Source organism: Gordonia sp. YC-XJ4, from assembly GCF_059511865.1.
On record NZ_CM183447.1, the window covers coordinates 3,679,915 to 3,794,015 of the forward strand.

A 114,101-nucleotide genomic window follows, 5' to 3' on the forward strand; every position below is an offset into this window, starting at 1 on the left:
CGAGATCACCGAATGCGGTCATCGCAACGGTGCGCGGGATCGGCGTTGCCGTCATGACCAACACGTGCGGTGCGATGCCGTCGCGGCCACGTCCGCGGAGGGTGTCGCGCTGCTCGACACCGAACCGGTGTTGCTCGTCGACGACGAACATGCCCAGATCGAAGAAGCTGACGTTCTCCTCGAGCAGGGCATGGGTGCCGATCACGATGCCGGCCTGCCCGGTGACGACGTCGAGGAGAGTCTCGCGTTTGTCCTTGGTCTTCATCGATCCGGTCACCAGGGCGAGCTGGGTTGCACCGTCGGCGGCGCCGAGCCGGCCGGCCGAGGCCAGGTCACCCAGCATCGTCGAGATCGTTCGATAGTGCTGCGCGGCAAGCACTTCGGTGGGCGCCAGCAGTGCGCACTGGTGGCCGTTGTCGACGATGCGCAGCATCGCGAGCAACGCCACCAATGTCTTGCCCGAGCCGACTTCGCCCTGCAGGAGCCGGCTCATCGGCTCGTCGCGACCGAGGTCGGTACCGATCTCCTCGGCGACGGCCTGCTGTCCGGTCGTCAGAGTGAACGGCAGCCGGGCGAGCAGTTGGTCTTCGAGGCCGCCCGGTACGTGCGGGCAGACCGGTGCGGTGTCGGTGCGCCCGGCGAGTCGCCGCTGCGCGAGGACCAGCTGGATCGCCAGTGCCTCATCGAATTTCATACGTTCACGCGCGGGACCGATCTCACCGTCGGACTCCGGGAGGTGGACCGAGCGGACCGCGTTGTCGATGCGGATGAGGGACCGTTCCCGACGCTGCGCGTCGTCGAGGGCATCGGGCAGGGGCCCGACGAGGTCGAGGACACGACGCGCGGCGCTCCAGATCTCCCACGACTGGCAGGTACTCGTCGCCGGATACATCGGGATGATCGACCGATCGAAGAGTGCGAGCAGCGGATTGGGTGCCGAGGGATCGGATTCGCTTGCGGCGCGCTCGATCTCGTACATCTCCATCATCATCGGGCTGCCGACGACCTTCTCCAGGTCCTCACCGGTTTCGGGCAGCACCAGCCACTGCGGATGGGTCAGCTGCGGCTGACTCCGGAAGAACTTCACCGTGCCGGCCAGCATCACTTTCCGCCCGGTGGTGAGCACGCGCGCGACGCTGTAGGGATTGAAGAAACTCACCTCGAAGGTTCGTTTCTCGTCCATGACCGACAGCCGGAGGATCTTTCCCGGGCGCGACTTCATGGACGTCATGTTCGCCTTGGTGACCCGCCCGACGATGGTGACCCATTCGCCCTCCTCGAGTTCCTCCGACGCCGATGGCTGGCCACGCCGCACGTAGCGGCGCGGCGGATACCGGAGCAGTTCGCCGACGGTCGAGATCCCGATGCTCGCCAGACCCGCGGCCGTCTTCGGGCCGAGGACACCGGCCAATTCGCCGGACAGCGTGACCGTCCCGGGGGTCATCGACGGAACCGCGACGGCGTCGTCCGCCGCCGGGGTACGTCCGGGCCGACCGGACGAGGTGCGCCTTGCCGCCACTACTCGATCCCGACCTGGATCAGGTCGTCGCCCTGACCGGTGGCGTACACGCTCAACTCGATGCCCGCATAGTTGCGGCGCACGTGCTCGGCCAGCGAGTCCAGCGCGGCATCGTCGACCTCGGAACCGGCGAGCACCGTTACCATCTCGCCACCGGTGGCCAACATGAGGTCGAGAAGTGCGGTCGCGGCCTCGGTCTGATCCGGGGCGATCACCAACACGTCCGAACCGATGAGGCCGAGGATGTCGCCGACCTCGCAGGTGCCGGCCAGGGTCATCATGCGGCCCTCGGCGCGGCGCAGGGATCCCCATCGGGCGCCGGCGGCCGCCTCGGCCATCGCGTAGGCGTCAGCGTCGGCGGACTCCCCCGGGTCGTGTACGGCCAGCGCGGCCAGGCACTGGGCCATCGACAGGGTCGGCAACGACACCACCGACCGCTGCTGTGATCGGACGTCGGCGGCGACGGACACGAGATCCTGGCTGGTCATCGCGCCGTTGGCCATGACGATGACGTGCGCGGCGTCGGTGTCGCGGATCGCCTGCGCCAGCGCGTCGGTGCTCACCCCGTCGTCGGCGCGCACCACCGCGGCGCCCGCGTCGGCGAACAGGGCGGCGGCTCCCTGCCCCTTGACCACGGCGACGATGGCCCGCTTGTATCGGGGCGGCGGTTCGGCCGAGTCGACCTGCGACCGGATGGCGTCGAGGGCGAAACAGCTGATCCGGATGTCCGACATCTGCCCTGCGGCCAGCCCTGCCTGTACCGCCTTGCCCGGTTCGCATGTGTGGACGTGCACCGAGAACCGCTCGCCGTCGCCGCTGGAGCTGTCGCCGACGATGACGACGGCGTCGCCGATCCGGTCGAGATCGTCGCGCAGGGCACCGATGTGTTCGCCCGCGGCGCCGTCGAGCAGGTACATCACCTCGAAATCCATCTCCGAGGACCCCGAGCACGTCGCATCGTCGGGATGGCCCGGTCGTCCGCCGCCCATCAGCGAACCCCGGTAGCGCCGACGCCGCGCCGATACCCCGGTGATCACCGCGACCAGCGAATCGAGCAACACCAGGAAGCCGCGCGCACCTGCATCGACCACACCGGCAGAGGCGAGCTCGGGCAGTTGATCGGTGGTCCGGTCGAGGGCTTCGGCGGCGCGGTCGGCCACGGCACGCACCAGATCGCCCGGCAGGTCGTCGGCATGGGCGGCCGCGGTCGTCGCCGCCACGGAGATGACGGTCAGGACCGTGCCCTCGCGCGGCTCACTGACCGCGCGGCGGGCGGCGAGCCCGGCCAGACGCAGACCTGCGCTCGCGAGATAGGACAGCGACAACTCCCCGGGGGCCGCGACCTCGACGGCGTCGGCCACCCCGACGAGAACCTGCGAGAGGATGATCCCGGAATTGCCCCGCGCGGCGGCCACCGCGGCGTCGGCGAGTGTGCGGGCCACCGCGGCGATGTCGGCATCGTGGGGCAGTGCCGCGGCGGCATCGGCGGCGGCGCGCATCGTGTAGGCCATGTTGCTGCCGGTGTCGGAATCGGGGATCGGGAACACGTTGAGGTCGTTGATCTCTCCGCGCGCCGCCTCGAGCCCGTCGGCGCTCGCCGCAGCCCAGTCACGCAGCAGCGCCGGGCTCATCGTCTGTGTCGTACCCCCGTGTGTCGTACCCCCGTCGCTGCCCACACCATCGGTCATGCCACCGTCGAATGCCGCCACGACCACCTCCCACCGACAACGCGCGTCCTCGACCCGCGAGAGCACCGAATCACCGCAGCTGCCGGCGTCGCCGACAACTGTGGTCGAGGTTACTCGCGAGGACCGACAGTGTCGGATCGGACTCCGCAGGGCTGGGGACTTCCCCGGATCGCCGACATGGGGCCCGGCACGGATTTGGTCGGCGGCCGCCGGGCCCGCTATCCTTGCACGGTTGCCTTGCCGCCAACGTGGCTCCGGTATACGGCGCGCGCTGTCGTCGCGCCCGTTCGGAGCTTGTGACGGCGGGCTGACCGAGAACCACACACCACTCACCCCCGAGGAGTTCGTTATGGCTGCCGTCTGTGACGTCTGCGGCAAGGGTCCGGGCTTCGGCAAGTCCGTTTCGCACTCGCACCGCCGCACCAACCGCCGGTGGAATCCGAATATTCAGTCGGTCCGCGTCGAGGTCGCCCCGGGTAACCGGAAGCGCAAGAACGTCTGCACCTCCTGCCTGAAGGCCGGCAAGACCTCCCTGGTCTGACCGACCCTCGGGTCGTACGACCTGCGACCGTCGGCGATTAGACCCGACCCACCGAGCGAACGCTCGGGCCGGGGTCGGGTCTTTTTCGTGTCCCGGCTAAGGTGACGGTCATGACTGCCACCCTTGACGCCGCAGGCCGCTCTCCCGTGACCCAGGACGGCGCCATCCTGACCATCGCCGTGTCGAGCCCCTCGGCCGGTAACCCGCTCGACGACACCGCACTGCGCGAGGCCACCGCGGCACTCAACGAGATCTCCCGCGGCGAGCGCGAGGTCGGTGCGATCCTCCTCACCGGTCCCGGCGCCAATTTCTGTGCCGGCGGCAACGTCCGCGCCTTCGCCGACGCGTCGGACCGTCCGGCCTACCTCCGCGAGGTCGCCGACAACTTCCATGCCTTCGTACTCGCACTCGCCGGCGCCGACCGCCCGGTCGTCGCGGCCGTGAAGGGCTGGGCCGCCGGTGCCGGCATGAGCATCGTGCTCCACGCCGACATCGCGATCGGCGGAACCTCGACGGCTCTGCGACCCGCCTACGGCGGAATCGGTCTGACCCCCGACGGCGGCATGTCCTGGACCCTGCCGAGGGCGGTTGGCGCAGCCCGTGCTCGCGAGATCATCCTCACCAACCGCGTGATCCGCGCCGAGGAGGCGCTCTCGATCGGCATCCTGTCCCGGGTCGTCGACAACGACGCGATCGTCACCGAGGCCGAAGCGGTGGCGCAGACCCTCGCCTCCGGTTCGCGCGCTGCGCTCTCGGCGGCCCGACACCTGCTCACCGCGTCGGCGACCACGTCACTGCCGGAACACCTTCTCGCCGAGGCCCGGTCGATCTCCGAGCGCAGTGGTGAGCCCGAGGGGATCGAGGGAGTCGACGCCTTCATCGCCAAGCGAAGCCCGGATTTCGTTGCCGCACGCGACAACTGACATCGCAGCCGAGTTCGGCCCGGACTTCCGCGACGAGCTCGATCGATTGTTCGCCCTGCGGCGTGATGTACGCCGGTTTCGCACCGACCCGATCGATGCGGACCTGTTGGACACGATTCTGCATCGCGCCGAATTGTCTCCGTCGGTGGGCAACTCGCAGCCGTGGCGATGGGTCGAGGTGCGATCACCGCGGTGTCGTGGACAGATCCGGGAGAACTTCGCGCGGTGCAACGCCGACGCCCTCGACGGCTACGACGGCGAACGTGCCCGGCTCTACTCCGGGCTCAAGCTCGCCGGGCTCGACGACGCCCCGGTCCACCTCGCGGTGTTCACCGATCATGAACTGCCCCAAGGGCACGGTCTCGGGCGAGCGACAATGCCGGAGACGCTCGACTATTCGACGGTGGCGGCCGTCACCGCGCTGTGGCTCGCCGCGCGGTCACACGGCGTCGGCCTCGGATGGGTCTCGATCCTCGACGCCGCGGCCGCGCACCGCACTCTCGAGGTGCCCGACACCTGGTCGCTCACCGCCTACCTGTGCCTGGGATACCCCGAAACCACCACGGACGTCCCCGAACTCGAGCGAGTCGGCTGGCAGGAACGCACCGATCCGGGTGCGCGGCGCTTCTCCCGCTGAGTTGCCGGGCATCGGGCACAGGGCCTCGACCCCCGCCGACGGCGCTCAGATTTCCGCCGACAGCGCCCTCCCCGACGCCGACAGCGCTTGCTGCCGACGGCAGCGGGCGCCATCGGCACACCAGCAGGCGCCGTCGGCGAAATACCGGGCGCCGTCGGCGAAATGAAGGGCGCTGTCGGTGAGGTCTCGGGGGCGGTGGACTCAGGGACTCAGACGCTCAGGACGGCAGGCGCCATTCGACCGGCTCGCCGCCGAGGTCCTCGAGTTCGGCATTGGCGCGGCTGAAGGGCCGTGACCCGAAGAATCCGCGACTCGCCGACAACGGTGAGGGGTGCGCCGAGACGATGGCCGGCACGTCGGGCATCCACTGCTGCAGGCCCGCGGCATCACGCCCCCACAGAATGGCCACCAGCGGTTCGTCCCGGTCGACGAGCGCCTTGATGGCACATTCGGTGACCTTCTCCCAACCCTTTCCGCGGTGTGAGGCCGGTTCTCCGGGCGTCACGGTCAGCACACGGTTGAGCAGCACGACACCATTGCGGGCCCACGGTGTCAGGTCACCGTTGGCCGGGCGCGGATAGCCGAGGTCCTCGCAGTACTCGGTGTAGATGTTGGCCAGCGACCGCGGAATCGGCGAAACCTCCGGCGCCACCGAGAAACTCAGACCCACCGCATGCCCCGGCGTGGGGTAGGGATCCTGCCCGACGATGAGTACCCGAACGTCGTCGAAAGGACTGGTGAAGGCGCGCAACACATTCTGTCCGGCGGGCAGATAACCGCGCCCGGACTCGTTCTCGGCGCGCAGGAACTGCCCCATCTCGGTGATGACGTCGGCCACCGGTTCCAGGGCGTGTGCCCAACCGGGGTCGAGGAGTTCGGCAAGTGGCTTGGGCGCCATGATCAGTCGAGCCTCCGTAGCGATGTCCGGTAGTGCTGGGCGTTCTGGAAATACATCTCGACGTTCATCTCGAGGTGTCCCGGTGGTACCTCGTATCCCTCACGCAGTTTCGCGGGGATGCCGAGCACCATCCGGCGTGCGGGCACCTCGGCATCGAAGGGGACCACCGCACCGGCCCCGACGATCGCACCGGCTCCGACCGTGGAGCCGTTGAGCACCACAGACCCCGAGGCGATCAGCACATCGTCACCGATGGTCGAGCCCTCGATGTGGGCGTTGTGGCCGACGACGCAGCCCGCACCGATGACGGTGGGATGGATCGGCGTGCAATGGATGACGGTGCCGTCCTGGATGTTGGTGCGCCGACCGATGGTGATCGTGCCGTAGTCACCGCGCAGCACCGCACCGGGCCACACCGAGACGCCGTCGGCGAGGGTCACCGCGCCGATGACGGTCGCATCGGGATGGACGTAGACGTCCTCTCCCAGTTCCGGTTCTCGGTCGTCGAGCGCATAGATCGCCATGGTGGTGATCTAATCACCGCACCGACTCGTCGCGGTCCGCCACCCCGCGAATGCCCGTGTCGAGCACCAACCGTCGAGCACCGACCCGCCGAGAGCCTCACCGATCGAATGCGCGCCATCCGTTGAGCCCGGCGATGTCGGCGCCGTCGATGGTGACGCGGGCCGGCCCCGCTCGCACCTCACCGATCTCGGTCCACCCGGGCGGTACCGCGCCGGGCGCGAACGACGCCAACAGTTCGTGGTCCTCCCCGCCGGTCAGCGCCCAGGTCCGCGCGTCGGCACCCAGCAGGGCTGCGACCTGGTCCACCTCCGCACATCTGGGCACCGCATCTCCGGTGACGGCCAACGACACCCCCGACGAGGAGGCCATGGTGCGGAGTTCTTCAACCAGGCCGTCGGAGATGTCGGTCATGGCGTGGGCCCCCCCGCGCGCGGCGAGGACACCCTGGGACAGATCCGGCGCCGGCAACAGGAACGCCGAGACCACCGTCGCACGCGGATCGGCGTCGCGCTGCCACCGCGCCATCGGCGCGACACCGGATCGGGAGACCACCGCGAACCCGGCCGCCGCCGTTCCGAGTGGACCACTGACCGCCAGCACATCGCCGGCACGCGCCCCGGACAATGTCACCGGCGCGAGACCGTCGAGGGCGCCGACCGAGGTGATGCTCACCATGATCTCGTCGGCCGCCACGAGATCACCGCCGAGGACCCGCGCTCCGAGCCGGTGCGCGGCATCGACGATGCCGGTGTTCAGATCGGCCAGCCAACCGACCGTGGTCTGCGGCGGACAGGCCAGCGCGACAACCACTCCGGTCGTCCGGCCGCCCATCGCGGCGATGTCTGCGGCACTCTGCACGACGGTGCGCGCACCGATCTGTGCAGCGCCGGACCATTCGAGCCGAAAGTGGCGGTCCTGCACCGCGGTGTCGGTGCTGATGACGGTCGGCCCGACGTCGAAGACCGCCGCGTCGTCACCGGACCCGATCACGATGTCGCTGCCGGACGACGATTCGGGCCGGTGCGCAACCGCTGAGGTGAACATCGCGATGATCGCTCGCTCCCCCACCTCGCCGAGCGTCCCAGACCTGTCAGCCGCCGACCTGTCGACCTCGTGTCGTCCGACGTCGTGCCGGCCGACCTCGTGCTGGTCAACACCGTGATCGGGCCGACCACCGAGGGGCTCGGTGCCCACCTCGACTCCCCTCCCTCGCGGTGCCGACTCGCCACCCACGGGGTTGTCAGCGACAATGTGTCCCAGCAGTGTAGTGGTTCGGGCGTTGTGAGCCCGGTCGCCGCGGCACCGCTTGCGGGGTCATCAGCCCGATTCCCGCGACGTGGCAGATGTGGAGAGGATGGCCGTGGTTCAGGCTTACATACTGATCCAGACCGAGGTCGGACGAGCGGCTCTGGCCGCGGCGACCATCGCAGAGATCTCGGGGGTCGCCTCGTCCGAAGAGGTCAGCGGACCGTACGACGTGATCGTCCGGGTGGACGCCGCCGACGCCGCGCATCTGCGCAACGATGTGGTCCCGCAGATCCAGAAGGTCGACGGCATCACCCGAACCCTCACCTGCCCGGTGGTGACCGCCGCGCACTGAGACAACTCGGCACGGGCAGGCGCGGGGCGCAGGTCCCGGCACGGTTAGGGTGAGGCGTGTGAGTAGCCCCGAAGACTCCGACGGCGATGGGCGCGACAAACCCGAGCCCACCGAGACGACCACCGGCGAGCCCGATCACGCTCGATACGAGGGCCGCTCGGGGCCGCGATTGAGCCCGGCGCTGATCGCCACGCTCGTCACCATCCCGATCATGGTCATCGTCGGATTCATCACGTACGCGGCACTCAAGTCGTCGGATCAGCAACAGACTCCGGTTGATTCGTACGCGGCGGCCACATCCGCCGACGCCGGCCGGTGCGCGACACTGATGGCCGCGCTACCGGAGTCGTTCGAGGGGTTCGGCGCCAAGCAGGTCGACGGTGACACCGCAACCTGGAAGGGGTCCGACGGCGGCGACCCGGTGACCGTCCGCTGTGGTGTGGACCGGCCGAGCGAACTCGCCCCGTCGAGCCGACTCCAGACGGTCAACGGAGTGCAGTGGTTCATCACCGACACGATCGAGAACCGTGGGCAGGCCTACGTGTGCGTCGATCACCGGCCGTATGTGGCGCTCTGGGTTCCGGTCAGTGGCGGCAACTCCTCGATCACCGACGTCTCGGCGGCCATCGGTCGCGTATTACCCACCGGGCCTTTGGATTTCGGGTGATCGGCGAGCCGTACTCGCCTCAGTCCCGGTAGACCTCGGGCTTGGTGGTACGGCCGAGCAACGACGCGACCGCGTCGGCGACCGACATCCCGGAATGACACACACCGTGGACCGCATCGGTCAGCGGCATCGACACCTCGTGCCGTTCGGCGAGCGCACGCACCGACGTACACGACTTCACGCCTTCGGCGACTTGCCCGTTGGTCGCGGCCTGCGCCTGTTCCATTGTCGCCCCCTCGCCGAGTCGCGCACCGAAGGTTCGGTTGCGCGACAATGGAGATGAGCACGTCGCCACCAGATCACCGATACCGGCCAGACCGGCGAGGGTCTCGATGTGCGCGCCGACGGCGACACCGAGCCGGATCGTCTCGGCGAGGCCACGGGTGATGATGGTCGCCAGGGTGTTCTGTCCGAACCCGACACCGCTGGCCATCCCACACGCCAGGGCGATGACGTTCTTCACCGCGCCACCGATCTCACAACCGACGACGTCGGTGTTGGTGTACGGCCGGAAGTAGCCGGTGTTGAAGGCGCTCTGCAGCGCTTGTGCCCGTTGCTCGTCGCGGCACGCGATCACCGTCGCCGCCGGCTGTCCCTCGGCGATCTCCCGCGCGAGGTTGGGCCCGGTGAGTACCGCGATCCGATGCTCGGGCACCTGGCCGACCTCGGCGATCACCTCACTCATCCGCATCAACGAGTGCGTCTCGATCCCCTTGGCCAGCGATACCAGCGTCGCGTCCGATCCCAGATGCGGCCTCCACGCGGTCAGGTTGTCGCGCAACGACTGCGACGGCACCGCGCACACGACGATGTCGGCGTCGGGCAATACCTCCTCGAGATCACTGGAGGCACGGAGTTGCTCGGGCAGGGCGATGCCGGTGAGATAGTCGGGGTTGGTGTGCTCGGCGTTGATCGTCTCGGCGAGTTCGGGCCGTCGGGCCCACAACACGGTGTCGGTTCCCGCGTCGACCAGAACCTTCGCCGTCGCGGTCCCCCACGAACCGGCACCCATGACCACCGCGCGCACGTCCACTCCCCTTCACCGATCGATTGTGGCCTTCACCCTAGCCCGCGGCCGATGCTCATCGGCCGTGATTGGGGTGTCCGGTGGGCACGCGGTCGGCGCCGACTGCGCCGCGTCGTCCATCATGGGGAGCGTGGGAGGCGAGAACAGCAACGATCACGTGCAGACGCCGGCGGTGGCGGCCGTTCTGGTCGTCAAACACCTCCGTGCCGCCAAGACCCGTCTCGCCGCGTCCCGCATCTCACCGAGCGCGGCATCCGGACCAGCTGCCACGGCATCGCCGGTGACACGGATCGGTGAGCACGGCGAGCTGGTGCTCTCGATGCTGCTCGACACGCTGGCGGCGGTGCGGTCGGCGGGACTGGAGCCGATCGTCGTGGTGAGCCCCGACGACGACGTTCTGCGGGCGGTCGCTGCCGCCGGGGCCCTGGCCTTGCCGGAAGTCGTACGCCCGGATTCGTCACTGAACCATGCCTACGCGCAGGGGGCGGAGTGGATACGCGCCCACCGGCGCGACGTCCGAGGCGTGCTGATGGTGCAGGCCGATCTCCCTGCCGCAGACGCCGCCAGCGTCCGCGCCGTGCTCGACGAATGCGCCGAGATCCCGTACGCACTGGTCACCGACGCCGGCGGCGACGGGACCGCGCTTCTCCTGCGTCCCGCCGACGATGTTCGACTGCCGCGCTTCGGAATCGGTTCGGCCGCCGCGCATCGCGCCGACGGAGCACTCGAGATCGATCCGGCGCACCGGCGCTGGCCGGATCTGCGCACCGATGTCGACACCGCGGCCGACCTCGAGGCCGCGGTCGCTCTGGGAGTGGGAGCGCACACGCGAGCCGTTCTCGGTCTCGACGGGCCGATGACGCGACGTGGGGCGTCGTGGTGGACCCGAGCCCGGCGGTGAGGCTGCGGCTCGCCGGACCGATGCGTCATGATTGAGCGGTGAGCCCCGCAGACGACACCTCGACCCAGCCACTCACCGCGATCCCCGGCGCCCCGCCGGCGGCCACCCTGGCACCAGACGAATCGGCCGATCTGCCCGAGGACCGCTATCTGAATCGCGAACTCAGTTGGCTCGACTTCAATTCGCGTGTGCTCGCACTCGCCGAGGACACGTCGCTGCCGTTGCTCGAGCGCGCGAAGTTCCTTGCGATCTTCGCCTCGAATCTCGACGAGTTCTTCATGGTGCGGGTCGCCGGGCTCAAACGCCGCGACGAGACCGGTCTGTCGGTGCGGTCCGCGGACGGACTCTCCCCCCGCGAGCAGTTGCTGCGCATCGCCGGGCGCACCCAGACCCTTGCCGACCGGCATGCTCGCGTGTTCCTCGATTCGGTGCGACCCGACTTGGCGGACAACGGAATTCACGTGGTGTCGTGGTCGGAGCTCGATGCCGATCAGCAGAAGCGGATGGTGGAGCACTTCCACGAGCAGGTGTTCCCGGTACTCACCCCGCTCGCCGTCGATCCGGCCCATCCGTTCCCCTACATCTCCGGACTGTCGCTGAATCTGGCGGTGACGGTGAAGGACACGAACGAGGGCGGCGAGCACTTCGCGCGAGTCAAGGTGCCCGACAACGTCAATCGTTTCGTGCGCGTCGACCAGCTCGCGCCCGGGTCGGCGGTGGCCGACGGCCGCGGCCACCACCCGGCCGTGCTGTTGCCGATGGAAAACCTCATCGCCGCGAATCTGGAACACCTGTTCCCGGAGATGCAGATCGTCGAGCATCACGTCTTCCGGATCACCCGTAACGCCGATTTCGAGGTCGAGGAGGATCGCGACGAGGACCTGTTGCAGGCTCTCGAACGCGAACTCGCCCGTCGCCGATTCGGTTCACCGGTGCGTCTCGAGGTTGCCGACGACATGAGCGAGCACATGCTCGAGTTGCTGCTGCGGGAACTCGACGTCAATCCGGCCGATGTCATCCAGGTACCCGGATTGCTCGATCTGTCCTCGCTGTTCGAGATCTACGGTCTGGATCGTCCGCACCTGAAGGATCGTCCGTTCGTTCCCGCAACGCATCCGGCGTTCGGGGAACGCGAGACACCCAAGAGTGTCTTCTCCACTCTGCGCGAAGGCGACGTGCTCGTCCATCATCCCTATGACTCGTTCTCCACCAGCGTCCAGCGGTTCATCGAACAGGCTGCTGCCGATCCGCACGTGTTGGCGATCAAGCAGACGCTGTACCGCACGTCCGGGGATTCGCCGATCGTCAACGCGCTCATCGACGCCGCCGAGGCAGGCAAGCAGGTCGTGGCGCTCGTGGAGATCAAGGCGCGCTTCGACGAACAGGCCAACATCAAGTGGGCGCGTCAACTCGAGCAGGCCGGTGTCCACGTCGTCTATGGTCTGGTCGGCCTGAAGACGCATTGCAAGACCTGCCTGGTGGTGCGGCGTGAGGGTTCGACGATCAAGCGCTACTGCCACATCGGGACGGGCAACTACAACCCGAAGACCGCCCGGCTGTACGAGGACGTCGGGTTGCTCACCGCCGCACCGGATATCGGCGCCGACCTGACCGATCTGTTCAACACGCTGACCGGTTACTCGCGAAAGACCGAGTACCGCAACATCTTGGTCGCCCCGAACGGCATCCGTTCGGGGATTGTCGAACGGATTGATCGGGAGATCCTCGCTCATCACGAGGGCGACGCGCGTGCGCGGATTCGTTTGAAGGCCAACGCACTCGTCGACGAGCAGGTTATCGACGCCCTGTATCGGGCTTCGCAGAGCGGAGTTCCGGTGGAGATCGTGGTACGCGGGATCTGCGCGTTGCGGCCGGGGATGCCGGGTGTGAGTGACAACATCGTGGTGCGCTCGATCCTGGGACAGTTCCTGGAGCATTCGCGCATCATGCATTTCGGGGCGCAGGACGAGTACTGGATCGGCAGCGCGGACATGATGCACCGCAACCTCGATCGTCGGATCGAGGTGATGGTGCAGGTGCGCGATGAGCGCCTCACCGGTGAACTCGCCGACATCTTCTCCTCCGCGCTCGATCCGCGAACCCGGTGCTGGGTGCTGCATTCCGACGGTAGCTGGGTGGCTTCCCCCGCCGCGGGTGAAGAGGTGCGCGATCATCAGCGACAGATGATGCGGCGGAATCGCCGCCGGGACTCGGGCGCATGACACCGCCGGGACTCGGGCGCATGATCCCGCCGGGACTCGGGCGCATGACACCGCAGGGGTGGGTCGACACCGTCCGGTAACCGTGGTCGGTTACGATCGCCCGCGTCCCAGGGGTTCACGGGTGTCGACAAGAGCAGAGGTGTAGACGAGGCGATGTCCAAGTCGGGCAAGTCGGATTCGCAGAAGAGCGCTCCCGCCAGGACCATTTGGGCGGCCGGTGGGGTGTTGTGGCGCCGATCGAAGGGGACGGTGCAGATCGGGGTGGTGCACCGCCCGCGGTATGACGATTGGACGTTGCCCAAGGGCAAGCTCGACGCCGGTGAGACCCTGATCGATACCGCTGTCCGGGAGATCGACGAGGAGACTGGGCATGTGGTGCGTTTGGGTCGGCTGCTGACGACGGTGTCCTACGATCTGCCGCACGGCCGCAAGCATGTTCGGTACTGGTCGGCGGAGTCGGTGGGTGGGCGCTTCGAGGCCAATCATGAGGTAGACGAGCTGGATTGGTTGTCGACGGAGCAGGCGGCGGATCGCCTGAGCTACCGGTTGGATCGTTCCGTGCTGGAGGAGTTCACGCGGTTACCCGTCGAGCTCACGACGTTGCTGCTGGTGCGGCATGCGCGTGCGGGCAGCCGTTCTCGGTATCGGGGTGAGGACCGGACGCGTCCTCTCGACGCGGTGGGTCGGGAGCAGGCGCAGGCGCTGGTGCCCTTGCTGGCGGCGTTCGGGGTGAGCGAACTGCACAGTGCGAATCCGGTGCGTTGTGTCGAGACTCTCGCCCCGACCCGAGATCGTCTCGGGGGCACCATCATCGAGGAACCCACGTTGTCGGAGGCGGCCTATGCCGACGACCCGGCGCCGGCCCGTGCGCGGATCAGGGAACTCGCCGAGCCCGGGGATGGGCGGGTGCGTGCGGTGTGTAGTCAGGGCAAGGTGATTCCGCCGCTGATGCAGTGGTGGGCCGAGCACGACGGTCTCACTTTGCCGAAGGCGCGCAACCGCAAGGGAAGTGTGTGGGTGCTCTCGGCACTCGCCGGCACTCTGGTGGCGGCCGACCACATCGATTCTCCTCTCCCGCTTCTCGATCACTGAGCCGAAGGCGACTCGTCACCACTGAGCCGACCGCAACTCGTCGATGGCGGAGCCCCACACAGCAACTCACCCCTGACGAGGGAAGTTCGTCAGGGGTGAGTGCGATCGTGGTCGCCCCGGGTGTGCCCCGGTTGCGGGCTCAGCGCCGGGTGGTCTTCTTGGCGGGAGCCTTCTTGGCGGCGGTCTTCTTGGCGGGAGCCTTCTTTGCCGCGGTCTTCTTCGCGGGAGCCTTCTTGGCCGCCGTCTTCTTCGCTGCAGTGGTCTTGGCCGGCGCCTTCTTGGCGGCGGTCTTGGTTGCAGTGGTCTTGGCCGGGGCCTTCTTGGCGGCGGTCTTCTTGGCGGGAGCCTTCTTTGCCGCGGTCTTCTTGGCCGGGGCCTTCTTCGCCGCGGTCTTCTTCGCGGCGGTGGTGGTGCCCGCACCGCTTCCGCGCTTGACGGCCGGACCGGTCGCCGAGAGCTTCTGCTTGCCGGCGACGACGGCCTTGAACTGCGCGCCCGGACGGAACGCCGGAACCGAGGTGGCGCGCACCTTCACGGTCTCACCGGTACGCGGGTTGCGTGCGACGCGCGGTGCGCGACGACGCTTCTCGAAGACACCGAACCCGGTGATGGTGACACTCTCGCCGCGGTTCACCGCGCGGACGATGGTGTCGACGATCAGCTCGACCGCTTCGGTCGCGGTCTTGCGATCAGCGTCGAGCTTCTTGGTCAGCTCATCGATGAGCTCTGCCTTGTTCATTGATATACCTCCGCAAGCTGTTCTGGCCGTATCTGATATAGCCAGCTAACCCCACACGGTAAACGTCCGAGGCGAAAACGTCCATCTTCCACGCCAATCGACGGGACGTGTTGCGAAAATTTCAGGCCGCTAACACGTTCCGTCGATGGCGTTCGGGGCTTGCCGAGAGGTCGAACCCGGGAGCAGAACTCAGGCCGGCAGGGTCACCGGCTTGAAGGCGGGCCGCCCGTTCTCGTACTCGGAAATCGCGTCTACCTGCCGTAATGTCAGGCCGATGTCGTCGAGGCCCTCCATCAGACGCCACCGCGTGTAGTCATCAATTGTCAACGGCACCACGAGGTCTGCTGCGGTCACCGTCCGCTCGGGAAGGCTCACAGTCACTTCGAGGCCGGGCTGCTCCTCGAGTCGCTTCCACAGCAGTTCGACGTCGGATTGCTCGACCTGGGCGGCCACCAGGCCCGCTTTGCCCGCGTTGCCCCGGAAGATGTCGGCGAACCGGGAGGAGATGACCACCCGAAAACCGAAGTCCGACAGCGCCCAGACGGCATGTTCGCGCGACGACCCGGTCCCGAAGTCAGGTCCGGCGACCAGGACCGAACCGCGATTCCAGGGATCGGCATTGAGGATGAAGTCCGGATCGGAGCGCCAGCCGGCGAAGAGTCCGTCCTCGAATCCGGTTCGGGTGACCCGTTTGAGGTAGACGGCGGGGATGATCTGGTCGGTGTCGACGTTGCTGCGGCGCAACGGCACGCCGATCCCGGTGTGCTCGATGAAGGGTTCCATGATGTGACTCCGGTCTGCGAATGAGAGGTGTGGCGGGGACTCGCCGGGAGTTCCCGCCGAAGGCCAAGACTTCTGGGGCGCTACAGGTCTGCGGGCGAGGACAAGGTGCCGCGCACCGCGGTGGCGGCGGCCACGGCCGGTGAGACGAGGTGAGTTCGCCCACCCTTACCCTGCCGGCCCTCGAAGTTGCGGTTGGAGGTCGACGCACAGCGCTGACCCGGGGCGAGTTGGTCGGGGTTCATCCCGAGGCACATCGAGCATCCGGCCTGACGCCACTCGGCGCCTGCGGCAGTGAAGATCTCACCGAGACCCTCCTCCTCGGCCTGTGCACGCACGCGCATCGACCCGGGCACCACCAGCATCCGGAGTCCGTCTGCCACTTTGCGGCCCTTGAGGATTTCGGCAACGGCACGCAGATCCTCGATCCGTCCATTGGTGCACGAGCCCACGAACACGGTGTCGACGGCCACCTCGCGCAGCGGGGTGCCGGGCGTGAGGTCCATGTATTGCAGCGCCTTGGCTGCTGCGCCGGAGGCGGTTTCGTCGCCCATGTCGGCCGGATCGGGCACCGTCGCCGACAGTGGCGCGCCCTGGCCGGGATTGGTTCCCCAGGTCACGAACGGAGAGAGCGTGGCGGCGTCGATGCGGACCTCGGCGTCGAACTCCGCGCCGGGATCGGTGCGCAATGAATCCCAATAGGCCACCGCCGCATCCCAGTCGGCGCCGGTGGGGGCGTTGGGGCGGCCCCGCAGGTACTCGTAGGTGACGGCGTCGGGCGCGATCATCCCGGCGCGGGCGCCGGCCTCGATCGACATGTTGCAGATGGTCATCCGCGCTTCCATCGACAGTTTCTCGATGGCCGAGCCGCGGTATTCGAGGACGTAGCCCTGCCCGCCGCCGGTACCGATCTCGGCGATGACGGCCAGGATGAGGTCCTTGCTCGTGACGCCGGTCGGCAGATCACCGTCGACGGTGATGGCCATGGTCTTGAAGGGACGCAGCGACAGCGTCTGGGTCGCGAGGACGTGCTCGACCTCGGAGGTGCCGATTCCCATTGCCAGCGCACCGAATGCGCCGTGGGTCGAGGTGTGCGAGTCGCCGCAGACCACCGTCATACCCGGCTGGGTCAGTCCCAGTTGCGGGCCGACGACGTGCACGATGCCCTGCTCGGCATCTCCCATGGGGTGCAGCCGGATACCGAATTCCTCGCAATTACGACGCAGGGTCTCGACCTGCGTGCGCGACACCGGGTCGGCGATGAGATCGGTCTTGATCGTCGGGACGTTGTGATCCTCGGTGGCGATCGTCAGGTCGGGCCGGCGCACGGGACGGCCGGCGAGCCGCAGACCGTCGAAGGCCTGTGGACTGGTGACCTCGTGGACCAGATGGAGATCGATGTAGATCAGGTCGGGTTTCGACGCCCCGTCCCCGCGGACGACGACGTGGTCGTCCCAGACCTTCTCGGCGAGAGTGCGTGGCCCCGTTGGGGTGTTCGGGGTGTCCGCAGCGCTGTATGTCGCGCCCGCAGGGCTGTTCGATCCGACTGGGTTGTTCGTCATGGCTGCACTCGCATCCGTCTCTGGCAAAGTCGCTGTCGGCGACCGGAATGGGCTGCGGATCACCGACCGACGTGCATCTCAGTATTTGGACAGCTAGTATCGTCCTATGGGAAAGGATAGCGCATCGGAGCCCAGCAGCGGAATCGGTGTCCTCGACAAGTCGGTCACCGTCCTGCGCGCCATCGCCGAGACCCCGTGCAATCTCACGGAATTGTGCGAACGCACCAGCCTGCCCCGGGCCACCGCGCATCGACTCGCGGTGGGACTCGAGACGCACCGCCTGCTCGCACGCAACGCCGCCGGCCGCTGGTATCCCGGGCCGGCCTTGGGCGAACTCGCCTCCTCGGCACATGATCCGGTGCGCGAGGCCGCACTGATGGTGCTGCCGCGACTGCGGGAGATCACCGGCGAATCGGTCCAGGTGTATCGCCGCGAAGGCTCCGAGCGGGTGTGTATCGCGGCGATGGAACCACCGACCGGCCTGCGGGACACCGTCCCGGTGGGCACCCGGTTCCCGATGACCGCCGGGTCGGCCGCGAAGGTCCTCGCGGCGTGGGCCGACACGAGCACACAGCGACACCTCTTGGCCGACAGTGCCTTCAGCGACCGCTCACTGCACGACATCCGACGACGCGGGTGGGCACAGAGTGCCGGTGAGCGTGCGGCGGGCGTCGCCAGCGTCTCGGCCCCGGTACGCGATGCGGCAGGCGAAGTCGTTGCCGCGATCTCGGTTTCGGGGCCGATCGACCGGATGGGACGCCGGCCCGGGGCCCGCTGGGCCGCGGATCTGCTCGCCGCCGCCGACGCCATCCACAAGAGGTTGGTGTCGGCCCGATAGGGCCACTGGGTTAGCGTCGGTGAGGAACCACAGGCACGAACCACACAGAGATGAACCACAGGAATCCGCGGACGGGTTTCCGGTCGCGGGCATGAGGAGGAAGTGACCGGGCAATGGGCACAAACCAGCGCACCCAGATCGTGATGAGTCCCGACGAGATCGAGGAGTTCATCGCCCGCAGCCGAACCGCCACCCTCGCTACGACCGGACCCGACGGCAGCATTCATCTCGTTGCCATGTGGTACGGGATCATCGACGGCGAGATCTGGTTCGAGACGAAGGCCAAGTCGCAGAAGGCCGTCAATCTCCGGCGCAACAATCGGTGTTCGGTTCTCATCGAGGACGGCGACACCTACGACACCTTGCGCGGCGTGGCCATCGAGGGCACCGCGGAGATCCTCGACGACGCCGATTCCTGCCTGCAGGTGGGTATCTCGGTGTGGGAGCGCTACACCGCCCCGTACACCGAGGAATCCATGCCCTTCGTCGAGCAGATGATGAACAAGCGCGTCGCGGTACGCATCACCGGAAGCCGGACGCGCTCCTGGGATCACCGCAAGCTCGGTCTGCCACAGACGCCGGTGTCCGGATCGACGGCCCAGTATCTGTAGGCACTGCTGCCTCCGGCGTCGATAACATCCCCGGCTGCACAAGCGAAAGGCGCCCTCCCCGGGATTACCGGGAAGGGCGCCTTTCTCTGTAGCCCCGACGGGATTCGAACCCGCGCTACCGCCTTGAGAGGGCGGCGTCCTAGGCCGCTAGACGACGGGGCCATAGACCTTGGTGGTCGCTGGGGTACCAGGACTCGAACCTAGAATGGCGGTACCAGAAACCGCTGTGTTGCCAATTACACCATACCCCAAGGTTTTCTCTTTTCCTCTCGGAAAAGAACCTGCGATAGATTAGCAGAGCACTACCCCTGGACCACAAATCGCCTGGTCAGTGGCTACTTTGCCGCCAACTCCCGGGCCGCGCGCAGACGCGCGAGGCTCACGTCGCGGCCCAGCAGTTCCATCGACTCGAACAGCGGCGGCGAGACCTGCGACCCGGTCACCGCAACCCGCACCGGACCGAACGCCTTGCGCGGTTTGAGGCCCAGATCGTCCACCAGCGCGGCGTTGAGGGCGTCGTGCAGTGCGGGCGTCTGCCACGACGACAGACCCTCCACGGCGGCGATGGTGGCGTCGAGGACCGGCACCGCGTCGGCACCGAGATTCTTGGCGGCGGCCTTCTCGTCGATGGTGAACTCCGCGTCGGAGACGTAGCAGAACGACATCAATGCCCACGCGTCGCCCAACACCTGGATTCGGGTCTGCACGAGTTCGGCGAGGGCGGTGAAGGTGGCGTCGTCGATCGGCTCCGACAGGTGACCGCGCTCGATGAGGTAGGCCTTGAGCCGCGCGGCGAAATCACCGAGTTCGAGCATCCGGATGTGCTCGGCGTTGATCGCGTCGGCCTTCTTCTGGTCGAACCGCGCGGGATTGGAGTTGACGTCGCGGACATCGAACTTGTCGATCATCTGCTCCAGGGTGAACACATCGGTCTCGTGCGAGTACCCCCAGCCGAGCAGCGCGAGGTAGTTCAGCAGACCCTCCGGCAGGAATCCGCGGTCCCGGTGATGGAACAGGTTGGACTGCGGATCGCGTTTGGAGAGTTTCTTGTTGCCCTCCCCCATGACGAACGGCAGATGCCCGAAGACGGGCACCGCCTCGGCCACCCCGATCCGGATCAGCGCCTCGTACAACGCGATCTGGCGCGGGGTGGATGAGAACAGGTCCTCGCCGCGCAACACATGGGTGATCCGCATCATCGCGTCGTCGACGGGATTGACGAGGGTGTAGAGCGGATCGCCGTTCGCACGGGTCAACGCGAAGTCGGGAACGGTACTCGACTTGATCGTCGTGGCGCCGCGGACGAGATCGTCCCAGGTGATGTCACGGTCGGGCATGCGAAGGCGCACAACGGGATTGCGGCCCTCGGCGCGATAGGCGGCACGCTGTTCGTCGGTGAGGTCGCGATCGAAGTTGTCGTAACCGAGCTTAGGGTCCCGGCCGGCCGCGCGATGCCGTGCCTCGACCTCCTCCGGGGTCGAGAACGCCTCGTAGGCCTCACCCGCCGCCAACAGACGCGCCACCACGTCGAGGTGGATTCCACGACGCTCCGATTGCCGGTACGGACCGTACGGTCCGCCGACCTCGGGGCCCTCGTCCCAGTCGAGTCCGAGCCATCGCAACGATTCCAGGATCGCGTCGTAGGACTCCTGGCTGTCGCGGGCGGCGTCGGTGTCCTCGATGCGGAAGACGAAGGTGCCCTTGTCGTGTCGCGCCTGCGCGAAGTTGAACAGCGCGGTGCGCACCATCCCGACGTGCGGGGTACCCGTGGGGGACGGGCAGAATCGGACGCGCACGGCGTCGGAGCCTGCGGGATCGGGGCGGGCGGAATCGGTACTGGCCATGCGGCTCAGCGTATCGAACCGACCACCCGGGGAGTCAGTCCCGGTGGCGGTCGCAGAAGTCGACGATGAGCCGGTTCACCTCGGCCGGCTGTTCGAGATAACCGAAGTGCCCGGCCTTGGCCACCTCGGCGTACTCGGCTCCCGGGATCACCTCGGCCACCTCGCGTGCCAGCTTGACCGGCAACGTGCGATCGTCGGCGAATCCGACAACGAGCGCGGGCCGGGTGATGCGCCGGTATGCGTCGAGACGATTGGCCTCCCGGTGGTGCAGTCCGAGCTGAGCACGCACCCCGGGGGTCACGGTCTGAGGTGAGAACCCGATGATGTCGAGCCAGTCCTGTGCGGCCCGATCGTCGTCGAGGGTGTGCGGCGACAGGTTGAGGTGCGCGGTGATGGCGGCCTCGTACTCCGGAGGCAGGGTGATCTTCTGGTCGTAGAGCGCGCGCTCGCCGGCCGAGATCGCTTCCTGCAGCGGCGTGCTGCGGCCGTAGGTGGCCAACATCACCGCGCCGCGGACGAGGTCGGGCCGCGCCAGGGTGAGTTCCTGGGTGATGCGGGCACCCAACGAGGTCCCCACGACGAAAGCCGGTCCACCGAGATGCTCGATGAGTCCGGCGGTGTCGGCCACCATGTCCTCGAGCGTGAACCCGGCGGCGCACTCCGAGGACGGGGCGATGCCACGGTTGTCGAACAGGGCGACACGATAGCCGGCCTTGCGCAGGGCCGGCTCCTGATTTGCCTTCCACACCCGGCCCGGGCTGCCGGTGCCCATCACCATCACGACGAGCGGACCCTCGCCGGCGACCTCGTAGGACAGGTCGATCCCGTTGATCCGTGCGGTGCTCACCGGTGCCGTCACGGCTTGTCCACCACCGGATTGCTCAGTGTGCCCAGACCTTCGACGGTCACCGAAACCCGTTGTCCGGCTACCATCGGACCCACCCCTTCTGGGGTGCCGGTGAGGATCACGTCACCGGGCAGCAGCGTCATCACCCGGGAGATCCACTCGACGATGGCGCCGATGTCGTGCAGCATCAACGAGGTTCGGCTGCGCTGGCGCACCTCGCCATCGAGTTCGGTGCGGATCTCGGCATCCGACGGATCGAAGGCGGTGTCGATCCACGGCCCCAGCGGGCAGAAGGTGTCATACCCCTTGCCGCGTGTCCACTGTCCGTCGGCCTGCTGCTGATCGCGGGCGGTCACGTCGTTGGCGACGGTGTATCCGAGGATGACCCCGGCCGCCTCGGAGGCCTTGACGTCCTTGCACGGACGACCGATCACCGCGGCAAGCTCACCCTCGAAATCGACACGGTCCGAGGACGGCGGGCGCACGATGGGGACCTCCGGCCCGATGATCGAGGTGTTCGGTTTGAGGAAGATCACCGGGTTCTCGGGAGCCGAGCCCCCCATCTCGGCCGCATGCGCGGCGTAGTTCTTGCCGATGCAGATGACCTTCGTCGCCAGGATCGGCGCGAGCAATCGGACATCGGCCAGCGGCCAACTCCGACCGGTGAACGTCGGGGTGCCGAAGGGATGCTCGGCGATCTCCTTGGCGACGACACCGTCGCCGGAATCCTCGAGCGAGACAAAGGCGACACCATCGGGACTGGCGATTCGACCAAGACGCATGGCCCGAGGGTATCGCACCGGCATTGTCCACACTTCGGGACGTCGATTGGCATCCCGACGACCACGGGTTTTAAAATATGGGAGTCAATTCTCATATTATGAGACGTGACGAGTCCCGACAGAGCTTCGAGGAGGCGACATGAATTCCCCCGACACCATCGGCACCACCCGCAGGTGGACGATGCTCGCGTGCTCGCTGATCGCTGCGATGACCACCACCTGTGTGGTGTCCGGGATCGCCTACCTCATCCCCGCCCTGCACGCCGAGGGCATGAGCGTGTCGCGGGCGTCGGTGCTCGCCGCGGTTCCCACGGTCGGATTGATGATGGCCATCATCGGCTGGGGCAGCCTGCTCGATCGCCACGGCGAACGCGTGATCCTGACGATCTCGCTGTCGCTGACCTTGATGGCGGCGATCGCGACGGCAGTGGCGGCATGGCGATCGGCCCCGTTCACCGTGTTGGCGGCGTTGCTCTTCCTCGGCGGCCTGAGCTCCGGTGCCGCCAACGGCGCCAGCGGCCGGATCGTGGTCGGCTGGTTCCCCGCGGCCCAACGCGGCACGGCCATGGGCGTCCGGCAGATGGCCCAACCCCTGGGAATCGCGGTGTGCGCGTTGAGCATGCCCGCGATCGCCCAACACCGCGGCATCGCCGCAGCGCTGGTGGTCCCCATCGTGGTGACCGCGCTCGGGTTGCTCGCGTGCGTCCTGGGCATCGTCGACCCGCCGTCGGCTCGCTCGATCGCCGCCGCACCAGCACGAAACCCGTACCGCGACAGCTGGTTCCTGGCACGCGTACACGCCGTCAGCGTGCTCCTGGTGATCCCGCAGTCGATGCTGTGGACCTTCGTGCCGACCTGGCTCATCGTGGCCCGCCACTGGTCTCCGGCCACGGCCGGTGTCCTCGTGACGATCACTCAGACGCTCGGCGCGCTGGGGCGCATCGCGGCCGGGCGATGGTCGGACGCATGGTTGTCCCGCATGCGGCCGATCCGGCTGATCGCCGTGGTCGCCGGTGTCGCGATGGGCGTTCTGGCACTGACCGATTGGGCCGACAGTCCGGTGTGCGTGGTTGTCATGATGGTGGCCTCGATCGTCTCCGTCGCCGACAACGGCCTGGCCTTCACCGCGATCGCCGAATTCGCCGGGCCGCGCTGGAGCGGACGTGGTCTCGGCATCCAGAACACCGCACAGTATCTGGCCACCGCCGCCACCACCCCGCTGTTCGGCGCCCTCATCACCGCGGTCGGTTTCCCGCTGGCCTTCGCCGCGAGTGCGGTGGCTCCGGTGATCGCGGCACCGTTGGTTCCGCGCGACCAGCTCCCGCAGCCGGAGCCGGTGTCGGTCGACACGCCCGGCTGAGAGTCGCTCAGCCCGGCAGACGTTGGGCGAGCACTGCATTGATCAGGCCGGCCGCGGTCGCGGCATCGTCGACGACGACGAAGTCGCGCCGGCCGTCGGTGCGAGTCACCATCACGGCCTCACCGGAGCGCACCACGAATCCCCACGCGCCCTTGCCCTCTCCCCGGATGGCCAGACGGCGGCCGTAACCGCCGGTGTCGCGCAACGCGTGCACCGTGATGACCTCGGCACGGACGATGTCGGCCATGGCGATCTCCTGGCGCGGCCACGGCAGCGCGCCGCGCACCGTCATCGCACTGCGATCGATCCGCACCCGCACGGTTCCCATCAGGACGGCGCCGAGGACGATCAGGGCGGGAACCACCAGCAGCCACCACACCCCGGTCACCGCGGTGATGATGACCAGCACCACCGCGGCGGCGGCCAAGAGGACGTCGGCGACCACCGAATTCCCCACCGAGCGTTGCCAATAGAAGCGTTCTCCGGAAGCGAGGTCTTCGGCGGGGACCGCACCCACGGGCCCGCCGACCGCGGTGGCCCACTGCGGGATGAGAACCCAACTCGCCGCCGCGACGACCGCCGCGATCGCAAGGGTGAGCAGGATCGGCACCACCGGTGTGGCAACGTCGTGGACGGCGGCCACTCCCCGCTGACCTGCCGCCACCGCGGGGATCACCCCGGCGATCGCGACCACGAGAAAGTTGATCAGCGCCACGCTCGCCCGGACCTGCCGGGGATGTGACATCGCGAGGGACGCCACGGTGTTCAGCGCAGCGGCGAGCACACACACGGCCACCACCGTCACGATCGCGCCGGCGATGCTGCTCGTGCCGTCGACTCCCCCGGTACCCCAATGTGACGCCATCGGATCGGGAAGATCGCCACGCCATGCCGACAGCAACGACACTGCGACACCCAGCATGACGACTGACGGGACCACGCCCACCAGCGCGCACCGAAATCGTTGTTCCCGAGTGGGTTTCGACGCTGTCGCGGTCATGACATCCTCCTGGTGATCTCTGCCGACAATTCCGTGGGTCCGAGTCCCCACCGCTGCGCCACCCCGATGAGCCGATCGAGGGCCTCACCGATCTCGGCCTGTTCCGGCGCGCGATCGGACACCACCGCGCCCCGCCCGCGACGCAGTTCGACGAGCCCCTCATCCCGCAGGATCTGATAGCCGCGCAGCACCGTGTGGACGTTCACGTCCAGCGAGGCGGCCAGTTCCCGAGCTGCGGGCAGCCGTTCGCCGGCGCCGATGTCACCGCGGACGATGGCGCCGCGAACCGACGCCGCGATCTGGGCAAAGATCGGCGAACGATCGGTGGGATCGACTCGGATGAACACACTCTGATTGTATAGTTCTATTGAAACTAGAACAAGCGACGCCCGAGATCCCCATTCCACGGTCCCCGTCGGAGACCCCTCACGCCGACCACAGATGACGGTGGCCCGGTCCGGGGGTGGGGTCTCCTCGACCACCACACCACCGGACCGGGCCACCGGGCAAGTGCAGAATCCTATGCGCTACAAGCGCTCTCGAATACGCTTACCGATCTCCGAGGTCGACAGCTCCTGGCCGTCGCGGTCGAGCAGATCGTCGGCGACGGCCTGTTCAACACGTCGAGCGCCCTCGGCATCGCCGAGGTGATCGAGGAGCAGCGCCACCGACAGGATGGCGGCGGTGGGGTCCGCCTTGCCCTGACCGGCGATGTCGGGGGCGCTGCCGTGCACCGGTTCGAACATCGACGGATTGGTCCGCGTGGCATCGATGTTGCCCGACGCGGCGAGCCCGATCCCACCGGAGACCGCGGCCGCGATGTCGGTGATGATGTCGCCGAACAGGTTGTCGGTGACGATCACGTCGAACCGTCCGGGGTCGGTGACGAGGTAGATCGTCGCGGCGTCGACGTGGCAGTAGTCGGTGGTGACATCGGGGTACTCGGCACCGATCTCCGCGACCGCCCGACTCCACAACGATCCGGCGAAGGTCAGCACATTGGTCTTGTGGACCAATGTGAGGTGTTTGCGCCTGCGGCTCGCCCGCTCGAAGGCATCCCGGACGACGCGCTCGACGCCGAAGCGGGTGTTGACGCTGACCTCGGTGGCGACCTCGTGCGGGGTGCCCACACGGATCGAGCCACCGTTGCCGGTGTAGGGGCCTTCGGTGCCCTCACGGACGACGACGAAATCGATGTCGGGGTCCCCGGCGAGCGGCGAACTCACTCCGGGTAGCCGGCGCGAGGGCCGCAGGTTCACATGGTGATCGAGCGCGAAACGCATGGAGAGCAGCAGTCCGCGTTCGAGGACCCCCGACGGCACCGACGGATCACCGATCGCGCCGAGCAGGATCGCGTCGTGCTCGCGCAACGAATCCAGATCGGCCTCGGTCAGCAATTCACCGTTGCGGTGATAGCGCCGGGCACCGAGGTCGTACTCGGTGGTCTCGACGTCGGGAGTCACCACCCGCAGCACCTCGAGTGCCTCGGCGATGACCTCGGGGCCGATTCCGTCCCCGGCGATGACGGCGAGCTTCATGACAGATCCACCTGTTCGATCAGAGTTGCACCGACTGCGGACTCGATGGCCTCGACCACCGCGTCGTCGACCTCGCGGCTGACCCGCAAGATCATGGTGGCACCGGCACCTGCGGCGTCCTGGGAGAGCGCTGCGGCCAGGATGTCGATGCCCGCGTCGCCGAGCAGCGTACCGATCTTGCCCAGCGAGCCCGGCTGATCGGTGTAACTCACCAGGAGGTTGAGGCCCTCGGCGCGCATGTCGAAGTTGCGTCCGTTGATGTTGACGATCTTCTCCACCTGCCGCGGCTCCGACAGCGACCCGGCCACGTTGTGGACCGAGCCGTCGGCGAAGACCGCCTTGACGTCGACCACGCTGCGGTGATTGGGGCTCTCGGTGGCGGTGGTCACCTCGCTGGTGACACCGCGCTCCTGCGCCACCTTCGGGGCGTTGACGAAGGTGATCGGCTCGGTCAGGGCGGCCTCGAACAGGCCGCGCAGCGCCGACAACCCCAGCACGTCGACGTTGCTCGCGGCGAGTTCGCCGCGCACGTCGACGACCAGTGACGTCGGCAGTTCGGAGCTGATCGCCCCGACGAGCACACCGAGCTTGCGGGCCATCTCCAGCCACGGGGCGACCTCTTCGTCGACCGTGCCGCCGACGATGTTGACCGCGTCCGGGACGAAGTGGCCGGCCAGTGCCAGCCGCACACTCTTGGCGACATCGGTACCCGCGCGGTCCTGGGCCTCGCTGGTCGAGGCACCCAGGTGCGGTGTCACCACGACCTGCGGCAGCTCGAACAGCGGCGAGTCGGTGCACGGTTCGGTGGCGAAGACGTCGAGGCCGGCGCCGCGGACCTGTCCGGCGACGATCGCGTCGGCCAGCGCCTGCTCGTCGATGAGCCCGCCACGGGCGGCGTTGACGATGATCACGCCCTTCTTGGTGCGGGCCAGCTGGTCGGCGCCGATGAGGCCGAGGGTCTCGGGCGTCTTGGGCAGATGCACCGTGATGAAGTCGGCGCGCTCGAGAAGCTCGTCGAGCGAGACCAATTCGATGCCGAGCTGGGCCGCACGCGCCGGCGACACGTAGGGGTCGTAGGCGATCACGTGGGTCTCGAAGGCGGCCAGTCGAGCAGCGACGAGCTGGCCGATCCGGCCGAGTCCGACCACGCCGACGGTCTTGTCGAAGATCTCGACACCGTTGAATGACGAACGCTTCCAGGTGTGTTCACGCAGGGTCGCATCGGCGGCCGGGATCTGACGGGCCGCCGAGAGCATCAGCGAGATGGCGTGCTCGGCGGCGGTGTGGATGTTGGAGGTGGGCGCGTTGACCACCATCACGCCGCGCTCGGTGGCGGCCGGCACGTCGACATTGTCGAGGCCGACGCCTGCGCGCGCGATGATCTTCAGTTTCTTGCCCGCGTCGAGGACCTCGGCGTCGACGGTGGTGGCCGAACGCACCAGGATCGCGTCGGCGTCGACGACGGCTTCGAGCAGTTTCGGGCGATCGGGTCCGTCCACCCAGCGCACCTCGACCCCGTCGCCGAGGGCTTCCACGGTCGAGGGGGCCAGTTTGTCGGCGATGAGAACGACCGGCAGGCCAGCTGAGGTCACAGTTTTTCTCCAGAATCGGTGGCGAGATCGGGCGCGATGCCGTAACGGCATCCGCAAGTCAGCTTAGAGACCTCTCCTGATGCGGCGAGCAGCCGGGCGTCGACGCGACCGAGCGGCACAGGGTGGACGTGTACATTGTGAGCGGCATTACGGAAGTGTTGCGATGCGGCGGCAGAGTGTCGCCGAACCGCGGCACCCGTCGAATCCGCCGGTACGGTGGCGCTTCGGGTGATGTGTCAACAATCGATTCGGCGGTCGAGAAGCCGCGCCGGTCGGGTAGCAGAGTGGAGTATGGATGAAGAAGAAGCTGACAGTACTGTTGGCTGTCCTGGCAGCGACGGTACTCGCCGGCTGGGGGGCTCCCGGCGCCGCACAGGCGGCACCGGCGAAGATCTTCCTCGGCGGTGGATCAGGAATCCTGATCCTGCAGGGCGGTGACTCCGCCAAGGCGTGCACCCTGACCACGATCGGTCATGCGAAGACCGGTCAACTGATCGGCATCACCGCAGGACACTGCGGCCAGCCCGGGCAGCAGGTCCTCTCCGAGACGTTCCAGGATCGCGGTCAGGCCGGTGTGGTGACCTATTCCGACCCGAAGGACGATGTCGCGATCATCGAGTTCGACCCGTCGCGCGTCGTACCGCTGCGCACCGTGCGGTCGGTGACGATCCGCGGGATCGACACCCGCCCGATCGGTTTCCCGACCGTGGCGTGCAAGGAAGGCCGCACCACCGGCAGCACCTGCGGTGTCGCCTGGTTCTCCGACGGCGACGTGCACTTCTCCCAGATGTGCGTCATCGAGGGTGATTCCGGCAGCCCGGTGGTCGTCGGCGACAAACTCGTGGGCATGGTCAACGCCTACTACTTCCTCGGCTGCCTCGGCCCCGAGACCGGCACCAACATCGGGCCGATCCTCAACTACGTGAACCACACCAAGTACAAGGGCTTCTCGGTCTACTGACCCTGAACTCGCTCCATCGAGTGCGCCCCCTCCCCACCTCGGGAGGGGGCGCACTCGTCTGTGGGGTCGGGCGTGCGTGCAGATCTCGCCGATTCATCCGCCGGTACCGTGTCGTCGGCGATGATCGGCCATCTCGGCGTCGAATTCGCGCCGCGTCAGCTCGGCGATGCGCCGATGGTCCTCGGCGTCGATTCCGCCTGATCTCCACGACCATCCACCATTCTCGATCCAGTCGTCGAGAGCGGCGTCGATGCGCCGGCGCAGCTCCGCGTCACGGACTCGCCGGTCACGCCAGAACAGTGCATGGTCATCGGGGCGCCAGGTGCTCGGCAACGGAAGGACGGCGTCGATCAGGCCCGCTTCGACCCCTGTGACGCCGTCGAGTCCGGCGACCATGCTCCGGATCTCCTCGGTGCGTTCGGGCTCGTGCGCCAGATCTCGCAGCACCGCAACGTATTCCGGAGGCAACGGTGAGTGGGCCCGATCAGACATCGGCTCGACCGTCGTCGACGAGTGATCCGTCACGCAGGCGCTGCAACACCCGGGCGTCGGCGAGTTCATCGCGCAGTTCCGGATGCCGCCGGTAGAAGTCCAGAAGCCAGAAGGTCGTCGGCGCTCCGAGCCGCACGACGTTCAGGCGTAGCCGCGGTTCCTCGTCCGCGCCGATGGCCAGCCATGCGTCGGCACCCCTGCGACGTCTGCCCACATCGGTGGGCATCGGCTCGGTGCGTTCGAGGTCGGTCCAGGCGATCGCGCCCCGTGGACCGAGTCTCTTGCCGACGACCAGGGCGTGCGGGGTCAGCACCAGAGGGTCGGGCCGGCGCCGAACCATTTCCCAGACGAGACCGACCGCACCGGTGACAGCGACGGCCAGAAAGGTGAACGGCGAGACCGGCCGCGGCGAGTGTTGCACGAAGGAGAGATCGAGTTCTCCGGAGCACACGGCGTAGAACGCCCCGGCACCGCCGAGGGCGAACGCCGCCGGCAACGCAATGTCCACCGCACGTTCGCGGTCATCGACACGAATCACCAATGCCGCCCCCGCGATTCGCACGCCGCGGAGGTCCGGTCGGGTCGCGCCCGTGCGCATCCACCGGAGTTCTTCGGACAACAGCAGCAGGGCGACCCCCGCGGCGCCGGACGCGGCCGCCACCGCCACGACGACGCTGCCGCCGAAAGCCGACATCACCGACGCCCCCGCGAAGATCGAGCAGACAACAGCCCAGAAGACCCTGCCCACCCACAGGCGCCACCGCGCTCCCTGCCAGGCACGTGGGCATCGATGGTATGCAGGCCGCTTGCCGACCACCTCGAGATTCCTCATCGACACAGCACCTGACCCACGATGTTGCCCACCGTGGACCCCCCAAGACTCACGATTGCGCCGGTCCAGAAGGCCCGCAGCGGACTCATCTCCGGGGCCAATGCCAGCAGTGCCAGATCGGCGCCCAACCCGACACCGCCGGCCACGCCTGCCACACACCGTTCGTAGCCGTTCTCCGCCGTGGCGACCCCCATCGCCGTACCGAGCAACGTCAGACCCGGCCCGGCCGCTTTCGCACCGATCTCCAGGCGCGCAACCTGGGCCTGGGTGAGGTAGGGAAGCCCGCGTGCCACGGCGGATTCGGTCGCGGACATGCCACCCGCGGCCAGGGCGATCGCATAGTCACGGGAGGACGGGATGGGGAAGGTGATCCCGTCGACGACCGCCTCGGTCGTACCGTCGGGGCGCTCGGTCACGACGGCGGGCGACTTGCCCGGACGAGTCAACGACACGGTTGACGTGCCATCGCCCGCGACGGTGCGCGTGGCGGTCAGAACACCTTCCGGACTGCGGAATTCGGTCCGGTTCACTCCGGGACCGCTGGTGTAGGTCTGCCGGGAGCCGTCGAGCATCCTCACCGTCGTCGTCGTGGTGTCACCGGCGGTGGTGGTCTCGGTCTCGACGACCGTACCGGTCATGTGCTCGAGCAGTCGCGCACGTTGCAGGCCGCGGCCGAACTCGGGGTTGGTGCCTCCGGTGTTGTCACCGTGCGGGGCTTCGGTGAAGTCCTTGGGCGCGTGGGGATCCGCGTCGATCTCGGGAAGGGCCAGGCCGAGACCATCGCCCATCAGTTTTCGTCGCACAAACGCGCCGATGTCGTGATCGGCTCGGCTCAGGTCGACCAGGGCGGGATTGAGTTGCACCTGAAAGGTGTCGGCGACGGTCGCCAGCGTGGCGGCCAACGTCGCCGGGTAGTTCTTGACGCGCGGCAGCACGAGCCAGTCGTCGGTGACGAACAGATCGCCGGATTCGATGACCGTCAACAGGTTTCGAATCCTCGACGCCGCCGCGGTGAGGTCCGGAGCGGACCGGGCGACACCGATCGCCGAGTTGCGCGCGACGGCGCTCAGCGCGGTGGCCCGGCGGCAGCCGACGTCGGTCGCCGTCTCACCGGACTGCGCGGCCACGCCGGACCACAGACCGTCTTGCGCCACACGCGAGATGGCGTACCGGGCGCCCGAGACCTCGTCGTCGAGTGCTTCGCCGCTGTCTCCCAGCGTGTGGCCGGCAGCCCCCACCGATTCGGTCCGCCAGGTGTCGAACACCGTGCGGCTGGGAATCATCACCCCCTCCCGGGGGCAGGGACGCGACCGAACCGGTCGGCCAGTGCGGCATCGGAGGTCTCGTACTCACCGGCCGCGGTGTACACGGCCGCCGACACCTGCTCGAAGTAGTGGCCCACACCGGCCAACAACGGCCGCATCGCCGAGGCGGCGGTCTGTGCGGCGTACGCCGTGGTGGAGCCGGGCATCAGGGCCGCGAGGGCGTCGAAGTGGTGCGGCATGGGCGACGCGGAGCACTGTGCACCTACCTCGTCGACCCGAGTGGCGAACTGCCGCAACGCTTCCGGATTGACATCCATGACTCTCCCCCATCACGATCGACACCGATGGGCCAAGCATAGAACAGATGCATCGACGGGCCGAGAATTCATCCACAGCCCACTCGCCTGCCGCCCGAGACGAACGTGGCCCCGTTCCCATCGGGAACGGGGCCACGAATCACGCTTGTGTTCAGGCGGTTTCGGTGATCGGGCGATCCACCCAGCTCATCAGGTCGCGCAGCTTCTTGCCGGTGACCTCGATCGGGTGCTCGGCATTCTTCTTACGCAGGTCCTCGAGCTCCTTGTTGCCGCCCTCGACGTTGGCGACGAGACGCTTGACGAAGCTCCCGTCCTGGATGTCGGAGAGGATGGCGCGCATCCGGTCCTTGGTGTCGGCGTCGATGACCCGCGGACCCGAGAGGTAACCACCGAACTCGGCGGTGTCGCTGACCGAGTAGTTCATGCGGGCGATGCCGCCCTCGTAGATCAGATCGACGATGAGCTTGAGCTCGTGCAGCACCTCGAAGTAGGCCATCTCCGGGGCGTAACCCGCCTCGACCATCACCTCGAAGCCGGTCTTGATCAGTTCCTCGGTGCCGCCGCACAGCACGGCCTGCTCGCCGAAGAGATCGGTCTCGGTCTCCTCCTTGAAGGTGGTCTTGATGACGCCGGCACGGCCGCCACCGATCGCACTCGCGTAGCTGAGCGCCAGCGCCTGACCCTCACCCTTCGGATCCTGGTCGATCGCGATCAGGCAGGGCACACCCTTGCCGTCGACGAACTGCCGGCGCACGAGGTGACCGGGGCCCTTCGGGGCGACCATGCCGACGGTGACGTTGGCCGGCGGCTTGATCAGACCGAAGTGGATGTTGAGACCGTGGCCGAAGAACAGCGCGTCGCCGTCCTTGAGGTTGGGCTCGATGTCCTCGGTGAAGATCTGCGCCTGGCTGGTGTCGGGGGCCAGCATCATGATCACGTCGGCCCAGGCGGCGGCCTCGGCGGCGGTCATCACCTTCAGGCCCTGCTCGGCGGCCTTCTCCCGCGACTTGCTGCCCTCGCGCAGGCCGATCGCGACGTCGACACCCGAATCACGCAGCGACAGCGAATGCGCATGCCCCTGGCTGCCGTAGCCGATCACCGCGACCTTGCGGCCCTGGATGAGCGACAGATCGGCGTCGTCGTCATAGAACAATTCGATCGCCACAGTTGACTTCCCTTCGATATGTGTTGTGCCCCAAACGAATCGGTTATCCCGCGTGGGGCGCGTTGTGACTTGCGTGCGTCAGCGGTTGGCCGACATGCTCTTCGGGCCGCGTCCCAGGGTGACCGCGCCGGATTGCGCGATCTCCCGGATGCCGTACGGATCGAGCATCCGCAGCAGCGCCTCGAGTTTCTCGGCGGTGCCGGTCGCCTCCACGGTCAGCGACTCCGGGGAGACGTCGATCACCTTGGCGCGGAACAGATTCACGACCTCGATGACCTCCGAGCGCACCGTGGAGTCGGCGCGCACCTTGACCATCATCAGCTCACGTGAGACCGAGCTCGACGGGTCCTGCTCGACGATCTTGATCACGTTGATCAGCTTGTTGAGCTGCTTGGTGACCTGCTCGAGCGGGAAGTCCTCGACGGAGACCATGATCGTCATCCGCGAGACACCCTTGAGCTCGGTGGGCCCCACGGCGAGGGACTCGATGTTGAATCCGCGCCGGGAGAACAATCCCGACACGCGGGCCAGGACGCCCGGACGGTCCTCGACGAGGACGCTGAGGGTATGGGTACTCACTTCTGCTCGCCCTCCTGGCCGAGATTGGTGCTCTGATTGACCACTTCGTGGATGTCGGCGGGATCGGAGGCCGACGCATCGTCGTCGAACAGCGGCCGGATGTCGCGGGCCGCCATGATCTCGTCATTGCCGGTTCCGGCAGCCACCATCGGCCACACCTGCGCGTCGGCACCGACGATGAAATCGATGACGACCGGGCGGTCGTTGATCTCGCGGGCCTTGGCGATGACCTCGTCGACCTCTGCCTCGTTCTCCACCCGGAACGCCGCACAGCCCAGCGCCTCGGCCAACTTGACGAAGTCGGGGATGCGCATCGAGTGGGTCGCCAGGTCGGTGTTGGAGTAGCGCTCCTCGTAGAAGAGGGTCTGCCACTGCCGCACCATGCCGAGGTTGCCGTTGTTGATCAGGGCAACCTTGATCGGGATGCCCTCGATCGCACACGTGGCCAGCTCCTGATTGGTCATCTGGAAGCAGCCGTCGCCGTCGATGGCCCACACCTCGGTGTCGGGCGCGGCCATCTTGGCACCCATCGCGGCGGGCACCGCGTACCCCATCGTGCCGAGTCCGCCGGAGTTGAGCCAGGTCCGCGGCTTCTCGTAGGAGATGAACTGCGCCGCCCACATCTGGTGCTGACCGACGCCTGCGCAGTACACGGCGTCGGGGCCGGCGAGCTTGCCGATCTGGGAGATCACGAACTCCGGCGACATCGAGCCGTCGGCGGGACGGTCGTAACTCAGCGGATAGGTACGGCGGATGCCGTCGAGGTAGTCCCACCACTCCTCGAGCTCCGGCGTGGTGCCGGTGGTGGCCCGTTCGGCACGCAGTGTGTCGAGCAGATCGAGGATGACCGCTTTGCAGTCGCCGACGATCGGCACGTCCGCGTGGCGGTTCTTGCCGATCTCCGCCGGGTCGATGTCGGCGTGAATGACCTTGGCGCCCTGGGCGAATGACGAGAGCTGGCCGGTCACCCGGTCATCGAAGCGGGCGCCGAGCGTGATCAGCAGGTCGCTGCGCTGCAACGCGGCGACGGCCGCGACGGTGCCGTGCATCCCCGGCATGCCCAGGTGCTGCGGATGCGAGTCGGGGAACGCGCCGCGCGCCATCAGGGTGGTGACGACGGGGATGCCGGTGAGCTCGGCGAGTTCGAGCAACTCCGCCGAGGCGTTGGCCTTGATGACCCCGCCGCCGACGTAGAGCACCGGGTTCTTGGCGGCGTTGATCATCCGCGCCGCCTCCCGCACCTGCTTGCCGTGCGGCTTGGTCACCGGCCGGTAGCCGGGCAGGTCGATCTGCGGCGGCCACGAGAAGGTCGTCTGGGCCTGCAGGATGTCCTTGGGGATGTCGACCAGCACCGCACCGGGACGACCGCTCTCGGCGATGTGGAAGGCCTCGGCGATGACCCGCGGGATGTCGATCGCGTTGTACACCAAGAAGTTGTGCTTGGTGACCGGCATGGTGATACCGGAGATGTCGGCCTCCTGGAAGGCGTCGGTGCCGATGAGCGCGCGACCGACCTGGCCGGTGATCGCGACGACGGGCACCGAGTCCATCTGCGCGTCGGCGAGCGGGGTGACGAGGTTGGTGGCGCCGGGACCCGACGTCGCCATCATCACCCCGGCGCGGCCGGTGACCTGTGCATAACCGGTGGCCGCGTGTCCCGCCCCCTGCTCGTGACGGACGAGCACGTGGCGGACCTTGCGCGAATCGAGCAGCGGGTCGTACACCGGGAGCACCGCACCGCCGGGAATACCGAAGACCACCTCGACACCGAGTTCTTCCAGCGAACGGACCACCGACTGCGCGCCGCTGACGCGCTCGGGGGCGACGGTGTTCTGCCGTACCGCGCGGAGGCTGCCCGCCGCCGGCGATTCCTGACGCGACCCGGCGCCCGGAGTGGTCGTGTCCGTACGTGCTGTTGGTGCGCTCACTGCACGGTCCTTCGTGTTCATGGTCGACGGTCGTCGTTCTCAGTCGCAGGTGGACTGCCGTACTGGTCTGTACTACCGCTCAACCGGGGATTCGGGGTCAATGGGGGTGGGCAACAAAAAACCCCCGACAGCGGTTGCTGTTCGAGGGTGGCGCGTCGATGCTTGGAGGTCGATGAAGTGACCGGTCAGGCGACGACGCGCCGGCCGATTACTACGAGAAGCTCGTTGTGCATCACGTCAATCACGGTAGGACTGCAGATAGTGCAGAGTCAAACTCGTCTCCCCCGCGTCCCAGATCCTGGGAAATCACTGGTCCTCGGCACCCCCGCACGTCAAGAGCACCGACGCCCGGATGCCACAATGGGATCGTGACTCGTTCTTCCTCCGGCGCTCGGTCGTCCACCCCGTCCTCGTCCGATTCGGCACGGTCGACCCCGGCGGAGTCGACCACGGCAACATCGTCGGAGCAGACGTCCGACGCCGTCGCGTTGCCGCAGGAGTTCAAGGTCAGCAAGCTCGCCTATTTCGCCGTGCCCGCGACCTTCCTGGTGGTGCTGATCCTGGCCGGCACCAGCCTCGCGTGGTTCGGCTGGACCTTCGCGGTCCCGGTCCTGCTCGCGGTGTGGATCTGGCGCATCAAGACCGTGGTGACCGAGGACGGGCTGCGCGCGGTCGGCACCTTCGGTTCCAGGGAGGTCGCCTGGCCCGACGTCGAGGGCCTGCAGTTCAACCGGTGGGGCCCGGTGCGGGCGGTGCTCACCGACGGCGATCGTGTCCGCCTGCCCGCCATCACCTTCCAGGACATGCCGCGACTCTCGGCGGCCAGCGCCGGCCGGATTCCCGACCCCTTCGCCGCCGCCCGCGACGCACGCTGAGGCGAGCGGGAACTGTTTTGTTCGCGCACGTCAGCGAGGAGTACCGTGGACGCGGCTGATCGTCCACGCCATCGTGTCGACGGTCGCGGTCAGCGCCGGCGGCGAGGAAACAAGCCCACCCCCACCTCCTGAGTCGGACCCGCTCGCGAACACCCTCGAGCGGTTCGCGCGCTGACCCCACGTCAGTGCCGTGTGCGTCCGCAATGCGGGCGCCCAAGCGAACCCGATCGAGGAAACCCCATGCCACCCTTGCGGTCCCGAACCACCACCGTCGGACGCGAAGCCGCCGGCGCCCGCTCCCTGTGGCGCGCCACCGGAATGACCGACGACGACTTCGGCAAGCCGATCGTCGCGATCGCCAACTCCTACACGCAGTTCGTCCCCGGGCACGTTCATCTCAAGGACGTGGGTGAGATCGTGGCCGAGGCCGTACGCGCCGCCGGCGGGGTGCCCCGCGAGTTCCACACGATCGCCGTCGACGACGGGATCGCGATGGGCCACGGCGGCATGCTCTACTCGCTGCCGAGCCGCGAGATCATCGCCGACAGCGTCGAATACATGGTCAACGCCCACACCGCCGACGCCCTGGTGTGTATCTCCAACTGCGACAAGATCACCCCGGGCATGCTCAATGCCGCGATGCGCCTGAACATCCCGACGGTCTTCGTCTCCGGTGGACCGATGGAGGCGGGCAAGGCCGTCGTCGTCGACGGCGTCGCGCATGCGCCCACCGACCTCATCACCGCCATCTCGGCGTCGGCCAACAGCGACGTCGACGAGGCCGGGCTCGGCGAGGTCGAGCGCTCGGCGTGCCCGACCTGCGGGTCGTGCTCGGGCATGTTCACCGCCAACTCGATGAACTGCCTCACCGAGGCGCTGGGTCTGGCCCTGCCGGGCAACGGTTCGACCCTGGCCACCCACGAGGCCCGTCGGGCGCTGTTCTCCCGAGCCGGTCGTGTCGTCGTCGAGGCCGCCCAGAAGTGGTACCGCGACGACGATGCCTCGGTGCTGCCCCGCAGCATCGCGGGCCCGACCGCCTTCCGCAACGCCATGGCCCTCGACGTCGCCATGGGCGGGTCGACGAACACCGTGCTGCACATCCTCGCCGCCGCGCAGGAGGGTGAGGTCGCCGATTTCGATCTGTCTGTCATCGACGAGATCAGCCGCGGAGTGCCCTGCCTGTCGAAGGTCGCGCCCAATTCGGACTATCACATGGAAGACGTGCACCGGGCCGGTGGCATCCCGGCCATCCTCGGCGAACTGCGTCGTGCCGGGCTGATCGACGACTCGGCGCCGACCGTGCACTCCCCGAGTATCGCGGCGTTCCTCGACGACTGGGACATCCGCGGCGGCAAGGCGACCGACGAGGCCATCGAACTGTTCCATGCCGCGCCGGGCGGGGTGCGTACCACCACCCCGTTCTCGACCGCCAACCGGTGGGACGAGCTCGACACCGACGCCCACGGCGGCTGCATCCGCGACAAGGACCACGCCTACACCGTCGAGGGTGGGCTCTGTGTGCTGCGCGGCAACCTCGCGCAGGACGGTGCCGTCCTCAAAACCGCGGGGATCGACGAGGATCTGTGGCACTTCGAGGGCCCGGCGCGCGTCGTGGAATCCCAGGAGGAGGCCGTGCAGGTCATCCTGTCCAAGACGCTGCAGGCCGGCGAGGTGCTCGTCGTCCGCTACGAAGGGCCGTCCGGCGGGCCGGGCATGCAGGAGATGCTGCACCCGACGGCCTTCATGAAGGGCACCGGGATGGGCAAGAAGTGCGGCCTTATCACCGACGGCCGGTTCTCCGGCGGCTCGTCGGGGCTGTCGGTCGGTCACATCTCCCCGGAGGCGGCCGCCGGCGGCGTCATCGGGCTCATCGAGGACGGCGACCCGATCGTCATCGACGTCAAGACGCGACAGCTCGCCGTTCTCGTCGACGACGAGGTGCTCGCGGAGCGCCGCGCCAAGATGGAGGCCTCCGAACGGCCGTGGCAGCCCAAGGACCGGCAGCGCACGGTGACCACGGCGTTGCGCGCCTACGCCAAGCTGGCCACCTCGGCCGACAAGGGCGCGGTCCGTCAGGTCGACTGAATCCAGTTCTTCCCGAAGCATTTGGTTCTTCCTCGGGAGATTTCCCGGGGAAGAACCGACTGCTCGGGGACGAACGTGTCGTTCGCGCTACCGCGGGTTGCCGGCGGAGTTGAGCGGGTTGGTCCCGTTGAACAGCATCCACACCGCGACCGCGGCGGCGATGCCCACGATCAGCCAGGCGACGGACCCGAGGAACGGCCGACGCGCCCAGCCTCGGGAGGCGTCGAAGGCGTAGAGCCCCGGACCGGTCAGCACCAGGGCGGCGGCCGCCACCGCGAGGACGAGCTCGTACTCGATGCCACCGGCTGCGGCGAAGAAGGCGAATCCACCGGCCAGCGTCGTCTTGTAGGCCGCGGCCAGGAGCATCACCGAGACGATCGCACACGCTCCGATCGGGGTGAACAGGCCCAGGACGACCATCGCGCCGCCGATGGTCTCGGCCAGCGCGCCGACGATCGCCAGCGGCCGGGTGACGTCGGAGTGGAACCCGATCGTCGGGTTGGGATTGTTGGCGAGCATCTCCTGATATCCCGACAATCCCGGACCACCCCAGAGCCCGAACAGCTTTTGCAGACCGTGCGCGACGGCGACGATGCCGATCGCCAACCGCAGCAGGAGCAGGCCCAGATCGAGGGTGCCGCGCGGGGCCGTCACGGTGATCGGTTCGGCACGGGCGGCCTCGACAGTGGGTGCATCGTCGGCATGGTCGGCGTCGGCAGCATCGAGGTCGGCGGCATCGAGGTCGGCGGCGCGCCGGCCGAACAGACCCCGCCGCCGGCGGCCGGTCTCGGGCTGATCGTCGCGATCGGTACCGGCCCGCGCATCATCGTCGGTATCCGCGACGTCGCCGTCGAGATCGTCGCCGGCCGGCTCTTGCTCACCCAGCGCCCGGGTGGTCGGCAACGGCTCCTCACCGTGCAGGAGTGCTCGGGTGGGCGTCTCCGCCGGCTGCGCGCGTTTGCGCGACAGCTCGGGGAACGTCTCCTCCACCGACGGGATCGGTGTCGCGGGAAGTTTCTCGGTCGCCGGCTCCGGCTGGGTCGATGTCGCACCAGTCGATGTCGCGCCGGTCGGCTTCTCGATGGCCGCCGTCTCCGCGTCCGCTGCAGCCCCCGGGTTTTCAGCCATCACGGGTGGGATCGGCACGGGATTGCGGCGCGGTGGGCGCTGCTGCGGTATGCCGATCGGCCGGGTCTCCACCTCACCCGGGTCGAGGTCGTCGAGCGAATCCACCCGCGACAACCGTCCGGGTCGACGATGGTGCCGCTCATAGAAGGCGTCGCGGTCGGCGTCGCTGATCTCGGGTGTGGCGCTCTCGGGTCTGGCGCTCTCGGGTCGGCGAAACGCTCCCGTCGGTTCGTCGTAGGGGCTCGGTGGCTGGAACGTCTTGTCCGGCGCGTCGGGATGTTCGCGATCGGTCACATGGCCGATGCTAGAGGTTTCCGACCCTCGGGCGGCCGATCGCCGCGCGGTCGGCGCATCGCAATCGCCTACTGTGGTGGGCATGCGAGAGGGGCGGCGAATGCAGCGACGAGGGGCCGGGCCCGGCCAGCGTCGTCGGATGCTCGTCGCGTGTCGCCACCGGGTGACCGTGCTGATCGGTGTCCTCGCAGTGATGCTGACCGTCGCCGCCTGTGCGGATTTCTCGCAGCAGGATCGTGATCAGGCCGCTGGTCCGTTCAGCCCGAACAACGAGTCGTTCGAAGTACAGTCGACCCAGCCTCCGCAGTCGACACCGGAGAACCCGGGACAGGAGAGCCCTCCGCCGCCGGGACCGTGCGTCGATCCCGATCCCGCCGTGATCGCGACGTGCCTCGCCTCCACCGGCGGCGTGCGCGCGGGCGACGACGAGGGCGCGGTCACCGTCGTCGCCGAACGCACGACCGGCAAGATCATCACCACCAAAAGGTATGGGCCACAACGGGTCGTGGCGTCCTTCGACGTGGACGGATCGGGTGACGGAGGGTTGATCGACTTCGCCTTCTCCCCGACCTATCAGCAGGATCAGCTGATCTACGCGTTGATCACCACGCCCACCGACAATCGGGTGGTACGCCTCGCCCCCGGTGACGTCGCCAAACCGATCCTGACCGGAATCCCCAAGGGCGCCACCGGAAACATGGGCGCGATACTGTTCGCCTCGCCCTCGGAGCTGCTGGTGGCGACCGGAAACGCCGGCAACCCCGCGGCCGCCGGCGATCCCGGATCGCTCGCCGGTAAACTCCTCGCGGTCACCGACCTCTCCTCCGGATCGACCACCCGGCCCAAGATCCTGGCCTCCGGCCTCGGCGCGAATGTCGCGTTGTGCCCGAGCGCCTCCGGTGGTCTGTACATGACGGATCAGGGTCCGACCGAGGACCGCCTGCAATCGGTCGAGGAGTCGGGGGCGACGACGGTGCTGTGGACCTGGCCCGACAAACCGCAGATCGCCGGCTGCGCCGCGACCGGCGGACAGATCTTCGTCACCGAGACGCGGACCCAGCGCATCGAAGCGATCAACGAACCCACCAGGCAGCGCCCGACCATCACTCCGCCGACCGTCGTGCTGGAGAAACGCTACGGAGCGCTGGGCCGGATCACCGCGCTGGACAACGGGGTCGTGCAATTCGCGACGGTGAACCGCGCCTACGGGCAGCCGGTGAGCACCGATGACCGCGTCGTACGGTTCATCCCGCCGGCGGGGTCGGAGAGCAACACCTGAGTCGAGCCGCCCCGGGCCCCTACTGGCAGGCGGCCAGCACGAGCTCCTGAACGCGCGCCGGATCCGCTTGTCCGCGCGTCGCTTTCATGACATCGCCGACGATCTTGCCGGCCGCTTTCACCTTGCCCCCGCGGATCTTCTCGACGATGTCGGGGTTGGCGGCCAATGCGTCGTCGATGGCCTTCTGCAACGCCGAGTCGTCGCGCACCACCTCGAGCCCGCGATCGGCGACGATCTGTGCCGGTTGGCCTTCGCCGTCGAGTACCGCGACGGCCACCTGCTGGGCGAGTTTGGTGGTCAGCTTGCCCTCGTCGACGAGTCCGATGATCTCGGCGACCTGCTCGGGGGTGATGGGCAGATCGGCGAGGTCGCTACCGCGACTGTTGGCCTGCTGGGCCAGGAACGACACCCACCACCCGCGTGCGGCTTCCGGTGCGGCGCCGGCGTCGACGGTTGCGATGATCAGGTCGACCGCCCCGACATTGACCAGGTCACGCATGACCTCGTCGGACACGCCCCACTCCTGCTGGATACGGGCGCGGCGCACCCACGGCAGCTCCGGCAGGGTCGCGCGGATCTCCTCGATCCACTCCGCGGCCGGCTGCACCGGCGGCAGGTCGGGCTCGGGGAAGTAGCGATAGTCCTCGGCGGTCTCCTTGCGTCGTCCGGGCGAGGTGGTGCCGTCGGTCTCGTGGTAGTGCCGGGTCTCCTGCACGATCTGTCCGCCGGCGGTGAGCACCGCGGCCTGCCTGCGCATCTCGAAGGTCACCGCCGTCTCGACACTCTTGAGCGAGTTGACGTTCTTGGTTTCGGTACGGGTACCGAATTCGCTTGCGCCCTTGCGCATCAGGGACACGTTGGCGTCGCAACGCAGCGACCCCTGATCCATCCGCACGTCGGAGACCCCGAGCGACTTCAGCAGATCCCGAAGCGCGGTCACATAGGCGCGGGCCACCTCGGGCGCGCGCGCTCCGGCACCGACGATGGGTTTGGTGACGATCTCCACGAGTGGCACCCCGGCCCGGTTGTAGTCGAGCAAGGAGTGATCGGCCCCGTGGATGCGCCCGGCGCCACCGATGTGCAGCGACTTGCCGGTGTCCTCCTCCATGTGTGCGCGCTCGATCTCCACGCGCCAGGTGGTGCCATCGGAGAGTGCGACGTCGAGGTGACCTTCGTAGGCGATCGGCTCGTCGTACTGACTGATCTGGTAGTTCTTCGGCTGATCGGGATAGAAGTAGTTCTTGCGGGCGAACACGCTCGAGGGACGAATCGAGCAGTTCAGTGCGAGACCGATACGGATCGCGTATTCGATGGCGGTGGCGTTGACCACCGGGAGTGAGCCCGGCAGGCCGATGCACACCGGGCAGACCTGGGTGTTGGGGTCGGCCCCGAATGCTGTGGGGCAGCCGCAGAACATCTTGGTCGTGGTACCGAGTTCGACGTGGACCTCGAGTCCCATCACCGGATCGAATTCGTCGATGACCTGGTCGTAGTCCATCAATTCGGCAGCTGCGGCAGTCATGGCCACCAGTTTATGCGGCCGCGGGTCGGGACAAATCTCGGGGACGAAAGCAGGGACGTCCCCGATGCCACCGGCGCCGCAGACACCTAGCGTTTCAGGTGTCAGATGCCCCGGCGAAAGGACGCCCGATGACCATTCACCAGACACCGCACACCACACCGGTTCCCACCGCACGCCGGCTCACGCGCTCACGCAGCGACGCCTGGCTGGGCGGAGTGTGCGGCGGCATCGCCGCACGCTACGGATGGGATGCGTCCCTGGTCCGCGCGGCGTTCGTCGCCTCGATCCTGCTGCCCGGTCCGCAGGTGCTGCTGTATCTGCTGCTGTGGATCGTGATCCCCCGCGACCCGGCGTGAACCGGGCCGCACCTCAGCCGAAGATGACCCGGATCTCCTGATACTGGTCCAGCGGCACCGTCTTGGGGTTGGCCAGCGCCTCGTCGAAGGTGATCCGGTGCATCTCGGTGCCGCGCAGCGCGATCATGTGACCCCAGTACTTGTCGGCGACGAGGTCGGCGGTGGCCATACCCATGCGAGTGGCCAGCACCCGGTCGAACGAGGTGGGCGTGCCGCCGCGCTGGATGTGTCCGAGCACGGTCGCGCGGGTCTCGATGCCGGTGCGCTCCTCGATCATCGGTGCCAGCACCTCGGCGATACCGCCGAGGCGCGGACGGTTGAACCCGTCGAGCCCCTTGGTGGAGTGGGCTTCTCCCATGTCGGGCAACTTGAAGCCCTCGGCGACGACGACCATCGGCGCGCGGCCGCGATTCTTGACGCTGGTCACCCACGCGCAGATCTGATTCATGCTCTCGGGCTGCTCCGGGATCAGGATCGCGTGCGCGCCGCCGGCGATCCCCGAATGCAGGGCGATCCAGCCCGCGTGACGTCCCATCACCTCGAGCACCATGCAGCGTTTGTGCGAGTTGCCCGTGGTCCGCAGCCGGTCGATCGCCTCGGTGGCGATGTTGACCGCGGTGTCGAAGCCGAACGTGTAGTCGGTGGCGTTGATGTCGTTGTCGATCGTCTTGGGGACGCCGACGATGTTGATGCCGTCGGTGTAGAGACGTTTGGCCGCCGATGCGGTGCCCTCACCGCCGATGGCGATGACACCGTCGATCCCGAGGTTCTTGAGAACCTTCTTGATGGCGTCGGGGCCACCGTCGGGTTCGGAGTACGGGCCGAACCGGCTCGTGCCGAGGATGGTGCCGCCCTGGTTGGACAGGCCGCGCACCACCGAGCGGTCGAGTTCCATGATGTCGCCATAGACGAGGCCGTACCAGCCGTCGCGGAAGCCGACGAACTCGTGGCCGTAGACCGTCTCACCCTTGAGTACTGCGCCGCGGATCACCGCGTTCAGTCCGGGGCAGTCGCCGCCGGATGTGAGAATCCCGAATCTCTTGGCCATACCGCTGTGAGCCTCCTGCCCGTTGGAGCCGGGATCGCCGGAATTCCGCGCGACCCCGCGTCTGCACACAATCTAGTGCCGACGGCGCCCTCGTGCCCGCCGTCGGGACCCGCGCGGCGGGCTCGCGGTCCTCACTTGAGCCCGTTCTCGTAGGCGAAGACGACCGCCTGGGCGCGATCGCGCAACGACAACTTGGTCAGGACGCTGCTCACATGGGTTTTCACGGTCTGTTCGGCGACGAACAGGTCGGTGGCGATCTCCTGGTTCGATTTGCCATCGGCGACGAGATCGAGCACCTCACGCTCCCGCGGGGTCAACGTCTCCACCGCCGCGTCGGAACGGGGGCGCGCCCGGCGCCCGGTGACCTCACGGATGAGGCGGCGGGTGATCGACGGCGCCAGCAGTGCCTCGCCCGCGGCGACCACCCGAACCGCCCGGACGAGTTCGTCGGCGGGGGCGTCCTTCAACAAGAAACCCGACGCACCGATCCGCAACGCCTCGTACACATAGTCGTCGATGTCGAAGGTGGTCAACATCAGCACCTTCGTGCGGCCTGCGACGCCGTCGGCGGGTAGTTGCACCTCGTCGGCGCCACGCGCACCGAGAATCTGTGCGGCCGCCCACAACCCGTCGCGGCGCGGCATCCGCACATCCATCAGGACCACATCGGGATGGACCCGGCGACACAATTCCACGGCCTCGATGCCGTCGGCGGCGTCACCGAGCACCGACAGATCGGGTTGCGCGGCGAGCAGGGCCGAGAATCCTTGACGGACCATCGCCTGGTCATCGGCGACGACGAGCGTGATCGGCACGGCCGCAACGTTACCCGTTGGCGGGGAGCTCCGGCACCGCACCATGCGACACCGCGAGCGACGACATCACCGGAGTCCGTGCCGAGGCGGGGATGTGGGCGCGCACCGCGAATCCGCCGTCGGATGTGGGTGTGGCGGTCAGGGATCCGGCCACCGCCCGCGCCCGGTCGCCCATACCCGCGATACCCACCCCGGCCCCGGACAGGTGCAGGGGAGGTTCGGTCGGGGCGGTGTTGACGACGCTGACCTGTGCGGCGGGACCCGCGTACGGCTCGCCGACGACCGGGGTCAGACGCACCTCGATGTCGCCGCCCGGCGCATGCCGCGTCGCGTTGGCCAGGCATTCCTGCACGATGCGATAGATCACCAGCGCCGACGACTCGGCGAACACCGGGTGGTCGAGTTCGTCGGTGAAGTCGATTCGCGCGCCGGCCCGGCGGGTCTGGCTGATCAGCGCGTCGATGTCGGCGAGGCCGGGACTCGGGGCGGGCGCCACCTCCCCTCCATCGCCGGCTCCCGACACCCGCAGGACGCCGAGCAATTGCCGCACCTCGTCGAGTGAGGTGCGCGCGGCCTGCGCGATCGCCTCGAACTCGGCCGCGCAGACCTCGTCGACGTCGGGCAGCCGGTACCGCGCGGTCTGGGCCATCACGACGACCATCGACATGCGATGTGCCACAACGTCGTGCAGGTCTCGAGCGATCCGGGCACGTTCCTGCAGCACCGCACTGGTCGACTCGGCGACCTTGGTCTCCTCGGTGCGCACGGCGAGTTGCCTGCGCGAGGTGAGCAACCCGCGCAGCAGGGCCACGACGACGGCCATGAAGGTCAGTCCGACCACCCAGCCGACCCGCGCGCCCGGCGGTGCCGCGAACGCCATCACCAGCGACGCGCAGATCCACACCGGCGCGAGCAACCGCAACGGGCAGCGCAGATACGCCATGAACGTCAGGATCAGGAACGCGATGATGTGGGTGACCTGAATCGTCCACGGCCACCCCGGTGCCGCGGGGATGAACAGCCCGATGAGCTGCGCCCCGATCACCGAGATCGCCCAGCCCAGCATCGGCGCACTCCACGCCATCGCCACCGGCCACGCCGCCACCGCAGCCAGGATCGGCCAGGCGTACGCCGGAACATCCAGTGTCAGAGGCATTGTCGGCCACGACACCGCGAACAGCACCCCCGCGAAGATCGCGAAGAACCAGTTACCCGGAGACCGCACCCAGGCACGCACGCCCGGGTGCGCCACCACCGGCAACGTGCGCAGTTCATCCACGGCCGCAGCGCGCGCCGCTCGGACCATCCGTCCCATCATGTGATCACCTCGACCTCCACGCTAGGCGGCGTATCGGTCGAAGTCCTCATACTGCGGAGTGGGATCCGCACGCTACCCAAGAGCCAGACCGGTCCACAGTCACCCTCTACGGAGCCGACACCGATCGGCTCGCGCGGGCGATGTGCCCACGTGATCATCGTTCCTAGCGTCAGCGGCATGACTTCTGACGATGCTCGACGAACACGGCGGCGACGTGGCTTCCGTCCGGTGATGTGGATTCTGATCGGCCTGACCGTGATGGCGTTGCACGTGATGGCCGCCGGAAGGGCATCGGCGGTGCTCGATCACTCCCCGACCGACGCCACCGCCGCGGAGCAGACGGTTCGCACGCTCGTCGGCCCCCATCCGGAGAGCGTGCAGCGTGTTCTCCCCACGGATTTCGCGGCCGTCATGGGTTATCGACCAGTGCTCGAGACCGGCTACCCGGCCAACCCCGACGGCGGCTGCTCATCGCCGATCCCCCTACCCGAGCGGTTTGAGAACGCTTGCCGCACACACGATTTCGGATATGATCTGCTGCGCTACGCGCAGCGCACCGGCCGCCCGCTGGGCCCGTGGGCCCGACCGGCCCTCGATCACATGCTCATCGAGCGGATGCACGCGGCGTGCCACGATCCCGTGTGTTCGGCTGCCGCCGAGCTCAGTCGCGCCGGCCTGGCCCTGAACACGTGGCGGCAGTACTCCGGCCCGCCGGCACCGTCGGAGTCGATGACGACGATCGCGGCGTCGACCGCCGTTCGGGTCATCGCCGAGGTCGGTGGCCACAGCGGGGTGGCGCGATGACCTCCGCCGTCGACACCGTCGCACCGAACCGACGAGCACTGGGCCGACGAGCGCTGGTCCGACGAGCACTGGGCCGACTCTCCCCACCGGGTTCGCTCACCGTGGTCGGCGGGCTCATCGGCGCGCTCATCGCCTTGTGGCCGGGCTCGTTGCCACGGGATGTCGTCACCGCAGCCGTCCTGACCGGCGTGTGCGTGGCGGTGATGACGGCGGTGGGTCGTGCACTCGGGTCGGCACGGCCCGAACGCCTCATCACCTCGTGGGCGGTTGCCGCTCTCGCGGTCGCCGTCCTGATGGCCGGGTCGATTGCAAACACGTTGTGGCAGAACATTCTCCGCAGCGATATCGGAATCGCAGGCGTGGGGCCCGCATACCCTGCGGCGACGGCCGCGGCCGGATGTGCGGGGTTCGTCGCGGTCGCATGGTTCGGGCGCCGCGCTGCGATGGCGGCAACCGCAGCACTCGCCACGGTCGTACTGTTCTCCACGCCCGCGACCTCGGCTGCCGCATCGATCGATGCCACACCCACGGCTGCCGACATCGACCGAACAGCAACCGTTCTCACCGACACGTGGGTTCGCGAGGGCGGTTTGCGCCGCGGCGCGGTGGTGATCGCGGTACCCACCGGATCGGGGTGGGTCGACCCGCAGGCGACGACGGCGATGCGCGCACGTCTGCACGACGATGTGGAGTTCTTGTCGTTGCCGTACGCATCGGCCTCGTCCTGGCGGGTCTTCGTCTCCGACCGCGGTTCGGCCGCAACCGCAACCGTGGCCCTGTTACGCCACGTCCTCGACGCCCGCGACTCGCTGCCGCCGGGTGTCGCTCGACCGCGGGTGTACCTCTACGGACAGAGTCTGGGCGCCCTCGGCGCCGACCGTGCGCGGGAGTGGGCCAATACCCGCCATCCGGGTGCGGTGGCGGGCACCGTGCTGGCCGGGGTCCCCGCCGACACCGTCGATCCGCGGGGCGGCGGGTCGTCGCGCATCGTGTTCGCCAACTCGTCCGACCCGGTCACCCGATGGTCGACGGCAGCGGTGTGGCGCCCACCGACACGCCCGGCGCAGACCCGGATCGTGGGTGCGCGGATGCACACCCCGCCGTGGCTGCCGGTGGTGTCGTTCGTGCAGACGTCGGTGGATCTGCTCGGCGCCCTCGACGGCCCCGCCGGGACCGGGCACCGCTACGGGCCCGAACAGGGCGCGCTGCCGTGATGCCGGGAAGTTACGCGATCGGCCCGCGGGCGGCTTCGTAGGCCGCCCCCACACGGTAAAGCCGGTCGTCGGCGAGTGCCGGAGCCATGATCTGCAACCCGACGGGCAGCCCGTCGTCGGCGGAGACACCGGACGGCACCGACATCGCCGCGACACCGGCGAGGTTCACCGGGAGCGTCGCCAGGTCGAACAGATACATCGCGAGCGGATCGTCGACCCTCTCGCCGATCCGGAACGCGGTCGTCGGGGTGGTCGGTGAGACCAGGACGTCGACCTTCTCGAAAGCGGCGTCGAAGTCGGCGGCGATGAGGGTTCGCACCTTCTGGGCCTGACCGTAGTAGGCGTCGTAGTAGCCCGAGGACAGTGCGTAGGTGCCGATCATGATGCGGCGCTTGACCTCCGGGCCGAAACCGGCTTCCCGGGTGAGCGCCATGACCTCTTCGGCGCTGTGGTGGCCGTCGTCGCCGACGCGCAGTCCGTAGCGCATGGCGTCGAAGCGCGCGAGGTTGCTCGACACCTCGCTGGGCAGGATCAGGTAGTACGCGCCGAGCGCGTAGGTGAAGTGCGGGCACGACACCTCGACGACCTGCGCCCCGCGCGCGGTCAGCTCGGCAACGGCCTGTTCGAAGGAGGCGAGCACCCCGGACTGGTAGCCCTCCCCCTGGAGTTCGCGGACAACGCCCACGCGCACGCCACTCAGATCGCCCGCCGCACCGGCCTTGGCCGCGCCGACCACATCCGGGACCGGGGCGTCGATCGAGGTGGAGTCGCGCGGGTCGTGACCGGCGATGATCTCGTGGAGCAGCGCGGTGTCGAGCACGGTGCGCGCACACGGCCCACCCTGGTCGAGCGACGACGCGCACGCGACAAGCCCGTACCGGGAGACGGTGCCGTAGGTCGGCTTGACGCCGACGGTGGCGGTGACCGCGGCGGGTTGGCGGATCGATCCACCGGTGTCGGTGCCGATGGCCAGCGGGGCCTGGAACGAGGCGAGTGCCGCAGCACTACCGCCGCCCGAGCCGCCGGGAATCCTGGTGACGTCCCAGGGATTTCGCGTCACCTGGTAGGCGGAGTTCTCGGTGGAACTGCCCATCGCGAACTCGTCCATGTTGGTCTTGCCGAGGATCGGCAGACCCGCCGAGCGCAGCCGCTCGGTGACGGTCGCGTCGTACGGGGGCACCCAGCCTTCGAGGATCTTCGACCCGCAGGTGGTCGGCGCATCGGTGGTGGTGAACACGTCCTTGAGGGCGATCGGTACACCGGCAAGCGGCGACCGCGCCTCGCCCGCGGCGATGGCGTCGTCGGCCGCCTTGGCCGCCACCAGCGCTTGCGGACCGCTGACGTGCAGGAATGCGCCCAGTTGGTTGTCGATCTCGGCGATGCGATCGAGATGCGCCGAGGTCACCTCGACCGAGGACACCTCGCGGGCGGCGATCTTGGCGCCCAGTTCGGCGGCGGTCAGGCCGGTGATCTCGGTGGACGTACGGGTCGACGGCGCGCTCACTGTTCCTCCCCCAGGATCTGCGGGACCGCGAAACGATCCTGCTCGACGGCGGGCGCCCCGGACAGCGCCTGCTCGGTGGTCAGCCCCGGTACGGCCACATCGGGACGCAGCACATTGGCCAGCGCCGCCGGATGGGCGGTCGGTGGCACGTCGTCGGCGGCCACCTCCGACACCTGCGCGACATGGGCGAGAATCGAATCGAGTTGCTGCGCATAGACGTCGAGTTCGTCCTCGCTCAGCGCCAGCCGCGACAGCCGGGCCAGATGCGCAACCTCGTCGCGGGTGATCGCAGATCCGGTGGCCGCGGATCCGGTGTCCACAGACCCCGTGCTCGCGGACTCTGAGTCCCCTGCCATGTCGATCGTGTCCTTCCGTGCCGGATCTCGCCGGGCTTGGTGCTTCATGGGCCCGATGTCACCGGGTCCGATCTCCCTGCGGCCGGTCTACCGACCGGCAACCCCGTCAAGCCTAGGCCACGGTCAGCGCAGCCATCGCGCCAGGCGGGCGGTGATCCACGGCAGCAGCACGTACACCATCACCGGGGTGCTGATCAGCGTGGCGATCAGCGTCTTGAGCACCAGCGGCAGATCACCGAGATGGGCAACCACCAGATAATTGATCAGCACCGACAACGGGAAGAATCCCAGCCAGATGGTGATCGCCTGCTTCCAGCGCGGCGGCGGCGCACCGAGCACGCGGACCGCATGCGTCAGATGGGATTGCGGTTCGAACCATCCCTCGATACCCGAGAGTCGATGCGTGGCGTGTTCGACCGCCACGCCCTCGCCTCGCGTCAGCCATGCCCGGCGAACCGGAGACCTGTCCCAGTCGTCGAGCGCCGACCCGTCGGCGAACCGATAGACGACGTAGTACTCGTCGGGCCGTTTTGCCGACCGTAGCCAGCCGCCCCCGAGAAATCCGGGAAAGGTTCGCGCCAACGCGATTCCGGCGTCGGTCCACGTGACGAAGTCATGTTCTCGGCCCGGCTCGATGCGCCGGGCCACCGATGTGGTCACATGCGCCGCCTCACGGTCGGGTGCGTGCGCGCCGGACCGGTCGCCGGGTTCTGTGTCGTCGTTGGTGTCGGCCACGGTTCCATCGTGGCGTCGGTTCGGTCACCGTGCAGCGTCGCCGCGTCGGGAAGTGATTAGACGGGCGTAGGATCGCCGGCGTGATCATCGCCACGAGCGCGTCGCTCGCATGCTGCCCAACGTGCGCCCGCACCACATTCGCCATCGCCGATGACCGTGCTCGGGGATTCGCGTGACCGGCATCGTCGCCGACCGCACCCGGGCACCGGCGGCCCGTCCTCGGCAGCACCGCTGGGCCGGTGCGACAATGGCGGCCGTGTCCTACCTGCTTCGGGTGTACCTCCAAGACCGGCCGGGAAGTCTCGGTCTGCTCGCCGTCCAGCTCGGCTCGGTCGGCGCCGACATCTTGTCCCTCGAGGTCGTCGAACGTGCGGACGGCTATGCGGTCGATGACCTCGTGGTCGAGGTGGCGCCCGGCTCACTGCCGGACACGCTGATCACCGCCGCAGAGAAGGTCAAGGGCGTCCGGGTGGACTCGATCCGCCCGTACTCCGGAGTGCTCGACACCCATCGCGAGCTGGAGTTGGTCGATCAGGTCGCCACCGCACTCGATGACCGATTACAGGTACTGGTCGACAATGCGCCTCGCGTGCTGCGGGTGTCGTGGGCGACGGTGCTGACCCGGGCCGCGGGTGGGGTGCTGCAGTTGTTCGGCAGTTCCGGTGCGCCCGAGACGCATGCGACAACTGTGGACTGGCTCCCGCTGCAGAGCGCCGTCCGGCTCGACTCCGAAGCCGACTGGGTACCCGAGGGTTGGCAGGAGATGGACACCCGGTTGGCGGCCGCTCCGCTCGGTGACGGATCGAAGGCAATTCTGTTGGGACGCATCGGCGGACCGGACTTCCGTCCGTCGGAGATCGCGCGACTCGGTTATCTCGCCGGGATCGTGTCCACGGTGTTGCGCGCGGAATCCTGAGCGCCCGTGCCCGAGATCACCGTGGTACGCGGCGACATCACCGACGAGTCGGTGGATGCGATCGTCAACGCCGCCAACTCCTCGCTCCTCGGTGGCGGCGGGGTCGACGGAGCGATTCATCGCAGAGGTGGCCCGGCCATTCTCACCGCCTGTCGGGAATTGCGCGCGAGCACCTATCCCGACGGATTGCCGACCGGCGCGGCAGCGGCGACGACCGCCGGCGACCTCGACGCCCGATGGGTCATCCACACCGTCGGGCCGGTGTACTCCACCTCCGACGACCGCTCGCCACTACTCGCTTCGTGTTATCGCGAATCCCTACGTGTCGCCGACGATCTCGGCGCCGAGACGGTGGCCTTCCCAGCCATCTCGACCGGGATCTACCGATGGCCCGTCGAGGGCGGCGCACGGATCGCCGTGCAGACCGTCCGCGAATCGTCGACGGCGGTGCGATCCGTGCGATTCGTGGTTTTCGACGATATCGCCCACCGAGCCTTCGACGCCGCCCTGGGCTGAACCAGGCCGCCATTCGCGCATCCGCCCTATTCGCGGATCTGCATGAGGGTCACCGCGGCGCCCTCGTCACCGTCGATTCGGTAGGTGAACGTCGACGGACCGTTGAACCCGTCGCCACCGACGGAGGCCTTGACGACGACCGTGCGCACGTCGGGGAACTCGGCCGAGAGCACCTCGAGTGTCATGTTCTTGCCGATGTACTCGGCGTCACTCCATGCGGCGATCGGCTCCCGACCGGTGAAGGTGCGACCCCAATCATCCACCGCCCCATCGGGTGTGAATGTCGCGAGAAAGGCGGCGAGATCGCCCGCATTGGTTGCCTCGATCGACGCGCGGACAGGTGCGGGTAGGGAGCTGATGGGCGGGGCGTCGGTCATGGGTGTCGCCTCCTCGGGTTCGTTGCGGCTCGATCGGCACTCACCGGGTGGTGTAGCCGCCGTTGGCGAACAGAGTCTGTCCGGTGATCCAATGCCCATCGGTGGCAAGGAATTTCACGATCGGTGCGATATCGGAGATCTCCGTCAGCCGCCCACCCATGGCCTGCGACTTGTGGAACTCGACACGCTCGGGGGTCTCCTGCGGATAGAAGAACGGGGTGTCCATCGGCCCGGGCGCGATGTTGTTGACCGAGATCCCGCGGTCGGCGAATTCCTTTGCCGCCGCGCGGGTGAAGTGCTCCACGGGACTCTTGCTGCCGGCATACGTCGAGTACCCGTCGGTGAATGCGGCCAGGAGCGAGGTGACGATGGTGACCACCGATCCGTTGTCGGACAACCGTTTACCGGCTTCGGCGAGGAAGAAGAAAGCGCTCTTGGCATTGATGTCGAACATCGAATCGTATTCGGCCTCGGTGACCTCGACCAGCGGTTTCCGCAGTACCTTGCCGACGGTGTTGACCGCCAGATCGACGCTGCCGAAGGCGTCGATGGCGGCGTCGAAGAGCGCGGTGACCGCGGCCGGACGAGTGAGATCGCCGGCGACCGTGATCGCCTCGGCGCCCAGCGCCGCGATCTCGGCGACGGTGCGCTCGGCATCTGCACGTGAGGAGTCACCATGATGGTGGACGACCACGTTGGCGCCGGATCGCGCGAGTTCGGTCGAGATCAGTCCACCGAGATTCTTGGCGCCGGCCGCAACGACGGCGGTCTTGACGGACAGATCCTCATGTGTGATCGCCGAGTGCGTGACGGTGCCGGTCATGCGCCCCCATTTCGTTGCCTCGTCCCTACGCGATCGGCATGTCGCCTCTCGCCTGTGATCATTCACGCTACGAGCAGCAATACACAAACACCATCGATTTGTATTGGTATTCGATCAACTACCATTTGTATATGCCCGACGCTTCCGAGTTTTCCCTGCCATTGCCGGACATTCGTCGACTCGAACAATTCGTCGCGGTAGCCGAGTCGGATACCCTCGCGGACGCGGCGACCAGGGTCTTCGTCACCCAGCAGGCCCTGTCGACCGCCATCCGACGGCTCGAGAACGAGTTGGGCGTATCCCTGTTCAATCGGGAGCATCGCGGGCTGACGCTGACCCCGGCCGGCGAGGATCTCCTGCGCAATGCACGTGCGATCCTCACCGGCGCGCGCCATCTCACCCGCTCGGTGCGGGCCGTGGCGCAGCAGCGTCCACCGGTTTTCGTCGTCGGACATTCGCCGGCTCTCTCCGGCGCCGAGGTCTTCTCGATCGTCGAATCCGCTGTCCAGCGTCACGAGGACATCCCGGTGACCGCCCGACCGGTGTTTCCGGCACAGTTCGTCGATGATCTGCTGCAGAACCGGGTCGATCTGGTCCTGCGCCGCGGCATCGACACCCCATCCGAACTGATCTCAGCCGTGATCGGCTATCAGGAACTCCGTCTGGCGGTGACGATCGATCACCCACTGGCCACCCTCGATCGGATCTCGATGTCCGACGTCGCCGAACACCCGGTGATCGTCTGGGCACCTGAACGTCACTCGTATTACACCGATTTCCTCGTCGCGCATTGTCGGCGGTCGGGGTTCGAACCGATCCTGCGGATCAATCGGGTCCAGGGCACGCCACCGACCACCGCTGTGCTCGTGGACACCACGGCGTGCGCCTTCGTGACCGCGCCTGCAGGCCCGGCGCACGGCGGCCGGGTGATGGTCAAGGAGTTCACCGACCCTCCGCTGTCTCCCATCCAGGCACTGTGGCTGCCGCACACGGTCTCCGATTTCCGGACCGCGATTCTCAATTCGGCGCCGGCTCGCCTGTCTCCAGAAGGTGCTTGAAGCCGTCCTCGTCGAGGATGGGTACCCCGAGTTGTTCGGCCTTGTCGGCCTTGGAGCCGGGCGAATCCCCCACCACCACGAAGTCGGTCTTCTTCGACACCGATCCCGATGCCTTACCGCCGCGGACGAGGATCGCTTCCTTGGCGCCGTCGCGCGAGAAATCTTGCAATGACCCGGTGACGACGATCGTCTTGCCCTCCAATGTGCGCTCGATCGACTCGTCTCGCTCGTCCTCCATGGAAACGCCTGCAGCACGCCACTTCTCGACGATCTCGCGATGCCAGTCGACGGTGAACCAATCGTGAATGCTCTGCGCGAGGGTGGGACCGACCCCCTCGACGGCGGCCAGGCGTTCCGGGTCGGCGTCCTCGATCGCCTGCAAGGAGCCGAATTCGGTCGCCAGCGCACGAGCCGTGGGCGGGCCGACGTGGCGGATCGACAGGCCGACGAGCACCCGCCACAGGGGCACCTCTTTCGCCTTGTCGAGATTGGCCAGCAGGCGCGTACCGTTCGCCGACAACATGCCCTTCTTGGTGGTGAACAATGCGGTCTTCGCAAGATCATCTGCGTTGAGCGAGAACAGGTCTCCCTCATCGGTGATCACCCCAGCACTCAGCAACGCGCCGGCCGCCTCGTACCCGAGGGCCTCGATGTCGAAGGAACTGCGTCCGGCGAGGTGAAACAGTCGCTCACGCAGCTGCGCCGGGCACGACCGCGCGTTGGGACAACGGATGTCGGCGTCGCTGTCCTTCTCCGGCCGCAGCACCGAACCGCACTCGGGACATGTGTCGGGCATCTCGAAGGCGTACTCGCTGCCGTCACGCAGGTCGACGACGGGACCGAGGACCTCGGGGATCACGTCACCGGCCTTGCGGATGGTGACCGTGTCGCCGATGAGCACGCCCTTGCGCTTGACCTCCGACCCGTTGTGCAGGGTGGCCCGTGACACGGTGGAACCGGCGACGAGCACCGGCGCGAGCACCGCGAACGGGGTGACCCGGCCGGTGCGTCCGACATTGACCTCGATGCCGAGCAGTTCGGTGGTGACCTCCTCGGGCGGGTACTTGTAGGCGATCGCCCAGCGGGGTGCGCGCGAGGTGGCACCGAGTCGGCGTTGCAGAGTGACGTCGTCGACTTTGACGACGATGCCGTCGATCTCGTGCTCGACATCGTGGCGGTGCTCACCCCAGTAGGCGATCTTGTCGAGAATCGCCTCTGCGCCAACGAGTTTGGTGGTGTGCGAGGACACCGGCAGCCCCCAGGCACCGAGCGCGAGGTAGGCGTCGTGCAGTGACGCCGGGCGCCATCCTTCGGTGTGGCCGATGCCGTGGCAGATCATCCGCAGCCGACGTCGCGCGGTGATCTGGGGATTCTTCTGTCGCAGCGAACCCGCTGCGGAATTGCGCGGATTCGCGAACGGCGGCTTACCGTCGGCCACCAACGAGGCGTTGAGAGTCTCGAAGTCCTCCACTCGGAAGAAGACCTCACCGCGTACTTCGAGGACGTGCGGTATCGGGTACTCGTCGGAGGCGGTCAGGCGTTGCGGGACATCGGTGATGGTGCGCGCGTTGAGGGTGACGTCTTCGCCGGTGCGACCGTCACCGCGGGTGGTGGCGTGATCGAGCACGCCGTCGCGGTACACCAACGCCAGCGCGACCCCGTCGATCTTGAGCTCGCACAGGTACTCGGTTCCAGAGCCCACCTCGTCGGCCACCCGGGCGACCCACGCTCGCATCTCGTCGGCGTCGAAGACGTTGTCCAGCGACAACATTCGCTCGAGATGGTCGACGGGCGTGAACGCGGTGGAGAAACCTCCGCCGACGAGCTTGGTCGGCGAGTCGGCAGTGGCCAGCTCCGGATGCGCCTCCTCGAGTTCCTGCAGACGCCGCAACAGCCGGTCGAACTCGCCGTCGGAGATGATCGGTGCGTCTTTGACGTAGTACCGGAACTGATGTTCACGGATCTCCTCGGCCAACGTCGACCACTGTTCTCGCACGTCGGCGGACGGACCGTCGTTTGCCACCTGATCTGCTTCTGCCACCCACCGAGCGTATCGAAACACCCCGACAGTTCTCCTCGAGCGTTCCGGCAAACATGTGCGCAGCGTGCGATGCCGGTCTCGGCCGTCGGGGGTGTCGAGGCCTCGACCATCGGGAGGGGGCTTCCTTACCGGGCGGAGGATCCCTTTTAGTCGGTGGTCGAGGTGCCGAGGAGCGTTAGCGACGAGCCGTTCTTTCGGTGGTCGAGGTGTCGAGGAGCGTTAGCGACGAGCCTCGAGACCTATTGCGCCGCTGCTGGTTCCGCCCCCGAACGGAAGTGCGCCCCGGGTCTAGAGTCCGCGGTCACCGAGTAGTTGGGCGAGTCGGTTCTCGACCGGCGAGCCAGGGCCGGGGGTGAGGATCTCGACGAGATCGTAGTAGCCGTGCCCGAGCGGGATTCGGCTGCGGCGGATTCGGTCGGTGGGCAGCATCGATCCCCGGTCGTCGCGCTCGGCGAGATCGGTATCAGCATCACCCTGTAGTGGGTCGGGTGGTGGGTGCAGGTCGGCGCGTACTTTGTCGAGGGTGGCGCGGAAAGTGGCCCCGACGTCGGGGAGTGCGTTGGTGCGTTTCGGGTTCGGTGTCGCTGCCCCGACGGGCGTGTTCTTGCGCCACCAGCACCGTCCGGCCCACGGCCCGTCACGATAAATCCCGGTCGTGAATTGTCCGGGGCCGTCGCCGACCATCCGGTTGTGTTTGCCGCAGGCGGGGGCGAGGTCACCGATGTTGGTGAGCCCACCTTTCGCGTGATCTTTGGTGGCGTGATGGATTTCGACGTGCGCGGCGGGTTGAGTACACCCGGGAAACGAGCAGTACTCACCACCGTCTTTGGCGAACAACGCGATCCGTTGTCCTTGACTCGCCAGGCGTGCCTGCCCCAAATACAGGGGCAGACTGGTGTGGTCGTCGAACACCGCCAGCCACGGCTGGCACTGAGCCGCCAACGCGATCACATCCCGGATCGGGAGCAGGGTGCCGGTCGCCGTGACTCCCATTCCGGTCTGCGCAATCAGGTCGGACAGCGATGCTTTGATGATCAGATGCGGTGGTAGGCCGCGATGGGACTGGGGGCCGAGACCGGCATCCAGTCCGGCGCGCAGGACTGCTTCCAGGGCGTCATGGTTGCGTTGGACTTGATCACGGTGATCGCGGGCTGCCGCGGCCGTCAACGCGTCGGGGTCGGCGTCTTCCCGACTGCCGGTCGGCGAATCGGGGTCGGCGGGGTTGTTCATTCCTGGGGCTGCCCACGCGGCGAGTACTACTTCGAGGTGCGCGGTCAAGGTGGGGGTCATCTGCCCGGACAACCCACTCATTTTCTGCGCGTCTTGCCGGCCGATGCGGATCTGCCGGCGGCGTTGCCGATCGGTGTCGTCGGTCAGTTGGCCGTCGGGGTCGAGGTGCGCCAACACCCGTGCCCCCAGGATCCGGAGGTCGGAGGGGGTGTGGGTGCGGGCGTAGCGGGCCATCGTGGCATCGGCCGACATTTTCTCGTCGAACGGCACTGCCGCGGGGATGCGGTCGAGCACGTCGATCACCACCGCCGCGTGCGAGGAGCCGGCCGCCCCGGACGCCATCGCTTCGGCGAGTGCCGGATATTTGGGGGCGGCGACCTCACCGGTGAAGGTGTGGAAGGTGGCGGTCGCTTTCAGTTGTTTCCACCGCCGCCACGGTTCCGACACACGGAGTAAGCCGATCATGGCGTCGGTGATCGACCCGAACCCGTATTCGCGGGCCAAATGCCGGTCGGAGAATTCGACGATCTGCCGATCGCCTTGGACGGTGACGCGGGTGATCAACTGTTCGGTGGATTGAGCGACGGTGACCAGGTCGTCGTTGGACAGCCCGGTCAAATCATCAGTGGCCAGCGAATCAACCACGCGGTGGGCGAGGGCAAGTTTCTGGGTGATCGACAAACCGGACACGTCGGGTAACGCGGTGTCGACCATGATTGCCACCCCCCGGCGATAGCGAACACATGTTTGTGTGTTGTTGTGTTCGAGTGTATGCCGGGTTTGTCGGGTTGGCAAGAGGTTGTCGAAAGTTTTTTCGTACGGGTTTGGTGGTGGGGTTCCAGCGTGGGTTCGGCTCGGTCTCGAGGCTCGGCGCCTGGGGCGCCTCGCACCTCGACCACCGATGAACGGCTCGGCGCCTGGGGAGCCTCACACCTCGACCACCGATCAAGGACGAGCCGGACAACGGACACAAGACACAGAAACTGGCACCGAAGGCGCGGTAGCGTGAAAGTCCCGCCACCGGAGTTGTCCACGTATCGAGGAGTCGACCCGTGCCACATCCGATCATGTTCGACGACGCCGACCCCTTCCTCATCCGCGTACGCAGAGTGGCTCTGGCATTCCCCGACGCCACCGAGGTGGTCGCGCACGGCCGACCAACATTCCGGTGCGGCAAGATGTTCGGCAACTATGGCGGTGGCGAGAAAGGCGGAATCCGCCACGACCGTTCGGTGTTGTTCCTCGCCGACCCAGCCGAGCGTGCGGCGCTCGTCGAGGATCCGAGGTTCTTCGTCCCCGCCTACTTCGGACCCGCAGGTTGGCTCGGCATCCTGCTCGACGACGCCACCGACTGGATCGAGGTCGCCGAGCTACTCGACGCGAGCTACCGCCAAATCGCACCGAAGCGGTCGATCGCGAAACTCGATGCCCGAGAAAGCATGTGACCGCCCGCGCGACGATCGCCACGACGAAACCGGCGCAGCGAACGATCCCATGACAACGCCGTCGCCGCCGTCAGCGGGCTGGGCCGCAGTGCGTCCCGCGACAGCAGCGCCGCGCCACGCGCGACGGTGGACGCTGACGCCTTGGAGCGGTGACCCGAATCGAACGGCGGCTGCGGATCGTATTCGATCACGAGCTGAATGGCCTTGGCCCGTTCCTCGCCGGCGATCTGCCCGGCCAGCCACAGTGCCAGATCGATCCCCGCAGACACCCCGGCAGCCGTCACCACTTTCGCCCCGTCACCCTCCCCCGTCGCTGCGCTCGCCCCGTCACCCTCCCCCGTCGCTGCGCTCGCCCCGTCACCCTCCCCCGTCGCTGCGCTCGCCCGGACCACCCGCTCATCCGACACCGGCGTCGCTCCGAACATCGACAACGCGGCCAGCGCGGACCAGTGCGATGTCGCGCGCCTGCCCTCCAGCAGTCCGGCGGCCGCCAGCACCACCGAGCCGGTACACACAGAGGTCATCCACGACGCGGTCGTCGATACATCAGCCAGCCACGCCAGCAGCCGCTCGTCCCGCGCCGCCTTCGCGCACCCGGGACCTCCCGGAACCAGCACGACGTCGGGATTCGGTGTCTCGGCCAACGAATGCGTGGCCCCGACCAGCAGAACACCGGAGTCGGCCACGATCGGTCCCGGCTCATGCCAGACGAATCGCACCTCGGCATCCGGAAGCATGCGCAGCACCTCGTACGGGCCCACGAAGTCGAGAGCGGTGAACTGCGGGTAGACGACGATCGCGATGCGGGTCATGCGGATTCCCCCTGACGTGTTCGGATGGTCATTGCCTGCCGGCCGTCGATCAGCGACAGGATCGGCGGTAACGGTCCGGCGATATCCCCACACGCCGCGAGAACACACGTCGCATGGTCTCTGCCGAGCCGAATCCGGATCGGGCCGCCACGACAGGCATCGGATCGTCACTCTCTTCGAGGTGCCGACGGGCGGCGTCGGTCCGAATCCGCTCGACGTAGACGCCCGGCGACTCGCCGACCTCGGCGGTGAACACCCGGGTGAAATGCCGCGGACTCATCGCAGCGATCGCCGCGAGGTCGGTGATCGGGTGCGGCGCTGCGGGATCGTTCTCGATGGCGTCCTGCACGTCTCGGATCGGACGTCGCCGGGCCCGTGGCATCCACACCGGCGGCGCGAACTGGGACTGCCCACCCGGACGTCGGAGATGCAAGACCAGCCACCGCGCAACAGACTGCGCAAGCTCGGTGCCGTGGTCCTCCTCCACGAGTGCCAGAGCGAGATCGATGCCCGCGGTGACACCGGCCGCCGTCCACACGCGCTCGGAGCTGTGGATGAAGATCGGGTCGGGATCGACCTGCACGGCCGGATATTCGGAAGCCAACAGCTGTGCCGAAGCCCAGTGCGTGGTCGCGCGATGCCCGTCGAGCAGACCGATCTCGGCAGCCAGGAAGGCCCCACTGCACACGGTGACCACCCGCCGTGCTCGGCGTGCCGTGGCGCGAATCCACGTCATCATCTCGGAGCAATACCGGGCCTCGAAGACGCCCATGCCCCCGGGCAGGACCAAGGTGTCGATCGGCGTGTCGGGTGCCGGCAGCGGGTGCGCGACGAAATCGAGGCCGACACCGGAGGAGACCGGCCGACCCCCCACCGACACCAGCGAGATCTCGTAACCCGATTGCGCGACATCACGTCCGGCGAGCACCAGCGACGCCGCTGTGAACACGTCGAGCGGCCCGGTGATGTCGAGCGGCTGCACCCCGGCGAAGCCGAGGACCACCACTGATCGCGTCATGGGTCCATGGTGTCGAACGCCTGCCATGGCGTCCAGGACCAAACTCCCACAGATCAGGACACGCCCAGCCGGACGCCCTCGATCGGACGACAAGCCACGTTATGCGCTCACATGAATACACCGATGTCCGATAAAGGCATTTCGCGAGTATTTCGGACGGCAAATAACCCATGCGCCGGACTCAGCCGGACTACAGTGGGATTTCTGCCGGGAAAGCGAGATCTGCGACGTCTGTAGGAGATTCGAGCATGGCAACCTCATCGACCCCGCGGGAGAAACTCACCGCCGATCAGCGCAATTCCTTCGCCGCGGCATATCTGGGCTGGGCAATGGACGCATTCGACTATTTTCTGGTCGTCCTGATCTACGCCGACATCGCCAAGGATTTCGGGGTTCCGCTGGACCGGATGGCGCTGATCACCACCATGACCCTGCTGATGCGACCGGTGGGCGCGTTCATCTTCGGGCTCTGGGCCGACCGCAAGGGTCGTCGCATCCCGTTGATGACCAACGTCGCCTTCTACAGTGTGGTCGGCTTCCTCTGCGCCTTCGCACCCGGATTCTGGGTGTTGATGGTGCTGCGCATGCTCTACGGCATCGGCATGGGCGGCGAATGGGGCCTCGGGGCCGCACTGGCCATGGAGAAGATCCCCGTCTCCCGACGAGGCTTCTTCTCCGGCTTCCTGCAGAGCGGCTATTCGATGGGATACCTCTGCGCCGCACTGGCATTCCTGGTTCTCAACACATGGCTCGGCCTGAACTGGCGGTGGATGTTCGCGCTGTCGATCATCCCCGCATTGATCAGTCTGCTGATACGGGCGCGCGTGGAGGAATCCGAGGCGTGGAAGGCCACACGTGACCGGGTGCGTCAGACCCAGACCACCGCACGGGAGATCTGGTCGAATCCGGTCATCTGGCGACGCTTCATCTTCCTGGTCCTGCTGATGACGGCGTTCAACTGGATGAGCCACGGCACCCAGGACGTCTATCCGACATTCCTCAAGGCGCACAACGATTCCGGAGCAGGCCTGGCCGCAAGCACCGCAACCTGGATCGCGGTGATCTACAACGTCGGAGCCATCATCGGCGGTCTGATCGCCGGCGCACTGTCGGAACGGTACGGTCGCAAGACACTGATCATCGCGTGCGCGGTGATCGCGCTGCCGATCGTGCCGTTGTTCGCCTACTCCTCGACGGCCGGCTACCTCGCACTCGGCGCCTTCCTCATGCAGATGATGGTGCAGGGCGCGTGGGGTGTGATCCCGGCACACCTGACCGAACTGTCCCCCGACGAGATCCGTGGCTTCTACCCGGGCGTCACCTATCAACTCGGAAACTGCCTGGCCGCCTTCAATCTTCCGATCCAGGAGGCGGTGGCCGGCAGTCACGGCTATCCGTTCGCGCTGACCGTGACGATCGTCCCGGTCCTGATCGCGGTCATCGTGCTGACCGCGTTCGGCCGGGAACGCAAGGGCGTGCAGTTCGGCAGTGAGCAGGCCAGCGTCGAGGAAGTCGCCTGAGGCGACGACCTCAGAGCGCGTCGGGATCGGCGGACAGCAACTCCCCGGCGCGGGCGCAGATACTCAACGCGGTGCGCGCCCAGTCCGGGGACGCTCCGGCCAGACCACATGTCGGGCTGACGATCACGTTGTCCGACAGCACTTTTCGCGCGAGACCGATGCGGTCGACCAGCTCGGCGAGGGTGGTCGCGACCGTCTCGGCATGGATGGCGGGGTCTGCGTGGTCGCCCGGCAGGACCCCGGCGACGAGCACATCGCCGCGGTCGATCAGGCCGCCGATCCCGTCGAGTGCCGCGGTGTCCGCAGATCCGATGCCCGTGACGTCGATGCCGTACGCCACACCCGAGAGTGCGTGCACGAGATCCCATCTCGGCGCGCCACAGTTGTGCACGATCATCGGCACGTCGAGGTGCTCGCGCACCGAGCGCAAGGCCTCGGCGACGTCGGCGACCGGAATCGGCGGGATCACGTCGAGCCGGGTCAGCGGCGGCACCCGACCGTCGATCACCGTCCCCACCATCGGCTCGTCGAGTTGCACGATCACCGAGGCGCCCAGCCGGCGACGGACCTCGCCGACCAATCCGGCGAGCCCCTCGGCACCGGAGTCGATGAGATCGCGCAGCGCGCCCCGATCGCGAATGGCCTTGTGCCCGTTGACGAGTTCGATGGAGGCGGCCAACGTGAACGGCCCGGCGACCGCGACCTTCATCGGCCGTCCGGTGCCGATGAAACCGGCTGCATCCCAGATCTCCTCGATCGCGTCGAGATCTGCGGCGAGGAACCCCCGCGCACGTCGCGCGACCGAGGAGCCACGGGCGCCGAGCCGGTAGCCCCAGGTGGCCGAGTCGATCGGGAGGTCGACGAGTACCGCAGCCATCCGCCCGATCATGTCGGCACCGATTCCACGAGCGGGCAACTCGGCGAGATGGGCGAAGTCGAGTTCGCCGTTGATGATCGCCGCCGCCTCGCGCGGATCGGTGCCCGGCATCGAACCGACACCCGTTCCCACCCCGGTGGGCAGATCGGTCATCGGTCTACTCGGCAAGCGACGCCGACACCGGCCGGGCCGCAGATTCCGGGTCCGACGAGGTGGAAGCGATTCGGCCCGAACCGAGTACGAGATCACCGTTGGCGGGATCGGGGAGATACAGTACCGCGGCCTGCCCACGCGCCACCCCGGTCAACGGCTCGCCCAGCGCGATCTCGATGAACGGGCCGTCGGGGCCGTCGACCGGGGTGGCCACCGCGGGAGCCAACCCGCCGTGCGCGCGAACCTGAACGGTCACCTCGACGGGACCCTCGGGCGCATCTCCGGAGGTCCACACCGCGTTGCGGGTGCGGATCGAATGCACCTGTAGATGCTCCTCGGAGCCCACGGCGACCGTGCCGGTCTCGGGATCGATGTCGGTGACGTAGCGCGGACGACCGTCGGCGGCCGGCGCCTCGATGCCGAGTCCCTTGCGTTGGCCGATCGTGAAGCCGTGCACCCCGTCGTGATCGGCCAACCGCTCGCCGGTCCCGGCGTCGACGACCGCACCCGGCCGCACGCCGATGCGTGCGCCGAGAAATGCGCGGGTGTCGCCGGTGGGGATGAAGCAGATGTCATGCGAATCCGGCTTGGCGGCCACCGACAATCCCCGTTGCGCCGCCTCGGCACGGATCGCGGGTTTGGGCGTGTCGCCGACCGGGAACATCGCGCGGTCGAGCTGGTCCCGGGTGAGCACGGCCAGGACGTAGGACTGGTCCTTGTCCGGATCGACGGCCCGACGCAGCTGTCCTCCGGACAGGCGCGCGTAGTGGCCGGTGGCCAGCGCATCGAAACCCAGGGCCATCGCCTTGTCGGCCAGCGCCGCGAATTTGATCTTCTCGTTGCAGGTCAGACACGGATTCGGGGTCTGTCCCGCAGCGTAGGCGGCGACGAACTCGTCGATGACGTCGTCCTTGAAGCGATCGGCGAAGTCCCACACGTAGAACGGGATCCCCAGGACGTCGGCGGCGCGGCGGGCATCGTCGGCATCTTCACGCGAACAGCACCCCCGCGAGCCGGTGCGTAGGGCGCCCGGAGCGGTCGACAACGCCAGATGCACGCCGACGACGTCGTGACCGGCGTCGACGGCACGTGCGGCGGCGACCGCCGAGTCGACGCCCCCGCTCATGGCTGCCAGGACCCGCATCATTGTGTCCTTCCGCCGGGCGCCGACACCAGTCCGGCGACGCGGGCACGCTCGACCACCTCGCCGATGACGTCGGCGACGGTCTCGATGTCCGAACGGGTCGTGCTCGGGGCCAACGAGAACCGCAGGGAGCCGCGGGCCTCGGCCATGTCGAGACCCATCGCCAACAGGACGTGGCTGGCCTGCGCGACGCCGGCCGTACATGCCGAACCGGTCGAGCACTCGACGCCGTTGGCATCGAGCAGCATCAGCAACGAATCCCCTTCGCACCCTTCGAAGGACACGTGAACGTTGCCCGGCAGCCGACGCTCGTCGCGCGGTCCGTTGGCGCTCGTGCCGGGAATGTCGAGGATGGTGGCGAACAATTCGTCGCGCAATGCGGCGACCGAGACCATCGATTCGGGTAGCTCTGCGGTGGCGATCCGCAGAGCGGTCGCCATACCGACGGCCGCCGCGACCGGCTGGGTACCCGAGCGGACATCACGCTCGTGGCCTCCGCCATGGGCCAGCGGCACACACGGCACGTCGCGACCGAGCAGCAGCGCGCCGACCCCCTGCGGACCGCCGAACTTGTGGGCGGCCACACTCAGCGCCGACAACCCGCTCGCCCCGAAGTCGACAGGGATGTGGCCGACGGCCTGCACCGCGTCGGAGTGCATGGGAATGCCGAACTCGGTGGCAATCGCAACCAGGTCGGCGATCGGTTCGATCGTCCCGACCTCGTTGTTGGCCCACATGATCGACACCAGGGCGGTCTCGTCGGCGTGCGCGGCGAGTTCGGCGCGCAGCGCCGCAGGCGAGACGAACCCGGCGTCGTCGACCGGCAGGATCACCAGTTCGGCGCCCTGCGTGGCCAGCCATTGCGCCGAGTCGACGATCGCGTGATGCTCGATGGACGAGATCACGACCCGACGGCGTCGGTCGTCGGCCTGGCGTCGTGCCCAGTAGATCCCCTTGACCGCAAGGTTGTCGGCCTCGGTGCCCCCGCTGGTGAAGATCACCTCCGACGGCCGCGCACCGAGCGAGGCCGCGATCGTCTCCCTGGCCTCCTCGAGCAGACGCCGCGCCCACCGGCCCGCCCCGTGCAGCGACGAGGCGTTGCCGGGCTGGGCGTAGACGGCGTTCATCGCCTCGATGGCCTCGGGGAGCATCGCGGTCGAGGCGGCGTGATCGAGGTAGACGGGGGCTCGGGTGGGCATGGACATGTCGTTGCCAAGGATAAACGCGCGCGGGGTCCCAACCAATTCCACTCGACCCGAGATTCTCGACGGCCCGAGATTCTCGACGCGCGGCGTCCCCCCGCGGATGCGGGTATGCGCTCAGCGCACCACCTGCCCGACGTGGAGAACCCCGTGCGGATCGTGTTGGGCGGCGAGCGCGGCAAGCCAGGCGAAGGTGTCCTCGTCGTAGCACCGTCGGATGCGCACGGCATCGGCGGACGCCGCGAAGTTCGGGAGCTCGCCGCCGGTGGCCCAGGGCGCCAGCGCGTCGAGGACCGCGGCGCCGGGTGTCGCCTCAGGCCCGCCGGCGAGCCCGACCGTGTACAGATGCGCCGCCGCGTCACGGTGACACAGTGCGCTGCGCACCGGCGGCTCGTCGGCGAACGCCCCACCGAGCATCCGGACCTCGACGATCACCGGGCCCGTGATCGACGCGGGTCCGGCCTCCGCGAGCAAGGCGTCGACGGCAGGCTCGCCCAGTTCGCCGAGCAGTGTGCCGGCCTCGACGACCGGCATGGGTGTGGTCGGGTCCGCATGGATCTCCCCGATACGCGCATACGGCATCACGCCGAGCCCGCCGAGCACCGGCGTGCCGAGTGCGGACAGGCCGGAGCAGAGTTCGGCGGCGCGCCCCGGGTCGCCGACGGCGGCGACCCGGACGGCCACGGTGAGGCGTCCGCCGAGTGGTTCGGGAATCCCGGGCATGGCGGGAAGCCGCATCAGGGCCAGCGACGAGGTGATCTCGCGGGGCAGCTCCGTCGCCCAGCGTCGCCAGCCCCGCACCACGGTCTCTGCCTGTTCGCCGTCGAAATACAGTGCCCCACCGAATATCTCGGGAATCGGCAACAGATCGATGACCACCTCGACGATGAGCCCGAGGGTGGCCTTGCCACCACGCAGGCCCCAGAACAGTTCGGGATTGCACTCCGGCGTCGCCCGGATCAGTGCGCCGTTGCCGGTGACCACCGTGATCGACCGGACGTGATCCGACGATGCGCCGACCGTGCGCACCAGCGGGCCGATCCCGCCGCCGCTGAGAAAGCCCACCACCCCGACCGCGGGTGCGGAACCGCACAGCGGCGCCAACCCCAGCGGTGTCGCCGCGTCGAGCACCTGCTGCCATCGCACCCCGGCGCCGACCCGCGCGGTACGGGTGGCCGGATCGATCTCGCAGACGTCCAATCCGGTGGTGCGCACCAGGATCGAATGCCCATCGACCCCGGTGGCGCCGTGCCCGGTGGCCCACACCGACACGGTCATCGAGTTGGCGGCGGCAAATCCGACGACGGCGGCCACATCGGCGGCGTCGGCGACATCCACGACCGCCCAGGGGCGTTGGGCGACGGCGACGTTGAAACCGACGGTGGCATATCCAGGATCGGTGGGGCGGTGCACGCTGCCGCGCACGGCGCGTCGCAGGGCGGCGATGTCGGCCTGATCGACGCTGCGGGTCGATGTCATCGGAGATCTCCTCGGGTGGGAACGGTGTGCCCGGACCGATCGGTGCCGGGGCGACGGCGTTGCGGTCGCCCCATGAGGGTGTTCTGAACCGCTTGGGCGGTCCTTGGAGCGGGCTTGGCGCGTTCGCGCGGACCACCGAGTCAGTGCACGCCCTCGGGCTTGCGAGACCCGATCAGCGAGGGGAATCCGTCCCGCCGAGCAGTTCCCGGGCCGAGGCCTGCACCTGGGTGACCTCGAACCGGCCCGCGATGTCGGCGATCTCGGCGAGTTCGGCGTCGCGGCGGGCCGAACGCGGGCTGCGCTGTGCGGCCAGCAGTCGGCATCGCAACACCGACGGCACCCCACCCTCGCGCTCCGAGAGGTCCCGTGCCGCGGCAAGCGCCGCCTCCCCCTCCTCGACCCGGCCGAGGAGAAAACACACCCGGGCCAACGCCAGACCGACCGGGCCGATACAGCCGAGCTGGCCCAGCGTCGCGATACACGAGCGGTACGGCGTCAGATACTCGGCGAATCGTGCTGCGTGCTCGACGAGTTCGAGATCGGCCACCACGTGGGCGAGCAGGACCGCCTGACACAACGACGTCCAGATCATCGGCCGGTCGTCGGCGAGCCAGGACACGATCATCCGCTCGGCGAGGTCGCGGTCGCCCTCGGCGCCGGCGATCATCGCGATCCCGGCCGCGAGCAGGATCGCGACCTGGTCGTCGGTGAAGTCCTCGGCGATCATCCGCGCCCACTCCATCGGCGAATGGTCCCCGGTGTCGGCGAGGTCGTCGAGCATCCCGCGTTCGGCGGCCAGCGCCAACAGGGCGATGGTGCCGGTCCCCGCGACGTACAGCTCGGTCATCTGATGGACGGTGACCGCGGTACGGAAGTGGTGTTTGGCAGTGGCGAAGTCGCCGTGCCACACCGCCAATGACGCTTCCATCCACCGCAATTGGGCGCGCAGGATCGGTAATCGGAGGCGCTCGCTGCCGACGATGGCCGTACGCACCAGGGCCGCGGTCCCGGCGACGTCGCCGAGGGTCATGGTCGCCATCGTCAGCGCGGTGTCGATGATGACCTCGTCGACGGCCTGATCGGTGTGCGGCAGCGCCCGCAGTCGCTCGGCGAGGTCGAGTGAGGACGCCGCGTATTCGGCCACCCCCGAGTAGGTGATCAGCCGGGCCATCCAGACATCGGCGGTGATGTCGTCGTCAGCGATGTCCGCGGCGAGGGCATCGGCCCGGGCGAGCAACCCGGCCGGAACCGACGCGTCCTTGTGGTAGCACTGCCCGATCGCCGACGCTGCGACCACCCGAGCCGACGCGGAAGGATCGTCCGACACCGCGATCTCGGCACGATCGAGGAGCGTTTGCAGGGTCTCGTTGTCGACGTGTGGGCCCACCCACGGCCACGACCCGCCCGCGCGGATCAGAGCGCTCGCGAGTCGCCCGACGGTGGCGGTGGCCCCGTCGGTGATGGCCTGCTGCATCCGCTGCCCGACACCCTCGAGGACCGTCTCGACGTGTCCGGCTCGGGCTTGGGCGGCGAGCATCCCGATCAACAGGTCGTCGCGCTCCTCGCGGTCGGGCAATCCGGCCGACTCGTGGGTGCGCAGGGCGGCGCCGAGCCAGTGGGCCGCACTCTCCGAATCCCAGTGTGCGGTGGCCTCGTCGGCGGCTGCGCGGCATGCGGCGACGACGTCGGCGGGATCGGCCACGGGGAGCGCCTCGAGCAGGTGGGCGGCTCGACGCGACGTCGAGCCCGCGGTGTGCCGCCGCGACAGGATCTCGGCGACCCGCAGGTGGATTCGCGCCCGGCGCAGCGGTCGGATACCGGCAAGTGCTTGTTCCCGCAGCAACGCGTGGGCGAATCGTGCCGAACCGCCGACGGTGACGAGGATGCGCTCGTCGACCGCCTCGTCGATACGATCGGCGAGCTCGCCGACGTCGCGGTCCATCACGGTCGCGAGCAACCCGGCGTCGATGGTCTCACCGAGGACCGCGGCGTGGCCCAGGACGTCGAGAACCGCCGGATCCAGGGTGGCCAGACGGCGGTCCAGGACCGATCGGATCGCCGCGGGAACCGCCTCGGTGCGTCTCTGCGCCGGCGGCAGGCGCGAGAACTCGGTGACGAACAGCGGGTTGCCGCCGGTGCGGCGCATCAGCGTGTCGAGTTCGTCGGCATCGAGTTCCCCGGCGTCGGCGTCCAGGGCGGCGACCGCGCGCACGAGGTCGGCGACCCCGGCCCGACCGAGGGTGGGGATGTCGATCCCGACGCCGCCGGCCCGCGCCACCGCGGTACGGAACCGTTGCAGATCGTGGCCGCCCTCACCGTCGCGCGCCGTCACGATCAGCACGATCGGCGCGTCACGCAGGACGGTCGTCAGGTACGTGAGCAAACCCAGCGACATCGCGTCCGCCCACTGGGCGTCGTCGACGACGACGGTCAGACCCCGCGTGCTCGTGGCCTGTTCGAGCCTCGTGGCCTGTTCGAGCATGGTGTGGACGCGGTCGTAGACCGCGAACCGCGCGGTGTCGGCGTCGACCCCGTCGGGCACCGACAGCACACCCGCCGGGTCGACGCCCAGCGCCCGGCACAATTGCCGCATCGGCCACCACGCCGGCACACCCTCGGCGTCGGGGCACCGGACCCACACCACCTGCGAGCCCTTTTCGGCGCCGATGCGCGCGGCCTCCTCGGCCAGTCGGGTCTTGCCGATGCCCGGTGGCCCGCCGAGCAGCAGCCACCGGGTCGACGACCCCGACGAGCCGTACACCGCTCGGATACGGTCGATTTCCGCCGACCGACCGACCAGCCGCACCTCACCGACGATCGATCCCGACCTCGGCGCGACGCCCTCCACGTCACCGGCCCCGATCCCCGGCTCCCCCGGCCCCGACTCCCCTGCCACCGACTCCCCTGCCACCGACTCCCCTGCCACCGATGTCTCGGGGCCCGCCGGGCCGGTCACCGTCACCGCCCCCGACCAGTGCGGCGGCCGCGGCCACGCGGCGATCACCGGATCGTGTCGCAGGATCGCACCGTGCAGGTCGACCAGCTCGGCTCCGGGGATCAATCCCAGCTCGGTGTCGAGGACTCGCTGGTGCTCCGCGTAGACCTCCAACGCCTCGGTCGCTCGACCCGCGCGGTACAGGGCGGCCATGTGCAGCCAGACTCCCCTGTCGCGCAACGGTTCTCGGGACCTCAACGTCACGATTGCGCCGAGGGCGCCACCGACATCGCCCTCCGCGAGCAGCGCGGTGATGTGGATCTCCTGGGTGGCCATCAGATTCTCGTCGAGGGCCGCCGATTCGGCGGCGACCCAATCGACGTCGTCGAGTTCACCACCGAGGAGGTCACCGCGCCAGCGGTCCAGGGCGGCAGCGGAATCGGCGAGCGCATCCGCCCACCGCCCCTCGTCACGGGCGATGCGCGCGCTGCGCGCCAGCTCGGCGAACTCGACGACATCGAGGACATCGGTGCCGACGTCGATCCGGTAGCCCGCGCCGACGCGCTCGATCGGCGACGCCTCACCGCTGGTGCGCAGCGCACGCCGCAGATTCGAGATGTAGGCCTGCAGACTTGTCGTGGCGGCGACGGGCGGCTGCTCCCCCCACAGGGTGTCGGCGAGCCGGTCCACCGTGACCACCCGGCCACGGGCGAGGAGCAGCGTCCCGAGAACGGCGCGCTGTTTGGGCGGGCCGAGGTCGACGGGCGCCCGGTCCCGACGCATCTCGAGGGGACCGAGCACCAGATACTCCCGCACGCCGAATTCCTCACTCCCGCCGTCTTCTTCCGGGAGTGTATGCGCCACGGCGGCCCTCGACACGGTCATCGCGTCGCGACCGGCTCGTCGCTTCTGCCCGATTCCCCGAAACGCCGGTCGGAACCGTCGGCGACGGTGACATCGACGTGCGATCCGCCACCGGTTGCCCGGGCCCGACGCATGGTCACGACGGCGACGATCGCACCGGCCAGTGCCACCGCGCTCGCCACCCACAGCGCCGCATGCAGACCGGAGACGAAGTCCTCCGGTGACCCGCCGTGTAGCACCGAACGACTCGGGAAGAACGCGCCGAGGGCAGCGACACCGAGCGCGATCCCCGACTGCCGGAACACGTCGTTGATGCCCGCGGCCAGCCCGGCGTCGTCGTGGCGGCTCTCGGCGAGGACCACACCACTCATCACGGGATTGACGATCCCCGCGCCGACACAGGCGAGGACGAATCCGCCCACCATGTCCCACCCGGAGCCGTCCGTACCGGCGACGGTCATCCACCCGAGGCCACCGGAGACCGCTGCCAACCCCACGCCGATCAGCCATCGCGGTGCGACCCGGCCCACGATGCGATCGGTCAGTCCGGCGACGACGAACATCGCCATCGTGCCCGGCAGGTACACCAGACCCGCCTCGATCGCCGACATCCCGACCACACCCTGCAGATAGATCGTGACGTAGACGAACACCGCGAACATCGACGCCGAAATGGCAAAGGTCGCCGCCTGGGCGCCGGCGAATGCCGCATTGGTGAACATCGCCAACGGCACCATCGGTTGGCGCACAAGGCTTTCGATGACGACGAAGGTGACCAGTGCGGCGAGCGAGACCCCCAGTGCGGCCAGCGTCACCTGGTCTGTCCAGCCGCGCGTGTTCGCTTCGATCAGACCGTAGGTCAGCGCCGCGAGTCCGATCACCACGGTGACCGAGCCGGCCCAGTCGCCGCGTCGTGGTGTGACGCTGCGTGATTCGGCGACCCAGCGGGCGCCGAGGAGCATGGCGACACCGACCGGGACGTTCAGCAGGAAGATCGCCCGCCAGTCGAGCAGTTCGGTGAGCACGCCGCCCAGCAGTGGGCCGATCGCGAACGATCCGCCGATCGTGGCGCCGTAGGCGGCCAGTGACCGGGTTCGTTGCGCGGGTTCGGGAAAGGCGTGCGCGAGCAGGGCCAGCGACGTCGCGAACAGCAACGCCGCACCGAGCCCCTGGACGACCCGAGAGAGGTTGAGCATCACCATGTCCGCCGAGACCGCGCACAAGGCCGAGGCGACGGTGAAGACGACGGCGCCGATGACGAAGACCAGCCGCCGCCCGATGCGGTCGGCCCAGGCACCAGCCGAGAGCACGACGGTGGCCAACGCCAGGGTGTAGCCGTCGACGATCCATTTCAGACTCGTGAAATCGGCACCGAAGTCGCGGGCGATGGAGGGCAGGGCGGTGTTCACCACGGCGATGTCGAGCATCAGCATCGCCGTGGCGGCGCAGGCCACGGTCAGGGTCACCCGCTGGGTCGGGGTGAATCGCGCTGTGCGGTGATCGCTCTCGGTTCGGTCGGTCTGCGGGGACACGTCAGGGCCTCTCGTCGGGTCGATGCTGTCGAACCGACTGTCGCGTCACCCTCTTGGAAACCCCTTGCCGACCGCTTGGGTACCCGGCAGTTGTAGTCCCGGGTCAGTCCCGGTCGAGGTAGAAGTACAGATGCCGACCGTCGACCACTCCGCCCTTGCCGTTCATGATCCCCATGACGGTGGTGTCGTCGACCTTCTTGAAGTGGTCGATCACCGGCTGGCCGTCGTAGACCATCGAGGCGGTGACCTCACCGCGGAACTCGATCATCCAGAGGCTGGCCTCACCCTTGCCGAGTTCGGTGTTGGAGTACAGATCGCCATCGGCGTTGCGACACACCAGGGGCTGCACCTCGGAGCGGGAGATGAAGGTCTTGCCGTACCAACCGACGCGCGGGAGCATCCCGTTGGCCTTGTGCCCGGTGGTGAATTCGCCACCGCGCCACCGTCCCAGCATCTCCTCGGGGCGCAGGGTCGGCAGCGCCGCCCAGATCGCGTCGAGGTCGGCGTCGTCGACGGTGCCGTCGGCCGCGCGCAGGTCGGCGAATCGGGCACGTGCCTGATCGACGGTCAGCTTCGTCGAGGATGAGAGTGTGTCGGACATGCAGCGGCCCCTTCCGGCCCGGAAAACAACGGTGTCACGCCACGCACAGGCGTTCTGACATCATATATGTTGTTTGATTCCCGATGCCGGAGGGACGCCCGGTCTCCCCGTGGCGCCGATCGGATCAGCTGTTCGCAGCGCGCGGCCATCGTCCGTCGGTCGCCCGAGGGCAGCTGCGGTTCGTGCAGACTGACGTGAACCGCGACGGCCCGCATCCGCAGCACCCGGGCAAGGGTGTCCGCCGGTCCGTCGTCGCCGATGAAACCCGGTTCGGCCGTGGGGATTCCGTCGGCACTGAAGGCGATACCGATGGGCAGGATCGGCACCCCCGCGTCGAGGGCCGATTGGAAGAAGGCCGGCCGGAACCCGCCCTGCGCGCGGCCGCACCACGTGGTGCCCTCCGGGAAGACCGCCACCGACGAATCCCGTTCGAGCCCGGCGACGGCCTCGGAGATCACCGTCGGCAGCATCCGCAGCGAGCCGCGGTCGATACAGATGACGCCCAGTCGCCGAGCGAGCGTCGAGATGCCGGGCATGGCGGCGACATCGGACTTGGCGACGAAGTGCGCGGGCTGCACCACCGCGATCGCCAGGATGTCCAGATATGAGATGTGGTTGGCGACGATCAAGCCGCGGGCGCGCGACGGAAACGGTCGGCGATCGTCGATGACGACGCGGATTCCGATGGCGCGCAACAGCTCTCGTGCCGCCCACCGCAGGTAGGCGCGGCGCACCAGCCGGGGTGTCACGGTGGCCATCAGCCCCACGAGTCCGATCATCACGGCCGTCGTCAGCAGACGGGCGATCCGCAGGGCCACCACGATCGGCCCGACCCGCGGCCCGGCGTCGTCGAGACAGTGCGACCCACACGGGCTCGTCGGATACCACGCGTGCCTCACCTCGACCTCGGTACGCCCCGAGGCGCTCACCTCGCCGGCGGTCGGGAGTTCGGGCGATTCGGCGGGGTGTGGGTCCGCGGGGCCCGGTTCGATCCGCGGGTCCGCGAACGGGACCCGAACGCTGACCGCGGTCACGCCGCGCCCCCGAGCCGGAGGACCGTGTCACGGAGCCGGTCGAGATAGCGGAGGTTGGCACAGTCGAGATCCAGCACCGTCGGGAAATCGCCGACGTCGAAGGCCGGGTCGACCGCCGGGTCGCCACACACCCGCGCACCGAGGCGCAGGTAGGCACGCATCAGCGGCGGAAGCACGACCCTATCCGGCGCAGGGATGTCGTCGAGCGCCACGCCGTCGACCCGTGGACTCTCGTGCGGGCGCACCCGCCACCGTGCGCGGTAACGCTCGTTGAGTTCGTCCCTTGCGCCGCGTAGCGCGCTGCCCCGGGCCGAGCCGTCGACGGCCGGCCCGCCGAGCGGCATCGACACCGACCCCATCAGATAGCGGTAGCCCGACTCCTGCAGGTAGCGCAGGATCGACGCCCACATCAACGCGGTGACCGACCCGTCCCGGTGTCCGGTCGCCACGCAGGCCCGGCCCATCTCGACGGTCATCGAGGCGATCTCGTCCAGTGCGGTCAGGTCGAATTCGGTGGAGCTGTACCAGCCGCCGGCGGCGATGGCGCGGGGCGGCGCCAGCAGCCGGGCGCAGCCGATGATGCCGTGGTCGTCGTGTCGAGCCAGCAGATGTTCACAGTGGTCGTCGAAATGGTCTGCGTCACGGCGGGATTCGGGGTCGCCGATGTCATCGGAGAATCCCGGTTCGGCCGCGAAGACCTCGAACCGGAATCGCTGGGCGGCCGCGATGTCGGCCGGGTCGTCGGTGAGCACGATCCGCAGCGGCCCCGCGTGCACCAGGGTGCGGTGGGACGAGCCACGGTCGGTGCTGGTCAGAGCGGTAGCAGGTCCAGGTGTCATACCTGAGATGAAAGCCAGACCGGGCATCGCGAGTGCGACGGCGGGCCGTCGTGTCGGTGCTGGTCGGGTGAACACGTCCCGCGTGGCCGACGGCAGCGTGAACTCTGCGCAAACACCGAAAGCGCCCCCGGAGATCGGACATCCCGGGGGCGCTGTAGGTGACGCAGGAAGCGACTACTTGCGCTTTTTGACCTCTTCGGTCAGCTGCGGGGCGACGTTGAACAGGTCGCCGACGATACCGAAGTCCGAGATCTCGAAGATCGGGGCCTCTTCGTCCTTGTTGACCGCGACGATGGTCTTCGAGGTCTGCATACCCGCACGATGCTGGATGGCACCGGAGATACCCAGGGCGACGTAGAGCTGCGGCGAGACCGTCTTACCGGTCTGACCGACCTGGAACTGACCCGGGTAGTAGCCGGAGTCGACGGCGGCACGCGAGGCACCCACAGCGGCACCGAGCGAGTCGGCGAGTTCCTCGACCACCGAGAACTTCTCCGCCGACCCGACACCACGACCACCGGAGACCACGATCGAGGCCTCGGTCAGTTCCGGACGATCGCCACCGACGTTCGGCTCGACCTTGGTGATCTTCACCGCGTTCTCCGCCTGCGCGGGAACCTCGACGTCGACGCGCTCACCGGCACCGGCCTGCGGAGCCGCCTCGACACCACCCGGACGGACCGAGAACACCGGCACATCGCCCTTGGCCTGGGCCTCGACGGTGAACGCGCCACCGAAGATCGAGTGGATGCCGATGCCGCCCTCCTTGACGTCGATGACGTCGGCGAGGACTCCCGAGCCCAGCCGAACGGCGAGGCGTCCGGCGATCTCCTTGCCGTCGGCGGTGGCCGCCACGAGGATGCCGGCCGGCGACGCCGACTCGGCGATCGAGGCGAGCACGTCGACCTTCGGGCTGATCAGGTAGGTCGCGGCGTCCTCGGACTCGGCGACGTAGATCTTCTCCGCACCGGCTTCTTTGAGGCCGTCGATGATGCCGTCGGCCTTGCCGGGCGCGCCGACCACGACGGCCGACGGAGCGCCCAACGCGCGGGCGGCGGTGATGAGTTCGCTGGTCACCTTCTTCAGGGCGCCCTCGGCGTCCTGCTCGACCAGAACGAGAACTTCTGCCATTTTCGTTTACTCCTGGATGTATGTGGGGCCCTGCGGAATTCGCACTCGGATGACGCCGGAGCGCAAGCCCGCGGGCACGGTGGTGGTCTGCGGGCCGGTGCTAGATGATCTTCTGCGCGACCAGGTACTCGGCCACCTTCACGCCACCATCACCCTCGTCGGTGACCCGCTCACCCGCGGTCTTCGGCGGCTTCGGGGTGGAGCTGGTGACCTCCGAGCCCGCGTTGGCCAGACCCACCTCGTCGGCCTCGACGTCGATCTCGGCCAGACCAACGACCTGGACCTCTTTCTTCTTCGCGGCCATGATGCCCTTGAAGGAGGGGAAACGCGGCTCGTTGATCTTCTCGTTGACGCTGACGATCGCCGGCAGCTCCGCGGTGATGTGGTAGATGCCGTCGTCGGTCTCACGCTCCCCGGTCAGGGTCTCGCCCTCCAGCGTGAGCTTGCGCAGATGCGTCAGATGCGGCAGCTCAAGGTACTCGGCGATCATCGCCGGGATCGCCCCGACGCGACCGTCGGTGGCCTCATTACCGGCGATCACGAGTTCGACACCCTCGACGGTGCCCAACGCACGCGCGAGCACATACGCGGTCTGCACCGCATCCGAGCCGTGCAGCGCGTCGTCCTTGATGTGAATGGCCTTGTCGGCACCCATCGACAGCGCCTTGCGGATCGCCTCGGTGGCCCGCTCCGGACCAGCCGTCAGCACCGTCACCTCGCCGCCGTTGGCTTCCTTGATCTGCAGCGCTTCCTCGACCGCACGCTCATTGATCTCATCGAGCACCGCGTCGGCGGCCTCACGATCGAGGGTGTAATCGCCGTCGGAGAGCTTGCGCTCGGACCAGGTGTCAGGGACCTGCTTGATCAGAACGACAATATTTGTCATGGGTCTTCGTCGACCTCCTGCGTCGGGTTCGGCAACTTACCGGCGGGTAAGGCCATCGGTCTTCCCCACTTTAGCCCGTCCTATTATCGGGCAGAACATCGACTAGCTCACAAAATGGACGGGAGACTATTGTCGTGCGGATGACCGACGTACACCGGGACGTAACGCCCGGCACGCCGCGGAGCCTGACATCGGACGAACAGCTCGCCCTCACCGGGGAGCGCACGGTCCCCGGTATCCCCGCGGAGAACTATTGGTTCCGTCGTCATGAGGTCGCCTATGCCCACATCGTCGGTAGATGTGCCGCGCGCCGGGTCCTCGAGGCCGGTTCGGGTGAGGGGTACGGCGCGGCGATGCTCGCCGACGCCGGCGCGCAGGTCACCTGCGTGGACTACGACGAGTCGGCCGTCGCCCACACACGTCGTCGGTATCCGCAGGTGGAGATCCGGCAGGGCAATCTGATCGACCTGCCGCTACCCGACGGCTCGGTGGACGTGGTGGTCAACTTCCAGGTGATCGAACACCTGTGGGATCAGCCGGCCTTCCTCACCGAATGCGCGCGCGTCCTGCGACCGGGCGGCGAGCTGCTCATCTCCACCCCCAACCGGATCACCTTCTCCCCGGGCCGCGACACCCCGCTCAACCCGTTTCACACCCGCGAACTCGACGCCGCCGAGTTGAGTGGATTACTCGCCGACGCCGGTTTCACCCTCACCTCGATGCTCGGCGTCCATCACGGCGAACGGCTCGCGGGTCTCGATCGCAAGTGGGGCGGTTCGCTCATCGACGCACAGATCGAACGCGCACTTGCCGGCCAACCCTGGCCCGAGGACTTGGTCGCCGACGTCGCCGGGATCGGCGCGGAGGACTTCGACATCCGTGACGCCGACGACGCCGACATCGACGCCAGTCTGGATCTGCTCGCGATCGCGATGCGGTCGTAGCGCGTGCCCACCCCGCACCGGACCCCGCCGTCCCCCGTCCCGGGCCAGTTCACCCTGGTCCTGCACTCGCATCTGCCGTGGTTGGCCAACCACGGCAGATGGCCCGTCGGCGAGGAATGGCTGTATCAGTCATGGGCCGCCTCGTATCTGCCGGTGTTCGCGATGCTGCGACGACTGGCCGCCGACGGTTTCTCCGACATGGTCTCGCTCGGGATCACCCCGGTGCTCGCCGCACAGCTCGACGACCCGCACTGCACGGCGTCGATGTATGAGTGGTTGGCCGACTGGCGGTTGCGGGCGATGGAGGCGGCCGTCGACGCCGACACCGACCGGCGTGCCCTGGGTCTGCGTGAACATCGCAGCGCGACACAGGCATTGGCCGAATTCGAGCGCCATTGGCGTCTCGGGGGCGCCGCGACGATCCGACAGGTGGCCGACAGCGGCGTCGCCGAGATCCTCGGCGGGCCGCTCGCCCATCCGTTCGCACCGTTGCTCGACGCCCGGTTGCGGCGATTCTCCCTGGGCGAAGGCCTCGCCGATGCCCACTTACGCTGGGGCACAAGACCGCACGGGATCTGGGCTCCCGAATGCGCCTTCGCCCCGGGAATGGAAACCGAGTACGCCGCCGCGGGCGTCGGCCACTTCATGGTCGACGGCCCGACGCTGCGCGGGGACACCGCACTCGGACGGCCCGTCGGCACCGGCGACGTCCTGGCCTTCGGCCGTGACCTGACCGTCAGCTACCGGGTGTGGTCCCCGAAATCGGGGTATCCGGGGCACGCCGCGTATCGCGATTTCCACACCTACGATCACGCAACCGGGCTCAAGCCGTCCCGGGTGACCGGCAAAACCGTGGCCGCCCAGGACAAGAAGCCCTACGACCCGCAGCGCGCCGATGCGGTGATCGACCGCCACGTCGACGACTTCATCGGCCATGTCCGCCGACGCCTGATCTCCGAGTCGCAGCGCATCGGACGGCCGGCGCTGGTGGTCGCGGCCTTCGACACCGAGTTGTTCGGTCATTGGTGGCACGAGGGACCGGTCTGGCTCGAGCGCGTGCTGCGCAGGCTGCCCGAGGCGGGCGTGCAGGTGGGCACCCTCGCCGGCGCCGCCGCACACGGCTATGTCGGTGCGCCCGTGGATCTTCCGCCCTCGTCGTGGGGATCAGGCAAGGACTGGCGGGTCTGGGAGGGGCCGCAGGTGTCGCATCTCGTGCAGCTCAACGCCGAGGTGAGCCGGACCGCTCTCGACGCGGTCGACAAGATCGTCGACCCGCGGGCGGGCCGCCACCACGTCGCCGACCAGATCGTCCGTGAAGCGCTGCTGACGGTCTCGTCGGACTGGCCGTTCATGGTGTCCAAGGACACCGCCGCCGACTACGCGATCGGCCGGGCCCATACCCACGCCCACGCGACCCGCGAGATCGTCGACGCCGCCCTGCGTGGCCGCGCCGTCGCGGCGGAGAGGCTGCGCCGCAACTGGTCTCGCGCCGACAACCTGTTCGCCGACCTCGACGCGCGCCGACTGCTCGAGATCACCGACACCACCACCGGGCGGTGCCGGTGATGCGTGTCCTGCTCATCTCGTGGGAGTACCCACCGGTCGTCGTCGGCGGGCTGGGTCGTCACGTGCACCACCTGGCCACCGAGTTGGCCGGCCTCGGCCACGACGTCGTCGTCCTCACCCGCCGTCCCTCGGGTACCGATGCGGTGTCACATCCGACGACCGATCGCGTCGTCGACGGGGTGCGGGTGATCGCGGTGGCCGAGGACCCGCCGGAGTTCTCCTTCGGCACCGACATGATGGCCTGGACATTGGCGATGGGCCACGGTTTCATCCGCGCGGGGCTGACGATCCTCGCCGGCGAGCGGGGGTCACGGGCGACGAGTTGGACCCCCGAGGTCGTCCACGCGCACGATTGGATCGTGGCGCACCCGGCCATCGCGCTCGCCGAGATCTTCGACGTACCACTGATCTCCACGATTCACGCAACCGAGGCGGGACGCCACAGCGGGTGGGTCAGCGGCCGGATCAACCGCCAGGTCCACTCGGTGGAATGGTGGCTGGCGACCGACTCCGACGCCCTGATCACATGCTCGGAGTCGATGCGCGACGAGGTGACCCGCCTGTTCGGCCCGTCGGTGCCCGACTCGTCGGTGCCTGACCCTGCCGGCATCGTGCGCCCTGTTCCGGGCCCCCGCCTCGCCGATATCACGGTGATCCACAACGGCATCGATATCCGCGCGTGGCCGTTCGCGCCGCGGCCGACGCCGACGGGTCCCGCCGAGTTGCTCTTCGCCGGCCGGCTCGAATACGAGAAGGGCGTGCAGGACCTCCTCGCCGCACTCCCCCGTATCCGTCGTACCCACCCGGGCACGACGCTGACCATCGCCGGCACCGGAACACAGCTGGAGTGGCTGACCGAGCAGGCCCGCCGACATCGGGTCGGGCGTGCGGTGACCTTTCTCGGCGCGGTCGATCATCAGGGCCTGGTGGAGTTGATGCATCGGTGCGCCGCGATCGTGCTGCCGAGCCGCTACGAACCGTTCGGGATCGTGGCACTCGAGGCCGCGGCGACCGGCATTCCCCTGGTGACCTCCACCGCGGGCGGCCTGGGTGAGGCGGTCCGCGGCGGGGTGACCGGCCTGTCGTTCGAGCCCGCCGATGTTGCCGGACTGGCCGCGGCGGTGCGGACAACCCTGACCGATCCCGACTCGTCGGCGCAGCGCGCCCGGCGGGCGCGGGCACGGTTGTCGGAGGATTTCGCGTGGACGGAGGTCGCGGCGCGCACCGCGTCCGTCTACGCCTCGGCCAAACGCCGGGTGCGCCAACCGTCGGGGCGACCGATCATCGCGCAACGCCCACTGCCCGAACGAGACCCGGCGCAGCCGGAGTGAGCTCTACTTCTCCGACTGCGCCTTCTTGCGCTCGATGTCGGCCTGCGCCTTCTTGCGCTCGATGTCGGCGAGTGCGCGTTCGAGTTCCGCGCGCTGGGCGGCGTTGGCATCCCACGCATCCTTGCGGTTCTTGACGACCCGGGCCGGCGCACCGACCGCGATCGAGTAGTCGGGGATCTCCCCGCGTACCACCGCATGTGAGCCGAGCACGCACCCGCGTCCGACGATCGTGTTGCGCAGCACCGACACCTTGGCCGCGATCCAGGTGTCGGGCCCGATGCGCACCGGCCCCTTGACGATTCCCTGATCCTTGATCGGCAAGGTGATGTCGTCCATCCGGTGGTCGAAATCGCAGATGTAGCACCAGTCGGCGATCAGCGTCGAGCCACCGATCTCCAGGTCCAGGTAGGAGTTGACGACGTTGTTGCATCCGAACACGGTCTTGTCGCCGATGCGCAGGCTGCCCTCGTGCGCGCGGATGGAATTGCCGTCGCCGATGTGCACCCAGCGACCGATCTCCATCCGGCTCAACTCGGGGGTCGCATGGATCTCCACATTGCGCCCCAGGAACACCATGCCGCGCAACACGATGTGGGGATTGGCGAGCCGGAACCGCGCCAACCGCAGGTATCGCACGAGATACCACGGCGTATATGCCCGATTCCGCAGCACCCACCGCAGGGAGTCGAGGCTGACGAATCGAGCCTGCGCCGGATCCCGACGTCGCCCCGCCCGCCACCTCGACCGGTAGCTGGCATTCCACATCGTCGTCATGGATGGCCACCATAATCGACTCCCCCGGCCTGGCCGTCGTCGGCGGGCCACACGATAGGCTCTACCGTTGGCGCCGCCGGTGCGAGGTTCCGACGGCCAGGCGAAGAGGAGCTCCGATGGCGGTTGCCCGACGGTCACGTGCCCGAGGCCGGTTTCCGGCGCTCGTCGCCGTGGTACTCGGTCTGGTGACCGCGATGGCACTGTCGTCCTGTTCGGACGGGCACATCGACATCCGTTCCGTCTACGGCGCGGGATGGTCGAGTTTCGGCGGCAACGCCGGCAATTCGAACTTCGTCTACCCCACCGTCCCCGATGATCTCGCGTTGAGCTGGACCCGTCCGACCGGCGGCACGGTGACCGCGCCGGTGACCATCTCGGCGACCGGCAATGTGGGCGTCACGTCGAACTCCTCGGGGTGCGACCTGTTGGTGCTCGATCAGCGCAACGGCCGCAAGAACTTCTGCAAGAACATGCGCGACGGCGTGGCCTCCAACGCGATGCTCACCGATCAATACGATCAGCCCTACATCGGCGAGGAGACCACATTCCTCGCCTTCAACGCCGGCGGCGCGATCCGCTGGCGGATGCCGGTGATCGGGGTACCACTCTCGGCGAAGTTCGCCGACAGCGGGGTGGTCCTCGTCGTCACCACGCAAGGTCAGATCCTGCTGCTCGACACCCAGACCTCGAACCCCGTTGCCCCGGAGGTGCGCCTGCGCCCGGAGGCCGATCCGGGGGATCCGCTGTACGGCTTCGGTGACTGCGTCACCAACGGTCCCCGCTGTACGGTCCCCGCACCACCCGCGGTCGACGTCGCCCATCAACGCTTCTTCCTCAACGTCTGGCCGACCGGCGCGATCGCGAGCGAGATCCGCGGTTTCTCCTATGCCGCCACCGACGGCAAGCGCACGGTGACCGAACTGTGGAAGGCCCAGGTGCCCGGCGGGGTCATCGGGCCGGCGACGGTCTCGGCGGACGGCGCGACCATCTACGCCTTCAGCAGGCTCGGCCAGATCGTGGCACTCGACGCGGCCACCGGCCGGACCCGCTGGACCTACGACAACAGCGGCTACGGTTTTGCCACCATGACGGTCTCGCCGGATGGCCTGATCATTCCGACGGGCGTGATCGGGGCACCGCTGACCCTGCTGCGCGACGAGGGCAACCGCGCCGAAAAGGTGTGGCAGCGTGATGATCTCGCCACCGTGAGCCTTTCGGCCCTGACCAGTGCCGGTACCGCGTGGACCGTGGTTCGCGACGCGGGTGCGCAGACATTGTCGCTGACCGAGGTGTCGACCACCGACGGCAAGACGAAACGGTCGGTGCCGCTGCCGGATTCGGGTGGGTTCGCCACCGGGATCGCGGTGTCGTCGTCCGGTCAGATCGCCACCGCCACCAATATCGGCGAGGTGTATTTCTTCGACAGCAAGCGCAACATCGCCGGACAATAGACCTGCGAGCCGGTGATGCCGGCCCACGGGCGCAGTCGGCTCACGCTCCGCGAAAGGTCTTGCGGTACGCCGACGGAGCCATGCCGAGCTCGTTGCGCAGATGGTGCCGCAGGTTGTCCGCCGACCCCAGGCCCGACCGCTGCGCGATCTCGTCGATCGAGGCGCCCGTGGTCTCGAGCAGTTCGCGCGCGAGATCGAGTCGCCGGTCACGCAGCCACGATCCCGGCGCCGTTCCGGTCTCCTCCCGGAATCGGCGGATGAAGGTGCGGACACTCAGATGCGCATGCGCGGCAAGCCGTTCCACGCTCAGCGCCTCGTCGAGGTGGGTCAGCGCCCACTCCCGCGTGGCCTGCGTGAGGTGACCGGCGTCGTCGGGGACCCCGCGCTCGATGAATTGTCCCTGACCGCCCTCGCGCCACGGCGGGACGACGCAGTGCCGCGCGACCCGATTGGCGACCGCGGCGCCGTGATCGCGACGGATGATGTGCAGACACAGGTCGATTCCCGCCGCCAACCCCGCCGAGCTGAGGATCCGGCCCTCGTCGACATAGAGGACCGACTCATCCAGTGCCACATCGGGGTACAGCCTTCGGAAGTCGTCGGCGTAGCGCCAGTGGGTGGTGGCACGGCGACCGTCGAGGAAGCCTGCGGCGGCGAGCAGGAACGCCCCGGTACAGATCGACACGATCCGGGTGTCGGGACGGATCCGTGCCAACGCCGCGGCCACGCCGTCGGGCATCGTCGCCCGTCGACGGCAGTTCTCGTCACGGGTGCCCGGGACGATCACGGTGTCGGCCGTTGCGATCGCCTCCGGCCCCGCTCCCGCGATCAGCTGATAGGCGGTGGTGGTCGCCACCGGCCCCGGGGTGATGGACACCGTCGTCACCTCGTACAACGCGCGCCCGGCCTCGTCAGACGCCTGCCCGAACAGCAGGGGCGGGATGGTCGCATCGAAGCCGACCACGGGTGGCACGAGCAGTACCGCCACCCGGTGCGGAACCGGCGTGGCACAATTTTCCGACATATTGGCAATCATGCCAGTGGCACGTGGTCTTGGCCATCCCCGATGCTGTTCGGGTGACCACCGATACCCGCCGTGCCGGGCCACCCGCACGCCCGCGACGCCGGCCGCACTGGGCGTGGATCGTCGCCGCCGTCAGCTTCGTCGCGATCCTCGGCGCTGCCGGATTCCGCGCCGTGCCCAGCGTCATGATGGATCCGCTGCACATGGAGTTCGGCTGGTCGCACGCCACGGTCGGCTTGGCGATGTCGATCAACATGGTGCTGTTCGGCGTCACCGCTCCGTTCGCGGCGGCACTCATGGATCGCTTCGGGGTCCGGCCGATCCTGACCATCGCGCTGGTCCTCATCGCCGCCGGCACCGGTCTGGGTGTCTTCATGACGGCGAGCTGGCAGTTGCTGGTGTTGTGGGGGATGCTCGTCGGACTCGGCACCGGGTCGATCTCGATGGGCTTCGTCGCGACCGTGTCCACTCGGTGGTTCGTCGAACGCCGCGGCCTGGTGACCGGAGTGCTGACCGCCGCGTCGGCGACCGGCCAGCTCATCTTCTTGCCGATCGTCGCCCACCTCACCGACTCCCACGGGTGGCGCGTCGCGTCGATCGTCGTCACCGTGGCCGCCCTGGCCGTGGTGCCACTGGTCCTGCTGTTCATCCGCGACCGGCCCGCCGACGTCGGCACCACCGCCTACGGCGCTCCTCCCGGTAGCGAGGACTCGGTACTACCCACTCGTGGATTCGGTGCCGCCGCAAGCGGATTGCTCCAGGGCATGCGAGTGCGCGCCTTCTGGCTGCTGGCGGCGAGTTTCGCGATCTGCGGGGCCACCACCAACGGTCTGATCGGTACACATTTCATCCCGGCCGCGCACGACCATGGCATGCCGACGACCGTCGCCGCCTCGCTGCTCGCCACGATCGGCATCTTCGACGTCGCGGGCACGGTGTTCTCCGGGTGGCTCACCGATCGTGTCGATCCTCGCGTCCTTCTCGTCGTCTACTACCTCGGACGGGGCCTGTCCCTACTCCTGCTGCCACTGCTGCTGTCTCCCCACGCCGAACCGAGCACCTGGGTGTTCATCATCTTCTACGGATTGGACTGGGTCGCAACGGTTCCGCCGACGATTGCGATCTGCCGCCACTACTTCGGCGCCGACACGCCGGTGGTGTTCGGCTGGGTCTTCGCCTTCCATCAGGTGGGGGCGGCCGTCGCCGCCTTCGGCGCCGGCTACATCCGCGACGCACAGGGCTCCTACGACAACGCTTTCCACGTGGCCGCCGCCCTGTGCGTGATCGCTGCCGGATGCTGTGCGGCGATCCGGCTTTCAGCCCGCCCGGACGCCGGGCTCGCAGACGAAGCCAACCCCCTTGCGGCCGATCCGGGTGAGCACCAGCGCCAGCGGACGGGAACCCTTGAGCTTGAGCCGCTTTCGAAGCGAGTCCGGGTCGACGTCGAGGCCGCGGACGAGGATCTCCAGTGAACCGCAGTCATACGAGGCGAGCGCTTTGCGGAGCACCTTCTCCCCTGTCGAGGGCAGGCGCTCGATGATGCGGAAACCGCGCTCACCGTCGGGCACCGAATCGCCGGTCAGATAGGCGATGTGCGGATCGATCTGCCAGAGCCCGTGCCGATGCGCATAGTGGCGCACCAGACCCGCGCGCACCACCGCTCCGTCCGGATCGAGGAGGAACGTCCCGGGGTCACCCACGGCGACATCGTCGGACTCGGCGTCGGTGATCTCCCACACCCGCACCGTGCCGTCGGCGTCGGTACGCATCACCGTGGCCCGACGCCCATCGTCGATCCCCGGGCCCGACCACAGACAAGCTTCGCGCACCGACGAATCCAGCGACGTCACCTGCACCTGACCGGCGAACCCGAACCGGTCGCGCAACACCTGATAGTCCAGTCCCGGAGCGCATTTCACGACCAGTGGCCGCCCGGCGTAGGTCATCAGCACATCGAGAAGCGGCGGTGTCAGGGCATCGAGACGGAAGACGCGGCCGGTACCCGAACGGCGAGCCGGGTCGGCGAGGAACACATCGGCTCTCGACGTCGGCGTGAGGGCGTCGGCGACGAGCAGCGTCGGGACCCGGCCCGTACCGATCGCCATGCTCTTCGGGTCCACAGCGCTTCGTTGGGTCACCGTGTTCTGTTGGACCCCCGTGCTCTGTTGGACCCCCGTGCTCTGTTGGACCACCGTGCTCTGTTGGACCACCGTGTTGTGCCGCGCCATGGCCAGTCGTACGCGGTCGAGATCACTGCCGATCACCCCACCGATTCCCGGAACAGCGGCCAGCTCGATCAGCTCACCGCCGATTGAGCAGGTGACGTCGTGGACCACTGCCCCTGGCCAGCGGGTGGCGATCTCGGTGGCCCGGTGCCCGGCCACCGGGGATGCGGTCGCCTGTTGCAGGGCATCGTCGGTGAGCAGGAGATCGTCGGCGTGGCGCAGCTTTCCGGCCGCGCGCCGACGGCACCGCACGGTCTCGATCAGTGCTGCGTCGTGCGGGGCATAACGGCTGCGCGCCTCGGTGACGTCGGCGAGCATCGACCGATCGGTCAGCGGCAACGCCGACACCATCTCGAGGGCCTTCGCCCCGTGTCGCGACCGTAGGAAGGCCACATCGTCTACCCCGAACCGGTACCCCATCGCCTCAATACTCCCCCGGGCCATCACCCTTGCTCAAGGTTAGGTCACCCTTTGACTTATTAGGTAACCCTCAGTGATGATGTCGGCCATGGGAAGAATGAGAAGAACAGTCGTCCTCGCCCTCGCCGGCACGGCCACCGCCGCCGGCGGACTCGTGGTCGGTACCGGCGCGGCCGCTGCCGCGCTCCCCGACGGGGCGTACCGGCTGTGTGTACACACCCAATACGGCAGCTCGGTCGAGCAACGCTGTGGTGACTACACCGTCGAGGGCGACAAGCTGATCGGGACGGCGGGCACCCTCGACCTGGTGAGTACGCCCTGGGGCGCCTACGCCGACATCCCGCCGGTCAGCCGGATCACCTTCGTCAAGACCGGTACCGGCTACCAGGCGATCAACTCGGTTCTCGGCGTCCCGGTCGCGACCTCGACGTTCACCCCGGTCGCCGACTGATCGGCCGCACACGCCGCTCTCCGGGAGCAGCGGTCATGACCTTCGACGAGCCAGCCGTTAGTCTCACGTCGTGGCATCGACAGACGACCGTCCGGCCGAACTCTCGGGTCCGCCCACCACACGTGCTGCGTGGTGGGCGGATCTGCCTGTCGCGCAGCGAGAACGGTTGCACACCGAGCATCCGGAGTGGATCGGTAACAGCGACGGGATCCCGGCCGCGGACCGCGATCTCGCGAATCGCGCGATGCTGCCCACGGTCCGCGACGGTCTGGAGAAGCAGAGCCGCACATTGGCAGAACGTCTCGCCGACAACCGATTCGGCGGTACGTTCACCTCCGATGACTCGCGCAAGTGGTACGTCGACGCGAAGATCGCCGACATCGGGGCCATCGAACGGGAGCTCCGCCGCTCCGAGCCGGCCCATCCGCGGCTGCTCATCTCGTTCGACATGCACAGCGGTGAGCGCGGGCACGCCGCGGTGGCCATCGGCAATCCCGACTCCGCCGACCACATCGGCGTCACCACCCCCGGTTTGGGGACCACCGTGCACCCGTCCCTGACCGGCGATTTGCCCTACCAGGGCATGGGCGGTGAGGGGCGCCTGCTGCGCGAGGAGACCCTGCGCCAGCTGGCCATCGTCGGACGCCCCACCGAGACCGTCGCCGCGATCGCCTGGATCGGTTATGACACACCGAATTTCAAGGGACCGGGTCGCCGCGTCTCCACGGCCCGCGGCGCTATGCATGTCGCCACGTCGAGCAAGGCGCGCGACACCGCACCGATCCTGTCGCGGTTCTTCGCCGGCCTCGTCGCGGCGTCGGATCGCCGACCCCACCTGGTTGCCCTGGGCCACTCGTACGGGTCACTGGTCACCGCCGAGGCCCTCCGTCTGACCCATGGCCTCATCGACGACGTCATCTTCTACGGCTCTCCCGGCCTCGGCGGTGACCGCGGATTCGACCTCGATTACACGCCGGAGAGTTTCAATCTCGTGTCCGGTGCCGCTTATGTCCTGAAGAACGATGACGACCAGATCGCCGACCTCGGACTGTTCGGCAGCGACCCCGTCGAGAGCCCGTCGCTCATCCGCCTCGCCACCCGCGCCGGCGTCGATCGCACCGGTGTCCGGCGCGTCGGCTCGGCCGGCCACGCCACCTACACGCGCGACGTCGAGGGGAAATCGACGATGGCCCAATACAATATGGCCGCCGTGCTCGGGCAGATGCCCGAGCACCTGATCACTGGGTGGTGAGGGCCGAAAACCGTTCTTCCCCAAGACTTTCGTTCTTCCGCTGGAGATTTCTTACGGAAGAGTGAAAGTCTTGGGGAAGAACAGTCACACCTGGGCTAACTGGGCTTGTACCCGCTGACCACGACGTTGTAGAAGAACTTCGGCGGCACCACCTTGCGCAGGACGTTCTCGTCGAGCCACGTCAGGCGCTTCCACGAGCCGAACGCGAAACCGGCCCAGCCCCAACCGAGTTTGCCCGGCGGCACCGCGGCCTCGAAGGTACGGACCGGCCAGCCGAGCATCGCCGCGGCGAACTCCTCGGTCGCGGTCTGCACCGACGACGCTCCCGCCGACCGGGCGATGCCCGCCAACTCGTCGGGATCGAAGGTGTGGATGTCGACGACAGCCTCGAGCGCGGCGGCACGCGAGGACTCGTCGAGCTCCTCCTGCGGGCGGCGCCACGACTGCAGCGGACCGAGCTTGGTGAGGTTCGTCGTCAGGTACCAGGTGGCCCGGCTCATCCACCGGGCGTAGAAGTCACCGATCGTCGACGGCTCACCGGCGAAGACGAACCGCCCGCCCGGCTTGAGCACCCGCAACACCTCGCGCAACGCCTGCTCGACGTCCGGAATGTGGTGCAGCACAGCGTGTCCGACGACGAGGTCGAAGGTGTTGTCGTCGTAGGGGATCTTCTCGGCATCGGCGACCCGGCCGTCGACCTCGAGTCCGAGGTTCTCGGCGTTGCGCAGCGCCACCTTCACCATGCCCGGCGACAGGTCGGTGACCGACCCCTTCTCGGCCACCCCGGACTGCATGAGGTTCAGCAGGAAAAAGCCGGTGCCGCAACCGAGTTCCATCGCCCGCCCATAGGGCAGCCCGCTCGCTGCGCTCCCGGCGGCAGAATCACTCGCCGGCACCGCGTCGAACCGGCCGCGCGCGTAATCGATACAGCGTTCGTCGAAGCTGATCGACCACTTCTCGTCGTAGGTCTCGGCCTCCCAGTCGTGATAGAGCACCTGCGCGAGCTTGGTGTCGGTCAGCGCCGCCGCGACCTCCTCGGCGCTGGCGTGCGGGTTGGGCGCCGGATCAACCGGCGACCCGGCACCCGTCTCGTTGTCCGTCTCCGGCTCGTTCTCGGTGGTCGTCATGTGTCCCTCTCCCTCTGCGCGGCTCACTTACCCGTGAACCGGGCCTTCCCCGGGCCGTTCTCCACGAACGACTCCATTCCGATCTTGCGGTCCTCGGTGGCGAAGAGCGCCGCGAACAGTTGTTCCTCGATCTTCAGCCCGGTCGCCAGGTCCACTCCCAGCCCCTGGTCGACGGCCTTCTTCCCGGCGGCCAGCGCCACCGATGCCGCGTTGGCGAACTGGCCGGCCCACGCCAGGGCCGCGTTGTAGACCTCATCGGGTGCCACGACCTCGTCGACGAGCCCGATCCGCAGCGCCTCGTCGGCGCCGACGAACCGGCCGGTGAAGATCATGTCCTTGGCCTTCGCCGGTCCGACGAGACGGGCCAAACGCTGCGTACCGCCACCACCGGGGATGACACCCAGCAGGACCTCGGGGACGCCGAGCTTCGCGTTGTCGCCGGCGATACGTCGGTCCGCGCCGAGCGCGACCTCCAAACCGCCGCCGAGCGCGTAACCGGTGATCGCGGCGACCGTGGGCTTGGGGATCTCCGAGATCGACCCCAACGCGCTCTGCAGGCGACCGGCGACCTTGGCCATCTCCGGATAGGTCATGTCGTTCATCTCTTTGATGTCGGCACCGGCGGCGAGCACCTTGGGACCGCCGTAGACGACGACGGCCTTGATGTCGTCACGGTCGGTGGCCTGTGCGGCCGCGGCGGCCAGCTCGGACTGGACCTGTCGGTTCAGCGCATTCATCGGTGGCCGGTTGAGCAGGATGGTGCCCACACCGGGATGGTCGTCGGAGGTCTCCAGGGTCACGAACTCAGCCATGGTCGAAGGCTACCGTCTGACGATCAGGCCGTTCGAGCCGTCCCTGTGCCGCGGCGGCGTCGGTGAGATCGGCCATCGTCACCGCACCACCCGCCGCACCGCCGGCGGCGAGTTCGGCGGCGAACGCGGTGAGTACACCGGTCGCCCACGACTGCCGGCGCCCACGAGCGGCCCGGCTGCGCCCGGTACGACGATTCTGCGCAACCACCAGCCATTCGTCCGAGCCCACGTGCGGAGCGCGGTCGAGGAGAATCCCGAGGGCGGGGACCCGACCGGCGAGTGCGAGCGCGCCGGTCGCACTCCGGCTGCTCAGTGCGAGGTGACTACGCACTCGGATTCCCCGGTCGGCGAGCAGGACATGGTCGGGGAAATCGGCCCGCAGGTAGCGCCGGCGCCGACCGCTGGGCTCCGCGATCCGACGGGACTGCCGAAGATTGACGATCCGGCGTCCCTCGGGCGGGTGATGAACCGGGGTACCGAGCAGCCCGGCGGTCCACTCGACAGCCGCCGCACCGTGGTGTTCCCCGGTACCCAACACGACTCCGAGGTCGACGTCATCGCCCGGCTCCGTGTCGAGCTCGGCGATCAGCAGGGTGCTGAGTCCGGGCACGAGACCCGCACCGGTCACGACCGTGCCCGCCGGCGCCTCCGACATGGTGGTCCCGCCGACGGCCTCGCGCACCGCCCGGCGCAGCGCGGCCAGATACGCCGAGGTCGCCGAGATCTCGACGACGGCCGGAGCACCGCAGCGCGCCAGCGCCGGCGTCTCCACCCCGGACGCATTGATCACCACGTCGTGCACCGCCGACAGGTGCGCCAACGTCCGGAGCCCCTCCGGCGCAGTCAAATCGAGTCGAGTCAGATCGAGCCCGATCAGATCATTTCCGGCGCCGCGCCCGGCCCGCGTCACCACATGCCCGCGTGAACGCAGCTCCTCGACCACCACCCGACCGACCGCACCGCGGGCACCCATCACCAACGCTCGCATCGCACTCTCCTCAGACCGGACCTCATCGGACCGACGCTCATCACCCGACCGAACAATGTCCAAACATCCGTTTGGAGATTGCAGCGTAACCCGACAACGCCCAGTTTCCAACCAATCGTTTGGACTTTCGGTATGGTTCGTTCGTGGCCTGGGACACCGAGACGACGCGACGCCGACTACTCGACGCCGGCACCCGGCAGTTCGCCGCATACGGCTTCGCCGGGGCACGCCTCGACGCAATCGGTCGCGACGCCGGGGTGAACAAGGAGCGGGTCTACCGCTACTTCGGCGACAAGCGCGGCCTGTTCACCGCGGTGCTGACCCGGGAATTGGCGAGCCTTCTCGAGGGGGTCGATCCCGCTGGCGCCGGCCCCGAGGCGATCGGCCGTTTCGCGGGAGCACTGTTCGACCGGTGCGCCGAGCGCCCGCACCTGCCCCGGCTCTTGGCCTACGAGAGCCTCGAACTCGACGCCGCGGTCGGCATCGACGCTCGAAACCCGATGTGCGCGAAGAACATCGCCGGATTCCGAGCGGTAGTGCCCGGCCTGGACCGCACCGGGGCCGAACAACTGCTCTTCAGCGTCATCTCGCTGGTCGTCGGCTGGTGGACGCTGAGCGCCCTGGTGCAGACACTGCCGGTGCGGCCCGACGACGCCGCGAGCAGACGCGCCGCTGTCGTCGCCCACGCCACCGCGATGGCAGACTGCACATCAGGGCGCGACGTCGGCTGACGCATGGCCCGAGAGGAGCGGCGATGGCCCCGTCGGCAGCGAGCGACGCAGGGGCACCGGTGATGCTCACCGTCGGCGAACGGACCATCCGACTGTCGAGCCCCGACCGCATCTATTTCTCCGAGCGCGGCGAGACCAAACTCGATCTCGCGCACTACTACCTCTCCGTCGGCGACGGCATCGTGCGCGCGCTGCTGGAGCGCCCGTGCATGCTGCACCGCTTTCCCAAAGGCGTGGATGGAAAGAAGGTGCACCAGAAGCGGATTCCGGCCGGAGCTCCCGACTGGGTGGAGACGACCGAGCTGTGGTTCCCCCGGTTCGGACGCACCGCCGACGAATTGTGCGTCACCGAACTGGGCAGCGTGATCTGGGCGGTGCAGATGTCGACGGTCGAGTTCCACCCGTGGAACTCCCGTCGTGCCGACCCCGAATCGCCCGACGAGTGGCGAATCGACCTCGACCCGATGCCCGACTGCGACTTCGCACGAATCCGCCGGGTCGCCGGCGTCGTCCACGAGGTCCTCGACGAACTCGGCATCCGCGGGTTCCCGAAGACCTCCGGCGGGCGCGGGCTGCACATCTACGTCCGGATCGTCCCGGAATGGGGGTTCCCCCAGGTTCGCCGTGCGGCACTGGCATTCGCGAAAGAGGTCGAGCGACGCTGTCCCGCGGACGTGACGACCACCTGGTGGCGCAAGGACCGTGACCCGTCGGCCGTGTTCGTCGATTACAACCAGAATGCCCGCGACCACACGATGGCCGCGGCGTACTCGGTGCGCGGCAACCCGCGGGCGACCGTGTCGGCGCCGGTGACCTGGGCCGAGATCGCCGACGTCGAGCCCGACGATTTCACCATCGCCACGATGCCTGCACGATTCGCCGAACTCGGTGACCTGCACGCCGAGATCGACGACGTCGCCCATCGCCTCGATCACCTCCTCGAGTGGGCCGATCGCGACGACGCCGCGGGCGGCACGACCGACGACACCGACATCGTCGACCTCGACGGGTAGAACTCCGCAAAGGGTGACACCACAGAGAGGACACCACAGACCGCTCAGAGTCCCACGCGCACACCGATTCCGGCGATGAGCGCCTCCAGCGCCCAGTCGAAGGTGTCAACCGGCAGTGTCGCCATCTCCTCGCTGAGCGCATATTGCAGGGGCTGCTCGTCGGGGTCGAGGCGGGCGCGTCGGGCCTCGGCGGTGATGCGATTCTCCCCCGGCACCGGATGCCGGTGCTGCTCTTCGATCACATACCCGGTGACCAACGCGTTGAGCGCCACCAGTGCTCGCTGCGCATCCAGCGGTGTCATGCCGGCGGCGGCCAGCACCCGGACCGGTTCTTCGAGTCGGCGCAGGGCATCGTCGTCGAGCAGCGTGGTTCCCGAGACCAACTTGGCCCCGTCACGGTAGGACAGCAGCGTCGTACGGATGCGATGTCCACTGGTCCGCAACAACTCTCGCCAGTCGGCGGCGGCCTCGTCGGGGATCGGCTCGTCGAGCAGTCGCCGCAGGATGCGCGTGGCCATCTCGTCGGTCAGCTCGGTCATGTCGCGGACGTGGTAGTAGAGCGCACCGGCGCGCACACCCAATCGGCCGGCCAGCGCCCGTGCCGTGATCCCGTCGAGGCCGGTCTCCGCGAGCTGCTCGAAGGCGGCGTCGACGATCGCATCCCGGCTCAGCGGCGTCCGTGCCACAGATCCCCCTTGACTCTTGAACAATGTTCAACCATCCTAACAGAGTCATGTTTTGAACACTGTTCAAAGGAGTGGTTCATGAAAGCAGCTCTCGTCACCGACCTCACCCACCCACCGGTGTATGCCGACCTCGACGCTCCCGTCGCCACCGACGGGTACGTCGAGGTGCAGATGCTCGCCGCCGGGGTGCATCAGATCGTGCGCTCCATCGCGGGCGGTGCGCACTACTCCTCGGGAGACAAACTCCCCTTCGTCGTCGGCGTCGACGGGGTGGCCGTACTCGACGGCCGCCGCGTCTACACCGGCGGATGCCCCGACCCATACGGCACCATCGCCGAACGGACGGTGGTGCCCGCGGGATTCGCGGTGCCGATCCCCGACGCGTTGTCGAGCGAGACCGCCGCCGCGGTCGTCAACCCCGCGATGTCGTCATGGATGCCGCTGGTGAAATCCGGTGTCCCTCAAGGAGGCACCGTCGCAGTTCTCGGAGCGACCGGCACCGCCGGTACTCTCGCCGTCCGGATCGCCCTGCACCTGGGCGCCGGTCGCGTCGTCGCGGTCGGCCGCAACGCCGCGGTGCTGGCCCGTCTCGCCGAAGACCCGCGGGTGCAGACGGTGTCGCTACTCGACGACGATCCCCGAGGGCGACTGGCGGCGGCGTTTGCCGAGGGGATCGACGTGATCCTCGATTACCTCTGGGGTCCGGTCGCCGAGATGACGCTGGAAGCCCTACGGGCGCACAGCCTCACCGGACGCCACTCCAGCGTGGACTACGTCCAGATCGGCGCACTGGCCGGCCGGTCGATCACCCTCGACGCCGCCATCCTGCGCGCGCGTCCGATCTCGATCTGGGGCTCGGGTGGTGGATCGATCGACCCGCGTCTGTTATTCGCCGAACTCCCCGCCCTGCTCGATCTCGCCGCCGCCGGTGGGCTCCCGATCGATGTCCGCACCGCGGCGCTCGCCGACGTCGAGCAGGCGTGGAACTCCCCCGAGCCCGGCCGGCTGGTCGTGACGATCGGGACTAGAGGGTGATGTCGGGTGGCAGCTGATCGCCGAGACCGGCAAAATAGTCGTCGGAACGGGTGAAAGCCAAGCCCGACAAGCCCTTTCCAGCGCTCACCACCGGTTCGATCGGCTCGATGGCGCGCTCGGCGTCGAGGAGATCGGCCACGGTCGCGTATCGGGCCACCTCCGTCAACTGCGCCCACGTCGGGGGCAGCAGGAAATGCTTGCCCGCCGACCACGCGTCGATCGCGTCCTGCGCACTCGCCCACCGGGTGACGTCGGCCTCGGTGGTCGAACCGTCCGGTTCCTGGCCGGGCGGGACGGCCGCCAGAAAGAAACGGGTGTCGTAGCGGCGCTTCTCGTTGACCGGGGTGATCCAGTGCGCCAGCGGCCGCAGCAGGTCGGCGCGCAACGTGAGGCCGTGGGCGCGGAGGAAACCGGCGAACGACAGGGATTTGTCGACGAGGGCGGCGCGGTCGTCACGCAACGTCGCGGGGTCGGGGAACTCCTCGCCCGACGAGGCGAGCAGCACGCCGCATTCCTCGAAGGTCTCGCGTACCGCGGCGCAGACCAGAGCCTGCGCGAGTTCGGTTGTGGTGGAGAACTGTTCGGCCCACCACTGCGGCGCGGGTCCGGTCCAGGCGAGGTCGGCGTCGCTGTCGCGGGGGTCGACCCCGCCGCCCGGGAACACCGTCATACCACCGGCGAACGCCATCTGCTTGACGCGGCGCTGCAGGAACACCTCGATCCCGCCACCGCTGTTGTCGCCACCGTCGCTGTTCTTGCCGCCATCGCGCACGAGCACCACGGTCGCCGCGTCACGTAACGGCGCGGCCTGCGGTGCCGACGTCCCTGCCATCGAAGACCTCCAACCCGTCCCGGCCGAGATGTGTGCCGGGACACCCGTCGACACTATCGCCGGGCCGCGGCACAACCGCATCCAGGGGCGGCCGATCCCGATCGACCGCAGCGACTCGTCAGCCGGCGGAACGTCGGTGTCCGCCGGCGCGGCGGGACCGGCGGGCGAAGAACCGGCCGTCGACCTTCGACAAGGTGATCTGCTGGCGGAACGCGGTCGACAGGTTCTTGCTCGTCAACACCTTGTTCAGCAGTCCCTGCTCCACCACGGCCCCCTCCGACAGGAGCATGGCGTGGGTGAATCCGGCGGGGATCTCCTCGACGTGGTGGGTGATGAGCACGATCGCCGGCGAGTCGGGGTCGGCGGCCAGCGCGGAGAGCCGTTCGACGAGCTCTTCACGCCCGCCGAGGTCGAGTCCGGCAGCCGGTTCGTCGAGCAACAGCAGTTCGGGGTCGGTCATCAACGCCCGGGCGATGAGGACCCTCTTGCGTTCACCCTCCGACAGGGTGCCGAAGGCCCGATCGGCGAGATGTTCGGCACCCATCGACTCCAGCGATTCGAGCGCCTGTGCCCGATCGACGTCGTCGTAGTTCTCCCGCCACCGGCCGATGACCGAATAGCCGGCGGAGATGACGACGTCGCTGACCACCTCGTCGTCGGGGATGCGGTCGGCCAGCGCCGCACTGGCCACGCCGATCCGCGTGGACAGTTCGCGGACCTCGACCTTGCCGAGTTGCTCGGCCAGCACGAAGGCGATACCGGAACTCGGGTGCAGTTCGGCGGCGGCCATGCGCAGCAGGGTGGTCTTGCCGGCGCCGTTGGGACCGAGGACGACCCAGCGCTCGTCGAGTTCGACCTGCCAGGTGACCGGACCGACCAGGGACGTTCCGCCGCGAACGACCGCGACGTCACGGAAATCGATCAACAGGTCGGGGTCGGAGGTGGGCTCGTCGGGCACGGGATCGCTGGCGGTCACGGACTCCATCGTGCCCTACTCACCGCGCCCGTGGGCACCATCATCGCGATGCGTGTCCGCCTGGCGCCGGGGTCCGCCGAGGACCTGCCGTGCCGGGCGCGGCGTCACCGGCCGATGTGTGCGCGAGACGACCAAAGTCGGGATCGGGCAAGGGAATAGCCGTCCGCCCGACGACCTTGATCAAGGTATGAGTGTGCCTCTTTCGATCCTCGACCTCGCCCAGGTGGGCACCGGAGAAACCGTGGGCCAATCGTTGGCCGCCTCGACCGACATGGCCATCCGCGCCGAGAAGTGGGGTTACGAACGGATCTGGTACGCCGAACACCACAACATGTCGTCGATCGCATCGTCGGCGCCTGCGGTGCTGATCTCCCATATCGCGGCCCGCACCTCCACGATCCGGCTCGGCTCCGGCGGGGTGATGCTGCCCAATCACGCGCCGTTGACGATCGCCGAGCAGTTCGGCACCCTCGGCGAGCTCTACCCCGGTCGCATCGATCTCGGGCTGGGCCGCGCCCCCGGTGGTGACCAGAACACGTTCGCGGCCCTGCGCCGCGACATGGCCGCCGCCGATCGCTTCCCGAACGACGTTCTCGAACTGCAGGGCTATCTCACCGGGCACTCGCGCGTGCTCGGGGTGAGTGCGACGCCGGGCAACGGTACCGACGTGCCGCTCTACATCCTCGGTTCGTCGCTCTTCGGTGCGCAGCTCGCCGCGGCGCTCGGCCTGCCCTATGGTTTCGCCTCGCATTTCGCGCCCGGCGCCCTCACCCAGGCGGTGCAGATCTATCGGGAGCAGTTCCGGCCGTCGGAGCAGCTCGCCGAGCCGTATGTGATCGCCGGGGCCTGCGTCATCGCCGACGAGGATCCGCAGCGCGCCCGCGACCAGCTCCACCAGGCCAAGCGGCATCGGGTGACCGCGCTCTTCGGCCGGGGCGGACGGAAGTTCACCGACGAGGAAACCGATGCAATCCTGTCGATGCCGCAGGGACGTCAGATCGACGAGATGCTCACGTATTCCGGCGTCGGCACCCCGGACGAGGTGCGGGAGTATCTCGACTGGTTCGCCGGACATGCCGACGCCGACGAGGTGATCGTCGCGTCGATCGCCCCCGACCGGCAGGTGTGGCTGCAGACGCTGGAGCACCTGGCGCCGGCGCGGGTCCCGGCGAGCTGAGCGCCGTCAGGCCAGCCGGAAGTCGGCGAAGTCGAATCCGGGTACGACGACGCAACTGACCAGCGCCGCTTCGTTTCCCACGGCACGCGCCCGCTGCCAGTGCCCCGGCGGCACGAGTACCTGCGGTCGGTGGCCGGCACCGATGTCGGGTCCGACCACGATCGTCTCGGTGTGCTCGATGCCGGTGGGCCCGACGCCGAGGGGCACAGCACCGTCACCGCCGAGATCGAGTTCCACCGGCGCACCGCGGTGAAACAGCCACATCTCCGCGCCGCGCACGGTGTGCCAGGCCGATTCTTCACCGGGTAACAGCACGAAATAGATCGCGGTGCCCGCGGCGCGGTCACCGTCGTATCCGGGCAGCGACGCGGCGGGCAGTGAGAGTTCGCTGCGCCACGTCTCGGCGTACCAGCCGCCCTCCGGATGAGGCGCCAGATTCAGCGGTAGCGCCCACTCCGGTAATGCCGCTTGATCTTTCGTCATTCGATTACCTCCGCGATCACGGTCACCGACCCCGGTGCGATCTCGGTGAAGCCCGCATCCCGAACGGCCACCGCCTCGCCGGCACGTTCTGCGGCGAGCAGCCGTGTCCAGGTGGAGTCGTCGGCGGCGCACACCATCAGCGGACACCCGGCCTCGCGCCAGTCGCGGGCGGTGGCCTCATCGAGGAGCTTCACCGCGAGCATGGCGCCGTGACCCACCTGGGCCGCCGACTTGCCGACCGTCATCTCCAGTCGTGGGTCCAGCCACAGACACACCCCGCGGCCGCCGGGCGCCGGTGGCAGTTCACCGCCGACCTCGGTGCCGCCGATCTGCAACCGGGAGATCCGCTTGTCGACGTCGCCGACCCGGCCGGGCACCAGGGCGCGGGCCTGCGCGCCGCCTTCGGTGGCGGTGAGGCCCCAGACCTCTTGCGCGGCAACCCACTGCGCACCGCGGGCGCGTCGCGCGATCTTGCGGATACGCGCGTCACACCAGGCGTCCATCGGCGCCGACCACGGACCGTCGCCACCGGATCGGTCGTCGAGGCACAGCAGCGCCACCGCACGGGCGGCGGCCACCAGCAGCTCGGTGCGGTCGGGGGGATCGGCCTTCTCGATGCGCAGCACCATCTGCATGGCGAGCACGTCGGCGGGATCCGGCGGGTCGTCGTGACCGCCGACATAAGCCGTCAGCCGACGGTGATCGTCCTCGAACGGATCGGGTACGACAGAGCCCGGGTCGGTCGATGTGTCGGTCATTCCAGCGGAACCCGGCGCAGCACCCCGTCGGCGGCGTCGGCGGCCTCGATCTCGTCGCGGGTGACGCCGAGAATGAACAGCACCGCGTCGAGGAACGGGTGGCTGAGCGCGGCGTCGGCGACCTCACGGAGTGCGGGCTTGGCGTTGAACGCGATACCGAGACCGGCCACCGACAGCATGTCGATGTCGTTGGCGCCGTCGCCCACGGCGATGGTCTGTTCCATCGGCACCCCGACCTGATCGGCGAACGACCGCAGCGCTCTGGCCTTGCCCGGCCGGTCGACGATCTCCCCGACGACCCGGCCGGTGAGGGTTCCGTCGACGACCTCGAGGGTGTTGGCCCGCACGAAATCGAGTTCCAGCTCATGGGCGAGACCGTCGATGACCTGCCGGAACCCGCCGGACACCACACCGCAGTGATAGCCCAGGCGGTGCAGCGTGCGAATCGTGGTGCGCGCTCCCGGCGTCAGCTCCAGCGACGAGGCGACGTCGTCGAGAACGCTCGCGTCGAGACCGGCGAGCGCGGCGACCCGTTGATGCAGGGACTGCGCGAAATCCAGTTCACCGCGCATCGCCGCCTCGGTCACCGCCGCGACCTCGGCCTCCCGACCGGCATGGGCGGCGAGCATCTCGATGACTTCGCCCTGGATGAGCGTCGAGTCCACATCGAAGACGATGAGTCGCTTGGCGCGTCGCGCGAGCCCCCCGCGTTCGACCGCGATGTCGATGCCGTAGCGGGTGGCCACCCGCGCAAGGCCCTTGCGCAGTGCGGCGTCGGCCGCGACGTCGTCGCGTCCACCGACGCTGACCATCAATTCCAGTCCGGTGAGCGGATAGTCGGCCACCCCGCGGATCGAGTCGATGTTGCCGCCCTGCCCGGCGAGTTCGGCTGCCACCGCGGAGAACGCGCGCGCGGTCACCGGGCTGCCGAGCAGCACCACGGCGTGTGTCGAGGGCTGATGGCCACCGGACTGTCCACCAACCTCGACGTGGACATCCATCCCGACCGAGCTCATCGCCTGCTCGACGACGTCCTGCACCTGCTCGGGGTCGGTGTCGCACGCGACGAGCACCCCGAGTGTCAGGCGATCATGGATGACGACCTGCTCGACGTCGAGCAGGGAAACCTGTTGTCCGGCAAGCGCACCCATGAGCACCGAGGTGACACCGGGCTTGTCGGGGCCGGTGACGGTGATCAGGAGGGTCGCCTTCACGACCGCACCCGGAGCGGTGTGAACCGATCCGGGTGCGGAAGTGGTGTGTGAATCCGGGGAGTCGCCCACCGCGCTGCGCCGCGTCAGTCGGCGGAGGACTCGTGGTCGCCGACGGTGAGCGGGTCGCGCCGGGCATGCTCGGCGCTTTCGCTGTCATGCCCGTGACCCGGGCCGACGTGCGCCTCGGCACGCATCCGGTCGATCATGTGCGGATAGTGCAGCTCGAAGGCCGGACGCTCCGAGCGGATGCGGGGCAGCTCGGTGAAGTTGTGGCGCGGCGGCGGGCAGCTCGTCGCCCACTCGAGCGAGTTGCCGAAGCCCCACGGATCGTCGACGGTCACGACCTCGCCGTAGCGGTAGCTCTTGAAGACGTTCCACAGGAACGGCAGCGTCGAGAGACCGAGGATGAACGCACCGGCCGTGGAGACCTCGTTGAGGGTGGTGAAGCCGTCCGACGGCAGGTAGTCGGCGTAGCGACGCGGCATGCCCTCGTTACCCAGCCAGTGCTGCACCAGGAACGTGGTGTGGAAGCCGATGAAGGTCAGCCAGAAGTGCCACTTGCCCAGGCGCTCGTCGAGCATGCGTCCGGTCATCTTGGGGAACCAGAAGTAGATGCCGGCGTAGGTCGCGAACACGATGGTGCCGAAGAGCACGTAGTGGAAGTGGGCGACGACGAAGTAGCTGTCGGACAGATGGAAGTCCAGCGGCGGGCTGGCGAGCAGCACACCGGTCAGACCACCGAAGAGGAAGGTCACGATGAAGCCGACGGAGAACAGCATCGGCGTCTCGAACGTCATGTGGCCCTTCCACATGGTGCCTATCCAGTTGAAGAACTTCACACCGGTCGGTACCGCGATCAGGAAGGTCATGAAGGAGAAGAACGGCAGCAGGACCGCGCCGGTGACGTACATGTGGTGGGCCCACACCGCGACGGACAGCGCGGCGATCGCCAGCGTCGCGTACACCAGGCCCGAGTAGCCGAACAGCGGCTTGCGGGAGAAGACCGGGAAGATCTCCGACACGATGCCGAAGAACGGCAGCGCGATGACGTACACCTCGGGGTGACCGAAGAACCAGAACAGGTGCTGCCAGAGGATCACACCACCGTTGGCCGGGTCGTAGAGGTGGGCACCGAATTGACGGTCGACCTCCAGGCCGAGCAGGGCCGCGGTCAGCAGCGGGAAGATCAGCAGGATCAGAATGGTGGTGACCAGGATGTTCCACGTGAAGATCGGCATCCGGAACATCGTCATGCCGGGCGCGCGCAGACACACGACTGTGGTCACCATGTTGACGCCACCGAGGATGGTGCCCAGACCGGAGACGCCGAGGCCCATGATCCACAGGTCGGCACCGACACCGGGCGAGTGGATCGCGTCGGTGAGCGGTGTGTAGGCGGTCCAGCCGAAGTCGGCCGCACCACCCGGGGTGATGAAGCCACCGATGGCGATCGTCGAACCGAACACGAACAGCCAGAAGCCGAAGGCGTTGAGTCGCGGGAAGGCGACGTCGGGGGCACCGATCTGCAGCGGCAACACGAAGTTGGCGAACCCGATCACGATCGGGGTCGCATACATCAGCAGCATCACCGTGCCGTGCATGGTGAACAGCTGGTTGAACTGCTCGGTCGACAGGAACTGCATGCCCGGATGCGCCAACTCCGCACGCATCAGCAGGGCCATCAGGCCACCGATGAGGAAGAAGGCGAAGCAGGCGACGATGTACATCATGCCGATCAACTTGTGATCGGTCGTGGTGATCAGCTTGTAGATGAACGAACCCTTGGGCTGATGGCGCTCCGGGTACGGACGTACTGGTGCCACTTGCGTGGTGGGCTGGTCTACCGCGGTCACAGATCCTCCTCTTGCCCGACCGGTCGGGATGCGATTTCCGCCGGTCGGCACATGAACAAACCGAGCGCTGGTTACCGATCCTAAACCCTTGCACCCACCCCGGCCGAGTGGGTCCTACGATCCGTCGTACTTGATTTTTCGGGAGCACCATCGGCGCAGGTCAGCTGCGACGCCGGAGCCGACGCGCCGGGCTCGCCGGACCGTCCTGCGACGCCATGCGGGACGGCGGCGACGAGCTCGGGTGGGCGAGGTTGTGGCCCTGCTAGGTTGGGCGGGTGCAGGGTGGCGGTGAGGACCGGGTCGTATGCGGATCCGGCGACGGTGTTCGGAGTCGGTCGAGCAGGCGCGGCGTGGTCGCCTCGGCACTGCTGGTGTGCGTCGCAACCGTGGTGCTCGGTGCCTGCTCCGACGATCAGCCGCTGCTGACCACCCCCGATGGCAAGACCATCTCCACCTCCACGACCCGCATCGCCGAGGTCAACGTCGTCTCCGCCGACCGTGACTACTCGCGCACCTGCCTGGCACCGACCACCGCCTCCGACCCGCGCACCGACCCCGCGCGCATCGTCGTCACCGACCCGGCGCTGCTCGATGATCTCTGTGCCCTCGGCATCGGCCCCAAGGTGACCGCCGTGACCGCGGCCCCCGGCACGATCCCCGCGTATCTCGGACCGCAGCTGACCTCGGTTCCGGCAATCGGCACCACCCCCGATCCGTCGGCGGTCCGCACCGCGGCCCCCGACATCGTGCTCACCACCCCGTCGACCGCCGGATCGGCGCAGGCCTTCGCCGGTACCAAGACCGCGGCCATCCCCGACGGCACCTGGCAGGAACGCTTCCAGGCGGTGGCCGACGCCCTCGGCCGCTCCGCCGACGGCACCCGCCTGCTGCAGGAATTCACCGACGAGGCCACCAAGACCGGTAAACGGATGGATGCCGCCCACAACCAGGTGTCGCTCGTCCGGTTCACCAAGGACTCCGAGATCATTGCCGGCACGGGCACTTTCGCCGGCCAGATCCTGACGATGATCGGCGTGCAGCGTCCCGCCCCGCAGCGCGGCGCCGACAGCTTCACCGTCACCGACAAGAACTTCACCGACGCCGACGCCGACCTCATCTACGTCTCCTTCGACGGCGACGGTGGCCTCGATCACGGCAAACAGGTCCTGCTCAGCGATCGCTGGCTCGACATGGGCGCGCCCACCTGGAAACGCGTCCTTTCGGTCAACGACGAGATCTGGTACAGCGGAACAGGTTTGGCGGCGGCATGGCTCGTGCTCAACGACGTGAAGGAATCGTTGAATGGCAATTCCTGAAGAAGCAACTCCTGACCTGGTGACCCTCGCCCGCACCCTGGCCGATCTGCACGTGCCCGGCAGCCCGGTCGTGCTGCCCACGGTCTGGGACGCGTGGTCGGCGGCCCTGGCCGCCGACGCCGGGTTCGCGGCGCTGACCGTCGGCTCCCATCCGGTCGCCGACTCGATCGGTCGCACCGACCACGAGGGCATGACTTTCGACGAACTACTGACCCGGGTCCGCCAGATCACCGACGCGGTGGACCTCCCGGTGTCGGTGGACGTCGAGTCGGGGTACGGCCGGTCGCCGGCGGAACTGATCGACGGACTACTCGACGCCGGAGCGGTGGGTCTGAACATCGAGGACACCGTGCACGCCGAGGGTGGACGTTTGCGCGCCGCAGGGGAGCACGCCGATCTCGTGGGCGCGCTGCGCGCCGCCGCCGACTCCGCGGGTGTCCCGGTCGTCATCAACGCACGCACCGACCTGTTCCTACGTGCCGACGGCGCCGAGACCGACCGCGTGGCTCGCGCGATCGAACGTCTCACGCTCTGTGCGCAGGCCGGGGCGAGCAGCCTCTACCCCGTCGGCCGACACACCGACGCGGTGCAGCGCGAGCTCACCTCGTCGTTACCGTTGCCGGTCAACGCGATCGCCGTGCCCGCCGAGGATTCGCTCACGCACCTGGCCGAGCTCGGCGTCGGACGGATCAGCTTCGGTCCGTTCTGGCAGGCCGATCTGGCCGCACGATCGAAGGACCTGCTGGCCCGCTGGCAGTGAGCGGCCGGAGGGGATCGGCGCGAACACATGCGCCGACGCCGATGTGTTCGGCCCGTCGTGATCGCAACCCTCGCGCACCGGGCGTGACCGCGCGCACCGTGGACAACATGACTGTCACCGACGAGTACCTCGCCAACAACGCCGAGTACGCCAAGACCTTCTCCGGTCCCCTGCCCCTGCCGCCGAGCCGCCACGTCGCGATCGTCGCCTGCATGGACGCCCGCCTCGACGTCTACCGGGCGCTGGGCATCAACGAGGGTGAGGCGCATGTCATCCGCAACGCCGGTGGCGTCGTCACCGACGACGAGATCCGGTCGTTGGCCATCAGCCAGCGACTGCTGGACACCACCGAGATCATCCTGATCCACCACACCGACTGCGGCATGCTCACGTTCACCGACGACGACTTCAAGCGCGACATCCAGAACGAGATCGGTCAGAAGCCGGCGTGGGCGGCCGAGTCCTTCCCCGACGTCGAGGAGGATGTGCGGCAATCGTTGGCGCGCATCCGCAACAGCCCGTTCGTCACCAAGACCAGTTCGCTGCGCGGATTCGTCTTCGACGTGGCCACCGGCACGCTGAACGAGGTCACCGACTGACGACTCCGGCCTCGTCGCCGAACCCCGCAGTACTCAGGGCCAGCCCGGCGCCGACGGAATCGACCCGTCGGCGACCGCGGCGGCCAATTGTGCGTGATCGCGTTCGGTCTGGTCGGCGTAGGCGTGCGCGAAACGCACCACCGATTCCTCGACCTTGTCGGAGGTGCCGAGGTAGTCGGCGATGGCACGGGCGTCTCCGCTACGGGCATGGGCCCGCGCGAGTACGTGGCCGCATGCGGCGGCGAACTGCGACAGCGCGCGCGACACGGTCGGACCGTCCGGGATGACCTTGCCATCGCGGAACTGTCGGACGTAGAACTCCCAGTCGCCGATCGTCGTCCAGCCCAGGAACATGTCCGAGGCGCTCTGGATCAGGCGCTGACCGTTGACGACCCGCTGACCGTGATGGTCGTAGGCGCTGGGCGCGACCACCTTCTCGTACACCGACGGCGCGGCCTGTTTGATCTGGAAGAACAGCGGGTCGCCGGTCTCGTGCTCCTCGGCGAGGTTCAGGAACACCCGCATCCCGACGCTGCCCACCCCGACGACCTGCTGCACGGCGTCGACGAGGTCGAAGCGGCGCAGCAGTGCCGCGACGTTCTCCGGCACCGACGCGTAGTACGCGACGATCACGTCGTTGAGGACGTCGGTGTAGTCGGCCAACGCGTGCACCCGATAGGGCGGCTCCTCCTTGATCATCCGGCGCCCGTCGACGAGGTGGGTGAGTTTCTTCGATGCTCCCCGGCTGGTCCGCTTCTGCGCCCGCTTCTCGATCACGCTGTCCAGGCGCGCCCCGTTGGCCGGGGTGGCGATGTAGCCGGTGAGTTCGTCGACCGAGAACTTCTCGGCCCACACATCGAGGATCGGCCACCCCGAGTAGGTGCGCATCCACGTGCGGTAGCCGCGGAATCCGGCGCGAACCGCCTCGGTGGCGGCCGCGTCGGCGACCTTGTTGTCCCGCGCCAGCACCACCAGGCTCGCCAGGAAGCGCAGCACATCCCATTCGAACGGGCCGGGCAGGGTCTCGTCGAAGTCGCGCAGATCGAAGGCCAGCGTTCGCTCCGGGGTGTTCCACAGCCCGAAGTTCAGGACGTGCGCGTCGCCGCAGAGCTGGACGGTGATGCCGGTGTTCGGCCGGGAACCGAAGTCGGCGGCCATCACCGCGGCGGCGCCGCGGTAGTAGGTCCACGGTGACGCCGCCATCCGGCCGTGGCGGATGGGGACGAGCCGCTGATCGCGCGTCTCGTTCTGCGCGAGGATGGTCTGCAGCGCATCGTGCCCGCGCGCCGACGGGTCCCAGTCTCCGAGGGCTCGGCGAGGCACGATCTTGCGTGCGGCCTTGCCCACCGAGTGTTCCTGACCGGAATAGACGGTGGGGCCGGAGGCGAGCGCCTCACCGTGGGTCTGCGGGGCGTCGTGGGTGCTGGTCATCCCTGAAGTCTCTCGCAGGTCGGCACCGCCGGCAGCCGTTTCGCGGTCGTGTCGGGGCCGCGAACTACCCTGAAGGCCATGGCATCGACCCTCGCGACGCGCTCCGGCGAGCCGTCGGCTCCGGGCGGGTCGGTGGCGGGATTGCATGCGCTGTGGCGCCCGGGTGTGGGGTTGGCGGTCTGGGAGGACGCCACCCGCACGGGTGAGCTCCCCGATCCTCTGCGATCGCTGTTGGCGGGCAAGCGTTTCCGCCGCCAGATCGACATCATCGACGACGCCGGCCGCCGCGACTTCGTCGCCACGATGACCCTGGGCACGGCTTCTGCCGTCTCGTTCCTCGATGCCACCCGATCGCTTCCCGTCGCCGGCGACATCGCCTGGTATCGGCATCTCGTCGACGGGGTCCGGCGCTTCGTCGGGGCCGGCGCGGTCGCCCCCACCCTGGCCGACATCGCCGGCGAGACGGTGTTCCGCTGGGCGCCGTTGCCGACCTCGGCGTGGCGTGCCTGGAGTGCGGTGATCACCGGCGGCGCGCCGGGCGCACTCGCCGACAACGGCGGCGCCGCCGCCCTGATGGACTTCGCGGCCGAGGTGGTCGATCACGAATGCCGTTGCCGGATCGATGCTTCCGCGTCACGACTGGGCGCGGCCAATCCCACCACGCCGCTGATCGCCGCGCTCGTGGGCGACGGCGCGGTACCGCCGGCCGCCACCCGCCCGGCGGCGACGTCGGCGTGGGCGGGCTGGGGCACGAGCGCCGCAGCCGACGAGGCCAGCCTGATCTTCCGGCTGCACGAACCCGACGACCCGGACTCGCCGATCGACGACCTCGGCCCCGACGACGACATCGACCGTGTGCGCACCGACCCCGACCGGTTGCGATGGCGCCTTGAGGTGTGCCGACGCTCGATCGACGGTCATGTGGCGCCGGTGTTGCCGGGTCGGCTCGATGCCACCGACCTCGACGAGGTGACCACCGAACTGGCCGCCGCGGTCCGGGCGTTTCCCGAACTACACCAAGCGGATCCGGATCGGACGAGTCTGGACTACCTGCTGCCCACCGAACTCGCCGAACGCCTGTTCACCACCGGCGCCGCCGCGCTGGCCGACGCCGGGTTCCCGGTCTTGTTGCCGCGCACCATCGCCGAGGTCCGGCCGAGTCTGACCATGCGGGCACGTCCGGTGGTGGGCGGCGGTGCGCCGGCACGCATGGTCGGGTTGCGGGAGATCCGGGAGTTCGAGTGGCGCCTGGCACTCGGCGACGGGCCGGATGCGATCACCCTCGGCGAAGCCGATCTGGACGAGTTATCCAGGCAGAAGGGCGATCTCGTCCGCATCCGCGGCGTGTGGGTGCGCGCCGAGGGCGCCCGGTTGAGCCGGGCGGCCGCCTATGTGAAATCCCAGCGCGCGCTGGCCGGTTCGGGCGCCGCACCCGACATGGGCGAGTTGCTCGGGTTGGTCGCCGGCGACACCGACTCCCTGCCGGTACCGGTGAGCGCAGTGCGCGGATTGGACTGGCTCGACGAGATCGCTGAGACCGGAGCCATACGCCCACAACCGATCCCGCCGCCCGAACTGTTGGCGGCCTCGCTGCGCCCGTATCAGCAGCGCGGCCTGGAGTGGTTGGCGCATCTGGCACGGCGCGGGATCGGTGGTGTCCTCGCCGACGACATGGGGCTGGGCAAGACGGTGCAGGTGATCGCGCTGCTCGCCCACGAAGCGCATACGGCAGACACCGCCACCCGCTCGCCGACGCTGATCGTGTGCCCGATGTCGGTGGTGGGCAACTGGTCTGCCGAACTCGCGCGGTTCGCGCCGAGCATGCCGGTGGCGGTCCATCACGGTCCCGATCGCGCGAAGGGCGCCGCGTTCGCGGCGGTCCACGGCAGCGCCGAGGTGGTGCTGACAACCTTCGCGATCGCCACCCGTGACCGCGAGTTGCTGGCGACGCACCCCTGGCGGCATCTCGTCGTCGATGAGGCCCAGCATGTCAAGAACGTGAGAACCGCAGCGGCCAAAGCACTCCGGTCGATTCCTGCCGATCACCGGATCGCCCTGACCGGCACCCCCGTCGAGAATCGGCTGGAGGATCTGCGCGCGGTGATCGACCTGGTCAATCCCGGTCTGCTGGGGTCGGCGTCGACCTTCCGTAATCGCTTCGCCGAGCCGATCGAACGCGACCGTGATCCCGACGCGCTCGCCCGCCTGGCCGCCTTGACCCGCCCGTTCATCCTCCGGCGCGAGAAGACCGACCCGTCGATCATCACCGACCTTCCGGAGAAGACCGAGATCACCGTGCGCGCCAATCTCACCGTCGAGCAGGCCGCGCTGTACCGCGCGGTCATCGACGATCTGATGGCGGCCCTGCGGGACAAACAGCAGCGCGCGTTGCGCCGGCGAACGGTGTTGGCGGCGTTGACGCGCCTCAAGCAGATCTGCAATCATCCCGCGCACTATCTGGCCGACGGCACACCGCTGGTCCGGCGGGGCGTCCACCGGTCGGGGAAGCTCGAACTGCTCGACGACATCGCGACGACACTGGTCGCCGAGGGCGATCAGGCCCTGCTGTTCACCCAGTTCGCGGCCTTCGGCGAGTTACTGTCGGCGTGGCTCACCGAGTTGTTGGGCACCGAGATCCCGCTGCTGCACGGAGGTCTGGCACGCGGCGACCGTGACCGGCTCGTCGACCGGTTCCAGCACGGCGACACCGGGACCCGACCGCCGATCCTGATTGCCACCCTCAAGGCCGGCGGCACCGGCCTGAATCTGACGGCGGCCAATCACGTGGTGCACGTTGACCGTTGGTGGAATCCGGCCGTCGAGGACCAGGCGACCGATCGCGCGTACCGGATCGGGCAACGGCAACGCGTGCACGTGCGACGCTTCGTGTGCGTCGGCACGCTCGAGGAACGCGTCGACGACCTCATCGCGAAGAAGCGCGAACTGTCGCGGTTGACGGTGTCGGCGGGCGAGAACTGGATGGGCGACCTCGGCAACGACGAACTCTTCGAACTGTTCCGGTTGCGCGAGGACGCGGTGAGCGAATGAGCGGCGCCCAGATGAGTGCACGCCGATGAGTGCACGGCGTGGCACGGTTCCGGTGCGCGGATATGCGCTGACTCCGTGGTCGCGGGCGTTGGTCGACGTAACCGAAGGCCGCTTCGCCGGCGACGGCACCGATGCGGCCGTCGACAGCCGCAAGATCACCAAGGCCCGTAGATACTTTCGCGATCGGCACGTGCATCGATTGACGATCGGTGCGGGGCGGGTCACCTCGTCGGTGGACGGCAGTCAGCTCGAACCGTTCGAGGTGACGATCGAGATCCGCACCGTCGACACCGCGACGGTGGCGACGCTGCTGCGTGCCGCCGATGGCGTGACCGAGGTGATGTCGCTCGCGCGTGGCGAGCAACCGCGAACCGTCGGTGAACTGGTGTTGCCCACCGAGAGCGCCGATATCGTCGGCGACTGCACGTGCCCCGACGACTCCGGGCGCTGCATCCACGTCTTGTCGACGATGTACGAGGTGGCCGTCGAGATCGACCGGAGCCCCACCACCCTGCTGTCGGTGATGGGGACGTCGCTGCCGGAGTTGCTCGACGCGATCGAGGAACTCGCGCCCGCCCGAGACTCCTCCCCGCAGGGTGACGGAGATCGGACCGGCGACGAGAGTGATTCCGCGCCACCGCGAATCGATTTCTACGGCACCGGCGCGACCGCTCCCCCACTCCCATCGCCGCCGCGGATGAATCCGCTGACCGACCTCGACGGCACCGCTCTGCGCACGGCATTGCGGGCCTCCGGCGTCGCCCCCGGCGACATCGCCGAGGCCGTCGACGAGTTGGGCGATCTCTACGACCGGATCGTCGAACCATGAGGGCGGTCTCACACCAATCCCGCGAGCTTGTAGGCGACGAGCGACCCGGACACCGCGACGTTCAAGCTCGCCCCGCGTCCCACCATCGGTATCTCGACGACGTCGTCGAGCACGTCGAGGACGGACTCGGGGATGCCCGTGCGTTCGTGCCCGAGCACCACCACGGTACGTCGCCGTGCGATCGGTAGGTCGGCCAGACGCGTTGCGCCCTCGGCCAATTCGACGCCGACGAGGTGAGCGCCGGCAGCGCGCTCACGCTCGAGCCACCGGACCGGGTTGCCGGTGCGATGAATACATGAGCGGCCCGGAACGGTGTTGCCCCGTCGCAAGGCCGGACCCACCCAGTCGTGCGGTGGCACCGCCATACAGGCGCCCACCGCATCACAGGTGCGCAGCAGGGTGCCCAGGTTGGCTCCGTGCTGGGCCCACAGCGGCGCCAGAATGAGGTGGCCCCAACAGGAATGGGAGCGGGCTCGTCGGGAACGTCGGAGTTCGTCCGCCCTGCGGACGCGAACGCCGGCCATCAGCTCAGGTGAGGCGCAGCGCCCCTTTCGGTGATCGACATGGCGACCATGCTAGCCGACCGCGGGCGCCGAGTACGAAGGGACGCTCACTTGACGGCGCGTTGGTCGGCGATCTGCACATGCGGTGCGAGTTGTCGCAGCAGCGGCAGGAGATGCTCGACGGGCGGCTGATAGCTCGCCTCGTAGGTGGGTCGGAGCCGCAGCTCTTGTCCCTTCTGGTCCACCATATTCGTGACGACCACGAGCTTCGGTGTCCGCGACGTACTCTTTCCCATTCCGGAGCTGCCGCTGGTCGTGTGCAGATCGATGACCGCGATGACACCGGTGACCGACGTCCACGGCACGAACTTGTCGTCGGCGCCGACTCCGTTTCGGTCGAAGTACATCTTCTCCTTACCGCGCCGCGTGGTCACGGCGACCCGTCCGGTCGCTGCCAACTGCCGGGCAAGCTCCTGCTGTGCGGTGGGGTCGACGACGTAATCGCTGACGTTCAGCGTGGTCCAGAATTCGACGTGCGGCGCCAAAGCCCTTACTGCACTGCGGAACTCGTCGAAGTTCTCCGAGTTGAAGTGATGCAGGGTCGTTCCGTACTGCAGGGGTCGCCCGTTCTTGTTCGCCGCGCGCGAGGTGACGACAAGCGACGTCTCCCGTCGCCGTGTCGCGTGCGTCTGATGCGGATCGTTCTTTCTGTAGGTGATCTGGCCGCTCACGAATTCCAGGGCACGGATCTGATCCCAGGGCAGCTGAAAGGCCGGCGCCCAAATCCCTTCCGGGCCAGCGGTGACCTGAGGTTTGCCGATGACCGATCGTGCTTGCCACAGAGTCAGCAGAACCAGACCACTCGCGACCACACCGAAGGTGCCGAAGCAGTTCGCGGCGACCGTAGCACGCATGGCCGCACAGAGCGCCATGGCCACGAACGCCGCCACCACGATCGCACCGTTTACCCAAAACGAGGTCCAGCTCTTGGGTGCGGCGCCCACGACGCTCACCGTCGCAGGCGTGACCGGGCCCTTGCGGTGGTCGATCTTGCGGTAGTCGATCTTGTCGTCACTCATGACAGTCCCCCCAATATCCTTCGTCTTCATTTCCCCCGCTACACCCGGTCGGGCGGGTGCTCCTACCTCAGAAGTCCCAGTCCTCGTCCTCGGTGTTGACCGCCTTGCCGATGACGTACGAGCTACCGGAGCCGGAGAAGAAGTCATGGTTCTCGTCGGCGTTGGGTGAAAGCGCCGACAGGATCGCCGGGTTCACGTCGGTCTCGTCCTTCGGGAACATCGCCTCGTAGCCGAGGTTCATCAACGCCTTGTTCGCGTTGTAGCGCAAGAACTTCTTGACGTCCTCGGTCAGGCCGACCTCGTCGTAGAGCGCCTCGGTGTAATCGGACTCGTTGTCATAGAGCTCGAAGAGCAACTCGAAGGTGTAGTCCTTGAGTTCCTGACGACGCTCGGCGGTCTGCACCTCCAGACCCCGCTGGTACTTGTAGCCGATGTAGTAGCCGTGCACCGCCTCGTCGCGGATGATCAGGCGGATGAGGTCGGCGGTGTTGGTGAGCTTGGCGCGCGAGGACCAGTACATCGGCAGGTAGAAGCCGGAGTAGAAGAGGAATGACTCGAGCAGGGTCGAGGCCACCTTGCGCTTGAGCGGGTCCTCGCCACGGTAGTAATCCATGACGATCTGGGCCTTGCGCTGCAGGTGCTCGTTCTCCTCCGACCAGCGGAACGCCTCGTCGATCTCCTTGGTCGAGCACAGCGTGGAGAAGATCGAGCTGTAGCTCTTGGCGTGCACCGACTCCATGAACGCGATGTTGGTGAGCACCGCCTCTTCGTGCGGGGTGGACGCATCCGGGATGAGTGAGACCGCACCGACAGTGCCCTGGATGGTGTCGAGCAGCGTCAGACCGGTGAACACCCGCATCGTCAGCTGCTTCTCGTACTCGGTGAGCGTGTTCCACGACGGGATGTCGTTGGACACCGGCACCTTCTCCGGCAACCAGAAGTTGCCGGTGAGACGATCCCACACCTCGGCGTCCTTCTCGTCGGGGACGCGGTTCCAGTTGATCGCAGAGACGCGGCTCACCAGCTTGATGGGTGCGCCGTCGGCCGGGCTGTGGGTGCCTGCGGTCATGATGATCATCTCCTCATGGATGCGGATGCGGGTTCTACGGTATCGGTGGCGGTCAGGTGACGTGGATGAGGTCGAGGAGTTCGGCGGCGACGCCGGCGTCCCCAACCGTGTCGACGGCCGACAGCGGTCGGCGATGCCAGAGCGTGAGCAACAAGTCGAAAGCCGAACCGCGCAGCGCCACATCTGCTTTCATGTGCTCTCGCGACCACGTCAGCCCGTCCGCGGACAGCTCGACCAGCCATTCGCCGACCGGCTCGTCATGGGTGTGGATATGCAGTGTTGCTCCGTGCAGGTGCTGCGGAACGCCGCCGGACCGGGACAGGAATCGGGGGGCGAAGACCTCGAGCCACTCCTCGATCCCGTCGGCAGAGAGCTCGGCGTCGACCGCCTTCTGCGTGCCCGGTCGGATGGCGGACTCCAGATCCCATCGGTGAACGGTGAGTTCGTGCGCCTGCCTGCGCGCCCACCACCCGACGGTGCGCTCACCGACGAAGGTCGGTGCCGCGGTGTCGGGATCCCGGGTACCGAGGGCCTCGACGAGCCCGCGGAGCCCACCTCGATACCAGTCGGTCAGCTCCTCGGCCGGAGGAGTCGGGAAGTCGGCGTAGGACTGCACCGAATCGTCGCCGACGATCCGTGCTTTCGCCCACCGGTGCACGGCGCCGACATGGGAGATCAGGTCGGCGGCCGTCCACTCGGGACAACTCGGTACCGGCACACCGAGATCGTCGGTGCTGGTGGCGGCGATCATCGCACCGTGGGTGGTGATCGCCGCCATCCATTGCTCGAAGCTCATCGCGGGAGTCGGACTCATCGTTGCCCGAGGCTCACAACATGCAGCTGACGCAGTTTTCCACTTCGGTCCCCTCGAGGGCCATCTGGCGCAACCGGATGTAGTAGAGGGTCTTGATTCCCTTGCGCCACGCGTAGATCTGCGCCTTGTTGACGTCGCGGGTGGTCGCGGTGTCCTTGAAGAACAGCGTCAGGCTCAGGCCTTGGTCGACGTGCTGGGTCGCCGCGGCGTAGGTGTCGATGATCTTCTCGTAGCCGATCTCATAGGCGTCCTGGTAATACTCGAGGTTGTCGTTGGACATGTAGGGCGCCGGGTAGTAGACACGACCGATCTTGCCTTCCTTGCGGATCTCGATCTTGGCCGCCACCGGGTGAATCGAACTCGTCGAGTGATTGATGTAGCTGATCGAGCCGGTCGGCGGGACCGCCTGCAGGTTCTGGTTGTAGATGCCATCACGCTGCACCGCCGCCTTGAGTTCACGCCAGTCGTCGCGGGTCGGGATGGTGATCTCGG

The 114,101-nt window shown here is 68.1% G+C and carries 105 protein-coding genes, 2 tRNA genes and 1 pseudogene (2 of these 108 only partly in view); 39 read left to right on the top strand and 69 right to left on the bottom strand.

Annotated elements, in window-relative coordinates:
• Both recG and AC5ZH6_RS16380 read right to left on the bottom strand, forming a co-directional pair.
• Positions 1–1,444 carry the 5' portion of an ATP-dependent DNA helicase RecG gene (gene recG / locus AC5ZH6_RS16375; RefSeq protein WP_288337657.1) on the bottom strand. 881 nt of this gene lie to the left of the window's left edge, so 1,444 of the gene's 2,325 nt are visible here — the first part of the coding sequence; it begins with the start codon at positions 1,442–1,444; its stop codon lies beyond the left edge, outside the window.
• 74 nt (positions 1,445–1,518) lie between these two features.
• A complete protein-coding gene (locus tag AC5ZH6_RS16380) occupies positions 1,519–3,150 on the bottom strand; it encodes a DAK2 domain-containing protein (RefSeq protein WP_026920017.1) in 1,632 nt (543 codons plus the stop codon).
• A gap of 406 nt (positions 3,151–3,556) precedes the next feature.
• On the opposite strand from AC5ZH6_RS16380, the gene rpmB reads away from it, so the two are divergent.
• From rpmB to bluB, 3 genes are all read left to right on the top strand, one after another.
• Positions 3,557–3,748: a 50S ribosomal protein L28 gene (gene rpmB, locus AC5ZH6_RS16385; RefSeq protein WP_006370596.1), complete on the top strand. Its 192-nt coding sequence runs from the start codon at positions 3,557–3,559 to the stop codon at positions 3,746–3,748.
• A gap of 110 nt (positions 3,749–3,858) precedes the next feature.
• Positions 3,859–4,671, top strand: a complete 813-nt coding sequence (locus tag AC5ZH6_RS16390; RefSeq protein WP_288337655.1) for an enoyl-CoA hydratase/isomerase family protein — start codon at positions 3,859–3,861, stop codon at positions 4,669–4,671.
• Complete coding sequence (bluB, locus tag AC5ZH6_RS16395; RefSeq protein WP_006370594.1) at positions 4,652–5,308, top strand: 5,6-dimethylbenzimidazole synthase; 657 nt, start codon at positions 4,652–4,654, stop codon at positions 5,306–5,308. The genes AC5ZH6_RS16390 and bluB overlap by 20 nt, the downstream gene beginning before the upstream one ends.
• A gap of 217 nt (positions 5,309–5,525) precedes the next feature.
• Here bluB and AC5ZH6_RS16400 read toward each other — a convergent pair whose 3' ends face one another.
• The 3 genes from AC5ZH6_RS16400 to thiL form a co-directional block, all read right to left on the bottom strand.
• Positions 5,526–6,206 carry a uracil-DNA glycosylase gene (locus AC5ZH6_RS16400; RefSeq protein ID WP_288337654.1) on the bottom strand — a complete coding sequence of 227 codons (681 nt, stop codon included), beginning with the start codon at positions 6,204–6,206 and terminating at the stop codon, positions 5,526–5,528.
• A gap of 2 nt (positions 6,207–6,208) precedes the next feature.
• Positions 6,209–6,730, bottom strand: coding sequence for a gamma carbonic anhydrase family protein (locus tag AC5ZH6_RS16405; RefSeq protein ID WP_211544449.1), 522 nt, complete (start codon positions 6,728–6,730; stop codon positions 6,209–6,211).
• A 97-nt stretch (positions 6,731–6,827) separates the two neighbouring features.
• The gene (thiL, locus tag AC5ZH6_RS16410; protein ID WP_288337652.1) at positions 6,828–7,925 is read right to left on the bottom strand and encodes a thiamine-phosphate kinase; all 1,098 of its coding nucleotides are present in this window, start codon (positions 7,923–7,925) and stop codon (positions 6,828–6,830) included.
• A 160-nt stretch (positions 7,926–8,085) separates the two neighbouring features.
• On the opposite strand from thiL, the gene AC5ZH6_RS16415 reads away from it, so the two are divergent.
• Positions 8,086–8,331, top strand: coding sequence for an Lrp/AsnC ligand binding domain-containing protein (locus AC5ZH6_RS16415; RefSeq protein WP_283822248.1), 246 nt, complete (start codon positions 8,086–8,088; stop codon positions 8,329–8,331).
• A gap of 58 nt (positions 8,332–8,389) precedes the next feature.
• Positions 8,390–8,998 carry a DUF3515 domain-containing protein gene (locus AC5ZH6_RS16420; protein WP_288337651.1) on the top strand — a complete coding sequence of 203 codons (609 nt, stop codon included), beginning with the start codon at positions 8,390–8,392 and terminating at the stop codon, positions 8,996–8,998.
• A gap of 19 nt (positions 8,999–9,017) precedes the next feature.
• Here the strand turns inward: AC5ZH6_RS16420 and AC5ZH6_RS16425 are convergent, their stop codons facing one another.
• On the bottom strand, positions 9,018–10,025 hold the full coding sequence (locus tag AC5ZH6_RS16425) for an NAD(P)H-dependent glycerol-3-phosphate dehydrogenase (RefSeq protein WP_288337650.1): 1,008 nt from the start codon (positions 10,023–10,025) through the stop codon (positions 9,018–9,020).
• 121 nt (positions 10,026–10,146) lie between these two features.
• On the opposite strand from AC5ZH6_RS16425, the gene cofC reads away from it, so the two are divergent.
• From cofC to AC5ZH6_RS16440, 3 genes are all read left to right on the top strand, one after another.
• Positions 10,147–10,926 (top strand): 2-phospho-L-lactate guanylyltransferase, encoded by a 780-nt coding sequence (cofC, locus tag AC5ZH6_RS16430; protein ID WP_288337672.1) that lies wholly within the window; start codon positions 10,147–10,149, stop codon positions 10,924–10,926.
• Between the two features lie 38 nt (positions 10,927–10,964).
• Entirely contained in the window at positions 10,965–13,148 is a 2,184-nt protein-coding gene (locus AC5ZH6_RS16435; RefSeq protein ID WP_211544445.1) for an RNA degradosome polyphosphate kinase, read from the top strand.
• 153 nt (positions 13,149–13,301) lie between these two features.
• Complete coding sequence (locus AC5ZH6_RS16440; RefSeq protein WP_211544443.1) at positions 13,302–14,240, top strand: bifunctional NUDIX hydrolase/histidine phosphatase family protein; 939 nt, start codon at positions 13,302–13,304, stop codon at positions 14,238–14,240.
• Positions 14,241–14,379: 139 nt separating this feature from the next.
• On the opposite strand, the gene AC5ZH6_RS16445 is transcribed toward AC5ZH6_RS16440, so the two are convergent.
• From AC5ZH6_RS16445 to leuC, 3 genes are all read right to left on the bottom strand, one after another.
• Positions 14,380–14,979 carry an HU family DNA-binding protein gene (locus AC5ZH6_RS16445; protein WP_006371035.1) on the bottom strand — a complete coding sequence of 200 codons (600 nt, stop codon included), beginning with the start codon at positions 14,977–14,979 and terminating at the stop codon, positions 14,380–14,382.
• Between the two features lie 189 nt (positions 14,980–15,168).
• Entirely contained in the window at positions 15,169–15,762 is a 594-nt protein-coding gene (gene leuD / locus AC5ZH6_RS16450; protein ID WP_288337494.1) for a 3-isopropylmalate dehydratase small subunit, read from the bottom strand.
• A gap of 80 nt (positions 15,763–15,842) precedes the next feature.
• Positions 15,843–17,321 (bottom strand): 3-isopropylmalate dehydratase large subunit, encoded by a 1,479-nt coding sequence (gene leuC, locus AC5ZH6_RS16455; protein WP_288337495.1) that lies wholly within the window; start codon positions 17,319–17,321, stop codon positions 15,843–15,845.
• A 106-nt stretch (positions 17,322–17,427) separates the two neighbouring features.
• Between leuC and AC5ZH6_RS16460 the strand changes: the two genes are divergently transcribed.
• Positions 17,428–18,159 carry an IclR family transcriptional regulator gene (locus AC5ZH6_RS16460; RefSeq protein ID WP_006371032.1) on the top strand — a complete coding sequence of 244 codons (732 nt, stop codon included), beginning with the start codon at positions 17,428–17,430 and terminating at the stop codon, positions 18,157–18,159.
• 113 nt (positions 18,160–18,272) lie between these two features.
• On the top strand, positions 18,273–18,770 hold the full coding sequence (locus tag AC5ZH6_RS16465; RefSeq protein ID WP_288337496.1) for a PPOX class F420-dependent oxidoreductase: 498 nt from the start codon (positions 18,273–18,275) through the stop codon (positions 18,768–18,770).
• An 89-nt stretch (positions 18,771–18,859) separates the two neighbouring features.
• Here the strand turns inward: AC5ZH6_RS16465 and AC5ZH6_RS16470 are convergent.
• The 5 genes from AC5ZH6_RS16470 to AC5ZH6_RS16490 form a co-directional block, all read right to left on the bottom strand.
• Positions 18,860–18,932: transfer RNA gene (locus AC5ZH6_RS16470), tRNA-Glu, on the bottom strand.
• A 17-nt stretch (positions 18,933–18,949) separates the two neighbouring features.
• Positions 18,950–19,021, bottom strand: a tRNA-Gln gene (locus tag AC5ZH6_RS16475).
• An 84-nt stretch (positions 19,022–19,105) separates the two neighbouring features.
• On the bottom strand, positions 19,106–20,614 hold the full coding sequence (gltX, locus tag AC5ZH6_RS16480; RefSeq protein ID WP_006371030.1) for a glutamate--tRNA ligase: 1,509 nt from the start codon (positions 20,612–20,614) through the stop codon (positions 19,106–19,108).
• Positions 20,615–20,648: 34 nt separating this feature from the next.
• Positions 20,649–21,473, bottom strand: a complete 825-nt coding sequence (locus AC5ZH6_RS16485) for an alpha/beta fold hydrolase (RefSeq protein WP_006371029.1) — start codon at positions 21,471–21,473, stop codon at positions 20,649–20,651.
• Entirely contained in the window at positions 21,470–22,243 is a 774-nt protein-coding gene (locus AC5ZH6_RS16490; RefSeq protein WP_006371028.1) for a fumarylacetoacetate hydrolase family protein, read from the bottom strand. The genes AC5ZH6_RS16485 and AC5ZH6_RS16490 overlap by 4 nt, the downstream gene beginning before the upstream one ends.
• 139 nt (positions 22,244–22,382) lie before the next feature.
• On the opposite strand from AC5ZH6_RS16490, the gene AC5ZH6_RS16495 reads away from it, so the two are divergent.
• On the top strand, positions 22,383–23,603 hold the full coding sequence (locus AC5ZH6_RS16495; protein WP_288337497.1) for an MFS transporter: 1,221 nt from the start codon (positions 22,383–22,385) through the stop codon (positions 23,601–23,603).
• Positions 23,604–23,610: 7 nt separating this feature from the next.
• Here the strand turns inward: AC5ZH6_RS16495 and AC5ZH6_RS16500 are convergent, their stop codons facing one another.
• The 4 genes from AC5ZH6_RS16500 to serA form a co-directional block, all read right to left on the bottom strand.
• Entirely contained in the window at positions 23,611–24,603 is a 993-nt protein-coding gene (locus AC5ZH6_RS16500) for a hypothetical protein (RefSeq protein ID WP_288337498.1), read from the bottom strand.
• A complete protein-coding gene (locus tag AC5ZH6_RS16505) occupies positions 24,600–24,950 on the bottom strand; it encodes a GntR family transcriptional regulator (protein ID WP_014360520.1) in 351 nt (116 codons plus the stop codon). Before AC5ZH6_RS16505 ends, AC5ZH6_RS16500 begins: the two co-directional genes overlap by 4 nt.
• Before the next feature lie 180 nt (positions 24,951–25,130).
• Positions 25,131–26,141: a 3-isopropylmalate dehydrogenase gene (locus AC5ZH6_RS16510; RefSeq protein WP_020170780.1), complete on the bottom strand. Its 1,011-nt coding sequence runs from the start codon at positions 26,139–26,141 to the stop codon at positions 25,131–25,133.
• Positions 26,138–27,733, bottom strand: a complete 1,596-nt coding sequence (serA, locus tag AC5ZH6_RS16515; RefSeq protein ID WP_288337500.1) for a phosphoglycerate dehydrogenase — start codon at positions 27,731–27,733, stop codon at positions 26,138–26,140. Before serA ends, AC5ZH6_RS16510 begins: the two co-directional genes overlap by 4 nt.
• 295 nt (positions 27,734–28,028) lie before the next feature.
• Between serA and AC5ZH6_RS16520 the strand changes: the two genes are divergently transcribed.
• On the top strand, positions 28,029–28,694 hold the full coding sequence (locus tag AC5ZH6_RS16520) for a chymotrypsin family serine protease (protein ID WP_006371022.1): 666 nt from the start codon (positions 28,029–28,031) through the stop codon (positions 28,692–28,694).
• 93 nt (positions 28,695–28,787) lie between these two features.
• Here the strand turns inward: AC5ZH6_RS16520 and AC5ZH6_RS16525 are convergent, their stop codons facing one another.
• The 7 genes from AC5ZH6_RS16525 to AC5ZH6_RS16555 all read right to left on the bottom strand — a co-directional run bounded on the left by AC5ZH6_RS16525 (position 28,788) and on the right by AC5ZH6_RS16555 (position 35,272).
• Positions 28,788–29,186, bottom strand: a complete 399-nt coding sequence (locus AC5ZH6_RS16525; protein ID WP_006371021.1) for a hypothetical protein — start codon at positions 29,184–29,186, stop codon at positions 28,788–28,790.
• Positions 29,179–30,018, bottom strand: a complete 840-nt coding sequence (locus AC5ZH6_RS16530) for a hypothetical protein (protein WP_288337502.1) — start codon at positions 30,016–30,018, stop codon at positions 29,179–29,181. Before AC5ZH6_RS16530 ends, AC5ZH6_RS16525 begins: the two co-directional genes overlap by 8 nt.
• Positions 30,015–31,301: a hypothetical protein gene (locus AC5ZH6_RS16535; RefSeq protein WP_288337503.1), complete on the bottom strand. Its 1,287-nt coding sequence runs from the start codon at positions 31,299–31,301 to the stop codon at positions 30,015–30,017. The genes AC5ZH6_RS16530 and AC5ZH6_RS16535 overlap by 4 nt, the downstream gene beginning before the upstream one ends.
• A complete protein-coding gene (locus tag AC5ZH6_RS16540; protein WP_288337504.1) occupies positions 31,301–31,600 on the bottom strand; it encodes a hypothetical protein in 300 nt (99 codons plus the stop codon). The genes AC5ZH6_RS16535 and AC5ZH6_RS16540 overlap by 1 nt, the downstream gene beginning before the upstream one ends.
• Before the next feature lie 151 nt (positions 31,601–31,751).
• Positions 31,752–32,765: a ketol-acid reductoisomerase gene (ilvC, locus tag AC5ZH6_RS16545; protein ID WP_006371018.1), complete on the bottom strand. Its 1,014-nt coding sequence runs from the start codon at positions 32,763–32,765 to the stop codon at positions 31,752–31,754.
• Between the two features lie 78 nt (positions 32,766–32,843).
• Positions 32,844–33,344, bottom strand: coding sequence for an acetolactate synthase small subunit (gene ilvN, locus AC5ZH6_RS16550; RefSeq protein ID WP_006371017.1), 501 nt, complete (start codon positions 33,342–33,344; stop codon positions 32,844–32,846).
• A complete protein-coding gene (locus AC5ZH6_RS16555; RefSeq protein ID WP_170320224.1) occupies positions 33,341–35,272 on the bottom strand; it encodes an acetolactate synthase large subunit in 1,932 nt (643 codons plus the stop codon). Before AC5ZH6_RS16555 ends, ilvN begins: the two co-directional genes overlap by 4 nt.
• Positions 35,273–35,640: 368 nt before the next feature.
• Here AC5ZH6_RS16555 and AC5ZH6_RS16560 point away from each other — a divergent pair, with 368 nt between their 5' ends.
• Together AC5ZH6_RS16560 and ilvD are read left to right on the top strand one after the other, a co-directional pair.
• The gene (locus AC5ZH6_RS16560; protein WP_288337505.1) at positions 35,641–36,147 is read left to right on the top strand and encodes a PH domain-containing protein; all 507 of its coding nucleotides are present in this window, start codon (positions 35,641–35,643) and stop codon (positions 36,145–36,147) included.
• A 240-nt stretch (positions 36,148–36,387) separates the two neighbouring features.
• Complete coding sequence (gene ilvD / locus AC5ZH6_RS16565) at positions 36,388–38,232, top strand: dihydroxy-acid dehydratase (RefSeq protein WP_006371014.1); 1,845 nt, start codon at positions 36,388–36,390, stop codon at positions 38,230–38,232.
• An 87-nt stretch (positions 38,233–38,319) separates the two neighbouring features.
• On the opposite strand, the gene AC5ZH6_RS16570 is transcribed toward ilvD, so the two are convergent.
• Complete coding sequence (locus AC5ZH6_RS16570) at positions 38,320–39,654, bottom strand: DoxX family protein (RefSeq protein ID WP_288337507.1); 1,335 nt, start codon at positions 39,652–39,654, stop codon at positions 38,320–38,322.
• Between the two features lie 139 nt (positions 39,655–39,793).
• On the opposite strand from AC5ZH6_RS16570, the gene AC5ZH6_RS16575 reads away from it, so the two are divergent.
• Positions 39,794–40,933 (top strand): PQQ-dependent sugar dehydrogenase, encoded by a 1,140-nt coding sequence (locus AC5ZH6_RS16575; protein WP_288337512.1) that lies wholly within the window; start codon positions 39,794–39,796, stop codon positions 40,931–40,933.
• A 19-nt stretch (positions 40,934–40,952) separates the two neighbouring features.
• On the opposite strand, the gene gatB is transcribed toward AC5ZH6_RS16575, so the two are convergent.
• Positions 40,953–42,455 (bottom strand): Asp-tRNA(Asn)/Glu-tRNA(Gln) amidotransferase subunit GatB, encoded by a 1,503-nt coding sequence (gene gatB, locus AC5ZH6_RS16580; protein ID WP_026920012.1) that lies wholly within the window; start codon positions 42,453–42,455, stop codon positions 40,953–40,955.
• A 128-nt stretch (positions 42,456–42,583) separates the two neighbouring features.
• Between gatB and AC5ZH6_RS16585 the strand changes: the two genes are divergently transcribed.
• Positions 42,584–42,811 carry a PspC domain-containing protein gene (locus AC5ZH6_RS16585; RefSeq protein ID WP_020170776.1) on the top strand — a complete coding sequence of 76 codons (228 nt, stop codon included), beginning with the start codon at positions 42,584–42,586 and terminating at the stop codon, positions 42,809–42,811.
• A gap of 13 nt (positions 42,812–42,824) precedes the next feature.
• Here the strand turns inward: AC5ZH6_RS16585 and AC5ZH6_RS16590 are convergent, their stop codons facing one another.
• From AC5ZH6_RS16590 to AC5ZH6_RS16600, 3 genes are all read right to left on the bottom strand, one after another.
• A complete protein-coding gene (locus tag AC5ZH6_RS16590) occupies positions 42,825–43,859 on the bottom strand; it encodes a 6-phosphofructokinase (protein ID WP_006371009.1) in 1,035 nt (344 codons plus the stop codon).
• A gap of 131 nt (positions 43,860–43,990) precedes the next feature.
• On the bottom strand, positions 43,991–44,674 hold the full coding sequence (locus AC5ZH6_RS16595) for a LuxR C-terminal-related transcriptional regulator (protein WP_006371008.1): 684 nt from the start codon (positions 44,672–44,674) through the stop codon (positions 43,991–43,993).
• A gap of 10 nt (positions 44,675–44,684) precedes the next feature.
• A complete protein-coding gene (locus tag AC5ZH6_RS16600) occupies positions 44,685–45,992 on the bottom strand; it encodes a sensor histidine kinase (protein WP_014360533.1) in 1,308 nt (435 codons plus the stop codon).
• A 177-nt stretch (positions 45,993–46,169) separates the two neighbouring features.
• Between AC5ZH6_RS16600 and AC5ZH6_RS16605 the strand changes: the two genes are divergently transcribed.
• Positions 46,170–46,796: a hypothetical protein gene (locus AC5ZH6_RS16605; protein WP_288337509.1), complete on the top strand. Its 627-nt coding sequence runs from the start codon at positions 46,170–46,172 to the stop codon at positions 46,794–46,796.
• Positions 46,793–48,010, top strand: a complete 1,218-nt coding sequence (locus AC5ZH6_RS16610; RefSeq protein ID WP_288337510.1) for an alpha/beta-hydrolase family protein — start codon at positions 46,793–46,795, stop codon at positions 48,008–48,010. The genes AC5ZH6_RS16605 and AC5ZH6_RS16610 overlap by 4 nt, the downstream gene beginning before the upstream one ends.
• Before the next feature lie 10 nt (positions 48,011–48,020).
• Here the strand turns inward: AC5ZH6_RS16610 and gatA are convergent, their stop codons facing one another.
• The 3 genes from gatA to AC5ZH6_RS16625 all read right to left on the bottom strand — a co-directional run bounded on the left by gatA (position 48,021) and on the right by AC5ZH6_RS16625 (position 50,605).
• A complete protein-coding gene (gene gatA / locus AC5ZH6_RS16615) occupies positions 48,021–49,514 on the bottom strand; it encodes an Asp-tRNA(Asn)/Glu-tRNA(Gln) amidotransferase subunit GatA (protein ID WP_014360536.1) in 1,494 nt (497 codons plus the stop codon).
• Positions 49,511–49,870, bottom strand: coding sequence for an Asp-tRNA(Asn)/Glu-tRNA(Gln) amidotransferase subunit GatC (gene gatC, locus AC5ZH6_RS16620; RefSeq protein WP_006371002.1), 360 nt, complete (start codon positions 49,868–49,870; stop codon positions 49,511–49,513). Before gatC ends, gatA begins: the two co-directional genes overlap by 4 nt.
• Positions 49,871–49,993: 123 nt before the next feature.
• Entirely contained in the window at positions 49,994–50,605 is a 612-nt protein-coding gene (locus tag AC5ZH6_RS16625) for an antibiotic biosynthesis monooxygenase (protein ID WP_006371001.1), read from the bottom strand.
• A 247-nt stretch (positions 50,606–50,852) separates the two neighbouring features.
• On the opposite strand from AC5ZH6_RS16625, the gene AC5ZH6_RS16630 reads away from it, so the two are divergent.
• A complete protein-coding gene (locus tag AC5ZH6_RS16630) occupies positions 50,853–51,521 on the top strand; it encodes an ACT domain-containing protein (RefSeq protein WP_006371000.1) in 669 nt (222 codons plus the stop codon).
• Positions 51,522–51,527: 6 nt separating this feature from the next.
• Positions 51,528–52,037, top strand: coding sequence for an O-acetyl-ADP-ribose deacetylase (locus AC5ZH6_RS16635; RefSeq protein WP_014360539.1), 510 nt, complete (start codon positions 51,528–51,530; stop codon positions 52,035–52,037).
• A gap of 26 nt (positions 52,038–52,063) precedes the next feature.
• Here the strand turns inward: AC5ZH6_RS16635 and AC5ZH6_RS16640 are convergent, their stop codons facing one another.
• On the bottom strand, positions 52,064–52,414 hold the full coding sequence (locus tag AC5ZH6_RS16640; RefSeq protein WP_006370998.1) for a nuclear transport factor 2 family protein: 351 nt from the start codon (positions 52,412–52,414) through the stop codon (positions 52,064–52,066).
• Between the two features lie 40 nt (positions 52,415–52,454).
• Complete coding sequence (locus tag AC5ZH6_RS16645; protein WP_288336547.1) at positions 52,455–53,237, bottom strand: SDR family oxidoreductase; 783 nt, start codon at positions 53,235–53,237, stop codon at positions 52,455–52,457.
• Between the two features lie 38 nt (positions 53,238–53,275).
• On the opposite strand from AC5ZH6_RS16645, the gene AC5ZH6_RS16650 reads away from it, so the two are divergent.
• Positions 53,276–54,295: a LysR family transcriptional regulator gene (locus tag AC5ZH6_RS16650; RefSeq protein ID WP_006370996.1), complete on the top strand. Its 1,020-nt coding sequence runs from the start codon at positions 53,276–53,278 to the stop codon at positions 54,293–54,295.
• Here the strand turns inward: AC5ZH6_RS16650 and ligA are convergent.
• Both ligA and AC5ZH6_RS16660 read right to left on the bottom strand, forming a co-directional pair.
• A complete protein-coding gene (gene ligA, locus AC5ZH6_RS16655; protein ID WP_288336545.1) occupies positions 54,255–56,336 on the bottom strand; it encodes an NAD-dependent DNA ligase LigA in 2,082 nt (693 codons plus the stop codon). The two genes, AC5ZH6_RS16650 and ligA, sit on opposite strands and share 41 nt — an antisense overlap.
• A 288-nt stretch (positions 56,337–56,624) precedes the next feature.
• The gene (locus AC5ZH6_RS16660) at positions 56,625–58,280 is read right to left on the bottom strand and encodes an HNH endonuclease signature motif containing protein (protein ID WP_496167531.1); all 1,656 of its coding nucleotides are present in this window, start codon (positions 58,278–58,280) and stop codon (positions 56,625–56,627) included.
• Positions 58,281–58,618: 338 nt separating this feature from the next.
• On the opposite strand from AC5ZH6_RS16660, the gene AC5ZH6_RS16665 reads away from it, so the two are divergent.
• Positions 58,619–59,011 carry an MmcQ/YjbR family DNA-binding protein gene (locus tag AC5ZH6_RS16665; protein ID WP_288337845.1) on the top strand — a complete coding sequence of 131 codons (393 nt, stop codon included), beginning with the start codon at positions 58,619–58,621 and terminating at the stop codon, positions 59,009–59,011.
• Here the strand turns inward: AC5ZH6_RS16665 and AC5ZH6_RS16670 are convergent.
• Positions 58,951–59,823 (bottom strand): DJ-1/PfpI family protein, encoded by an 873-nt coding sequence (locus tag AC5ZH6_RS16670; RefSeq protein WP_288337844.1) that lies wholly within the window; start codon positions 59,821–59,823, stop codon positions 58,951–58,953. The genes AC5ZH6_RS16665 and AC5ZH6_RS16670 overlap by 61 nt on opposite strands.
• A gap of 49 nt (positions 59,824–59,872) precedes the next feature.
• Complete coding sequence (locus tag AC5ZH6_RS16675; RefSeq protein ID WP_035728554.1) at positions 59,873–60,841, bottom strand: GlxA family transcriptional regulator; 969 nt, start codon at positions 60,839–60,841, stop codon at positions 59,873–59,875.
• Positions 60,842–61,089: 248 nt separating this feature from the next.
• Here AC5ZH6_RS16675 and AC5ZH6_RS16680 point away from each other — a divergent pair, with 248 nt between their 5' ends.
• The gene (locus tag AC5ZH6_RS16680; RefSeq protein WP_006371753.1) at positions 61,090–62,361 is read left to right on the top strand and encodes an MFS transporter; all 1,272 of its coding nucleotides are present in this window, start codon (positions 61,090–61,092) and stop codon (positions 62,359–62,361) included.
• Between the two features lie 10 nt (positions 62,362–62,371).
• Here the strand turns inward: AC5ZH6_RS16680 and AC5ZH6_RS16685 are convergent, their stop codons facing one another.
• From AC5ZH6_RS16685 to AC5ZH6_RS16735, 11 genes are all read right to left on the bottom strand, one after another.
• Positions 62,372–63,391, bottom strand: a complete 1,020-nt coding sequence (locus AC5ZH6_RS16685) for a uroporphyrinogen decarboxylase/cobalamine-independent methonine synthase family protein (RefSeq protein WP_006371754.1) — start codon at positions 63,389–63,391, stop codon at positions 62,372–62,374.
• A 4-nt stretch (positions 63,392–63,395) separates the two neighbouring features.
• Entirely contained in the window at positions 63,396–64,535 is a 1,140-nt protein-coding gene (gene mnmA, locus AC5ZH6_RS16690) for a tRNA 2-thiouridine(34) synthase MnmA (protein ID WP_006371755.1), read from the bottom strand.
• Positions 64,535–65,734 (bottom strand): cysteine desulfurase family protein, encoded by a 1,200-nt coding sequence (locus tag AC5ZH6_RS16695; RefSeq protein WP_026920008.1) that lies wholly within the window; start codon positions 65,732–65,734, stop codon positions 64,535–64,537. Before AC5ZH6_RS16695 ends, mnmA begins: the two co-directional genes overlap by 1 nt.
• A 120-nt stretch (positions 65,735–65,854) precedes the next feature.
• Entirely contained in the window at positions 65,855–67,216 is a 1,362-nt protein-coding gene (locus AC5ZH6_RS16700; protein WP_094600770.1) for an FAD-binding oxidoreductase, read from the bottom strand.
• Between the two features lie 172 nt (positions 67,217–67,388).
• Positions 67,389–71,036, bottom strand: coding sequence for an ATP-binding protein (locus AC5ZH6_RS16705; RefSeq protein ID WP_288337843.1), 3,648 nt, complete (start codon positions 71,034–71,036; stop codon positions 67,389–67,391).
• Positions 71,033–72,547, bottom strand: a complete 1,515-nt coding sequence (locus tag AC5ZH6_RS16710) for an MFS transporter (protein ID WP_020170759.1) — start codon at positions 72,545–72,547, stop codon at positions 71,033–71,035. The genes AC5ZH6_RS16705 and AC5ZH6_RS16710 overlap by 4 nt, the downstream gene beginning before the upstream one ends.
• A 103-nt stretch (positions 72,548–72,650) precedes the next feature.
• Positions 72,651–73,148, bottom strand: coding sequence for a DUF4334 domain-containing protein (locus AC5ZH6_RS16715; RefSeq protein WP_020170758.1), 498 nt, complete (start codon positions 73,146–73,148; stop codon positions 72,651–72,653).
• A complete protein-coding gene (locus AC5ZH6_RS16720) occupies positions 73,115–74,182 on the bottom strand; it encodes a lysophospholipid acyltransferase family protein (RefSeq protein ID WP_288337842.1) in 1,068 nt (355 codons plus the stop codon). The genes AC5ZH6_RS16715 and AC5ZH6_RS16720 overlap by 34 nt, the downstream gene beginning before the upstream one ends.
• Positions 74,179–75,096: a GNAT family N-acetyltransferase gene (locus tag AC5ZH6_RS16725; RefSeq protein ID WP_020170757.1), complete on the bottom strand. Its 918-nt coding sequence runs from the start codon at positions 75,094–75,096 to the stop codon at positions 74,179–74,181. The genes AC5ZH6_RS16720 and AC5ZH6_RS16725 overlap by 4 nt, the downstream gene beginning before the upstream one ends.
• Before the next feature lie 99 nt (positions 75,097–75,195).
• Complete coding sequence (locus AC5ZH6_RS16730) at positions 75,196–76,152, bottom strand: electron transfer flavoprotein subunit alpha/FixB family protein (RefSeq protein WP_006371765.1); 957 nt, start codon at positions 76,150–76,152, stop codon at positions 75,196–75,198.
• 100 nt (positions 76,153–76,252) lie between these two features.
• Complete coding sequence (locus AC5ZH6_RS16735; protein WP_006371767.1) at positions 76,253–77,038, bottom strand: electron transfer flavoprotein subunit beta/FixA family protein; 786 nt, start codon at positions 77,036–77,038, stop codon at positions 76,253–76,255.
• Positions 77,039–77,178: 140 nt separating this feature from the next.
• Between AC5ZH6_RS16735 and AC5ZH6_RS16740 the strand changes: the two genes are divergently transcribed.
• Genes AC5ZH6_RS16740 through AC5ZH6_RS16750 form a run of 3 tightly spaced genes read left to right on the top strand, consistent with a single transcriptional unit; the run spans position 77,179 to position 80,879 of the window.
• Positions 77,179–77,982 (top strand): class I SAM-dependent methyltransferase, encoded by an 804-nt coding sequence (locus AC5ZH6_RS16740; RefSeq protein WP_035728557.1) that lies wholly within the window; start codon positions 77,179–77,181, stop codon positions 77,980–77,982.
• 3 nt (positions 77,983–77,985) lie between these two features.
• Positions 77,986–79,548 carry a 1,4-alpha-glucan branching protein domain-containing protein gene (locus tag AC5ZH6_RS16745; protein WP_288337841.1) on the top strand — a complete coding sequence of 521 codons (1,563 nt, stop codon included), beginning with the start codon at positions 77,986–77,988 and terminating at the stop codon, positions 79,546–79,548.
• Positions 79,548–80,879, top strand: a complete 1,332-nt coding sequence (locus AC5ZH6_RS16750) for a glycosyltransferase family 4 protein (RefSeq protein ID WP_026920007.1) — start codon at positions 79,548–79,550, stop codon at positions 80,877–80,879. The genes AC5ZH6_RS16745 and AC5ZH6_RS16750 overlap by 1 nt, the downstream gene beginning before the upstream one ends.
• Positions 80,880–80,882: 3 nt before the next feature.
• On the opposite strand, the gene AC5ZH6_RS16755 is transcribed toward AC5ZH6_RS16750, so the two are convergent.
• Entirely contained in the window at positions 80,883–81,653 is a 771-nt protein-coding gene (locus AC5ZH6_RS16755; protein WP_006371774.1) for an acyltransferase, read from the bottom strand.
• A gap of 116 nt (positions 81,654–81,769) precedes the next feature.
• Here AC5ZH6_RS16755 and AC5ZH6_RS16760 point away from each other — a divergent pair, with 116 nt between their 5' ends.
• The gene (locus AC5ZH6_RS16760) at positions 81,770–83,104 is read left to right on the top strand and encodes an outer membrane protein assembly factor BamB family protein (protein ID WP_288337840.1); all 1,335 of its coding nucleotides are present in this window, start codon (positions 81,770–81,772) and stop codon (positions 83,102–83,104) included.
• A gap of 40 nt (positions 83,105–83,144) precedes the next feature.
• Here AC5ZH6_RS16760 and AC5ZH6_RS16765 read toward each other — a convergent pair whose 3' ends face one another.
• Positions 83,145–84,128 (bottom strand): GlxA family transcriptional regulator, encoded by a 984-nt coding sequence (locus tag AC5ZH6_RS16765; protein ID WP_079930302.1) that lies wholly within the window; start codon positions 84,126–84,128, stop codon positions 83,145–83,147.
• A gap of 53 nt (positions 84,129–84,181) precedes the next feature.
• Between AC5ZH6_RS16765 and AC5ZH6_RS16770 the strand changes: the two are divergent.
• Positions 84,182–85,258: pseudogene (locus AC5ZH6_RS16770) on the top strand (MFS transporter); the annotation flags it as partial.
• A gap of 186 nt (positions 85,259–85,444) precedes the next feature.
• On the opposite strand, the gene AC5ZH6_RS16775 reads toward AC5ZH6_RS16770, so the two are convergent.
• Entirely contained in the window at positions 85,445–86,773 is a 1,329-nt protein-coding gene (locus AC5ZH6_RS16775) for a THUMP-like domain-containing protein (RefSeq protein ID WP_020170751.1), read from the bottom strand.
• A gap of 97 nt (positions 86,774–86,870) precedes the next feature.
• On the opposite strand from AC5ZH6_RS16775, the gene AC5ZH6_RS16780 reads away from it, so the two are divergent.
• Together AC5ZH6_RS16780 and AC5ZH6_RS16785 are read left to right on the top strand one after the other, a co-directional pair.
• Positions 86,871–87,224 (top strand): hypothetical protein, encoded by a 354-nt coding sequence (locus AC5ZH6_RS16780; RefSeq protein ID WP_020170750.1) that lies wholly within the window; start codon positions 86,871–86,873, stop codon positions 87,222–87,224.
• Between the two features lie 70 nt (positions 87,225–87,294).
• Positions 87,295–88,476 (top strand): alpha/beta hydrolase, encoded by a 1,182-nt coding sequence (locus AC5ZH6_RS16785; RefSeq protein WP_020170749.1) that lies wholly within the window; start codon positions 87,295–87,297, stop codon positions 88,474–88,476.
• Positions 88,477–88,571: 95 nt separating this feature from the next.
• Here the strand turns inward: AC5ZH6_RS16785 and AC5ZH6_RS16790 are convergent, their stop codons facing one another.
• Genes AC5ZH6_RS16790 through AC5ZH6_RS16800 form a run of 3 tightly spaced genes read right to left on the bottom strand, consistent with a single transcriptional unit; the run spans position 88,572 to position 91,403 of the window.
• A complete protein-coding gene (locus AC5ZH6_RS16790; protein WP_211544392.1) occupies positions 88,572–89,603 on the bottom strand; it encodes a class I SAM-dependent methyltransferase in 1,032 nt (343 codons plus the stop codon).
• A gap of 23 nt (positions 89,604–89,626) precedes the next feature.
• Positions 89,627–90,415, bottom strand: a complete 789-nt coding sequence (locus AC5ZH6_RS16795; RefSeq protein ID WP_006367581.1) for an enoyl-CoA hydratase/isomerase family protein — start codon at positions 90,413–90,415, stop codon at positions 89,627–89,629.
• Positions 90,408–91,403 (bottom strand): NAD-dependent epimerase/dehydratase family protein, encoded by a 996-nt coding sequence (locus AC5ZH6_RS16800; protein WP_288437619.1) that lies wholly within the window; start codon positions 91,401–91,403, stop codon positions 90,408–90,410. Before AC5ZH6_RS16800 ends, AC5ZH6_RS16795 begins: the two co-directional genes overlap by 8 nt.
• 143 nt (positions 91,404–91,546) lie before the next feature.
• Between AC5ZH6_RS16800 and AC5ZH6_RS16805 the strand changes: the two genes are divergently transcribed.
• The gene (locus AC5ZH6_RS16805; RefSeq protein ID WP_288337837.1) at positions 91,547–92,134 is read left to right on the top strand and encodes a TetR/AcrR family transcriptional regulator; all 588 of its coding nucleotides are present in this window, start codon (positions 91,547–91,549) and stop codon (positions 92,132–92,134) included.
• A 23-nt stretch (positions 92,135–92,157) separates the two neighbouring features.
• The gene (gene ligD / locus AC5ZH6_RS16810; protein ID WP_288337836.1) at positions 92,158–93,147 is read left to right on the top strand and encodes a non-homologous end-joining DNA ligase; all 990 of its coding nucleotides are present in this window, start codon (positions 92,158–92,160) and stop codon (positions 93,145–93,147) included.
• Between the two features lie 44 nt (positions 93,148–93,191).
• Here ligD and AC5ZH6_RS16815 read toward each other — a convergent pair whose 3' ends face one another.
• Entirely contained in the window at positions 93,192–93,833 is a 642-nt protein-coding gene (locus AC5ZH6_RS16815) for a TetR/AcrR family transcriptional regulator C-terminal domain-containing protein (protein ID WP_020170746.1), read from the bottom strand.
• 78 nt (positions 93,834–93,911) lie between these two features.
• Between AC5ZH6_RS16815 and AC5ZH6_RS16820 the strand changes: the two genes are divergently transcribed.
• Complete coding sequence (locus AC5ZH6_RS16820) at positions 93,912–94,868, top strand: quinone oxidoreductase family protein (protein ID WP_288337835.1); 957 nt, start codon at positions 93,912–93,914, stop codon at positions 94,866–94,868.
• Here the strand turns inward: AC5ZH6_RS16820 and AC5ZH6_RS16825 are convergent.
• Positions 94,858–95,700, bottom strand: a complete 843-nt coding sequence (locus AC5ZH6_RS16825; RefSeq protein ID WP_079930311.1) for an NUDIX hydrolase — start codon at positions 95,698–95,700, stop codon at positions 94,858–94,860. The two genes, AC5ZH6_RS16820 and AC5ZH6_RS16825, sit on opposite strands and share 11 nt — an antisense overlap.
• 118 nt (positions 95,701–95,818) lie before the next feature.
• A complete protein-coding gene (locus tag AC5ZH6_RS16830; protein WP_288337833.1) occupies positions 95,819–96,685 on the bottom strand; it encodes an ABC transporter ATP-binding protein in 867 nt (288 codons plus the stop codon).
• Positions 96,686–96,863: 178 nt separating this feature from the next.
• Between AC5ZH6_RS16830 and AC5ZH6_RS16835 the strand changes: the two genes are divergently transcribed.
• Positions 96,864–97,853, top strand: coding sequence for an LLM class flavin-dependent oxidoreductase (locus AC5ZH6_RS16835; RefSeq protein WP_288337832.1), 990 nt, complete (start codon positions 96,864–96,866; stop codon positions 97,851–97,853).
• Positions 97,854–97,859: 6 nt separating this feature from the next.
• Here the strand turns inward: AC5ZH6_RS16835 and AC5ZH6_RS16840 are convergent, their stop codons facing one another.
• The 4 genes from AC5ZH6_RS16840 to ctaD form a co-directional block, all read right to left on the bottom strand.
• Entirely contained in the window at positions 97,860–98,336 is a 477-nt protein-coding gene (locus AC5ZH6_RS16840; RefSeq protein ID WP_288337831.1) for a cupin domain-containing protein, read from the bottom strand.
• Positions 98,333–99,094, bottom strand: a complete 762-nt coding sequence (locus tag AC5ZH6_RS16845; protein ID WP_079930314.1) for a peptidyl-tRNA hydrolase — start codon at positions 99,092–99,094, stop codon at positions 98,333–98,335. Before AC5ZH6_RS16845 ends, AC5ZH6_RS16840 begins: the two co-directional genes overlap by 4 nt.
• Positions 99,091–100,308 carry a phosphoserine phosphatase SerB gene (gene serB / locus AC5ZH6_RS16850; RefSeq protein ID WP_026920001.1) on the bottom strand — a complete coding sequence of 406 codons (1,218 nt, stop codon included), beginning with the start codon at positions 100,306–100,308 and terminating at the stop codon, positions 99,091–99,093. Before serB ends, AC5ZH6_RS16845 begins: the two co-directional genes overlap by 4 nt.
• An 83-nt stretch (positions 100,309–100,391) precedes the next feature.
• Positions 100,392–102,161 carry an aa3-type cytochrome oxidase subunit I gene (gene ctaD, locus AC5ZH6_RS16855; protein ID WP_026920000.1) on the bottom strand — a complete coding sequence of 590 codons (1,770 nt, stop codon included), beginning with the start codon at positions 102,159–102,161 and terminating at the stop codon, positions 100,392–100,394.
• 275 nt (positions 102,162–102,436) lie between these two features.
• Between ctaD and AC5ZH6_RS16860 the strand changes: the two genes are divergently transcribed.
• From AC5ZH6_RS16860 to AC5ZH6_RS16870, 3 genes are all read left to right on the top strand, one after another.
• Complete coding sequence (locus AC5ZH6_RS16860; protein ID WP_020170739.1) at positions 102,437–103,477, top strand: ABC transporter substrate-binding protein; 1,041 nt, start codon at positions 102,437–102,439, stop codon at positions 103,475–103,477.
• Positions 103,464–104,237, top strand: a complete 774-nt coding sequence (locus AC5ZH6_RS16865; RefSeq protein ID WP_006367595.1) for an isocitrate lyase/PEP mutase family protein — start codon at positions 103,464–103,466, stop codon at positions 104,235–104,237. Before AC5ZH6_RS16860 ends, AC5ZH6_RS16865 begins: the two co-directional genes overlap by 14 nt.
• A 107-nt stretch (positions 104,238–104,344) precedes the next feature.
• Positions 104,345–104,836 carry a beta-class carbonic anhydrase gene (locus tag AC5ZH6_RS16870; RefSeq protein WP_026919998.1) on the top strand — a complete coding sequence of 164 codons (492 nt, stop codon included), beginning with the start codon at positions 104,345–104,347 and terminating at the stop codon, positions 104,834–104,836.
• A 33-nt stretch (positions 104,837–104,869) separates the two neighbouring features.
• Here the strand turns inward: AC5ZH6_RS16870 and AC5ZH6_RS16875 are convergent, their stop codons facing one another.
• Positions 104,870–106,267: a DUF2252 domain-containing protein gene (locus AC5ZH6_RS16875; protein WP_020170737.1), complete on the bottom strand. Its 1,398-nt coding sequence runs from the start codon at positions 106,265–106,267 to the stop codon at positions 104,870–104,872.
• A gap of 78 nt (positions 106,268–106,345) precedes the next feature.
• Between AC5ZH6_RS16875 and AC5ZH6_RS16880 the strand changes: the two genes are divergently transcribed.
• Together AC5ZH6_RS16880 and AC5ZH6_RS16885 are read left to right on the top strand one after the other, a co-directional pair.
• Positions 106,346–109,315 carry a DEAD/DEAH box helicase gene (locus tag AC5ZH6_RS16880; RefSeq protein WP_211544378.1) on the top strand — a complete coding sequence of 990 codons (2,970 nt, stop codon included), beginning with the start codon at positions 106,346–106,348 and terminating at the stop codon, positions 109,313–109,315.
• A gap of 25 nt (positions 109,316–109,340) precedes the next feature.
• Positions 109,341–110,144: a hypothetical protein gene (locus AC5ZH6_RS16885; RefSeq protein WP_020170735.1), complete on the top strand. Its 804-nt coding sequence runs from the start codon at positions 109,341–109,343 to the stop codon at positions 110,142–110,144.
• Between the two features lie 8 nt (positions 110,145–110,152).
• Here AC5ZH6_RS16885 and AC5ZH6_RS16890 read toward each other — a convergent pair whose 3' ends face one another.
• The 5 genes from AC5ZH6_RS16890 to nrdE form a co-directional block, all read right to left on the bottom strand.
• Positions 110,153–110,668: a TrmH family RNA methyltransferase gene (locus AC5ZH6_RS16890; protein ID WP_020170734.1), complete on the bottom strand. Its 516-nt coding sequence runs from the start codon at positions 110,666–110,668 to the stop codon at positions 110,153–110,155.
• 86 nt (positions 110,669–110,754) lie between these two features.
• A complete protein-coding gene (locus AC5ZH6_RS16895) occupies positions 110,755–111,726 on the bottom strand; it encodes a hypothetical protein (protein WP_020170733.1) in 972 nt (323 codons plus the stop codon).
• A 67-nt stretch (positions 111,727–111,793) separates the two neighbouring features.
• Positions 111,794–112,795 (bottom strand): class 1b ribonucleoside-diphosphate reductase subunit beta, encoded by a 1,002-nt coding sequence (gene nrdF / locus AC5ZH6_RS16900; protein WP_006367603.1) that lies wholly within the window; start codon positions 112,793–112,795, stop codon positions 111,794–111,796.
• A 52-nt stretch (positions 112,796–112,847) separates the two neighbouring features.
• Positions 112,848–113,609: a maleylpyruvate isomerase family mycothiol-dependent enzyme gene (locus AC5ZH6_RS16905; RefSeq protein WP_231386643.1), complete on the bottom strand. Its 762-nt coding sequence runs from the start codon at positions 113,607–113,609 to the stop codon at positions 112,848–112,850.
• A 13-nt stretch (positions 113,610–113,622) separates the two neighbouring features.
• Positions 113,623–114,101: the final stretch of a class 1b ribonucleoside-diphosphate reductase subunit alpha gene (gene nrdE, locus AC5ZH6_RS16910; protein WP_020170732.1), read on the bottom strand. It continues 1,729 nt past the right edge of the window; the window shows 479 of its 2,208 coding nt (coding positions 1,730–2,208); the start codon falls outside the window, past its right edge; it ends in the stop codon at positions 113,623–113,625.

Excerpts from the sequence above, each read along its gene's own strand:
- ligD (WP_288337836.1), top strand. The coding sequence starts at position 92,158 with ATGGCCCCGTCGGCAGCGAGCGACGCAGGGGCACCGGTGATGCTCACC.
- AC5ZH6_RS16730 (WP_006371765.1), bottom strand. The coding sequence starts at position 76,152 with ATGGCAGAAGTTCTCGTTCTGGTCGAGCAGGACGCCGAGGGCGCCCTG.
- AC5ZH6_RS16835 (WP_288337832.1), top strand. The coding sequence starts at position 96,864 with ATGAGTGTGCCTCTTTCGATCCTCGACCTCGCCCAGGTGGGCACCGGA.
- AC5ZH6_RS16680 (WP_006371753.1), top strand. The coding sequence starts at position 61,090 with ATGGCAACCTCATCGACCCCGCGGGAGAAACTCACCGCCGATCAGCGC.
- AC5ZH6_RS16645 (WP_288336547.1), bottom strand. The coding sequence starts at position 53,237 with ATGACCGGCACCGTCACGCACTCGGCGATCACACATGAGGATCTGTCC.
- gatC (WP_006371002.1), bottom strand. The coding sequence starts at position 49,870 with ATGGCAGGGGACTCAGAGTCCGCGAGCACGGGGTCTGTGGACACCGGA.
- AC5ZH6_RS16845 (WP_079930314.1), bottom strand. The coding sequence starts at position 99,094 with ATGACCGACACATCGACCGACCCGGGCTCTGTCGTACCCGATCCGTTC.
- AC5ZH6_RS16705 (WP_288337843.1), bottom strand. The coding sequence starts at position 71,036 with ATGACCGTGTCGAGGGCCGCCGTGGCGCATACACTCCCGGAAGAAGAC.
- AC5ZH6_RS16465 (WP_288337496.1), top strand. The coding sequence starts at position 18,273 with ATGGGCACAAACCAGCGCACCCAGATCGTGATGAGTCCCGACGAGATC.
- AC5ZH6_RS16610 (WP_288337510.1), top strand. The coding sequence starts at position 46,793 with ATGACCTCCGCCGTCGACACCGTCGCACCGAACCGACGAGCACTGGGC.
- AC5ZH6_RS16685 (WP_006371754.1), bottom strand. The coding sequence starts at position 63,391 with ATGACCGATCTGCCCACCGGGGTGGGAACGGGTGTCGGTTCGATGCCG.
- AC5ZH6_RS16415 (WP_283822248.1), top strand. The coding sequence starts at position 8,086 with ATGGCCGTGGTTCAGGCTTACATACTGATCCAGACCGAGGTCGGACGA.
- AC5ZH6_RS16670 (WP_288337844.1), bottom strand. The coding sequence starts at position 59,823 with ATGACCCGCATCGCGATCGTCGTCTACCCGCAGTTCACCGCTCTCGAC.
- AC5ZH6_RS16440 (WP_211544443.1), top strand. The coding sequence starts at position 13,302 with ATGTCCAAGTCGGGCAAGTCGGATTCGCAGAAGAGCGCTCCCGCCAGG.
- AC5ZH6_RS16525 (WP_006371021.1), bottom strand. The coding sequence starts at position 29,186 with ATGTCTGATCGGGCCCACTCACCGTTGCCTCCGGAATACGTTGCGGTG.
- AC5ZH6_RS16895 (WP_020170733.1), bottom strand. The coding sequence starts at position 111,726 with ATGAGTGACGACAAGATCGACTACCGCAAGATCGACCACCGCAAGGGC.
- gltX (WP_006371030.1), bottom strand. The coding sequence starts at position 20,614 with ATGGCCAGTACCGATTCCGCCCGCCCCGATCCCGCAGGCTCCGACGCC.
- AC5ZH6_RS16660 (WP_496167531.1), bottom strand. The coding sequence starts at position 58,280 with ATGGTCGACACCGCGTTACCCGACGTGTCCGGTTTGTCGATCACCCAG.
- AC5ZH6_RS16840 (WP_288337831.1), bottom strand. The coding sequence starts at position 98,336 with ATGACGAAAGATCAAGCGGCATTACCGGAGTGGGCGCTACCGCTGAAT.
- rpmB (WP_006370596.1), top strand. The coding sequence starts at position 3,557 with ATGGCTGCCGTCTGTGACGTCTGCGGCAAGGGTCCGGGCTTCGGCAAG.
- mnmA (WP_006371755.1), bottom strand. The coding sequence starts at position 64,535 with ATGCGGGTCCTGGCAGCCATGAGCGGGGGCGTCGACTCGGCGGTCGCC.
- AC5ZH6_RS16750 (WP_026920007.1), top strand. The coding sequence starts at position 79,548 with ATGCGTGTCCTGCTCATCTCGTGGGAGTACCCACCGGTCGTCGTCGGC.
- AC5ZH6_RS16735 (WP_006371767.1), bottom strand. The coding sequence starts at position 77,038 with ATGACAAATATTGTCGTTCTGATCAAGCAGGTCCCTGACACCTGGTCC.
- AC5ZH6_RS16590 (WP_006371009.1), bottom strand. The coding sequence starts at position 43,859 with ATGGCCAAGAGATTCGGGATTCTCACATCCGGCGGCGACTGCCCCGGA.
- AC5ZH6_RS16880 (WP_211544378.1), top strand. The coding sequence starts at position 106,346 with ATGGCATCGACCCTCGCGACGCGCTCCGGCGAGCCGTCGGCTCCGGGC.
- AC5ZH6_RS16870 (WP_026919998.1), top strand. The coding sequence starts at position 104,345 with ATGACTGTCACCGACGAGTACCTCGCCAACAACGCCGAGTACGCCAAG.
- AC5ZH6_RS16905 (WP_231386643.1), bottom strand. The coding sequence starts at position 113,609 with ATGAGTCCGACTCCCGCGATGAGCTTCGAGCAATGGATGGCGGCGATC.
- AC5ZH6_RS16500 (WP_288337498.1), bottom strand. The coding sequence starts at position 24,603 with ATGACCGCGACAGCGTCGAAACCCACTCGGGAACAACGATTTCGGTGC.
- AC5ZH6_RS16790 (WP_211544392.1), bottom strand. The coding sequence starts at position 89,603 with ATGACGACCACCGAGAACGAGCCGGAGACGGACAACGAGACGGGTGCC.
- AC5ZH6_RS16755 (WP_006371774.1), bottom strand. The coding sequence starts at position 81,653 with ATGACGACGATGTGGAATGCCAGCTACCGGTCGAGGTGGCGGGCGGGG.
- AC5ZH6_RS16585 (WP_020170776.1), top strand. The coding sequence starts at position 42,584 with ATGACCATTCACCAGACACCGCACACCACACCGGTTCCCACCGCACGC.
- AC5ZH6_RS16890 (WP_020170734.1), bottom strand. The coding sequence starts at position 110,668 with ATGGCCGGCGTTCGCGTCCGCAGGGCGGACGAACTCCGACGTTCCCGA.
- AC5ZH6_RS16800 (WP_288437619.1), bottom strand. The coding sequence starts at position 91,403 with ATGCGAGCGTTGGTGATGGGTGCCCGCGGTGCGGTCGGTCGGGTGGTG.
- AC5ZH6_RS16740 (WP_035728557.1), top strand. The coding sequence starts at position 77,179 with ATGACCGACGTACACCGGGACGTAACGCCCGGCACGCCGCGGAGCCTG.
- AC5ZH6_RS16520 (WP_006371022.1), top strand. The coding sequence starts at position 28,029 with ATGAAGAAGAAGCTGACAGTACTGTTGGCTGTCCTGGCAGCGACGGTA.
- AC5ZH6_RS16700 (WP_094600770.1), bottom strand. The coding sequence starts at position 67,216 with ATGACATCGACCCGCAGCGTCGATCAGGCCGACATCGCCGCCCTGCGA.
- AC5ZH6_RS16400 (WP_288337654.1), bottom strand. The coding sequence starts at position 6,206 with ATGGCGCCCAAGCCACTTGCCGAACTCCTCGACCCCGGTTGGGCACAC.
- AC5ZH6_RS16825 (WP_079930311.1), bottom strand. The coding sequence starts at position 95,700 with ATGGCAGGGACGTCGGCACCGCAGGCCGCGCCGTTACGTGACGCGGCG.
- nrdF (WP_006367603.1), bottom strand. The coding sequence starts at position 112,795 with ATGACCGCAGGCACCCACAGCCCGGCCGACGGCGCACCCATCAAGCTG.
- AC5ZH6_RS16630 (WP_006371000.1), top strand. The coding sequence starts at position 50,853 with ATGGCGGCCGTGTCCTACCTGCTTCGGGTGTACCTCCAAGACCGGCCG.
- leuD (WP_288337494.1), bottom strand. The coding sequence starts at position 15,762 with ATGGAACCCTTCATCGAGCACACCGGGATCGGCGTGCCGTTGCGCCGC.
- AC5ZH6_RS16600 (WP_014360533.1), bottom strand. The coding sequence starts at position 45,992 with ATGATGGGACGGATGGTCCGAGCGGCGCGCGCTGCGGCCGTGGATGAA.
- AC5ZH6_RS16695 (WP_026920008.1), bottom strand. The coding sequence starts at position 65,734 with ATGCCCACCCGAGCCCCCGTCTACCTCGATCACGCCGCCTCGACCGCG.
- AC5ZH6_RS16390 (WP_288337655.1), top strand. The coding sequence starts at position 3,859 with ATGACTGCCACCCTTGACGCCGCAGGCCGCTCTCCCGTGACCCAGGAC.
- AC5ZH6_RS16795 (WP_006367581.1), bottom strand. The coding sequence starts at position 90,415 with ATGGCTGAGTTCGTGACCCTGGAGACCTCCGACGACCATCCCGGTGTG.
- AC5ZH6_RS16775 (WP_020170751.1), bottom strand. The coding sequence starts at position 86,773 with ATGGGGTACCGGTTCGGGGTAGACGATGTGGCCTTCCTACGGTCGCGA.
- AC5ZH6_RS16445 (WP_006371035.1), bottom strand. The coding sequence starts at position 14,979 with ATGAACAAGGCAGAGCTCATCGATGAGCTGACCAAGAAGCTCGACGCT.
- AC5ZH6_RS16530 (WP_288337502.1), bottom strand. The coding sequence starts at position 30,018 with ATGAGGAATCTCGAGGTGGTCGGCAAGCGGCCTGCATACCATCGATGC.
- AC5ZH6_RS16865 (WP_006367595.1), top strand. The coding sequence starts at position 103,464 with ATGGCAATTCCTGAAGAAGCAACTCCTGACCTGGTGACCCTCGCCCGC.
- AC5ZH6_RS16820 (WP_288337835.1), top strand. The coding sequence starts at position 93,912 with ATGAAAGCAGCTCTCGTCACCGACCTCACCCACCCACCGGTGTATGCC.
- AC5ZH6_RS16765 (WP_079930302.1), bottom strand. The coding sequence starts at position 84,128 with ATGTCGGAAAATTGTGCCACGCCGGTTCCGCACCGGGTGGCGGTACTG.
- AC5ZH6_RS16830 (WP_288337833.1), bottom strand. The coding sequence starts at position 96,685 with ATGGAGTCCGTGACCGCCAGCGATCCCGTGCCCGACGAGCCCACCTCC.
- AC5ZH6_RS16650 (WP_006370996.1), top strand. The coding sequence starts at position 53,276 with ATGTCGCCTCTCGCCTGTGATCATTCACGCTACGAGCAGCAATACACA.
- AC5ZH6_RS16495 (WP_288337497.1), top strand. The coding sequence starts at position 22,383 with ATGAATTCCCCCGACACCATCGGCACCACCCGCAGGTGGACGATGCTC.
- AC5ZH6_RS16510 (WP_020170780.1), bottom strand. The coding sequence starts at position 26,141 with ATGAAGCTCGCCGTCATCGCCGGGGACGGAATCGGCCCCGAGGTCATC.
- AC5ZH6_RS16760 (WP_288337840.1), top strand. The coding sequence starts at position 81,770 with ATGGCGGTTGCCCGACGGTCACGTGCCCGAGGCCGGTTTCCGGCGCTC.
- AC5ZH6_RS16715 (WP_020170758.1), bottom strand. The coding sequence starts at position 73,148 with ATGTCCGACACACTCTCATCCTCGACGAAGCTGACCGTCGATCAGGCA.
- AC5ZH6_RS16460 (WP_006371032.1), top strand. The coding sequence starts at position 17,428 with ATGGGAAAGGATAGCGCATCGGAGCCCAGCAGCGGAATCGGTGTCCTC.
- AC5ZH6_RS16605 (WP_288337509.1), top strand. The coding sequence starts at position 46,170 with ATGACTTCTGACGATGCTCGACGAACACGGCGGCGACGTGGCTTCCGT.
- AC5ZH6_RS16875 (WP_020170737.1), bottom strand. The coding sequence starts at position 106,267 with ATGACCAGCACCCACGACGCCCCGCAGACCCACGGTGAGGCGCTCGCC.
- AC5ZH6_RS16885 (WP_020170735.1), top strand. The coding sequence starts at position 109,341 with ATGAGTGCACGGCGTGGCACGGTTCCGGTGCGCGGATATGCGCTGACT.
- AC5ZH6_RS16540 (WP_288337504.1), bottom strand. The coding sequence starts at position 31,600 with ATGGATGTCAATCCGGAAGCGTTGCGGCAGTTCGCCACTCGGGTCGAC.
- AC5ZH6_RS16675 (WP_035728554.1), bottom strand. The coding sequence starts at position 60,841 with ATGACGCGATCAGTGGTGGTCCTCGGCTTCGCCGGGGTGCAGCCGCTC.
- gatB (WP_026920012.1), bottom strand. The coding sequence starts at position 42,455 with ATGACTGCCGCAGCTGCCGAATTGATGGACTACGACCAGGTCATCGAC.
- AC5ZH6_RS16405 (WP_211544449.1), bottom strand. The coding sequence starts at position 6,730 with ATGGCGATCTATGCGCTCGACGACCGAGAACCGGAACTGGGAGAGGAC.
- AC5ZH6_RS16640 (WP_006370998.1), bottom strand. The coding sequence starts at position 52,414 with ATGACCGACGCCCCGCCCATCAGCTCCCTACCCGCACCTGTCCGCGCG.
- AC5ZH6_RS16780 (WP_020170750.1), top strand. The coding sequence starts at position 86,871 with ATGAGAAGAACAGTCGTCCTCGCCCTCGCCGGCACGGCCACCGCCGCC.
- AC5ZH6_RS16490 (WP_006371028.1), bottom strand. The coding sequence starts at position 22,243 with ATGCGTCTTGGTCGAATCGCCAGTCCCGATGGTGTCGCCTTTGTCTCG.
- AC5ZH6_RS16535 (WP_288337503.1), bottom strand. The coding sequence starts at position 31,301 with ATGATTCCCAGCCGCACGGTGTTCGACACCTGGCGGACCGAATCGGTG.
- AC5ZH6_RS16380 (WP_026920017.1), bottom strand. The coding sequence starts at position 3,150 with ATGAGCCCGGCGCTGCTGCGTGACTGGGCTGCGGCGAGCGCCGACGGG.
- ilvD (WP_006371014.1), top strand. The coding sequence starts at position 36,388 with ATGCCACCCTTGCGGTCCCGAACCACCACCGTCGGACGCGAAGCCGCC.
- cofC (WP_288337672.1), top strand. The coding sequence starts at position 10,147 with ATGGGGAGCGTGGGAGGCGAGAACAGCAACGATCACGTGCAGACGCCG.
- AC5ZH6_RS16575 (WP_288337512.1), top strand. The coding sequence starts at position 39,794 with ATGCTCGTCGCGTGTCGCCACCGGGTGACCGTGCTGATCGGTGTCCTC.
- leuC (WP_288337495.1), bottom strand. The coding sequence starts at position 17,321 with ATGACGAACAACCCAGTCGGATCGAACAGCCCTGCGGGCGCGACATAC.